Source organism: Shimwellia blattae DSM 4481 = NBRC 105725, assembly GCF_000262305.1.
In the GTDB taxonomy this organism is placed as follows: Bacteria; Pseudomonadota; Gammaproteobacteria; order Enterobacterales; family Enterobacteriaceae; genus Shimwellia; species Shimwellia blattae.
The window spans coordinates 2,589,270-2,704,612 of the sequence record NC_017910.1; the positions used below are offsets into that span (position 1 = coordinate 2,589,270).

The following is a 115,343-nucleotide window of genomic DNA, read 5'->3' on the forward strand; positions in this document are numbered from 1 at the left end:
GGTTATTTGCTGGATTTACAGGTCAGCAGGCATCTGGCCGCCGGGCGGCTGGAGTCGGCTCTGGAAAGCTGGAGCCCGGAACGCAGCGGGTTTCATCTCTATTATCCCAACCGCCAGTATATGACCGCCAGCCTGCGGGCCTTTCTTGATTTTATCCGTGAGCCGGGCCAGGAGCCTGGCTGAGTAACCCGGCCAGCAACGGCCGGGCATTGTTGCGGTTACTCAGGCATGAGCCACCGGGGTCGGGTGGTGCCCGGCTTCACGTATCAGCATAAACAGATACACAATCGACACGCTGGCAATCATGATAAACAGCGCGCTGTCAGAATAGTTCTGCATCAGTGTCGCCGTAAGGCTCGGCCCGGCCAGGCTACCCACGGTATAGCTCAGCAGCAGCGCCTGGTTCATGGCCACCAGCTGGTGGTGCTCCACTTTTTCACAGGCCCAGGCCATAGCCACCGGGTAGAGGGTAAAGCCAGAGGCGCCGAGAATAAACAGCGCCGGCCCCATCATGGTATTACTGAGCATAGCCAGGCAACCGGCAATCACCACCAGTACCTGCCCGCGCAATACCATTAACCGGCCGTAGCGATCCGCCAGCCGCCCTACCGGCCACTGGCCGAGGATCCCGGCACTGACCATGACCGCCATCCAGAAGCCGGTGCCCGCATCACTGTTCCCCTGGTGGTTGAGCCACAAAGGCATCAGGCCATACAGCGAGCCCAGCACAATCCCGGAGATAACGCAGCCATCAACCCCCAGCCGCGCTTTACGCAGTTTAAACATCGGCCAGATAGCCACTTTGCGGTTGTCCTCCTGCTGCTGGCTGACAATCCGGGTAAACAGCAGCGGCAGGATCCCGGCCAGCACCAGTGCGGTGAGCCAGGGCAGCACATTCATCAGCCCGTCGGGCAGCTTGCTTATCAGCAGCTGGCCCAGTACCGTTCCGAGATAGTAGACCATCATATACGCGGCCAGCAGACGCCCGCGGTTGCTGGTGGTGCCGCTGCTCATCAGGGCACTTTCCACCACCACCCAGACCATGGCGCAGCCAATACCGGCCACAAACCGCCACAGCATCCAGCTCCAGAACCCGACCATAATCCCCAGCCCGGCACAACCGGCGGCAAAGACCACGGAAGCCATATAGTAGCTGATGTTATAACCATAGCGGCGGATCAGCGCCCCGGTAATCAGCGTCCCCACCAGGTTGCCGGTGAAATAGCTGGAGCTGACCAGTCCCACCTGCCAGGTGGGCAGATTATCGTGGGCCAGCCACAGGGGAACCAGCGTATTGAGTGCTGCCAGAGCCAGAGTCAGAAGCAGCAGGCCACTGAGCAAAAGCACCACTGGCCGGGTATAGATAGACATGTAAATAAACCGCGAGGATGGATAAATTCTGAGCGCATCATGCCACTTCCGAAAACATTGTCAATCCGCGTGATACGGGGGCTGAGGGGCTTTTTTGACGATTGATTTAAAATATTTATCCAGCATGAATAATGCTATGGCGCGCCAGTATTCAATATATTGATTTTATTTATTTTCGTTAAAAATAGCGTTTTTTTCAGGCGCGAAAAATTTCATGAAAGCCACCTGAAAATGCGCATTAAACGCCCCTTCGAAAAGGTGGCAACAGACCAAAAAAAAGACCACCGGCCGGTCTCCCGGGCGGTGGTCTTACGCTATCAGCGGTCATTACCCGGCGATAGCCATCCCTACTGTCATATGCAGGCCATAGAAAATACCACGGCCAATCAGCTCACCGGCAACCACCAGCACAAAGCCTGCCAGCAGACCGGCCAGTTTCGGCTCCCGGCTGCGCAGCAGCGGGCATAGCCAGCAACCCAGCCCCAGCACCAGCAGCGCCAGGCGCACAACCTGCAACAGCGCGTAATCCGGCACCAGCGCGGTAGCCTGCACCACGGAGCTGTGGATTGACGTCAGCTCATGGCTCTGCATCACAATGGCTGCAATCGTCACCAGCAGGGCCAGCACACTGATCCCCGCCAGCTTACCGCTGGAGAAGTTCACCCGGGCCGCACGCAGTAACAGCACGCCGAGCAGCGGGCCGCCCAGCAGCATAGTCATAAAGAAGCCGGTCGTGGTATAGCCGTTATACCAGGTCGGTACAGTATCGATGCTGCTGTAAACCCGGGCCATCATCCAGACCATGATGATCCCCAGCACCATCGCAACGGCCAGCCACAGCTTACCCAGCGCCTGGGGCATCTTCCCGAGGATAGCCACCAGCCACCAGAACCCCGCCACAGCGAAGAACAGCGAGCCACTGGCTATCTCGTTACTCAGGGCAGAGCTACCTACCCGGTTCAGGGAGTTAAACGCCCGTAACGGGGTGCCAAGGTGAATCACCGAGGCGATAAACGCCAGCGCCATAAGAACCCACAGAAAAAACATACTGCGCAGGATCCGGGTGCGCTGGGCTTTGTCATCATCCGATAACCAGCCAAGCCCCATCACGATAAACCCGCCCGCCACACACTGGCCGAGCACGGTAAACAGCATCAGTGGCCATTCATGCAATCCGCTGCCCATCTCACACCTCCTTCGGGTTAGCCAGATAGCCGGTGGTATCCCCGCTGGGGCGGCTGTTGGCGTTAGGTTTAATAACAAGGTTCGGGTGGGTGAAGTGCGCAGCCGGTAACGGTGCCACCTGGGCCAGGGTGCCATACTTCTTACGCAGCTCGTCAATCGGGCCAAAGTCCAGGGCACGCAGCGGGCAGGACTCAACACAAATCGGCTTTTTCCCTTCTTCCAGCCGGGAGGAGCAGCCGTCGCACTTAGTCATATGCCCTTTTTCAGCATTGTACTGCGGCGCACCGTATGGGCAGGCCATATGGCAGTAACGGCAGCCAATGCAGATATCTTCGTTCACCACAACCAGGCCATTTTCCTGTTTGTGCATCGCCCCGCTGGGGCACACTTTGGTACAGGCCGGATCCTCGCAGTGGTTGCAGGAGATGGACAAATAGTAGGCAAACACATTCTGATGCCAGGCGCCGTTATCTTCCTGCCAGTCACCACCGGCATATTCATAGATACGCCGGAAGCTGACATCCGGTCCGAGATCTTTGTAATCCTTACAGGCCAGTTCGCAGGTTTTACAACCGGTGCAGCGACTGGAGTCAATATAAAAACCATATTGGGTCGTCATCTGCTACTCCTCAGACCTTTTTAACCTGAACCAGGTTACTGTGAGACGGGTTACCTTTTGCCAGCGGAGACGGACGCTGGGTGGTTAACACATTGATTGAACCGGCGTGATCCACTTTGCTGGCATCCGGGTTGTACCAGGCACCTTCTCCCAGCGCCACAACCCCGGGCAGAATACGTGGTGTCACTTTGGCGTTGATCCGCACTTCACCGCGACCATTGAAGATAGCCACCATATCGCCATTGGCGATACCGCGTTCAGCCGCATCGCGCGGGTTGATCCACATCTCCTGGCGGCAGGCCGCTTTCAGGACATCCACGTTCCCGTAAGTGGAGTGCGTGCGCGCTTTATAGTGGAAACCGGTCAACTGCAGCGGATAGGTTTTCGCCAGCGGATCGTCATAGTTTTCAAACCCGTTGCTGTGGATCGGTAACGGATCGATAACGTCCCCTTCCGACAGCTGCCAGGTGGCGGCAATTTTCGCAAGGCTTGCGGAGTAGATCTCAATCTTGCCGGACGGTGTGGTCAGCGGGTTAGCCTGCGGATCCTCACGGAAGGCTTTGTAGGCCACATGGTGACCCTGCGGATCGCGCTCTTTGTAGATCCCCTGCTGGCGGAAAGTCTCGAAGTCCGGCAGCCCGGGCATCGCTTCCCGTGACTGCTGATACAGGTGACGCAGCCAGCCTTCCTGAGTGCGGCCTTCGGTGAACTGCTGCTCAACCCCCATCCGTTTGGCGATTTCACTGGTCATTTCATAGATGTTTTTGCATTCAAAGCGGGGCTTAATCGCCTGGTCGGCAAAAATCACATAGGACATGTTGCCGCAGGAGGCATCCAGCGCGAAATCCATCTGTTCAGAGGCCGTGCAGTCCGGCAGCAGAATATCGGCATATTTGGCTGAAGAGGTCATATGGTTATCGATAACCACAATCAGCTCGCACTTCTTGTCGTCCTGCAAAATATCGTGGGTGCGGTTAATCTGGGAGTGCTGGTTCACCAGGCAGTTACCGGCATAGTTCCAGATCATCTTAATCGGCACGTCCAGCTTATCTTTACCGCGTACCCCGTCACGCAGGGCGGTCATTTCCGGCCCGCGTTCGATAGCATCTGTCCACAGGAACATGGAGATGCTGGTGGTTACCGGGTTTTCCAGGGTCGGCATACGCACAAACGGCAGGCTGTAGGAGCCTTCACGGGCGCCACTGTTACCGCCATGGATCCCCACGTTACCGGTCAGGATAGACAACATGGCAATCGCGCGGGAGATAAGCTCCCCGTTCGCGTGGCGCTGTGGCCCCCAGCCCTGGCTGATAAACGCCGGTTTAGTACTGGCGATTTCACGCGCCAGCTGAATAATGCGCAGTGCCGGAACGCCGGTAATGGCCGCAGCCCACTCGGGGGTTTTCGCAATGCCGTCATTACCCTGGCCGAGGATATAGGCTTTGTAGTGGCCGTTGGCCGGTGCGTCGGCAGGCAGGGTTTTCTCGTCGTAGCCCACGCAGTATTTATCAAGAAACGCCTGATCAACCAGGTTTTCGGTGATCATCACCCAGGCCAGTGCGGAGACCAGCGCCGCATCAGTACCGGGGCGGATGGGGATCCACTCGTCTTCACGCCCGGCACCGGTATCGGTGTAACGGGGGTCGATAATGATCATCCGGGCGTTGGATTTCTGGCGCGCCTGCTCCAGATAATAGGTCACGCCGCCCCCGCTCATGCGGGTTTCACCCGGGTTGTTACCAAACAGCACCACCAGCTTGCTGTTCTCAATATCTGAGGGGCTGTTACCGTCTGCCCAGCCGCCGTAGGTGTAGTTAAGACCTTCGGAGATCTGCGCGGTGGAGTAGTCACCATAGTGGTTCAGATAACCGCCGCAGCAGTTCATCAGGCGGGCAATCAGGGTGTTTCCTGGCGGCCAGGAGCGGGTCATGGTGCCACCCAGCGTACCGGTGCCGTAGTTCAGGTAAATGGATTCGTTGCCGTATTCACCAATCAGACGCTTCATATTACTGGCGATGGTGTCGTAGGCTTCTTCCCAGCTGATCCGCTCGAATTTGCCTTCGCCGCGAGCGCCCACGCGCTTCATCGGATATTTCAGGCGATCCGGGTTATATACCCGGCGGCGCATAGAGCGGCCGCGCAGGCAGGCGCGAACCTGGTGCAGACCGTCGTAGTTATCATCACCGGTGTTGTCGGTTTCAACATATTTGATAACGCCATCGGCCACGTGCATACGCAGTGGGCACCGGCTACCGCAGTTAACGGTACAGGCGCTCCAGACAACCTTTTCAGGCTGTGCCTGCGGGGCAATGGCCTGTGCCGCACGGGCAACCCGCGTGAATGGCAGCGTAAACGCACTGCCGGCCGCCGCCAGGCCCCCGATTGCCGTGGTTTTCACCAGAGTTCGGCGCGTTATCCCGGCAGCCAGTAAAGCATCAGGTGTTTTGATCTTCATAGATACCTACTTTGCTCGCTCACAAATGTAATGGTGGTGCTGAGTCGTCGCAGGGCGACCACATGCAGCTTTCCAGAGAAAGAAAAACCGCACAGGATATGGTTATTAATGGCATCTGAGCGTTATATATCGAAGAATATGACGATATTATGCCCGATACTGATAGTATTTCCTGTGGGTAGTACCCGGGGAGTATTACTGCTTTGGAGGTAGGTAGTATTGTTTAGCATCAATTGAATAAACAAAAGGGCACCACCAGGGTGCCCTTTTATACATTTGTATTATGGAAAAACTCAGCCGATATATTCCAGCCCGTTCATGTACGGACGCAGCACCTGCGGGATCTCAATGCGACCATCCGCCTGCTGATAGTTTTCCATTACCGCCACCAGGGTGCGGCCAACCGCCAGGCCAGAGCCATTCAGCGTATGGACCAGACGCGGTTTTTTCTCTGTCTTGCTGCGGCAGCGGGCCTGCATCCGGCGCGCCTGGAAATCCCACATGTTAGAGCAGGAAGAGATCTCACGGTAGGTGTTCTGGGCCGGTACCCACACTTCCAGATCGTACGTTTTGCAGGAGCCAAAGCCCATATCGCCAGTACACAGCAGCACTTTGCGGTACGGCAGGTTCAGCAGCTGCAGCACTTTCTCTGCGTGGCCGGTCAGCTCTTCCAGTGCTTCCATGGAAGTTTCCGGGCGGACAATCTGCACCATTTCGACTTTATCAAACTGGTGCATACGGATAAGGCCACGGGTATCACGACCATAAGAGCCCGCTTCAGAACGGAAGCACGGCGTATGGGCGGTCATTTTCAGCGGCAGCGCGTCGTCGTCCAGGATCTCGTCGCGGACCAGGTTGGTCAGCGGGACTTCCGCCGTCGGGATCAGCGCGTAGCTGCTGCTGTCGGCTTCTTCTTCCAGCGGTTTGGTGTGGAATAAGTCACCGGCAAATTTCGGCAGCTGGCCAGTACCGTACAGGGTATCGTGGTTAACCAGGTAAGGAACGTAGGCTTCGCTGTAGCCGTGCTGCTCTGTGTGCAGATCCAGCATAAACTGGCTCAGCGCGCGGTGCAGGCGGGCAATCTGGCCCTTCATGACCACAAAGCGGGAGCCGGTCAGTTTTACGGCAGCGGCAAAATCCAGCCCGTTGATCATTTCGCCCAGAGTCACGTGATCGCGCACTTCAAAATCAAACTGGCGCGGGGTGCCCCAGCGGCTGATTTCGACATTGTCGTTCTCGTCTTTGCCATCCGGTACGCTGTCATCCGGCGTGTTCGGGATAGCCAGCGCAATGGCGCGGATCTCTTCCAGCAGGGTTTCCAGCTCGGCTTTTGCGGCATCCAGCGCTTCGCCCAGCGTGTTCACTTCCAGACGAAGTGGCTCAATATCTTCCCCGCGCGCTTTCGCCTGGCCGATGGATTTCGATCGTGCATTACGTTCAGCCTGCAGGTTCTCAGTATTCACCTGCAACACTTTACGGCGCTCTTCAAGCGCGCGCAGCTTGTCTACATCCAGTTTAAAGCCCCGGCGTGCCAGTTTTTCAGCGACTGCGTCTGGCTCATTACGCAGCAGATTGGGATCGAGCATGCTTATCCTGTGCTTATCGAATTAAATAGAATAGAGAGTGGCCAACAGCCTGCGGCCACAGTGGAATTATCGGTAACCTTACCGCAACGCTTTCCTCAGCGGTAGCGTTTTGTCGGGCTATTTTGATCCTGTTCGGCAAGCCAGGCGAGCTTTTCGCCAATTTTGCCTTCCAGACCCCGGGATACCGGATGATAATAGCGCGTGCCTGCCATTTCTTCGGGGAAATAGTCCTCGCCCGCGGCGTATGCGTTGGGCTCGTCATGGGCGTAGCGGTACTCCTGCCCGTAGCCCATATCCTTCATCAGCCGGGTTGGTGCATTGCGCAAATGGACCGGAACATCGTAGTCCGGGCGCTCTCTGGCATCGTGCATGGCCGCTTTGAAGGCGGTATATACCGCGTTACTCTTCGGCGCACAGGCGAGATACACAATCGCCTGGGCGATAGCGCGCTCCCCTTCTGCCGGGCCTACCCGGGTAAAGCAATCCCAGGCGGCAATCGCCACCTGCATCGCCCGGGGATCCGCATTGCCCACATCTTCCGAGGCAATCGCCAGGCAGCGGCGGGCTACATACAGCGGATCGCCACCGGCGGAGATAATCCGCGCATACCAGTAGAGGGCCGCATCGGGGCTGGAGCCGCGAATGGACTTATGCACCGCAGAGATAAGATCGTAAAACCGGTCGCCTTTATTGTCGAAACGGGCGCTGCGCTCACCGGCGATTTCGGTTAACAGGGCCGGTAACAGCACCCGTTTGCCCGAGGCATCGCTCTGAGCCATGTCCGCCATCATTTCCAGGGTGTTCAGGGCGCGGCGGGCATCACCGTTTACCAGCTCCGCAATGGCTTTGCGGGTCTCCGGTGGCAGGACGATATCCTGGCCGCCATATCCCCGGGTGGTATCCTGCATGGCCTGATCCAGCACCTGCTCGATATCTGCCACTGTCAGGGATTTCAGCAAATAGACCCGCGCCCGGGATAACAGGGCGGAGTTAAGCTCAAACGAGGGGTTTTCTGTGGTGGCGCCAATAAAGGTGATGGTGCCGTCTTCAATATGGGGTAAGAACGCATCCTGCTGGCTTTTGTTAAAGCGGTGCACTTCGTCAACAAACAGGATAGTCCGGCGCCCGGCATGTTTATTCTGGCGCGCCCGTTCAATGGCTTCGCGGATCTCTTTGACCCCGGAGGTGACCGCTGAAATGCGCTCCACATCGGCGCTGGCATAGCGGGCAATCACTTCCGCCAGGGTGGTTTTACCGGTGCCCGGCGGCCCCCAGAGGATCATCGAGTGCAGATGCCCGGCCTCAATTGCCCGGGGGAGCGGTTTGCCCGGGGCCAGCAGGTGCTGCTGGCCGATATACTGTGCCAGATTTTCTGGCCGCATACGGGCGGCCAGGGGCTGGAAGGTGTTGTCGGAAAAATCCAGCGACATATTACTCACGTCTGCCTCACTGACGCTGATCGTCTACCGTGACGCCCTGGGGCGGGGTAAATCTGAATTTATTCATATCCACAGTGCCATTTTGCTGGGATTTCAGCTGATAGCTGCTGCGCTGGCCGTCCTGCTCCACGGCGCTGAACTGGTGAATCGTACCGCCGCTGTCCACATTGATGGTGAACTGCTTCAGGTTGCCGCGGCTGCTTTTCGGCGTCAGCTGGAAGTCATCGCCGCTCTGGCGGATATTATACTGCTGCCAGTCGCTGGACTGGTTGCGGGCAATCAGCATAAACGGGGTATTGCTGGTAGCGTCTTTCAGCCAGGTGGCACTGGCCTGCTCAACGAACGGGTTGTAAAACCACAGGGTTTTGCCGTCGGAGATAAGGATACTTTCATCCGGCTGGGTCATGTGCCAGTTAAATAAGTTAGGGCGTTTAACCCACAGGTCACCCTGGCCGTCCTGTACCGCTGTGCCGCTGGCATCGGTCACTTTCTGGGTAAAGCTGGCGTGGAAGCTGTTCACTTTATCCAGACGATTTTTTAAGTCACTGGCCGCATCTGCCCACACGGAGGAGACAGTAAAGGCGGAGAGTAATGCACAGGTAATGGCGAGCTTTTTCATTGCTGTTCCTCAAATTACGACCATCCCGCTCCGGGAGGCAACATTCCGTCACTCTAGCGAATCGGAGGCTGAGCAGACAGGAGAATACACTGATTTTCTGCTTATTTACCCATATTTGCAAAAAGAGCCGCAGAGGCGGCTCTTTTTATTGCAGTGGGTTATTACTCAAAGGGCGGTGGCGCCAGCACTTCCCGGTTACCGTTATGGCCCTGGGGGCTGACAATGCCCTGCATTTCCATTTGCTCCACGATACGCGCCGCACGGTTATAGCCAATGCGGAACTGGCGCTGAACCCCGGAAATGGACGCTTTGCGCTTCTCGATAACAAAGTTGACCGCCTGGTCAAACAGCGGGTCCAGCTCTTCGTCACCGCCCATTCCGCCAGCGCCGCCTTCGGCGTCGGCATCGGAGGTGATCCCCTCAACATACTGAGGACGACCACGGGCTTTCCAGTCCTGCACCACCGCATGCACTTCCTGGTCGCGCACAAACGCCCCGTGAACACGCACCGGAATGCTGGAGTTTGGCCCGGAATAGAGCATATCCCCCATACCCAGCAGAGACTCAGCCCCACCCTGATCAAGGATAGTCCGGGAGTCGATTTTACTGGATACCGTAAAGGCGATACGGGTCGGAATGTTCGCTTTAATAAGACCGGTAATCACATCCACGGAGGGGCGCTGGGTCGCCAGCACCAGGTGGATACCGGCGGCGCGGGCCTTCTGGGCCAGTCGCGCAATCAGCTCTTCCACCTTTTTCCCCACGGTCATCATCAGGTCGGCGAATTCATCCACCAGCACCACAATGTAGGGCAGTTTTTCCAGCACCGGATGGGTCGCATCCATACTGTCGCCCGGCTTCCAGTACGGATCCGGGATCGGGCGCCCCATTCTTTCCGCTTCGAGGATCTTCTCGTTATACCCGGCCAGGTTACGCACGCCGAGAGCAGACATCAGTTTGTAACGCCGCTCCATCTCGTTAACGCTCCAGCGCAGGGCATTCGCCGCATCCTTCATGTCGGTAACCACTTCGGTTAACAGGTGCGGGATCCCCTCATACACGGACAGCTCCAGCATTTTCGGGTCGATCATAATAAAGCGCACATCTTCCGGCGTGGCTTTATAGAGCATGCTGAGGATCATGGCGTTGACCCCCACCGACTTACCGGAGCCCGTAGTACCGGCCACCAGCAGGTGCGGCATTTTTGCCAGGTCTGCAATGACCGGCTCACCGCCGATATCTTTACCCAGCACCACCGTCAGTGGTGAGGCGCTATCGCGGAATTTCTGGCAGTCCAGCACTTCCCGCAGATACACGGTCTGGCGTTTTTTGTTCGGCAGCTCCAGGCCCACATAGGGCTTACCGGGGATAACCTCAACCACACGCACCGCAACTGTAGACAGAGAGCGGGCCAGATCCCGGGAGAGGTTCGAAATACGTGCCGCTTTCACCCCCGGGGCCAGGTTCAGTTCAAAGCGGGTGATGACCGGCCCCGGCGAGAAGTGCACCACTTCCGCTTTAATGCGGAAATCAGCCAGCCGGGCTTCAACCAGGCGTGCCATTTGCTGCAGCGCAAAGGTATCCACCGGCTCAATTTCCGCAGGCGGTGAGGTCAGCAGATCCAGCGACGGCAGCGGCGTGGTCGGCTTGTGCAGCGGCCGGTCGTCCCCGTTACGCATTAATAACGGGTGGATCAGGCTCTCCTGCGCGGCCGGTTGCCGGGCCGGTTGCTGGACATGCGCCGCAGGCTGCGAAGGCGCACTTGCCGCGGGCGGCGGAGTCATAGGCGACCGGGGCTGCACAGGCTGGCGAATCACTTCCACTGGCGGCGTTACCGGCGCACCGGCCTGAGGGGCCGGGGTAAATGGTGAGGCGACCGGCTCATCGGGCACGCCCGGGGTAAACAACGGTGTGGCCGGGCGTTCATCCACCAGCGCCCGGGTCGGAGAAATCACAGAGGCATCCAGCGGGCGGCGCAGATCGTCACCGGCAGTGGGCGCATAGCGCTGCTGCTCCCGGGCGGCAAACTGGCGGGCCAGCTCCTCCTGGAGCGCCTGGTCTTCATCGTCATTGTCGTCTGTCTGTGCAGCAGAATGGGCTGGCGGCATATCGTGCTGATAATCGTTGCCGTAGCGATCCTGCTGGGAGGCGGCAAACTGGCGGGCCAGCTCGTCCTGCTCGAACGCCTCTGCCTCTTCATCACTCAGGGCCTGGTGATCGTCATAATCCGGCCGTGACGGGTGGCGGGCCTCAGACTCGGCCTGGCGCTGAGACGGTAATCTGATCCCGTAAGACGCCAGCTCCCGGCGGGTGGGCACCCGTACCCGTTTCGGGCGCGGCAGCTGCGGGCCAATGCCCTCTTTCACCTGCGGGCGCGGCGCGTCTGCGCTGCCGGGGGTGAAGGTGGAAACCGTCGGCGCTGCCGCCGCGGCCACCTGTTTAACCCCTTCGGCTACCGGGCTCAGCGCACCGGCGCTGGTGGCAGCGCTCACGGCGGCTGCGGTGATCACGCTTTCTGCCACCGGTTTTGGTGTCGCCACCGGGGCTGCCGGTTGCGGCTTGCTCTGGCCGAACAGCTCGTCATAAGGAGGCTTAATAGGCTCTTCGACCGGCTGATACCAGGCCGCCAGCTGTTCACGCTCGCGGGCACGCTGCGCCTCGACCTCTTCAAAGTGATACATGGGCGGGCGCACGTAGCGGGTCTCTTCCCGGGGCGCTTCAGGTTGTTCAACCTGGTAACCGGTCAGCGCATCGGTGCTGTTTTCAGCCGGGCTGACCGCCTGAGGGGCCGTCTCCTGCACCTCGGGCTGGTACTGGGGTTCAGGCTGCTGGTACTGCTGCACCGGTTGCTGATACTGGGGCTCCGGCTGCTGATACTGCGGCACCGGTTGCTGGTACTGGGGCTCCGGCTGCTGATACTGCGGCACCGGTTGCTGGTACTGGGGTTCCGGCTGCTGGTACTGCGGCGCCGGTTGCTGGTACTGAGGCTCCGGCTGCTGATACTGCGGCACCGGTTGCTGGTACTGAGGCTCCGGCTGCCCGGTATAGTGATTCTCTTCCGGTGCCTGGGGCTGCCAGCTGTCCAGCGGATCACTGTATACCGGCTGTGCGGAAGCAGGCTGCCAGGTGGTATCCGCTACCGGGGCAGTAAACGCATCCGGGTGCGGCTCGCTGGTCGCGGGCCCTTCAGGCTGAGTGACTGTATGGCCGGAAAAGAGCACATCATTCGGATCAACCGCCGGGGAGAGTGGCGCCAGCAGCACGTCGTCTGCATCGTCCATCCGCTTGCCGGAGAACAGGGCTTTGTCAGTGTGGCGGCCGACCGGGTTGGCAAATTTTTCAGCCAGACGTTTTTTACGGGCCAGAGCGCCACGCAAAATACGCGCCCGGCGGGATTCATTTTTAACCACCGGGTTATCCGCAGTGTGCGGGTCGGTGGCGTCTTCCGCTGCGCTGATCTCCTGGTGTTCCGGATCTTGTTCGTATTCGTCGTCATCCACCCAGGTGTCATCCCGGCGGGTACGGTTGCTGGCGAAGGTCAGCACGGCCAGAATAGCGGCGCCTAATTTTTCAGCGATCCCCACCCATGACCAGCCGGTGAACAGCGTCAGACCCGCCGCCCAGACACAGAGCAGCGCAATCGTCCCGCCGCTGCTGTGCAGTAGCGGCATCATGGTGGTGCTCAGCAGGCTGCCAATCACCCCGCCGGAGGCAAAATACCAGATATCATCAGCGTTAATGGCCGCCAGGCCGCAGGATGTCAGCACCATAGCCAGCACGCCAATCAGGCGCAGGGCCACGGCAAAGTAGTCGATATATTCATCGCTGTTGCGCTGACGCCAGGCAAACCAGCATCCGCCCGCGATAATTACCGGTATGGTGTAGGCCATCACCCCGAAGATGAAGAACAGCGTGTCGGCGAGCCAGGCTCCTGTTTTGCCGCCGATATTGTGGATCGGCTCATGCCAGGCCGTTTGCGACCAGCTGGGATCCGAAGGGTTGAAGCTCAGTAGTGCCGCCATCAGATAGACAGCAAACAGCGCAATAACAATCAGTAGTGCCTCTAACAAACGGCGTCCACTGCTCAGTTTCGTCAAAGTGACGTCTTTTTCTTCTGTGTATTCCTGGCTCAAGAAAGGCTCTCCAGGTCCTGAGTGCTAAAACGGACAACAGTGCCAGAGGTCCCTCAGGCACTGTTGCTGTATGGATTAACAGGAGTGTAATCAAACTACGTTGATTTTGCACCTGTCCGTCTTAGCGAGTCTTAATAACCAGTCGATTACTCTGTTTCACTTCTTCCATGACCACATAGGTACGGGTGTCATTGACCCCCGGTAAGCGCAACAGGGTCTCGCCCAGTAATTTACGGTAAGCGGACATATCCGGCACGCGGGTTTTCAACAGGTAGTCGAAATCACCAGATACCAGATGACACTCCTGAATTTCTTCAAGTTTTTGCACGGCGGAGTTAAATTGCTCAAACACATCCGGGGCACCACGATTCAGAGTAATCTCAACGAAAACCAGAAGTGATGCATCCAGATAGTGCGGATTCAGCAGCGCCGTATAGCCCTGAATAAACCCCTGACGCTCCAGCCGACGCACACGCTCAAGGCACGGTGTGGGGGAAAGCCCCACCCGCTTGGAAAGCTCAACGTTAGAAATACGACCATCCTTCTGAAGTTCATTGAGGATGTTGCGATCAATACGGTCAAGATCTTTGCCAGGGCGCTTTTTGCTATCTACCATTATTATTGTCTCTCTGTATTCCTTCCCTACCTGCCATAACCCTGATAACTTCACTGTTCAGGGTATACGTGAGAAGACCGTCGCCTTGCAGGCATGTCATTGACATCACGCATGGCGTCTGTCCACACCATGCGTAGATTTCAACAACCGGTAAAATTGCATCTGCTTTGCATGACCATGTAGCCACACCAAACTATCATGCGCTCTTCTTCCTCAACTGTTTTCGCAAAAGCGCAGCGGATTGTCAAAGTAAAACATAGATATTTAGTGAAACGTGCCAGGTATGAATCCTGAGTGAAGATTATTCATCATATTATCACTTGTCCACTCACCCACTTCCTGGCAGAAGAATCCTCTGATACATGCATAAAAGTCCGGACATCTATCGGCTGATTCTATTGCATTCATTGATAACAACATATCTATTGTCTTTTTTTAACATTCCAAATTTCTTACAATCAGCAGATCGTTTCCGTAAAACACAGAGGATCTCATGAGCACGGCTAAACACAGTAAGCTGCTTATTCTTGGTTCAGGCCCTGCGGGCTACACCGCCGCAGTCTACGCAGCACGCGCAAATTTAAATCCCGTGCTGATAACTGGCGTGGAAAAAGGTGGCCAGCTGACCACCACCACAGAAGTGGAAAACTGGCCAGGGGACGCCAGTGATCTGACCGGACCACTGCTGATGGAGCGTATGCATGAACATGCGCTGAAATTTGATACCGAAATCATCACTGACCATATCAACAGCGTTGATTTACAGCAGCGCCCGTTCCGCCTTACCGGCGACAACGCTGAATACACCTGCGATGCGCTTATCATCGCCACCGGTGCTTCCGCCCGCTATCTGGGGCTGCCCTCTGAGGAGGCGTTCAAAGGCCGCGGGGTTTCCGCCTGCGCAACCTGCGACGGCTTTTTCTACCGTAACCAGAAAGTGGCCGTGATTGGCGGCGGTAATACCGCCGTGGAAGAGGCCCTGTATCTGTCCAATATTGCCAGCGAAGTGCATCTGATCCACCGCCGCGACAGTTTCCGCGCCGAGAAGATCCTGATCAACCGCCTGATGGACAAAGTGGCCAACGGTAATATCGTGCTGCATACCAACCGCACGCTGGACGAAGTTACCGGCGATCAGATGGGGGTTTCCGGGCTGCGTCTGCGTGACACCCAGGACACCAGCAACACGGAAAACCTTGAGGTTACCGGGCTGTTTGTGGCTATCGGCCACAGCCCGAACACGGCGATTTTCGCCGGTCAGCTGGCGCTGGAAAATGGCTACATCAAAGTTAACTCCGGCAGCAACGGAAATGCCACCCAGACCAGTATTCCCGGGGTATTCGCCGCCGGTGATGTGATGGACCATATCTACCGTCAGGCCATTACATCCGCAGGCACCGGCTGCATGGCCGCACTGGATGCAGAGCGCTATCTGGATGGACTGGCAGAGCAACAGCGGTAATCCGCGTATTCACCCGTAAAGGCGGCCCCGTGGTCGCCTTTCTTTTCGGGACGATGTAACATTGGCGCAGTGAATCGCCCCGAATCTTATAACACGCTATACCACCTGCTACTGGCACTCGATGAACAAAACGCGTCAACACGAACTGGGCAGCTGGCTCAGACAACAAAGCGCCCTCTCGCGGCGCTGGCTTAATCTCTCCCGCCTGCTGGGCGTTGTTAGTGGCATTCTTATCATCGGGCAGGCCTGGCTGATGGCCACCCTGCTAAACCATATGATTGTCGAGAATATTCCCGGCGAAGCGCTGCTGTTGCCCCTGATATCCCTGATACTGGTGTTTGTCCTGCGGGCCTGGGTTATCTGGCTCAGGGAAAAGGCCGGTTTTTACGCCGGGCAGCATATCCGCCAGCAGATCCGCCGCCAGGTGCTGGACAGGCTGCACCAGGCGGGCCCGGCCTGGATCCAGGGCAAGCCCGCCGGAAGCTGGGCGACACTTATCCTCGAACAGATTGAGGATATGCAGGACTACTACGCCCGCTACCTGCCACAGATGTCGCTGGCCGCCACCATTCCGCTGCTTATCGTGCTGGTTATCTTTCCCTATAACTGGGCTGCGGCGCTGATATTACTGGGCACGGCACCGCTTATTCCGCTCTTTATGGCTATGGTCGGCATGGGGGCCGCAGACGCCAACCGGCGTAACTTTCAGGCGCTGGCGCGCCTGAGCGGCAACTTTCTGGACCGGTTACGCGGTATGGAAACACTGCGCCTGTTCCACCGCGGCCAGGCCGAAACCGAAAATATCAGCCACGCGGCTGAAGACTTCCGCCAGCGCACCATGGAAGTGCTGCGCATGGCGTTTCTCTCCTCGGCGGTGCTGGAGTTTTTCGCCTCGCTCTCTATCGCCCTGGTGGCGGTCTACTTCGGCTTTTCTTACCTGGGCGAGCTGAACTTTGGTCACTACGGTACGGGGGTCACCCTGTTTGCCGGTTTCCTGGCGCTGATCCTCGCCCCGGAATTTTTTCAGCCCCTGCGCGATATGGGGGCGTTTTATCACGCCAAAGCGCAGGCCACAGGGGCGGCAGACAGCCTGCAGACGTTCCTTGAATCACCGCTCCAGGCCCCGGAACAGGGGAGCGCCATCCTCCCGGCGGGCCCGCTGGATATTTGCGCCCGGGGGCTGATAGTCCAGACGCCGGACGGTAAAGCGCTCACCCAGCCCCTGGATTTCACCCTCACGGCCGGAAGCCGGCTGGTTATTGTCGGCCAAAGCGGTGCCGGGAAAAGCTCCCTGCTGAGCGCCCTGTGCGGCTTTCTGCCCTACCAGGGGTCACTGCTTATCAACGGCATCGAGCTCAGAACGCTGGATGCAGAGCACTGGCGCAGGCAACTGAGCCTGGTCGGGCAAAACCCGCAACTTCCCGCCCCTACCCTGCGGGATAATCTGCTGCTGGGGATGCCCGATGCCAGTGAACAACAGCTTGATGAAGTTATGGCGCTGACCGGGGTGAGTGAGTTTATTCACCGCCTGCCGGGCGGGCTGGATACGGAGCCTGGCGATCAGGCTGTCCGGCTGTCAGTGGGCCAGGCCCAGCGCATTGCCGTGGCCCGGGCGCTCCTCGCCCCGCGCCGCTTACTGCTGCTGGATGAGCCTTCCGCCAGCCTGGATGCGGGCAGCGAACGCTGGGTTATGTCGGCCCTGGATCAGGCCTCGCGCCAGCAAACGACCATTCTGGTTACCCACCAGCTGGATCTGGTCGCCCGCTGGGATCAAATCTGGGTTATGCGTAACGGGCAGATAGTCCAGCAGGGGGATTACCCGACCCTGAGCCAACAACCCGGCCCCTTCAGCGATTTACTGGCGTGGCGCAAGGAGGAAATATAATGCGCGATCTGTGGCCCTGGCTGGCCCTTTACCGCCGCCATAAAGGCATGCTGACGCTTGGCGTGATTCTGGCGATTGTGACACTGCTGGCCAGTATTGGCCTGCTGACCCTGTCTGGCTGGTTTTTATCCGCCTCGGCGCTGGCCGGTATTGCCGGGCTCTACACCTTTAACTATATGCTCCCTGCCGCCGGTGTGCGCGGCGCGGCTATTATCCGCACCGCCGGGCGCTATTTTGAGCGCCTGGTCAGCCACGACGCGACCTTCCGGGTGCTCAGACACCTGCGGGTGAAAACGTTCAGCAGCCTGCTGCCGCTCTCTTCAGCAAGCCGGGCCAGCATTCGCCAGGGCGACCTGCTTAACCGGCTGGTGGCAGATGTCGACACCCTTGACCACCTCTATCTGCGGGTTATCTCGCCGCTGGTGGGGGCGCTGGTGGTTATCCTTGTGGTGACCTTCTCACTGAGCTGGATTGATCTGCACCTTGCGCTGACGCTCGGGGCGATTTTGCTGCTCTCCCTGTTGCTGCTGCCGCCCCTGTTCTACCGGGCCGGAAAACCGGCCGGGGAAGCGATAACCGCCCAGCGCAGTATTTATCGCCAGCAGCTGATGGAGTGGCTCCAGGGCCACACGGAGCTGACCATCTTCGGTGCCAGCGCACGCTACCGGGCGGCACTGGATGAAAGCGAACAGCGCTGGATGGACGCCCAGCGCCGCCAGGCGGAACTGAGTGCCTTATCCCAGAGCGTGATGCTGCTGCTGACGGCCGTCGCGGTACTGACCATGTTGTGGATGGCCTCCGCCCCGCCCGGGGGGAGCACGGCCCCCGGGGCGCTGATTGCCCTGTTTGTGTTCTGTGCAATGGCCTGTTTTGAGGCGCTGGCACCGGTAACCGGCGCATTTCAGCATCTGGGCCAGGTGGCGAGCTCTGCCCGGCGTTTAAGCCAGATAACCCGCCAGCAGCCGGCGGTGACATTCCCGGCCCGTTCGGCCCCTGCCCCCGCCGACGCCAGCCTGACCATTCGCGATCTGACCTTCAGCTACCCGGGGGCCGGTGAGCCGGTGCTCCGTTCCGTTAATCTACAGATTCACCCCGGCCAGCGGGTGGTGATCCTTGGCCAGACCGGGTGTGGCAAATCCACCCTGCTGAGCCTGATTACCCGCAGCCTGGATCCGCAGCAGGGTGATATTCAGCTTTCCGGCCACGGGCTGCGCGAATTTGATGAAGCGACCCTGCGCGCCAGCACCAGCGTGGTTCCCCAGCGTACCCATCTGTTCAGCGCCACCCTGCGCGATAACTTGCTGCTGGCAAACCCGGCAGCCAGCGACGACATGCTGTGCGATGTGCTGACCAGAACCGGCCTGCAGGCTCTGCTGGAGGGGGACGGTCTTAATGCCTGGATTGGCGAAGGCGGGCGCCAGCTCTCCGGCGGTGAGGGGCGGCGGATGGGGATTGCCCGGGCGCTGCTGCACGATGCGCCGTTGATGCTGCTCGATGAGCCCACAGAAGGGCTGGACGCGGAAACCGAGCGCCAGATAATCAATTTGCTAATGGAAACCACCCGGGGAAAAACCTTACTAATGGTCACTCACCGGTTGCACGGGTTAGCCGCATTTGATCATATAATCGTGATGGACGGCGGCGAAATTACTGAGCAGGGTAATCATGCCGAACTGCTGGCAAAACGGGGGCGTTATTATCAGTTCTGCCAGCGCCTGTCACCCGTGACTGAACCTTAACCCTGGACATTCTGGTCGGAGAATTTTGCCCCTATGCGTCTTGTGCAGCTTTCCCGTCATTCCATTGCGTTTCCCCCACCGGAAGGTGCACTGCGCGAGCCTAACGGGCTACTGGCCCTGGGGGGTGATCTCACCCCGGCCCGCCTGATGATGGCCTACCGCAACGGCATTTTCCCGTGGTTTTCCCCGGGCGACCCGATTTTATGGTGGTCGCCGGATCCCCGGGCGGTGCTCTACCCGGAGCAGCTGCATATCAGCCGCAGCTTCCGGCGCTTTCTGCATAAAACCCGGCTGCGGGTTACCCTGAACTACGACTTTGACGCCGTGATAGCCGGCTGCGCCAGCGATCGCGAGGAAGGCACCTGGATAACCCCGGAAGTGAACGCCGGATACCGCCAGCTCCACGAGCTGGGCCACGCCCACTCCCTGGAAGTGTGGGACGGTGATGCGCTGGTTGGCGGTATGTACGGGGTCGCCCTGGGCAAACTGTTTTGCGGCGAGTCGATGTTCAGCCGCCAGGAGAATGCATCAAAAACCGCACTATTTGCGTTCTGCCAGCATTTTATCCGCCAGGGCGGGCAGCTGATTGACTGCCAGGTGCTCAACCCCCATACAGCGTCACTCGGGGCGACGGAGATCCCCCGCCAGCAGTATCTGGCCCATATTGGCGATTTACTTCCCCAGCCCCTTCCCGCCCGTTGCTGGCTCGCCCAGGAGCTGGCCTACCGGCTGGAATAATGTTTCAGCATAATTTGATTAACGGTGTTATAATCTGCGCACAGAATTGTTCTGCCCGTTGCCCTGCCGCCGTTTGGGACTCCGCACCTGATAACACCCGGTTTATCACCCCGCTCCCTTGCACGCTTGCGCTATCAGTATTACTGACGCAGATGAGGCATGGCGGGTTGCGGCCAGCGGGCTGAATGGATGATTAATAAGCAGGAATTCTTTACATAATACGTGAACTTCGGCATTATCTTGCCGGTTCAAACTTATGGTAGTGATACCCCCGAGGATTAGATGGCCAAAGAAGACAATATTGAAATGCAGGGTACCGTTCTGGAAACGTTACCTAACACCATGTTCCGCGTTGAGCTGGAAAACGGTCACGTGGTAACCGCTCATATCTCCGGTAAAATGCGCAAAAACTACATCCGCATTCTGACGGGCGACAAAGTGACTGTTGAACTGACCCCGTACGACCTGAGCAAAGGCCGCATTGTCTTCCGTAGTCGCTGATATTGTGTCTTCCGCGGGCTGAGTGGCGGCGGAAACAGATATAAAAAAGCCGGGCATTTGTGCCCGGCTTTTCTTTTGCGTTACGGCACTCAGTGCGCCGCTTCCGGTTTGTGCTTCTGGGCACTGTGGAAGTTGTAGGTCAGCTTGTCCTGGTCTTTATCAAGAGCCACAACCACCTGGCCGCCATCCACCAGCGAGCCAAACAGCAGCTCGTTCGCCAGCGGTTTTTTCAGGTTATCCTGAATCACCCGCGACATGGGGCGGGCGCCCATTGCGCGATCGTAGCCCTTCTCAGCCAGCCAGTCCCGGGCTTCCTGGCTCACTTCCAGAGAGACCCCTTTCTGATCCAGCTGCACCTGGAGTTCAACAATAAATTTATCGACCACCTGGTGGATAACCTCTGTAGACAGGTGGTTGAACCAGATAATGTTGTCCAGACGGTTGCGGAACTCTGGCGTAAAGATCTTTTTGATCTCTTCCATCGCATCGGTGCTGTTATCCTGGCGAATAAGACCAATGGATTTACGCTCCGTTTCGCGGACCCCGGCGTTAGTGGTCATCACCAGCACCACGTTACGGAAATCGGCTTTGCGGCCGTTGTTATCGGTCAGCGTGCCGTTATCCATCACCTGGAGCAGCAGGTTGAACACATCCGGGTGCGCTTTTTCTATCTCATCAAGCAGCAGCACCGCGTGGGGATGCTTAATAACTGCATCGGTCAGCAGGCCGCCCTGATCAAAGCCCACATATCCCGGAGGCGCACCAATCAGGCGGCTCACCGTGTGGCGCTCCATATATTCGGACATATCAAACCGTAACAGTTCGATCCCCATCGCCTTCGCCAGCTGAACGGTCACCTCCGTTTTCCCGACCCCGGTTGGGCCGGCAAACAGGAAAGAGCCCACCGGCTTGTGCTCATGGCCCAGCCCCGCGCGGCTCATCTTGATAGCCTCAGTCAGCGCTTCGATGGCTTTATCCTGGCCGAATACCAGCATTTTCAGGCGATCGTTAAGGTTCTTCAGGGTATCGCGATCGCTGCGGGAGACGCTTTTCTCCGGAATACGGGCAATGCGCGCCACCACAGATTCAATATCCGGCACATTCACGGTTTTCTTGCGTTTGCTGGCGGGCATTAAGCGCGCCCTGGCCCCCGCTTCATCGATAACGTCGATGGCTTTATCCGGCAGGTGGCGGTCATTAATATATTTCACCGCCAGCTCTACCGCCGCCCGAATCGCTTTCGCCGTGTAGCGGACATCGTGGTGCGCTTCATATTTCGGTTTCAGGCCGTTGATTATCTGTACGGTCTCTTCAACAGAAGGCTCGGTGATATCTATCTTCTGGAAACGACGCGCCAGGGCGCGGTCTTTTTCAAAGATATTGCTGAATTCCTGATAGGTGGTCGAACCGATGACCCGGATCTTACCGCCAGACAACAGCGGTTTAATCAGGTTAGCCGCATCCACCTGGCCCCCGGAAGCGGCACCCGCCCCGATGATGGTGTGGATCTCATCAATAAACAGGATGCTGCTCGTATCCTGCTCAAGCTGCTTTAACAGCGCCTTGAAGCGCTTTTCAAAATCGCCGCGGTATTTTGTCCCCGCCAGCAGCGAGCCAATATCCAGCGAATAGATAGTGCAGTCGGCCATGACCTCCGGCACGTCGCCCTGGACAATACGCCAGGCCAGCCCTTCGGCGATGGCGGTTTTACCCACCCCGGATTCCCCGACCAGCAGCGGGTTATTTTTGCGCCGACGACACAGCACCTGGATGGCACGCTCCAGCTCTTTTTCGCGGCCAATCAGCGGATCAATCCCCCCGACCCGGGCAAGTTGATTGAGGTTGGTTGTGAAGTTTTCCATCCGTTCCTCCCCGCCTGGCTGCTCATCAGTATTGGGCTGGTTGTCCGCGGTGCCGCCGGAAGCATCACCAGATTCGTCTTTCCGGGTTCCGTGGGAAATAAAATTCACCACGTCCAGACGGCTCACTTCATGTTTACGCAGCAGATACGCTGCCTGAGACTCCTGTTCGCTAAAAATAGCGACCAGCACATTGGCCCCGGTCACTTCATTACGGCCAGAGGACTGTACGTGGAATACCGCGCGTTGCAGGACTCGCTGAAAACTCAGCGTGGGTTGAGTATCACGCTCTTCGACACTTTCCGGTAATACCGGCGTAGTCTGTTCGATGAAGGCTTCGAGCTCCTGACGTAGCGCCGCCAGATCTACCGAGCACGCTTCCAGTGCTTCGCGAGCAGATGGATTACTAAGCAGTGCCAGCAGCAGATGTTCCACAGTCATGAACTCATGACGGTGCTCACGCGCTCTGGCGAAAGCCATATTTAAACTGAGCTCCAGTTCTTGATTGAGCATAGGCACCTCCCCCAATTTGCATGCCTGAGCCGGCACCCCGGTCAGGCTTGTTCCAGCGTACACAATAGCGGATGCTCGTTTTCCCTCGCATACTTATTGACCATCGCCACTTTCGTCTCGGCGACTTCTGCAGTGAAAACACCGCATATGGCTTTCCCCTGATAGTGAACAGTCAACATCAATTGCGTCGCTCGCTCAACATCATAAGAAAAGAACTTTTGTAACACGTCAATGACAAATTCCATCGGCGTGTAATCATCATTCATTAACAATACTTTATACATGGACGGCGGTTGCAGCGTTTCACGCGTTTTGCCCTCCAGTAGCTGGTCAAAATCCAGCCAGTCGTTCGTTTTACTCATTGCCTGTCATCATCATGGGTTAATTGTGCTCAGGTTGCGTAACAAGTTGGGCGGATCTGGCGGCCGGAATGGCCGGGTCAAACGTAATTTCGGGAACAGCCTCACACTTATCGCCATAAATGTATCAAAAAAGCTGCCAAATGCACCGATTAAGCGAACCAGATCACAATAATGCCAATAGCGTTAACTGCTTCAAAGTTTGGCGAAAATTCCCCCTGCGGCCCCGTAACATCCCTTGACGCACTGTCTGAATTATCTACATTGTACAGTCGTGAGCTGGCGATGATTTGAACAGATCTCACGCACCGGAACATTCCATCAATACGTATTTCGAAGGATGTCACAGCATGGAGACGGGTACTGTTAAATGGTTCAATAACGCCAAAGGGTTTGGGTTTATCTGTCCCGAAGGCGGCGGCGAAGACATCTTCGCACATTATTCAACCATCCAGATGGATGGTTACAGAACACTCAAAGCCGGTCAGACTGTCAGATTCGATGTACACCAGGGCCCGAAAGGCAACCACGCCAGTGTCATCGTACCGATTCACAATGAAGAAATTGCCGCATAATTTGTTCATTGTGTACATCCCGCAGTCAAAATGCCAGCCGCACCGGCTGGCATTTTTATACCCATGATGCAACAACCACCAGAATAACCAGATAAGGGCGCTTTCCCCGGTTTTCAAGGCAGCGCGCCGAAACGTCAGTCCGCCCGCCCCCTGGCAAGCCACAGCACCCGGGAGAACATTTTACGAAACAGCCCCGGAATAGACTCCGCCCCCCGGTGGCTGGCTTCAATGGCCACCTCTATGGCCAGATCCGGTTTTGACGAGCGGTGGATAGCTTTGGTGATCACCCGGCGCATGTTCATCGGCACGCTTTCCGGGATCTGCGCAACCCGGTGGAACACATCGCTAAACCCCTGGCGATACATAAAATGCTCCATATCCATCGCCGGTAATACCGTCAGGTGTTCCCGCTCCTGCTCCCGGTTATTATCCAGCAGCCCTCTGACGGTTGCGGCATATTTTTTCCCTGCGTCGTCACCATCCACCAGGACATGCCATTCGATCCCCATCCGCCGGGCAAATTTTATCAGCGGGCGCAGCCCGGACTGGGCGAACTCGATCACTTTAATGCCTTCGGCATCAAAATGGTGACCACACTGGCGCGCCAGCTCATTCATCACCCAGACTTCCGTCTCCCCTTCTACCAGTAACCAGCAGCGGGCAAACAGCGACGAGGCGCGATTAAAGCGGATATGAAACGCAATCCGCCGGCTGTCTTCCGCATTCATTCCCCCGGGGCCAAGCCGCCACGCGGCAACTTTGCCGGATTCACGCACCAGGCGACAGACATTTTCCACCGGCGTCAGTGACAGTAACTCACCGGAGTTTGTGGTGGTCACTTTTTGCAGCGGCAGCAAGTTGAGCAACTGCCAGGCCACCGAAAGCATAATCGGGTGCAGGCGGGTTTCCGGATCTTCAATCAGCAGCAGCGGCCGGGCGTCCCGGTCCAGGCGAATATTGCCTTTGGCGTGCAACAGTGTGGCGAACATTCCCAGCAGGATCATCCGGTGGGAGCGGCCATTGGGCCGCTCGATCATCCGGTTTATCACATCCAGATAGCGCCAACTGCGCTGCTCATCATAGGAGCGCCGCCGCATCAGCCGTCGGCTGCTGGTGCTGGCGCTCTGTTCAGAAAAATAGTGCTCCAGCAGTTGCACCATGGCGGATAACCCCTGGCGCAGCTGGCTGTCGGTTAAATGCTGCGGGCGGGAGACCAGCTCCCGGGCCAGCAGATCCAGCTGGCGGGCGGTCATTTCTGTTTCCGGCTGTTCTGGCACGGTTCCGCTGCGAATACGGCGTAAAAAACGCGCATCGCGCAGGCGCAATACCGGGTTCAGGCGCGTAATATGGCAGGCTATCTCATCAATATTATCAAGCGGGATAGACTCGCCACCGTTATTAAGAAAGCTGCGCAGTGTCAGCACTGAGCCGTCATCCGCCAGCTCACCTTCCAGCCGGTAGAAAATACGGTGGTTTTCATCATCGCCGTCAATCCAGACCGGCGACAGGCAGCGATAGCGGCGCCCCAGGCGATGGCCCGGCTCCGCCTCACGCAGGGTAAGCACAATATGCAGATGATGTTCGCGACCGTTTATTTCCCCGGGGGGGAAATAAAAGTCATCCCGGGTAAAGTGGTATAACTCCCCGGAGGGGGCCAGCAGCAGTGTCAGGGCATCCAGCAGGCTGGATTTACCCCAGGCATTCTCCCCTATCAGGACATTATCCTGATCCAGATTCAGCGACAGGCGATTAATGCCGCGAAAACCCACTATCTCTACCCGCTCCAGAAACATAGCTCCTCCTGGTTTACTCCCTGGTACGTTGTACCTTTGATCCGAGTATAGTCAGATTTTCATAGCGTTAGCACGCCCATTTCACCGGAAATAGCGAAATGAGTAGGATAATTCTCAGTTATCGTTAAACCGGCTATTTATTCCTTTTATTCACAATAATGAATTTGTGCTGTCAGCGCACCGGTATCCCAATAACGCCTATACTTCAGTTATCTTTTTTTAGCAGCGAGAGTCATCACTTTGCCCCAAATCAAATAACTGGAATTTATTTCTGTAGAAAGGCTTTAGTAAAATATTTAACATTGCAACGCTTTTATCTCCAGTGGATTCACCAACTATTTCTGGTGAGTCGTAGCATCGTATTCGGAATATTCCCGTTGCGGTATTTAATTTTATTTGAGGTGGTTATGTTCAGAAAATTAGCAGCTGAATTCTTCGGAACGTTCTGGCTGGTATTCGGTGGTTGCGGCAGTGCAGTGCTGGACGCAGCTTATCCGGAATTAGGTATTGGCTTTGCAGGGGTCGCTCTGGCATTTGGTCTGACTGTTTTAACTATGGCCTATGCTGTTGGTCATATTTCCGGCGGCCATTTTAACCCGGCAGTCACCCTCGGCCTGTGGGCCGGTGGTCGTTTCCCGGCAAAAGAGGTTGTAGGCTATATTATCGCTCAGGTTATTGGTGGTATCGCCGCCGCTGCTGTGCTGTATGTGGTTGCCAGCGGTAAAGCAGGCTTTGATGCTGCCGCCAGCGGTTTTGCGTCTAACGGTTTTGGTGAACATTCTCCGGATCACTTCTCCATGCTGTCTGCCATTGTGATTGAAATCGTCCTGACCTGTGGCTTCCTGATTGTTATCCACGGCGCGACAGATAAAAACGCACCGGCCGGTTTCGCCCCGATTGCTATCGGCCTGGCGCTGACCCTGATCCACCTGATCAGCATTCCGGTGACTAACACCTCTGTGAACCCGGCACGTAGTACCGCGGTTGCCATCTTCCAGGGCGGCTGGGCACTGCAGCAGCTGTGGCTGTTCTGGGTGATGCCGATTATCGGCGGTATCCTGGGGGGCATTATTTACCGCTCCCTGCTGGAAAAACGCAGCTAATCCCACCTCAGGCCCGGTCTTCCGGGCCTTTGTTTTTATCCCCTTCCCCGATTGTGTCTTTACTCGCTCTGCGTTTGTGCTAGTGTTTTGCGCGGCGTTTTATTCAATGCAAGGACACAGCAGCATGTTTTCCGGCCTTCTTCTTATCCTGGTACCACTGATTATTGGTTATTTAATCCCCCTGAAGCACAAGCCGACACTCCATATTGTGGGCCGCCTGCTGAGCTGGATTGTCTATGTCATCCTGTTCTTTATGGGAATAAGCCTCGCGTTTCTCGATAACCTGTCGGCGAATTTGCTCTCAATACTGCACTACTCCGCCGTCAGTATTGTGGTGATCCTCGGCTGCAATTTACTTGCCTTACGGCTGCTGGACAAACGCATCCCCTGGAAACAAGAGCTGCACTCGCAGGCATTACCCTCCCGGCTGGCGATGGCGCTGGAGTCATTGCAACTGGCAGGGGTTGTCCTGCTCGGGTTTCTGATTGGGCTGAGCGGCTGGCAGCCGCTGCACTACGCAAGCCAGGCCAGTGAATACACCCTGACACTGCTACTGTTTCTGGTGGGGATCCAGCTGCGCAACAGCGGCATGTCGCTGGCCCAGATTGTGCTCAACCGCCGGGGGATGATGATAGGCGTGGTGGTGGTTGCCAGTTCGCTGCTGGCGGGCGTGATTAACGCCTTTATTCTCGACCTCCCCCTCAAGACGGCACTGGGCATGGCCTCCGGTTACGGCTGGTATTCGCTCTCCGGCATTCTGATGACCGAATCCTACGGCCCGGTTATCGGCAGCGCGACATTTTTTAATGACCTGGCCCGTGAGCTACTGGCCATTATGCTGATCCCGGGGCTTATCCGCCGCAGCCGCTCCAGCGCCCTGGGCCTGTGCGGTGCCACCTCCATGGATTTTACCCTGCCGGTGCTTCAGCGCAGCGGGGGGGTGGAGATCGTACCCGCCGCCATTGTGCACGGCTTTTTACTCACGCTGCTGGTGCCGGTGCTGATGGCGCTATTCGCCGCCTGATACCCCTTTGGCGGTATCCGGATACCGCCAAATTTGCGCTATATCAATTCGCTCGCAATTTTTCCAGAAACTCTTTTATTTCCCTGCCGCAGAGGCATAACCTTAAACATGTATATCAAATATAACTTTAAGGTGTGACCATGTTTTGCGTGCAATGTGAACAAACTATCCGCACTCCGGCAGGTAACGGCTGCGCTTATGCCCAGGGTGTCTGCGGGAAAACTGCTCAAACGTCCGATCTTCAGGATCTGCTCATCGCGGCTTTGCAGGGGCTTTCTGCCTGGGCTTGCAAAGCACGCGAACTGGGAATTATCGATCACGCGGTGGACAGCTTTGCCCCGCGGGCATTTTTCGCAACACTGACTAACGTAAACTTCGATTCTCCGCGCATCGTGGGCTATGCCCGTGAAGCCATCAGCCTGCGTGAAGCGCTCAAAGCCCTGTGCCTGAAAGCCGACGCCAGCGCCACCGTTGACCACCCGATGGCCGACCTGCAACTGGCCGGTTCTGACCTGGGCGAACTGCAGCGCCAGGCGGAGCTGTTTACCCCCAACCGCGATAAAGCCACCATCGGTGAAGATATCCTCGGCCTGCGCCTGCTGTGCCTGTACGGGATGAAAGGTGCGGCGGCCTATATGGAGCACGCCCACGTACTGGGCCAGTATGACAACGATATTTACGCCGAATATCACCGTATTATGTCCTGGCTGGGTACCTGGCCTGCCGACATGAATGCCCTGCTGGAGTGTTCAATGGCTATCGGCCAGATGAACTTCAAAGTTATGAGCATTCTGGATACGGGCGAAACCAGCAAATATGGTCACCCGACCCCGACCCAGGTTAACGTGAAACCGGTTGCCGGGAAGGCGATTCTGATCTCCGGCCATGACCTGCGCGACCTCTACAACCTGCTGGAGCAAACCGAAGGCACCGGCGTTAACGTCTACACCCACGGTGAAATGCTGCCGGCCCACGGCTACCCTGAGCTGCGCAAGTTCAAACATCTGGCCGGTAACTACGGCAGCGGCTGGCAGAACCAGCAGACCGAGTTTGCCCGCTTCCCGGGCCCGATCGTGATGACCTCTAACTGCATTATCGACCCGACCGTCGGCAGCTATGACGACCGTATCTGGACCCGCAGCATTGTCGGCTGGCCGGGCGTTAACCACCTGGAAGGCGACGACTTCAGCCCGGTAATCACCCAGGCTCAGCAGATGGCGGGCTTCCCGTACAGCGAAATTGAACACCTGATCACCGTAGGCTTTGGCCGCCAGACCCTGCTGGGTGCGGCAGACACGCTGATTGATCTGGTCAGCCGTGAAAAACTGCGCCATATCTTCCTGGTCGGTGGCTGCGACGGCGCCCGTGGCGAACGCAACTACTTTACCGATTTTGCCACCAGCGTACCGGACGACTGCCTGATCCTGACCCTGGCCTGCGGCAAATACCGCTTCAACAAGCTCGATTTCGGCGATATCGAAGGGCTGCCGCGCCTGGTGGATGCGGGTCAGTGTAATGATGCCTACTCGGCCATTATTCTGGCGGTCACCCTGGCAGAAAAACTGGGTTGTGGCGTTAACGATCTGCCACTCAGCCTGGTGCTCTCCTGGTTTGAACAGAAAGCTATCGTTATCCTGCTGACGCTGCTCTCGCTGGGTGTGAAAAATATCGTCACCGGGCCGACCGTTCCGGGCTTCCTGACACCAAACCTGTTAGCGGTTCTGAATGAAAAATTCGGCCTGCGCCCTATCACAACCGTAGAACAGGATATGCAGCAACTGCTGGGGGCATAAGCAAGATGACCATGCCAACCGAACTTTGCCCGTACCGGATGCAGGTGCACCATATTATTCAGGAAACACCGGATGTCTGGACCCTGGCGCTGATCTGCCATGACTTCTACCCGTACAAACCGGGGCAGCATGCGCTGGTCAGCATCCGTAACAGCAGCGACACCCTGCGGGCCTATACCCTCTCGTCGACCCCGGGGGTTAGCGAATACATTACGCTGACCATCCGCCGGATCGACAACGGGGCGGGATCTCAGTGGCTGACCCGCGACGTTAAACGCGGCGACTACGTGTGGTTATCTGCCGCCGCCGGGGATTTCACCTGTGTCGACCACCCGGCAGATAAATACCTGCTGCTGGCGGCCGGTTGCGGTGTCACCCCGATTATGTCCATGCGTCGCTGGCTGGCGAAAAACCGCCCGCAGGCGGAGGTAAAGGTCTTTTTCAGCGTCCGCTCACCGGCAGACGTTATCTTTGCCGACGAATGGCGCCAGTACCCGGTCACCGTGATTGCCGAACAGGGCCAGGTGCCGGGGATGGTTTCCGGGCGTCTTAGCCGGGAGCTGCTGGCAGGTGTTGCCGACATTACCGACTACACCGTGATGACCTGTGGCCCGGCGCCCTATATGGACTTTGTGGAGAACACCGTGCGCGAGCTGGGTGTCACCCGTTTCTGGCGCGAGCAGTTCTTCGTGCCGAAAGCGGCAACCGCCAGCGGCAGCCTGACCTTCACCAAACTGCAACCGGCCCGGGAATTCCACGCCCCTGTCGGCGTAAGCCTGCTGGAAGCCATGGAAAGCAACAACGTGCCTGTTGTTGCCGCCTGCCGGGCCGGGGTGTGCGGTTGTTGTAAAACCCGGGTCGTTTCCGGGGAGTACACCACCACCAGCACCATGACCCTCACCGAACAGGAGATTGCCGACGGCTACGTGCTGGCCTGTTCGTGCCACCCGGCCGGGGATCTGGTCCTCGCCTGATAACGGCTCCTGCCCAATGGCCCCTTTCCGGGGCCATTTTTATATCCTTTCCTTGCTGTTTTTCGGCGCGCTTTTTACCGAACTGGCAAAACCCCGTCACTTCCGTTAAAAATATAACCTTGCCGTAACACCGCCACCCCGGGGTGTCTTTTCCCCTTTCAGGAGCCCGATGCCGTGATCGACTTACGCAGTGATACCGTAACCCGCCCCAGCGCCCCCATGCTGGCACAGATGATGGCCGCCCCCACCGGGGATGACGTCTACGGCGATGATCCCAGCGTCAACGCACTACAGGAGTACGCAGCCCGCCTGAGTGGCAAAGAGGCCGCCCTGTTTCTGCCCTCCGGGACCCAGGCCAACCTTGTGGCGCTGCTCAGCCACTGCCAGCGCGGCGAGGAGTATATCGCCGGTCAGGGGGCCCATAACTATCTCTATGAAGCCGGGGGCGCTGCCGCCCTGGGCGGTATTCAGCCCCAGCCCATCGATGCCGCGCCAGACGGCACCCTGCCGCTGGAAATGGTCGCGGCCAAAATCAAACCTGATGATGTCCATTTTGCCCGCACCCGCTTACTGAGCCTTGAGAACACCCACAACGGCAAAGTGCTGCCCCCGGACTACTTACGGGAAGCCTGGGCCTTTACCCGCCAGCACAACCTGGCGCTGCATATTGACGGGGCGCGTATTTTTAACGCCGCAGTGGCCTGTGGCCTGCCGCTGGAAGCACTCGTCCGCTATTGCGACAGTTTTACAATTTGCCTCTCCAAAGGGCTGGGTGCCCCGGTCGGCTCACTGCTGCTGGGGAGCCACGACTATATTCGCCGCGCCCTGCGCTGGCGCAAAATGACCGGCGGCGGCATGCGCCAGGCCGGGATCCTGGCCGCAGCCGGGTTATACGCGCTGCAACACCAGGTTGAACGCCTGCAGCAGGATCACGACAACGCCGCCTGGCTTGCCGGGGCGCTGCGCGATATCGGGGCGGATGTCAGACGCCAGGACACCAATATGTTGTTTGTCCGGGTGGATCCGCTCCGGGCAGAGGCACTGGGCCACTATATGAAGCAGCATGATATTTTGCTGAATAGCGCGCCAGTAACCCGGCTGGTTACCCACCTGGATGTCAGCCGCCCGCAGCTGGAAACCGTGGTGCACCACTGGCAGCGTTTTCTGTCACAGCCATAACCCCCACGCCGGCAACGGCTAACCGGAGGATCAGGGATGAAGACTATGCGCAAAATACTGGTGCTGGGCGCCAGTGGTTATATCGGCCAGCATCTGGTGGCCCGGCTGAGTGCCGCCGGGCATCAGGTGACCGCCGCCGCCCGGCGTGTCGCCTGGCTTGAGAAGCAACCCTGGCCCGGGGTGACCTGCCGCTATGTGGATTTGCACCAGCCGGAGAGCATCCCCCCGCTGCTGGAAGATGTGGACACCCTTTATTACCTGATCCACAGCATGGGGGATGGCGCCCGGCTGGTTGAGCGCGAACAGCAGGCGGCAGCCAACCTGCGCAGCACCCTGCTGCGCTATCCGGTAAAGCAGATTATCTATCTGAGCTCGCTCCAGACCCGGGAGGGGGACAGCCACTCGGCCCATTTGCAGGCCCGCCAGCTTACCGGGGATATTCTGCGTGATGCCGACATCCCGGTCACCGAGCTGCGCGCCGGGATCATCGTCGGGGCAGGCTCAGCGGCCTTTGAGGTGATGCGCGACATGGTGTACAACCTGCCGGTGCTGACCCCGCCACGCTGGGTGCGCTCGCGCACCAGCCCGATTGCCCTGGAGAACTTGCTGGTCTACCTGGAGCGCCTGCCGGAAAGCGCCGGCGAACAGCACCGGATCTTCGAGGCCGCCGGGCCGGAAATACTCAGCTACCAGCAGCAGTTTGAACATTTTATGGCCATCAGCGGATGCCACCGGCCGCTGATCCCGGTGCCGCTCCCTACCCGGCTGATTTCCGTGTGGTTTCTGACCATGATCACCTCCGTGCCCGCCCCGGTTGCCCGGGCGCTGATCCAGGGGCTGAAACACGATCTTATCCCTGACGATACGGCCCTGCGGGCGCTGATCCCCCAGAAACTGATCACCTTTGACGACGCCCTGCGCCAGACCCTGGAAAGTGAGCGCCATCTCTCCCACTCGGCAGACTGGGGCTACGACGCCCTGGCCCACGCCCGCTGGCGGCCGGAATATGGCTATTACCCCAAACAGGCAGGCTACACGCTGACCACCCGCGCCAGCGCCGCCGCCCTCTGGCAGGTGGTTAACCAGCTTGGCAGCCCGCAGCGGGGCTACTTTTTTGCCAATATTCTCTGGCAGATCCGGGCCCTGATGGACCGGCTCGTCGGCCACCGGTTACCGGTCGGGCGCCCCACACATCCTTACCTGCACCCGGGGGACCAGGTGGACAGCTGGAAAGTGATTGTCGCCGAGCCATTACGGGAACTTACGCTATTATTTGGCATGAAAGCCCCAGGACTGGGCCGCCTGTCGTTTACGCTGGAAGATAACGGCGAGGTGCGCACCCTTGATGTGCGGGCATGGTGGCACCCCCACGGCACACCGGGGCTGCTTTACTGGCTGGTGATGATCCCGGCGCATCTGTTCATCTTTAAAGGGATGGCCCGCAGAATCGTCCGTCTTGCTGAGCAATCATCACACAAATCGCCTTAAACGACGGGTTTATTCCGTCATTCCCATTGCATCGGGGCGCAATTCACGGAAGAATGCGCTGCGTAACTTAAAAGACTATAGTGGGTTGAAATGAAGGTACTGGTAACAGGCGCCACCAGTGGCTTGGGCCGAAATGCGGTAGAGTTTCTGCGACAACGCGGGATCACCGTGCGCGCTACCGGGCGTAACGAGGCGATGGGCCGTCTGCTGCAAAAAATGGGGGCGGAGTTTGTCCATGCGGATTTAACGCAGCTGGTCTCCTCCCAGGCCAAAGCCATGCTGGCGGATGTGGACACCCTGTGGCACTGCTCCAGTTTTACCTCCCCCTGGGGCACCCAGCAGGCCTTTGATCTGGCCAATGTGCGCGCCACCCGGCGGCTGGGAGAGTGGGCCGTTGCCTGGGGAGTGCGGAATTTTGTCCATATCTCCTCACCGGCGCTGTATTTTGACTACCACCACCACCGCAATATCCCGGAAGATTTCCGCCCGGCCCGTTACGCCAACGAATTTGCCCGCAGCAAGGCCGCATCTGAAGAGGTTATCCAGCTGCTGGCCCAGTCTAACCCCCACACCCGGTTTACTATCCTGCGCCCCCAGAGCCTGTTCGGCCCCCATGACAAAGTCTTTTTCCCGCGCCTGGTGCAGATGATGCGCCACTACGGCAGCATTCTGCTGCCCCACGGGGGCTCTGCCATGGTGGATATGACCTATCTGGAAAACGCAGTCCACGCCATGTGGCTGGCCAGCTCCCCCAGGTGCGACGCCCTGCCCTCAGGCCAGGCCTACAACATTACCAATATGGCCTCCTGCACGCTGCGCTCGATTGTGGAAAAACTGATCGCCGCCCTGGGGATCAAATGCCGGATCCGCTCAGTTCCGTACCCGATGCTGGATATGATCGCCCGCAGTATGGAGCGCTTCGGTAATAAAGAATCCAGAGAGCCGGTGCTCACCCACTACGGCGTTTCTAAACTGAATTTTGACTTCACCCTTGATGTCAGCAAAGCGCAGCGCGAACTGGGTTATGAACCCATCGTGACCCTGGATGAGGGCATCATCCGCACCGCCGAGTGGCTAAAAGATCACGGCACGCTGCGCTGAGCGTGCTTACTGGCCGTACTTTTCCAGCAGCGCTTCGGCTATGGCCTGGGTTTGCGCATCTGCCACGCCATCATAGCGGGCCGGGCGGAAGTGCATCTGGAATGCCGTAATCACTCTTTGCTGCTGTTCAGGTGTCATCCCCGGCGTGACCTGATACCCGTAGCGGGCCAGCAGCACCAGTAATTGCTGCGGATCCACAGGTGCCTGGGGATCCCGCCCCCGTAACCAGAACTGCACCCGGGCCTCATCAGGCCAGGCGCCAATCCCCTGGCGGGCCAGTTGCTGCCAGGGAAACAGCGGGCCGGGATCGTCTTTACGCTGGGGGGCAATATCCGCATGGGCCAGCACATTTTGCGGCGCAATGTGGTAGCGGTCGATAATCTCCCGGGCAAGGGTCGTCAGCACCGCAATTTGCCGGGCCTCAAAGGGCTCAAAGCGCTTCACCATCCCCAGCCCGGCAGGCACCTGGCGCCAGCCGCTGTTTTCCAGCTCAATCCCTACCGACGTGCTGTTCAGATGGGTATATCCCCGCCAGTAGCTGACCCCCGCATGCCAGGCGAGCTTCTCTTCCGGCACCAGTTGCCAGATAACCGGCTTGCCCCGGTAACCAGGGGGCCGGGCGGGGATCAGGTAATGGGCGCTGACATCCGGGCCGGTGAGGGTTGCCAGCGAACTGTCAAAATCCCCGGCGGTGTAGTGAATAATCAGCGAGGTAATGCGGGGAAACGCCGAGGGTGCCTGGTGGCGGGTATCCACACGGTAACTGCCGCGATCGATAATGTCCGGCTGACTGGCACAGCCCGCCAGAAATAGCGCTGCACACAGCAGCGCACGCTGTATCCCCTTCATTAACGGGTTTTCACCGCCGTACCCGTAACGCTGACCATCAGCATACTGCCTTCTTTCCCGACGGTTTCATAATCGATATCAATGCCGACAACGGCATCCGCCCCCAGATCTTTTGCCTGCTCTTCCAGCTCCCGAAAGGCGATTTCCCGGGCCTTACGCAGCTCTTTTTCATAAGCACCGGAACGCCCGCCGACAATATCCCGAACCCCGGCAAAAAAATCTTTAAAAATATTGGCCCCGAGGATAGCTTCTCCGGTAACAACGCCACAATATTCCACGATAGTGTGCCCTTCCAGGCTGGGAGTAGTAGAAAATTGCATATAATTTCTCCTTTCTTTGGCTATCAATGCGTTAGCGATACATAATGCGCCCAATTCAGCGCCGATGCGCTATGATTCAGTATTAACATCGTTAATGTAGTTCACTTGAGATTCATAAGGAAATCATTATGCGTTGCTCCACTCTGGCATGGCTTACCCCCTGCGCATTACTCCTCAGTGCCTGCACCACTACAGACCCTGCGGACCTCACCCCGCTGCGTACTGCGGTGACCCCGGTTTATAAAGATATCGGCACCCGTACCGGCCCCTGCATTAGCGGCGGCCCGGATAACGTTGCTCAGCAGTTTTATGACTACCGCATCGCCCACCCGGGCACCGGCCTGAATAACCTTGCTGGCCTGCGCCCTTACCTGAGCAGCGGGCTGTGGAATGAGCTGGAACAAGCCAGCCAGGCCCAGGCAAACGACCAGGTGCTGGCCGGTAAAGACCTGTTCGCCAGCAACAGCAACGGTATCGAAAAGGCCACCGTCAGCAGCGCCTCGTCGATCCCGAACACCGATGCCCGCAATATTCCGCTGCGCGTTAACCTGAACAAAGGCACCACCCACTGGCAGGACGAAGTGCTGATGGTACGTGAAGGCCAGTGCTGGACGGTAGACGACATCCGCTATCTGGGGGCCACCCAGATGCCTGCCGGTAACCTGCGCCTGTCTCTGGAACGCCGCTAATTCGCTTCGCCATCCCCCTATAAAAAGTCAGGTATTCGCCGGGAATACCTGATTTATTTTTTTCCCCTGCCCCCTCACCAACATAATGTGCTAGATTTGAGCCATAAGGGCGGCAGAATTTAAATTTTAACGCATAAATATTGCATAACTATTCTGTCAACGGTACTATTCTCAGCCTCAATCGCTATTCAATTGCTTCGCATGAGTATTCAACTAAACGGCATTAACTGTTTTTACGGCGCACATCAGGCGCTGTTCGATATCACACTGAGCTGCCCACAGGGGGAAACCCTGGTGCTGCTCGGGCCCAGTGGTGCGGGGAAAAGTTCGCTGTTACGCGTGCTGAACCTGCTGGAAATGCCACGCTCTGGTACGCTCAATATTGCGGGCAACCACTTTGACTTTGTCAAAGCCCCTGGTGATGCCGCCATTCGCGAGCTGCGCCGGAACGTGGGCATGGTGTTCCAGCAGTATAATCTGTGGCCCCATCTCACCGTATTGCAGAACCTGACGGAGGCCCCGTGCCGCGTGCTGGGTTTAAGCAAAGAACAGGCCCGCGCCCGGGCAGATAAACTGCTGGAGCGCCTGCGCCTGAAACCCTATATGGATCGCTACCCGCTGCACCTGTCCGGCGGCCAGCAGCAGCGTGTGGCCATTGCCCGCGCTCTGATGATGGAGCCCCAGGTGCTGCTGTTTGACGAGCCGACCGCCGCGCTGGATCCGGAAATCACCGCGCAGATTGTCAGCATCATTCAGGAGCTGTCTGAGACCGGCATCACCCAGGTGATAGTGACCCACGAAGTGGAAGTGGCGCGTAAAACCGCCAGCCGCGTGGTGTATATGGAAAATGGTCATATTGTGGAACAGGGCGACGCGAGCTGCTTTGAATCCCCGCAAACCGACGCATTCAAATTTTACTTATCTCATTGAGTTGAGGGACTATTATCATGAAGAAAGTATTGCTTGCCGCGCTGTTAGCCAGCATAAGCCTTTCCGCCGCTGCGGCGCAGACTATCCGTTTTGCGACCGAAGCCTCCTACCCTCCGTTTGAGTCCATCGACGCGAACAACAAGATTGTTGGTTTCGACGTTGATCTGGCTAACGCGCTGTGTAAAGAGATAAACGCCACCTGTACCTTCTCCAACCAGGCCTTTGACAGCCTGATCCCCAGCCTGAAGTTCCGCCGTGTTGAGGCGGTAATGGCCGGTATGGATATCACCCCGGAGCGTGAAAAACAGGTGCTGTTCACCGCCCCTTACTATGACAACTCGGCGCTGTTTGTCGGCGTGAAAGGGAAATACGCCTCGGTTGATGCCCTGAAAGGCAAAAAAGTGGGTGTCCAGAACGGCACCACGCACCAGAAATTTATTATCGACAAACACCCGGAAATCACCACCGTACCGTACGACAGCTACCAGAATGCGCGCCTTGATATGCAAAATGGCCGTATCGATGCGGTATTTGGCGACACGGCCGTAGTGACCGAATGGCTGAAAACCAACCCGCAGCTGGCGGCCGTAGGGGATAAAGTCACCGATAAAGCCTACTTCGGCAATGGTCTGGGGATTGCGGTCCGCCAGGGTAATACCGCCTTACAGCAGCAGTTTAATGCGGCGCTGGAAAAAGTGAAAAAAGACGGTACTTACCAGACCATCTATAACAAATGGTTCCAGAAGTAACAGCTGAATGAACGAAATACTCCCTTTAGCAAGCGCCGCCGGGATGACCGTCGGCCTTGCAGTTTGCGCACTGATTATCGGCCTGGCGCTGGCAATGCTGTTTGCCGTGTGGGAATCCGCCAGCTGGCGCCCTGTGGCCTGGGCGGGCTCAGCGCTGGTCACGATGCTGCGCGGGCTGCCGGAAATTCTGGTGGTGCTGTTTATCTATTTTGGCTCATCGCAGTTACTGTTGCTGTTGTCTGACGGCTTCACCCTTAACCTGGGTGTGGTGCAGATCCCGGTACAGATGACGATTGAGAATTTTGACGTCAGCCCGTTCCTGTGCGGTGTGCTGGCGCTGTCACTGCTGTATGCCGCCTACGCCTCCCAGACGCTGCGCGGGGCCCTTAAAGCGGTGCCGGAAGGCCAGTGGGAGTCCGGCCAGGCCCTGGGCTTATCCAAAGGGGCGATATTCTTCCGCCTGGTGATGCCCCAGATGTGGCGCCATGCGCTGCCGGGGCTGGGAAACCAGTGGCTGGTCTTGCTTAAAGATACGGCGCTGGTGTCACTGATAAGCGTTAACGACCTGATGCTGCAAACCAAAAGTATTGCCACCCGCACCCAGGAGCCGTTTAACTGGTACATTATCGCTGCGGCGATCTACCTGGTTATCACCCTGATAAGCCAGTATATCCTGAAGCGGCTTGACCAGCGGGTTACGCGTTTTGAACGGAGACCGGACTGATGCTCGACTATTTACCTGAGCTACTTAAAGGTCTGCATACCAGCCTGACGCTGACAGTGGCGTCACTGGCCGTTGCCCTGGTGATGGCGCTGGCCTTTACCGTGATAATGACGCTGAAAACCCCGGTGCTGAACCCACTGGTGCGTATCTATATCACCCTGTTTACCGGGACGCCGCTGCTGGTACAAATCTTCCTGATTTACTACGGGCCGGGGCAGTTTCCGTCCCTGCAGAATTATCCGGTTATCTGGCACTTGTTGTCTGAGCCCTGGCTGTGTGCGCTGATAGCCCTGTCGCTCAACAGCGCGGCCTATACCACTCAGCTGTTCTATGGTGCCATTCGCGCCATTCCGGACGGGCAGTGGCAGTCGTGCAGTGCGCTGGGGATGAGCAAAAAAGATACGCTGGCTATTCTGCTGCCTTATGCATTTAAACGCGCCCTTTCTTCTTACTCCAACGAAGTGGTGCTGATTTTCAAAAGTACCTCCCTTGCCTACACCATCACTCTGATGGAGATCATGGGCCACGGGCAGTTGCTGTATGGCCGCACCTACGACGTCATGGTCTTTGGTGCCGCCGGGTTGCTCTACCTGGTGGTTAACGGCCTGCTGACGCTACTTATGCGTATTATTGAACGCCGGGCTCTGGCATTCGAACGGCGTAACTAACTGGATTTAACTGCGTATACTGCGGGCTTAGGCCCGCTTTTTTTTACCTTAATAAAAATAATTATACAGAATTCTTGCATAGTAATTCATTTTAAGGCATGGTTATCACCAGCGCCGGGACACGGCGAATACAGAACTGAGAGACGGGAGTTTACGTATGAAAAAGTTGCTTTTGGTTGCCATGCTGGCGGGGATTGCGATGAACGCAACGGCTGCAGAGAAGATCAGCTTCGGCTCATCCGCAACCTATCCACCGTTTGAATCGCTGGATGCCAGTAACCAGATTGTCGGCTTTGATATCGACCTGGCTAAAGCATTATGCAAACAGATGCAGGCGGAGTGTACTTTCACCAACCAGGCCTTCGACAGCCTGATCCCGGCTCTGAAGTTCCGTAAATTCGACGCGGTCATCTCCGGCATGGACATTACTCCGGAGCGTAGCAAACAGGTGGCGTTCACCCAACCCTATTATGCTAACTCCGCTGTGGTTATCGCTCCGAAAGGTAAATTTACCAGCTTTGCCGAGCTTAAAGGCAAGCGTATCGGAATGGAAAACGGCACCACACACCAGAAATACCTGCAGGAAAAGCATCCGGAAGTGAAAACCGTCTCTTATGACAGCTACCAGAATGCGATTATCGACCTGAAAAACGGCCGCCTGGACGGGGTATTCGGCGACACGGCCGTGGTGAATGAGTGGCTGAAGACCAACCCGCAACTGGGCACCGTGGGTGAGCATGTTACCGATCCCCAGTATTTCGGCACCGGACTGGGGATTGCGGTACGCCCGGGTAACCAGGCGCTGCTGAAGAAACTGAATGATGCCCTGGCGGCGCTGAAAGCCAACGGCACTTACGAGAAAATCAGCCAGCAATGGTTCCCGAACTGATCTCCCCCACCGCCCGGTTAATTACCGGGCTTTTTTTTGCCCGTCGCGCACCAGCAGGGCCAGCACTTCGTAGTGGGCCGTATGGGGGAACATATCGAACAGCTGCACCCGCTCAACCCGGTAACCGGGCAGGTGGCGCAAATCCTGCGCCATCGTGCGCGCATTACAGCTGGAGTAGATAATCCACGCCGGGGCCATATGGCTCAGATAGTCACACAGGAGTGCCCCAATCCCCCGGCGCGGCGGGTTCACCAGCACCAGATCGGGCGTCTCTGACTGCCCCGTGGCGTAACGGGTAGAATCCAGCGCCTGAAACTGCACCCGGGTAAGCCCCAGCGCCTGTGCCGACTGACGGGCGCAGGCTATCGCCTCTGGCGCTATTTCGATACCGGTCAGCTGCATGTCCGGCGTTGCGCAGTGCAGGCCAAATCCCCCCACCCCGCAAAACAGATCCCACATATGGTGCACCGCAAGGCCGCGCACCCACTCCCGGGCCGTGGCATACAGCCGTGCCGCGACCGTGGGGTTCGTCTGGAAAAAGCTCTGCGGGCGGATCCACAGCGGAACCCCGTTAAACGACTCTGCCAGCGCCGTGTCCGGCGTTAGCGGGATCTCCTGCTCCCCTTCCATAATGGCCATATGCACCGGCTGAATATTGGCAGAAATCACCGCCAGCTGCGGCAACTGAGCCTGAAGGTCGGGCAGCGCGGCGCGTAACTGGGCGAGTTTCGCCTCAGAGCGCAGGACAAAGCGCAGCATCATGCGCCCGTCCAGCTGACTTTCGGTCAGCAGCAGATATTTCAGCTCGCCCCGTTTGCGGGCCACGTTGTAGGGGGTTAGCCCGGCCCGGGCAATAAAGGGCTTAAGGGCAGCAAAAACCGGCTGGAAGCTCGCCGGGTAGAGCGGGCAGGCGGTGAGATCTTCCGCCGTGCCGTCCCGGCGTAACATACCAAGGAGCGGGCGCTCCACGCTGCCGCTGACCACCATTTTCGCCTTATTGCGAAACCCCTGCTCCGGGCCGCTGAGCGGCTCCAGCCAGTGGGCTACCGGGCTTTCGGCCAGCAGGGCGCGCAGATCCGCCATTTTCGCCGCCAGTTGCTGAGTCACCGGTTGTTCCAGCCACTGACAGGAGCGGCAGCGACCGGCATCATAAAGAGCACATTGCATAGTAAAAAAAACCTCAGACAAGTGGCCCGGGATTGTACCGGTTCAGCGCGCCTATTGCAGCCGGAAAAACCGCCGACTGGAGGGGGGAATAAACAGCAGAAACAGCACCAGGAAATCCGGGGCTTTCTGGGCCATCAGCGCCTGAAAAATCTCCTGCTTTGACTCACCGGCAATACTGAACAGCTCCGGGTAGCCAAACCCCAGAGACGCCGCCCACAAATAACCGGTCACCACCAGCTGCACCAGCAGATACAGCCAGCGCCCCCAGCTGCGCCCGCGGACAATGACAAAAGCGCAGCGCACATCCACCGCCACCACCAGCAGGCTGGCAAATGAGATGAGCGTCAGCGCCCAGGTCTGAATACTGCGCAGGACAAACGCCTGGGTGCCGCTCCAGCCGAGGGTGTTAAATAACATCACCACGTCAACGCAGCGGGTAAGAATAATGGCGATCGCGGCGATCACTACCAGTGTTGGCGCGTTGAGCCTGGCGTGTGAAGAATGATGGCTGCTAATTTTAAAAACCCCGTGGTCCTTACGTGCGGATGCCGCGACTGGCGCGGCATCCGTTAACTGGCTTTTGGCGAATTCTATGCTTTTCAGCCCTGCCTTGCACGCTGGATATCGCGCATACGTTGCTTTTCTGCCCGGGACATCAGGATCCAGGCGATAAATCCGATAACCCCGACCACTCCCAGTATAATCGATGCCAGCGCATTAATTTCCGGGTTAACCCCCATGCGCACACTGGAGAACACCAGCATGGGCAGCGTGGTCGCCCCGGGGCCGGAGACAAAGCTGGCTATCACCAGGTCATCAAGGGACAGGGTAAACGCCAGCAGCCAGCCGGAGATGATAGCCGGTGAGATCATCGGCAGCGTGATAACAAAAAAGACCTTCAGCGGCGGCGCGCCAAGATCCATCGCCGCCTCTTCAATGGAGTGGTCCAGCTCACGCAGGCGGGCACTGATCACCACCGCCACATAGGCGGTGCAGAAGGTCACATGGGCCAGCCAGATGGTCAGCATACCGCGCTCGCTGGGCCAGCCAATAGCCTGCCCGAGCGCCACAAACAGCAGCAACAGCGACAAGCCGGTTATCACATCCGGCATAACCAGCGGCGCGGTGAGCATAAAAGCAAAGCCATTCGCCCCGCGAAACCGCCGGAAGCGCACCATCACTACCGAGGCTATCGTCCCGAGGATCACCGCCATGCTGGCCGCCGCGGCCGCAATCGTCAGGCTCAGCACCACGGCGCCTATCATCTGGGTATCGTGAAACAGCACCCGATACCACTGGGTGGACCAGCCAGCCCAGACAGTCACCAGCCGCGAGCTGTTAAACGAATAGATAACCAGCATCAGCATCGGCGCATACAGGAAGGTAAACCCGATAACCAGAATCAGGATCCGCCACGGTGAACGTACTACTGGTAAGTTATTCATCCCTGCCCCTCCGCGTCTTTGTTCTGATGCTTGTGGAACCACATGATAGGCACAATCAGCAGCACCAGCATCACAATCGCCACTGCCGAAGCTACCGGCCAGTCGCGGTTATTAAAGAACTCCTGCCACAGGACCCGGCCAATCATAATGGTGTCCGGCCCGCCCAGCAGTTCCGGAATCACAAACTCCCCCACCGCCGGAATAAAGACCAGCATGGAACCGGCAATAATCCCGCCTTTGGTCAGGGGCACAATCACGCTGAAGAACGTTTTCAGCGGCCGGGCCCCCAGATCGAGCGACGCCTCCACCAGCGAGTAATCAATGCGGGTCAGGGCCGTGTAGATAGGCAGCACCATAAACGGCAGGTAGGCATACACAATGCCGATATACACCGCCACATTGGTATGCAGGATAGCCAGCGGCTGATCAATCACCCCCAGCCACAGCAGGAAATTATTAAGCACCCCGTTCTCTTTGAGGATGCCTATCCAGGCGTAGACACGAATAAGAAACGAGGTCCAGGAGGGCAGGATCACCAGCAACAGCAGAATATTGCGCGTGGAATCCCGGCTGTGCGCCACCGCCCAGGCCAGCGGATACCCCAGCAACAGGCAGCAAACCGTCGACACGGCGGCTACCTGAAGCGACTGGAGATACGCCTCCGCATAGAGCGGATCGTCAGTCAGTTGCAGGTAGTTGGCGAAGTTAAGCACCACGGTGAGCTGGCCGTCTGCCCAGCTCAGCAGATCCGTGTATGGCGGGATCGCCCGGGCGATATCCGCCAGGCTGATTTTAAACACAATCAGGAACGGCACCATAAACAGCAGGATCAGCCAGATAAACGGCAGACCGATCACCAGTTTACGGCCATGGGCCATTTGCAGGCGTGCCAGCCAGTGACGCAGGCCGCCTTCGGGAGGTTTTGCCTCCGGGCGTTCAGATACAGCGCTCATCATCCCCTCCTACACGGTCAGCACGACACAGCTGTCGGCATCCCAGCACAGACGGACCTCGTCTCCCCAGGTCGGGGTCCCTTTGCGATAGCGGTGAGCATTCTGCAGTTGGGCGCTGAGCATCTGGCCACTGTGCAGGCGGATATGGTAAATCGACAAATCCCCCAGATAAGCGATATGTACCACCTCCCCCACGGCAAAGTTATAGCCGTCTGGCGGGGGGGTCTCACAGAGCATCACCTTTTCCGGGCGCAGCGCCACATACACCGGCACACCGTCCACCACGGAGGCATCCGGATCCACTTTCAGCGGGTGGACCAGGCCCGGGGAGTCAATCACCAGGCCGTCTTCATCACGCTGCTTCAGTAACCCCTCAAACACATTGACCGAGCCGATAAACTCCGCGCTGTAGCGGGTGGTGGGGTGCTCATAAATCTCTTCCGGCTCGCCAATCTGGACAAATTTACCGCGATTCATAATGGCGATACGCCCGGCCATGGTCATGGCTTCTTCCTGGTCGTGGGTCACCATCACACAGGTGGCCCCTACCCGCTCAAGAATATCGACCACTTCCAGTTGCATCCGGTCGCGCAGTTTTTTATCCAGCGCCCCCATGGGCTCGTCCAGCAGCAGCAGTTTTGGCCGCTTCGCCAGGCTACGGGCCAGGGCCACCCGCTGGCGCTGGCCGCCGGACAACTGGTGCGGTTTGCGCCGGGCATATTCCTGCATATGCACCAGCGCCAGCATCTCTTCTACCCGGCTGGCAATTTCGCCTTTTGGCAGCCGGTCCTGTTTCAGGCCAAAGGCGATATTCTGCTCCACGGTCATATGGGGGAACAGCGCGTAAGACTGGAACATCATATTGACGGGCCGCTGGTAGGGCGGTACCCGGGACAGGTCCACCCCGTCGAGCATAATCTGCCCGTGGGTGGGGGTTTCAAACCCGGCCAGCATCCTTAACAGGGTGGATTTACCGCACCCGGATGCCCCGAGCAGCGCAAAAATCTCCCCTTTATAGATAGTCAGGCTGACATCATCCACGGCGTTCTGGCCGTCAAATGATTTTGTCAGATTACGAACTTCAAGTAGCGGAGTCAGCGCTTTTATCGTTTTCGCCCGCGGGCGGAGGATAGTTTCATTCACAGGGAAGCCCTCCGGCAAAAAAGTGTGGCCCGGTCGCCTTATCTTTTTAATCCAGGGATCAGTGCATCAGGGCACTGACCATTTTGAGGCAATTGCACTCTGATTGTGCAATTGCCAGTGGTTAACGCACGATTTATGTCATACCTGACGCGACATCCGTTATTCAGAATAAAAAGGGTTATTTACCCGTTTTCACTTTGGTCCAGGAGCGGGTAATCACCCGGTCAATCTTCGGCGACTGCACCTTCAGCGGGAACAGTTTGGCGCGCACGTCTGCGGGCGGATAAATGCCCGGGTTATTACGCACCTCAGGTGCCAGATACTCGGTGGCTGCTTTATTGGCGTTTTGATAAAACACCGTATTGCTGATATCGGCAATGACTTTGGGCTCCATCAGATAATTAAGGAACTGGTAGGCGGCCTCTTTATTTTTGGCATCGGCAGTAATGGCGAAGTTATCAAAGTAACCAATCGCCCCCTCTTTAGGGATGGAATAAGCAATGTGGACGCCGTTTTTCGCCTCACTGGCCCGGTTTGCCGCCTGCAGCACATCCCCCGACCAGCCAATTGCCACGCAGACATCGCCGTTCGCCAGGTCGTTAATATACTGGGAGGAATGGAAATAACGCACGCTGGGGCGCAGCTTCAGCAGCAGATCCGTCGCGGCGTTATAGTCGGCGGCGTTGGAGCTGTTGGGATCTTTGCCCAGGTAGTGCAGCACGGTGGCGTACATTTCGCTCGGCGCATCCAGAAACGCCACGCCGCAGCTCTTCAGTTTGGCGATATTTTCCGGTTTAAAAATCAGATCCCAGCTATTTACCGGCGCGTCGGCCCCCAGGGCGGCTTTTACCTTATCAACGTTGTAGCCAATGCCAGTGGTGACCAGCATATAAGGGATAGCGTATTTATTATCGTGGTCGTTCTGGGCGGCCAGTTTCAGCAATTCCGGATCAAGGTTTTTATAATTGGGGAGTTTACTTTTATCCAGCGGGGCGAAAATACCGGCCTGGGACTGACGCTCCAGAAAGTTAGATGACGGCACCACCAGATCATAGCCGGTGCTTCCCGCCATTAATTTTCCTTCCAGCACTTCATTAGAGTCAAACACGTCATAGACGACTTTAATTCCGGTCTGCCGGGTAAAGTTCTTCAGCGTATCCTTACCCATATAATCAGACCAGTTATAAATGTGCAGCGTGTTTTGCTCGTCCGCCACTGCCACGGCGGAAGAGGCCATCAGAGCCCCGGCAATAATACCTGACAACCATTTTTTAGCTGGGATGGACATATTTTTCATTTCCTTCTCAAAGAGTAATGGCAATACGCGTGAGCGAGTAATCTGAGCACCAGACCGATATGCAACATACATGCAAAATCCGTGCGCATTTATCCTGAAAGAACAAAAAAATTTAAAAATATGACAAATTCGTTGCACGTTTTCGGTGCATGGCAAGAATAACGTTAGCAGGGGGTTCAGACTATAGCGAGGCAGAAAAAAGCTATTTTTATCAGCAGGTCACAAAAATGAATACGGAAATAAATCCGGCTGGTTAATTCGTGGAGGAAATGATCCGCTAAACCGCCAGCAGGCAATACAATTCACTACGCAATATCCTGCACCAGGCACAGACATTGCGTAGTTAACGGGAAAATTAATGTAAAAAGTGACTCATCTCCGGCTCTGCCGGTACGGCTTCATCTTCTGAATTGTAAAGCAGCTGGTTGGCTGAGGCTTCGAGGATCACCATCGACACCTGCTCTTCACTTTGCTTCATAAATGCAGCGAACTGCTCGCGGGTGACCCCTACCGAGGCAGACAGCGCCTGGCACACCACCAGTTTTGGCAGGTTGTCATCCTGGATATCAAGGAACGCTTTCATGGTCAGGGAGCTGGCGTTAATGGATGATAAATCCACCGACAGGGCCAGCAGCGCAGAGGGTTTCACTTCCGCCAGTGCCGAAAACAGCAGCACGTTATCGATCAAATCGACTTTGGCATCAAATACCCCTTCAAAATTCTGCATATGGGGAAGATGTAATGCCTGACAGGAGTCACACTCGTAAAAAGTGACTCCTATCTCGTCCATCCAGCGACGGACAGTTTCCAGTGTCGGAACGACGAGCGACGCCATACCTCGGATACCTCTTTAACATTAATGACGGGGGCGAAATAAAGCGCTATACCCTGAATAACCGGCGTTGCGCGGTAAACAGACCAGCGCTGCGCCAGAAACGACGGGGACATAGATTACGCAAAAAGCGCCCCGGATACCATGTGATAATCCACCTGCGCCGGTTAGCCGCCGGTTTTCAGGCTGTATCCCTCATGGACCTGCCCTTCAACCCGGCGGATCATCATGGTGGCAATATCCAGCCCGGTGGTCTTTTCTATCCCTTCCAGCCCGGGGGAGGCATTCACCTCCATCACCAGCGGCCCGCGGCTGGCGCGTAAAATATCCACACCGGCCACCTCAAGCCCCAGCGTGCGGGCGGCTTTAACCGCCAGCGCCCGCTCCTGCCCGGTTATCTCTACCCTGCGGGCGCTGCCGCCACGGTGCAGATTAGAGCGAAAGTCGCCGGGCTTTGCCTGGCGCTCAATGGCGCCCACCACCTGGTCGCCCACCACCAGACAGCGCAGATCTTTCCCGCCAGCTTCCGCGATATATTCCTGGACCAGGATATGCGCATTCAGCCCGCGAAAGGCATCGATCACGCTCTCTGCCGCCTGGCGGGTCTCCGCCAGTACCACGCCGATGCCCTGGGTGCCCTCCACCAGTTTGACCACCAGCGGTGCACCGCCGACCATTTTAATCAGGTCGCTGGTGTCGTCTGGCGAGTGGGCCATACCCGTTACCGGCAGCGCTATGCCCTGGCGGGCCAGCAGTTGCAGGGAGCGCAGCTTATCGCGCGCCCGGTTGATAGCCACCGACTCATTAAGGGGGTAGCTCCCCGAAAGCTCAAACTGGCGCAGCACCGCCGTACCATAAAAAGTAATGGCGGAGCCAATGCGGGGAATGATCGCATCATAATGGGGGAGTTGTCGCCCTTTATAGTGCACTTGTGAAATATCCGCACCTATTGTCATATAACAGGAAAGCGGATCGATAATATCAACCTGATGGCCCCGTGCTACTGCGGCCTCGCGCAGCCGTTTACAGGACCAGAGCGACCCGTCCCGGGATAAAATAGCAATTTTCATCCTCTCCCCCTGACAATCCCGGCCCTGCCGACTTAACGGCAGGCCCAGCCCTGCTGATGTAAATAGTCGAGAATAAACGGGCGGCTCTCTTTCACAATGGTGCGCCGGATATGGTCGCTCCAGGTGTCCTGACGGGTGTTACTGCCCCGGCTCTGATAATAGGCGGCTATCTGGTCGTCATACTGCTGTAGCACGTCCCTGTCCACCGGGTGGTAGTGGTTTTCATGTACGACCAGCGCCTCAGGCAGGCGCGGTTTTAACTCCGGCACATCCGCAGGCCAGCCAAGGCACAGCCCGAACAGCGGCAGCACAAACCGGGGAAGCTCAAGCAGCCCGGTAACGGCGGCGATATTGTTGCGGATCCCGCCGATATAGACCCCACCCAGCCCCAGGGACTCTGCCGCTGTCAGCGCATTCTGGCCCATCATTGCCGTATCCACCACGCCCAGCAGCAACTGCTCCGCCCAGCCCAGCTCTGCCTGAGGGCAAATTTGCAGGTGGCGGTTAAAATCCGCACAGAACACCCAGAACTCCGCCGCCCGGGCAACGTGTTGCTGATTCCCGGCCAGTGTCGCCAGTTGCCCGCGCAGCGCCGGATCCGTGATGCGGATAATCGAGCTGCACTGCAAAAAGCTGGAGCTTGAGGTCGCCCTCGCCCCGGCGAAGATAGCTTCGCGCTCGGCATCGCTGATGGGCTGATCCGTAAAATGGCGCACGGAGCGGTGGGCAAGTAACAAGTCAATGGTCGGTGTCATCGGGTTTTTCCTTTTTTGATTCTGAATGTGACATTAACTGCGGCGCCAGGCGGCGGGACATGGCCAGAATAAGCGCCACGGCGGCGGGCAGCATCAGCCCTACTCCGGCAAATATCATGATCAGCGCGGCCCCGCCGCTGCCCAGCACGCCAGGCAGCTCAAGATACTGATTAACCGAAAGCCACGCCAGCACCAGCAGTGCAATGCCCGCGGTTTCCAGAATCAGTAACGGTGGCGAAATAATTGGTCCGGGTGTTTTCACGGCTACACATCCTTCTTGTCAGAATGCGCAGAGTATAGCGCCCGCCTACGGGCGCGTGCATTCCCGGCGACCGTATTCAGCGCAACAAATAAAGAAATGAAAAACAGATAGAAGGGGTGCCCCACCCGGGGCAACGGGGTTACTTTTCGCTGGAGCGCCGGTCAAACCCACGGCGCTTGCGGCGCATGGCGAACACCAGCAGAAAACACAAAGAGCCCAGCGACGACCAGAATACCGCACTAAACAGCCAGGCCAGCTCCTGCCAGAAGGAGCGCTCGGAGGCAAAAATCGTGTGCAGCGCAATAACGCAGGCCGGTAGCGCGATCATCACGCCAATCAGCGGCTCAACCACCCGCTCCTGGCGGGCAAAAAAGCTCGCCACCGCGCCGGGGATCAGAAACACCAGCAGACCAAGCTCCGGGTGCCCGGCGGCACGAAATGCGCCACGCATGTTCCAGCGCACGGCCAGGAACACAACGATAAACAACACACAGCAACAAATGACACTCATCCAGCGATGTGATCGCATCACAACCATCCCCCAGACATTGCTACTCTCACACTTGTAACGTTTTCCCCACGGGGCTCACATCAGACAAAACACCGCTATCCGTGCCAGAACTGAACACATAATTTGCTATTAGTTTTTGTAATCGGTTAACTCTCACTAGCCGTTAATTAAATGAAAGATTAAACTAACGGCGCTGGGCCAGATGCTGCGCATTTCACCCTGCAAAAGAGGGCATATCTGCCCGTGCGTCCTGGTGACATTAGCGCAAAAAACTATCACTTTCAACAGGTTACTAGTAAACAAAAAGTTATCCTTCGTGAATATAAACGTCGCAGATTTGTTAAGCGGGAATTACATCCTGCTATTGTTTGTTGTACTCGCCCTGGGCCTTTGCCTGGGTAAATTACGGCTGGGCTCAATACAACTGGGTAATTCTATTGGTGTTTTGGTGGTCTCTTTATTGCTGGGCCAGCAGCACTTCGCCATGAATACCGACGCGTTAAACCTGGGCTTTATGCTGTTTATTTTTTGCGTGGGTGTGGAAGCCGGCCCCAACTTTTTCTCTATCTTTTTCCGCGACGGCAAAAACTACCTGATGCTGGCCACCGTGATGGTGGGCTCTGCCCTGCTGATGGCGGTGGGGCTTGGCAAGCTGTTCCACTGGGACATCGGGCTTACCGCCGGGATGCTGGCCGGGGCCATGACCTCCACCCCGGTACTGGTGGGGGCCGGTGATACCCTGCGCCACTCCGGTATGGACAGCGCCCAGCTGGCCCTCGCCCAGGATCACCTGAGCCTTGGCTATGCGTTAACCTATCTGGTGGGGCTGGTGAGCCTGATTGTCGGCGCCCGCTACCTGCCAAAACTGCAGCACCAGGATCTCCAGACCAGCGCCCAGCAGATTGCCCGCGAGCGGGGGCTGGATACCGACGCCACCCGTAAAGTGTATCTGCCGGTGATCCGCGCCTACCGCGTAGGCCAGGAGCTTGTGGCCTGGGCAGACGGTAAAAACCTGCGCGAGCTTGGGATCTACCGCCAGACCGGCTGTTATATCGAACGTATCCGCCGCAACGGTATTCTGGCCACGCCAGACGGCGATGCGGTGTTACAGGTGGGGGATGAGATCTCCCTGGTCGGCTACCCGGATGCCCACGCGCGCCTTGATCCGAGCTTTCGTAACGGTAAGGAAGTTTTCGACCGGGATCTGCTCGACATGCGGATCGTGACCGAAGAGATCGTGGTGAAAAACCACAATGTGGTTGGCCGCCGCCTGGCGCAAATCAAACTCACCGACCACGGCTGCTTCCTTAACCGGGTGATCCGCAGCCAGATAGAGATGCCGATTGATGACAATATCGTGCTCAACAAAGGGGATGTGCTGCAGGTAAGCGGCGATGCCCGCCGGGTGAAAACCATTGCCGATCGCATCGGCTTTATCTCCATTCACAGTCAGGTGACCGACTTACTGGCCTTTTGCGCCTTTTTTATTATCGGGCTGATGATTGGGATGATCACCTTTGACTTCAGTTCGTTCAGCTTCGGGATCGGTAACGCGGCCGGGCTGTTATTTGCCGGGATCATGCTCGGCTTCCTGCGGGCTAACCACCCCACGTTTGGCTATATCCCCCAGGGGGCGCTGAACATGGTCAAAGAGTTTGGTCTGATGGTGTTTATGGCCGGTGTGGGGCTGAGCGCCGGTAGCGGTATGAGCCACGGGCTCGGGGCGATTGGCGGCCAGATGCTGGTAGCCGGTCTGATTGTCAGCCTGCTGCCGGTGATTATCTGTTTCCTGTTTGGCGCCTATGTGCTGCGCATGAACCGCGCCCTGCTGTTCGGCGCCATGATGGGTGCCCGCACCTGTGCCCCGGCCATGGAAATTATCAGCGACGTGTCGCGCAGTAATATTCCGGCCCTGGGCTACGCAGGCACTTATGCGATTGCCAACGTGCTGCTCACCCTGGCCGGTACGCTTATCATCATCATCTGGCCAGGCCTTGGCGGGTAATGGTGCATTTTGTGCCATGAAAAATTATTTTGCCCGGCCCGCGAACTTTTCACCAGGGTGCGGGTCTTAATTAGTGCCACTGCTTTTCTTTGATGTCCCCAATTTGTGGAGCCCATCAACCCCGCCGCTTATGGTTCAAGGTTGATGGGTTTTTTGTTGCCTGAAATTCAGCCCCCCTTCCAATCAACCACTTAGATAACTTCTTCTTCATGTGTGGCGACAAAGTGGCGACAGCGTTTTTGTTATGGCGACATCGGACGTAAAAAAACCGCCAGCGGCGAATCAGTATTAGTAAGCAAATTGTTCCTGCATACCTTTTGGATGAGGCGGTGCTGCGCTGATTTTTTGCAAACGGCATACTGACCGCACAAAAGTCTTATGCGTCACGAAGGTATGCCCGCATTCGATGTTAGTGCACTGGTTGTAGCGTTCTTTGGTTTCGTTGGAAACCTGGAAGCTGCTTAGGGCTGTGTCCACAGTACGTGGGTAGGATCAAGATCATCCAACCCTGAAAGACACGACGAATCGCCAGTGGCGGTAGCCATTGGTAACTGGATGAGCAGAGCGATGATGGTGTCGGCGGTGCTACAGAGTTCTTGAAGTGATGGCCCAACTACGGCTACACTGGAAGGACAGCATTTGGTATCTGCGCTCTGCTGAAGCCAGTTACCTTGGTTAAGCAGTTCCCCAACTGACTTAACCTTCGATCAAACCACCTCCCCAGGTGGTTTTTTCGTTTACAGAGCAGGAGATTACGACGTTCCATGAAGGATCTCAAGAAGATCCTCCATGAATTATTAGCCATCAACAGATCTGACAAAATCTGTTAGCATATTTTTTAGGGATATTGTTTCATCCAAAATACACTGCTTAGATAAAAGAACTCCATTTTGCCCTCCAGCCTTTAACCACAGGTCACATTTTTCATCTATTAATTTACGCTGACTTCCCGCAAACGATTTAAGATCTATCGGGTTACCATCTTCAGGTGAAGTTATATCCCTATGCTTGCCAATAAATGAATTAATCAATCCATCTTGAGTGTTCAATTCGGAATCGATGCATGTAGTAGACATTGGATCACCTACATTAGCGGATAAACACTTCATATATTCTGCACTATACTTAGGAGCTTCTTTTGATAGTACAGCAAAAGAAATAACAAATAGAACCATACTCGCTGATTTAATAAACCCCATAATCACTCAACCTCATAATTATCATTTTCCAACTTCAAAAGCTTAGCCTTCTCACTTATAGCCCTAGCTTTCAAACCAGGCCAAAGCGTAGGGGAACTACGAAATTTGGTTTCAACATTGTCGTGTTTATAATCTTGCACTGCGGTTATAATTTGAACATCCGTGGCGCTGTCAAAAGACAATCCAGCAACAGCTTTAACTATAAGATTTGTATAAGGCCCATACTGAACTGAGGTAGACCATATCATGTCATGTATCGCAGCTCTTTTATGAGTGATACTAATTCCATGCTTTGCCAAAAATCCTAACTGCGCCTCATAATGAGTTTTCTTTATAAAAAGATATTGGTCATGTGAAAATCCATTTTTATCTTCAATCGCTATACTTTTCCACTCAGAATTAAATTCTTGCGTTCCTATTTGCAGACCATCGAATCTACTTTTATATTTTGATTGCTTAATATAATCTTGAACAACACCTAGCTTGGAGGATAGTTGATAACATCCATATGATGCTCCACCGTGATCTCCTCTTCCTGAAGATATGACTCCAGGCCCCCTACCACCAGACTCATAATGTTCTGATGTTGTTCCCAGTTCCCACAACTTAATCTTCGTTGCAATAGCATCAAGAAACTTCACCGGATGCATGTGCCATACGGGTTTTCCCTCGTCGAAAGGCGGTACCTGACTCATCCACTCCATGTTATCTAGCCACCTCCTGACATAACCCGTCAGCAGCATATCCATGTGTTTCAGGTAGTCCGTCCAGCGCAGATGGCTGCTGCCGCCGAACCACTCGCTGTCGTGTCTGATGACCAGACCGGCAACCAGATCCCTTACGTCCATCTCCGGGTACTGCAGGGCCTGATGCAGCTCCCACCCGGACAGTTCGCCATCGTGGTTCAGATCCATCTTACGGATCAGCGCCTGATAATAGTTCGACACCTGCTTTTCACGAATACCCCGCTCCGGCCTCACCCACTCGGAAAGATGGCTGAATGCCGATTTCACCCAGTTCTCATGCAGGGATTTTTCCATACTGGCTGTGGCGGGCTGCTCAAACGCTGAGAACCCCCGATTTTTTAGGTCATACTGGCTGATATCCGCCTCCACGTCGTCGCCACTCAGCCAGGCACCCTGCCCGATATCGAACCAGCGCTTGCCGGCGCTGTCGGTGAATGACGGACATTTGGCCTGCGGCAGGATTTTGTGAATGTCTTTCCGTACCTTCCCGCTGGTTTTGGTGAAGGTATCGCCGCTGCGGGTGTACAGACTGCTCTCTGGGCGAATATGAAGATATTTTTCCCCGCCCGTGACACCGGCGGCATTACGCAGAAAATCCGGCAGCCGGTCGTCGGTACTGAGCACCTCGATATGCACATACGGATCGGTCTCCGTCTCATTCAGCCCGCCGGGGACAATGTCTTCCCCGAGGAACCCCACCGCATCGCCGGCGGCAACGGTCATTCTGCTGGCAGGTTTCACCACCGCGTCATAAGTTCCCTCCTTCATGGCCTGCTGCATCCATGCCGGCAGATGTGCCGTATGCTTGCCCACCGGGGTCATATACAACGAATCGACCGACACCCAGAACGCCTCCCCGGTCATCTCGTCGTGCTTATTCAGGAGCCGCGCAAGTCCGAAGGTCGGGATATGCCCGTCCAGCCTGAACAGGTTTTCACGCAGCACCGCCACCTTCTGCCCGGTTGCCAGTTTCCCCGTCGGCACCGGCGCAGGCTCGCCCGTCTTCTCCTGCCCGCTGTAGTGCCGGGTTCGCACACCATCACCCCGTGCGGTGACCTGATAACACTGGAGCGCCGGAAAGGCCGACGGCGGGGTCAGCCCGAGATAGAGCGAGTAAAACTCCAGGCTGTCAGCCGGCTTGTCTGGATCGGGCGTACAGACCGATTTCACCAGCACGAACGTGCTGGAATACTGCAGCGTCTGCCCCAGCCAGGTATCGGTAATGTACTGACTGTTCAGGCGGTAGGCCACCACCTCCCCCCCGGCCATAAACGGCAGCGGCACCGCCGTATCAACGTTCTCCGGTGTCAGAAAGGACGCCGGCGCACTTTCACGGCTGATATGAATCCCGCCGTGCCACATGCCATTGGTCCCCGCCAGCCACGTGCCGTGGGGCTCGCGTCCCACCTGTGCCATCATGTCATCCAGCGTGCTGTAGTCTTTACCGTTCGCCTTTCGGGCCGGGAAACAGATATTCACGGGCAATTCCTTCTGCTTGATATGGTTAAATTGCCGCCATCATACACCGGATGCGACTTAACCAGAATTTCCCATATGGCGTAATAGGGCTCCGTTTGGAAAACGGAATATATTGTACGTTAAGATGATTTTTTGTACTGGCTGACATCAACTGGCCGCAAAGTACGATACTTCCCTTCCGCAAGTTTTTTATTGTTTCGCCAGATATAGTCCCCCGTCAGATTAATATGCTCCCAGCCCAGCGGAGACAAGTGTGACAGCAACTGATCATTGACCATCGTTGCATATCGACGTGCAGGGGCAAAATCAGCCAGATCGCGGCTGCTCATTTTGCGGCCTTCACGCGCGAGTTTTAGCAACCGATTTTGGTGAACCGTTCTCTCCACACCTTCCGGTAGCGCCAGTGCTTCAATGGCGAGAACGTACAGTGATGTTGCGCCTCCTCGCTCACTCGGTCGCGATGCTCCTGCCGTGAGGCTGCGGCGGGCGCTACATACCTCTTACTCAGGGATAGCGGAGCTGCGCCGCAGGAAAGAAAAAGACAGAATCAAAAGCCGCGGGAAACCCGTTTTTTCATAGGCTTCGCCCTCCTGCCAGAGTTCACAAAACAGACGCTTTTTCGGTGCATCTATGGGAGCTTTACGCTCAACCATGAATCCGACAGTACGGCGAAACCCGACAGGACTAATAAGATCCCCACCGTTTCCGGTGGGTCGCTCCCTCGTGCGCTCTCCTGTTCCCGTCATACGGTCTACGTGTTGTGGTGGAGGCCTTACCCAAATCACCACGCCCCGTTCCGGTTAGACAGTTCGCTCCAAGCTGGACTATATGTAAATAGACCCGTTTTAGTTCCATGCATTTTTTGAGATCCCGGCCAGATGATCCTGGCCGCCCGGTAAGATTCAGAAGTAATACCCAATATTGACGTTAGTACGGAAGTACCATTTACCGCTCCCCTCTGACTGGGTGCTGGTCCAGCCGGTGGAATTCAGCGCACCGCCCCACGGATTCACATTCTTTGCCCAACTGAGATCGACCCAGAACATCACCGGCAGGGCGAAAACCTGCACACCAAGCGTGTTCATCTTCGAATCGCTCCAGCCGCTTTTGTCTTTCCACAGCACGCTGTAGTCATTGTAAAAACGCAGCTTCGATATACCGCCCCACTTCACATCCACATCGCGGGCCACGTTGAGCGACGCGGTGGTAGCTTGCGCCGGGATCAGGTAGGCAGGCGTCAGGCCGTTGCCGCCCATCAGAATGGTATCGTCGCTGACACCGGCCGGATTCTTCGGCGCGTACTGGTAGCGAATCAGCTGCGATGTCAGCTGCCACGGCCCGTGATGCAGCATGCCATGTACGCCCGCAGCCCAGAAGGTGCCGTCGTCATCAGTGGCGCGGTTGTGCAGCCGCGCCAGCGCCAGCGAGCCGCCGAGTTCGTTATTCCAGCCACCCCCGTGGAAATCACGCGCGATGCGCACGTTAACCTGATCGCGCTTTTCATTGTGTTGCAGATGCTGAGCCGGATAGATGGTGTTTTTCAGTCGATCATAATCGCCGACATCCGGCGCATAGCGTAAATTCTCCGGCTCCATCCACGGAAAATAAGCGACATCCAGCGACCAGTTATTATCGTGATATTGATAGTTAATGCCGCTGCCGGCACCAACGCCAAAACCTAAATAAAACGGAATACCGTAGGACCAGCCAAATTGCGGATAAGGCTCAAGGCCGAAGGGCTTAGCGGGGATCCCCAGCTGGACACTATTATTTTTATCGAATCGATATCCGATATAAGCGCGGTCAACAGCGTATTTACGATGATCCTGGAACCAGAACCCGGCATCGAAAAAATAATTACCATAAAAGCCGCTGCTGTCGATACGAAACGTATCAAAACGCAGATGCGGCGGGTTACGATAATTACTCCCCTTCCAGTCTTCATAGCGATAATTGGCCCGCAGTGCACCACCGACATCCAGCCCGGACAAGTTATCAGCACTACGCCAGCCCATATGCGGGAACGGTTTTCCGTCGGCTGCCTGTGCCAGCCCACTGATACCGGCCGCCAGCATCAGAGGGAGAAATAATTTACCCATAGCACATATCTCACTTTATTTTACGCACAATAAAAGACCATCGATTAATATCGACTTATTATTTTGTTTCAGTGGTAAAACCCTTAATTAAATAACGCAGTATTTGTATTTTATTTCAAATATGAAACTCTGTTTATTATTTGATACAGAGAAAATCGCACGCAGCCTGCCCGGAGTCAAGGCATAAACCTTGAGCAACAACACAATATTATGGCTCACTGATAATGATATTTATATTTGCGATATAGCGAGGTAAATATTTTCAGATATGAAACAACATTACGCTGGCATCCGGCAGGCTCTCTTTTAATGGCATCACTTTCTTGCCAAACCCGCTGGCAACATGCCGGTACTCTTTCCGGTAACCAAAACAGGCAGTTACCCGGGATAATATGTACAAACCCGGCAAAGATTGTTAGTGTTGGCGCCCTGTTTAACCCGTACCGAGCCCCCATGCCCACAGCACCCCACACCGATCGTAAAGCCCTGCGCCTGCGCAGTTATGCCCTGTTTACCCTGTTTTTTCTGCCCGGCCTGCTGATGGCCTCCTGGGCAACCCGCACCCCGGCCATTCGCGACGGGCTGAACGTCTCCACCGCCGGGATGGGGATCGTGCTGTTTGGTATTTCGGTGGGATCCATGAGCGGTATCCTCAGCTCCGGCTGGCTGGTTAAACGCCTGGGCACCCGGGCGGTGATCATGGCCAGTATGACGCTGGTTATCTGCGGCACCCTGTTGATGGGGCTGTCACTGATGGCGGGCCAGGCCTGGATGTTCGCCGTAAGCCTGGCGCTGTTCGGCGGCGGTCTCGGGGCCTCTGAGGTGGCGGTTAATATTGAAGGGGCCATTGTTGAACGGCTGATGCACAAAACCGTCCTGCCGATGATGCACGGCTTTTACAGCCTGGGAACCCTGGCGGGCGCCGGGGCGGGCATGGCGCTGACCGCCCTCGGGCTCTCTGCCCCCTGGCACATAATGCTGATGTCTGCCCTCTCCATCACCCCACTGGCCCTTGCCGCCCGGGCGATACCGCCAGGCACCGGTAACAGCCAGAGCAACGGGGATGCCGCCGCCAGAACCGGGGCCCGCCGCCCCTTCTGGCGCGACAGTCAGCTATTACTGATCGGCGTGATCGTGCTGGCTATGGCGTTTGCCGAAGGCTCCGCCAACGACTGGCTGCCACTGCTGATGGTAGACGGCCACGGCTTCAGCCCGACCTCCGGCTCACTGATCTACGCCGGTTTCACCCTGGGGATGACCACCGGGCGCTTCTGCGGTGGCTGGTTTATTGATCGCTACAGCCGGGAGGCTGTCGTGCGCGCCAGCGCCCTGATGGGCGCGCTGGGCATCGGGCTGGTTATCTTTTCTGACCACAGTCTGGTGGCCGGTGCAGCGGTGATTTTCTGGGGGCTTGGGGCATCACTGGGCTTTCCGCTGACGATTTCCGCCGCCAGCGATACGGGCCCGGACGCCCCTGCCCGGGTCAGCATAGTGGCGATTACCGGCTATCTCGCCTTCCTGGTGGGCCCGCCGCTGCTGGGCTTCCTGGGTGAGCATTACGGCCTGCGCCACGCTATGCTGGTCGTCCTGGGGCTGATGATCATCGCCGCCCTGGTCGCCCGGGCGGTGGCAAAGCCCGCCCCCGGGAACAGTAACCAGAGCTGAACGCCGGATCAGGAGGGCTGCAACCCGCGCCCTGCCTGACGGTCATGCAGAAAGTAGCTCAGCAGCAGGAACCAGAGCACCCCACTGGCAAGATTAAACAGGTTGAACCCTGCATTGCCGGTGGCCCCCCAGATATGTTTGCTGAGCTCGATACCGAGGGTAAAAATCAGCATCTGGATCATCCCCATGGCGGCGGAGACGGTGCCTTTGCTCATCTCGCTGGCAAACAGTGTCAGGCGCACCAGCCCCGCATTCGCAAGGCCAATACCAAAGGCATACAGGCTCAGCCCGGCGGTCATCCACAAAATCGCATGGGGGGAGAGCAGCGTTGCCGTGGCGGAAAGCGTCAGCCCGGCTACGATGGGCCCGCCGCCCAGCATAATCAGGTGGCGAACACTGTAGCGCGAAGTCAGGCGCGCCAGGGTCAGGTTACCGAGGATCAGCGCGCCAAAAATCGGCACCTGGAGTAACCCGTATTCATAGCTGCCCAGCCGTTCGCTGTTAATAATGATCACCGGCGACTGGGCAATCCACGCCAGCAGCGGCAGGCTGACAAACCCGATAGCCAGCGCCCCGGCAAGGAAGCGGCCGTTTTTCAGCACGCTGGCATAATCCTGGCCCAGCGCCTTCAGTGACAAAGGCTCCCCGATGCGGGTGGCCGTCTCCGGCATACGCTGGTACAGGCCCACAAAGGCCACCAGCGACAGCACGGCAAACAGCAGGAACATCATTTCCCACGGGGCGACATGGATCCAGGCGGCACCCACCAGCGGCCCGGCCAGCGGCGCTATCAGCGCCACATTGGCCATCAGCGCGGTTATCTTAATGCACACCGCTTCGTCGTAAGACTCCTGAATAGCCGCATACCCCACCGCGCCGATGAAACACAGGCTGATCCCCTGCAAAAAACGCACGACAGTAAACTGCACAATGTCCTGCACCAGAAACGTGGCAAGGCAGGTCACAATAAACCACGCCACGCCAGCCAGCATCACCGGGCGGCGGCCGATACGATCGGAAAGCGGCCCGAGCAGCCACTGTAAAAACATACCACCGGCCAGATAAGCGGTCATGGAGCTGGATACCCACTGATCGCCGGCACCAAACTGATCCACCACCGCCAGCATACCTGGCTGGATCATATCGTTCCCGATATACGTCGAAAATTCATACAGCACCAGACACAGCGGAAACAGCAGTGACTGACGCCCGAGGCGCTTAACAGAAGAAGTTGTCGTTAACATCAGAAAACCAGGCAGGAAAGAAAAAAGGGACTAACAGGGCAAGTGTAATCAACTGCTCGCTTTTTGAATAGCAAAATATCCAGCTGTGTGCCGGAAAATGGTATTCCGGGCAGGCGCGGCAACCAAAGATCAACAACCAGGTAAAATACAGTAATAATTAAGACAAGCCCCCTTTACCGGCCGCGAACCCGCTTTTATGTTAACCGGCCACACCGCCGGCGGGGAGCCCCCGGTTATCGTACTTCAATAAGTAAAGGAGCATTCCCGATGCTGGATGCGCTGAATCGCTACTGGTTTTTGCAGATTAACGCCACCCCGGACTCCGCCCCCTGGCTGCTGACCGCGGCGCAAATTATCGCCAGAGACGTTATCCTGATAATTCCGGCGCTACTGGTGGTGCTCTGGCTATGGGGCCCCGGCACCCGGCTGGACAACCGCCGCCAGCTGGCGCTGAAGATAAGCCTGGCGCTGGTCTTCAGCCTCGGCATTTCACTGACCATCGGCCTGTTGTTGCCCCACCCGCGCCCGTTTGCCGTGGGGCTGGGGTATCACTTTCTGGCCCACGCGCCGGACAGCTCCTTCCCGAGCGATCACGCAACAGCCGCCTTCACGCTTGCCATTGCCCTGCTGTGCTGGCACCGCCTGTGGTCCGGTATCGTTTTGCTGGTGATTGCCACCGCCATTGGCGGGTCGCGCGTCTATCTGGGGATCCACTGGCCGCTGGATATCCTGGGGGCGGTTCTGGCTGCGCTGATGGGTTGCCTGCTTTCGGCGCTGGTCTGCTCCTGCTGGGGCGGGCCCTTATATCGCCAGCTGCTGGCCCTGTACCGGCGGAGCTTTGCCTTTCCCATTCGTAAAGGGTGGGTTAGAGGATGACGCTACCGGCGCCGCACGGTAAAATCACCTGTAAACCCGGCTGTGCCGGGTTTTTTGTCGGGAGGGGGATATGGCAACGCGGCGTCAGGACAGGATCCATCGTTTAGTTCAGGCAATTCGCCAGAACGATAAACTGCATTTAAAAGAAGCGGCCAGCCTGCTGGGGGTGTCGGAGATGACCGTGCGCCGGGATCTCAGCCTGACGGCAGGGCCGCTGGTGCTGCTGGGGGGTTATGTGGTGGCCGAGCCGCGCAACGCGGCGGTCGGCAGCTACTTACTGACCGACCAGCAAACCCGCCAGGTGGCAGAAAAGCAACATGCCGCAAACATCGCCGCAGGGCTTATTCAGCCAGGGCACACCGTGTTTTTTGACTGTGGCACCACCACCCCCTGTATCATCAACGCCATTGATGCGGCGCTCGCGTTTACCGGGGTCTGCTACTCCCTGAACACCTTCCTCGCCCTGCAAAGTAAGCCCCACTGCCGGGTGATCCTGTCCGGCGGCGAGTTCTGCGCCAGTAACGCCATCTTCAAACCGCTGGGCTTTCAGAATGTGTGCGACAACCTCTGCCCGGATATCGGGTTCTTTTCCGCCGCCGGTGTCGACAGCCAGCACGGCGCTACCTGTTTTAACCTCGACGAGCTTCCGGTAAAACAGTGGGCGCTCCGGGCGGCACGCCGCCATGTGCTGGTGGTGGACGACAGTAAATTTGGCAAGGTGCGCCCGGCATGTATGGGGCCACTGAGCGCGTTTGATACCATCATCAGCAATCAGCAGCCGCCGGGAAGTATCCGCAGCCTGGCACAACAGGAAGGTATTGAACTGCTGTGGTAGTCGCCCCGGTGACCCGGGGCGATACCCGGGGATCAGGAGAACAGGCTGCCAAACCAGCCGTGCAGTTTCATCATCACAAAATCGATAATCCGGCTAAAGAAGCCCCCCTCTTCTACCGCTTCCATCACGATAAGCGGGCGCTGCTCGATGGATTTCCCGTTCAGCTGAAAATCGATGGTGCCCACCACCTGGCCCTTTTTCAGCGGTGCAGTCAGCTGAGGCTCGGTTAAGGTGTAGGAGGCTTTCAGGTTTTTCATCTGGCCGCGCGGGATGGTTATCGAGCCCTGGCTCCCCGCCCCCAGTTTGGCCTCACCGGTATCCCCGTACCACACTTTCTGGGTCACAAACGTGGCATCCGGTTTAATGGGGGTGACGGTTTCCCAGAAGCGGAAGCCCCAGGTCAGCAATTTTTCAGACTCGCGAAAACGAATGCCGTCCGTTCTGGTGCCCAGCACAACGGAAATCAGGCGCATATCGCCCTGGGTCGCCGAGGCCACCAGGTTATACCCGGCACCGGCCGTGGTGCCGGTTTTCATACCGTCGACCGTGAGGTGGCTGTTCCACAGCAGCCGGTTGCGGTTCGGCTGGCGAATCTTATTAAAGGTGAACTCTTTCTCTTTATGGACCGCATACTCATCCGGCACATCGCGGATCAGCGCCTGGCCCAGCAGGGCCATGTCCCGGGCGGTACTGAACTGGCCCGGCGCATCCAGCCCGTGCACCGTTTTGAAAACGGTATTTTGCAGGCCCAGTTTCTGGGCGTAGCCGTTCATCAGGCTGATAAACGAATCCTGGCTGCCCGCCACATAATCCGCCAGCGCGATACAGGCATCATTACCGGACTGGATAATCACGCCTTTGTTCAGATCCTCAACCGAGACCCGATCCCCGGGCTTAAGAAACATCACCGAGGATCCGCGCAGCGCCGGGTTACCGGTGGCCCAGGCGTCCTGCCCCACGGTGACCATATCGGTGAGTTTGATTTTGCCCGCTTTCAGCGCGTGGCCGACAACGTAGCTGGTCATCAGCTTGGTGAGGCTGGCAGGATCGAGTTTCTCATCCGCGTTGCCCTGCGCCAGCACCTTACCGCTGGCGTAGTCCATCAGTATCCATGCTTTCGCATCCAGAGGCGGTGCCCCCGGAGCCCCTGGTGCATCAGCCCCATGAACCACCGGCGCCATTAACAGCAGCAGTGTCGTCCCTGCTACCCATTTGCGCCACGACGATGAGAGTGTATTTTTCATAAATGCCATCCGAGTATCCTTTCAAAAACAACACACCAGCTGCACCAGCCAGCGGAAACAGTCTGTAAGCTAGCCTGTGCGCCCGCTTAAAGAAACCTGCCATTGGTAAAGTTTTTAAAGTTTATGCGATATCACCGGGGGATGCTTATGGCAGACCGTTTTTTTTGACCTGCACACAACTTATTACGCAATCTGTCTTGCCTGCCCGGCCCCCCTGTACCACAGTGTGTAGCGGTATTTATCCATTACTGAGGGCGCGTATGATAACCGTATGGGGCAGAACCAATTCGACGAATGTCAAAAAAGTGCGCTGGTGTCTGGCGGAACTGGGCATGGATTATCAGTTAATTGAGACCGGCGGCAATTTTGGCGGCAACCACAGCGCCAGTTATCTGGCTATGAACCCTAATGGCCTGGTGCCCTGCCTGAAAGATTCAGCAACGGACCTGGTGCTCTGGGAGTCGAACGCGATTGTGCGTTATCTGGCGGCCCAGTATGGTCAGCCGCTGTTGTGGCCGGAATCCGCCGCAGAGCGGGCCTGCGGGGATAAATGGATGGACTGGGTCTGTTCGTCGTTTACGGCCCCTTTTCGCGGGGTCTTTATTAGCCTGGTGCGCACCGCACCCGAAGCGCGCGATGCACAGCTGATAGCCCGCAGCACGCAGGAGTGTCAGGCGCTGTTTGCGATTATGGATGCGGCCCTGGCCCACCAGCCCTGGCTGTCCGGCGAGCAGTTCGGGCCGGGCGATATTGCCGCAGGGCCAACGCTGTACGGGTTATTAAACCTGGAGGTTGCCTGGGGGGAGTATCCCCATTTACAGCGCTGGTATCAGCAGTTAACCCGGCGCCCGGCATTCCGGGAAACGGTGATGCTGCCCCTGAGCTGAGGCTGGCGGCGCAGGTTTTACGGGCGGCGTTAACATCAGGGGCTCCCTCCCCTGATAATTTCAGGCATCCTGTACCGTATGATTTCTGGTCAGATATCCGGTCGCCCGTTGCACAATTTTCAGATTTTGCTCAAGTTTTGCTGTATCGACAGCAACAAAGCGGGGACAGTCATGTTTTCCCCCCATCAGACATAATGCGGCGGTTGTCAGTGCGCCGGTTCCCTCCTGGAAAGCCATCACCTCTTCCTGTGTCAGAATCGAACGAAACAGCGGGAACTGCTCGCGCAGCGTGCTACAAAGCCCAAACAGTATTTCGCGTAGCTGCGCGCTATCGCTATCTGCCATGTAGCCTTTGGCCTTATGCAGAATCAGATAACGTTGTAACTCAGATTGTGCAGCGATCATTTTCTGAACCAGGTCCTGTTTGTGTCTGCCTGGCATAGGGCACCTCCTGGTGAGTGGGAGCCTCCTTAAGGGATACGCCTTCCGGCACAATTTTTTATTGCTCTTAATCAAGATTGCAACAATTAGCCTAAATATAAATAATTATTTTAACATTTAGTTATAACAGCCTACCCTGGTTATGCCATTGCAGCCGGTTTACTGTTACAGGGGGCTAAAAATAACGTGCAGCACCTGGTCTGCTGGTGCCGCACCGCGGCACACCGTGAAAGCGGCCACATCAGCGCCGGAAAATAAAAGCGGCGCGGTAAACCGTCACGATAAAAATAATTACGCAGAAAATTAAAACCATAAATCCGCGATTGTTATTTACCAGATAATATGAATAACAACAGCCGGTTCACATTTTAATTTATTAATTGAATTACTGTTAATGCATTGTTTTTCACAATAACATGCGGTTATTCATCACATTTCTGAATATATTCACTGGTGCGAAAGGATATTGTTTTTTATTATTCATCTCGCCCCATCATTATTATTACAAATAACCACCTCTCTAGATCCCATACCCCACCCAGCGTGGGGTTCTTTTTTTGCCGCAGACTCTCCGGCACGCCTGCCGGACCGCCAGCCCGCCTGAACAGCAGCTAAACAACAACACATTTTTCTGATAATCACGCCATTGTATAATGGAGCACGTTATTATCACTTATTCAGGTGAAACCTGAGCACTTCACATTATCCCCATTATCACACCACCACCGTGCTGATGCCGGTTATCACCCTTACCGGGAATCAGGGTATTGCCCACAATTAAGATAACGGCCAGAAAAAAGAGTGGACAAGTACAGTTCTGTTCTAATAATCTCATAACGCAGTCTCGTAAGTTCTACGTACACTGGCGTTAAATACTGGATAGTCTATTTTATTTTTATAACCAGGCACCATAATAAGCAGTGGCATAATACCGGCCGGTCAGTTTACAGGCCAGGTTACAGTGGACATCACAACAGTGCCGGACCTGATTACTCAAAATATCCACTAATAATGATACGTAGCGCTGTTCAGCCACCCGCCGGGTGGCTTTTTTATGCTGCCGCACACCCCCGCCCCCTTGCCGTTTCGCGCAACCTTTCTACCCCAAAAGGGGTAAAATTCAGATAAAGTTGATTTACATCATCACAGACTTCTTTTCCGTTTTGTGATCGCCACATTTGTTTGTATCTTGCAAAACGCTATCCAGATCACGGAATGGAGGATAATAGTGTTAATTATTGTAAGGATTTTATGGCGGTCATTTGCCCAGGCCGAGCATGTCTGGGGGCTGGATTAACATCTATCGTTATGACTCCTCTGTCACCCGGCAGGGGAGGATTTCCCCCCCTCTGTTGTTGTAAATCCCCCCGCCCGGCAAACATAACAGTGTAATTTTCGTCCCGATGCCATTAAAATCCCGCGCCATTGATGCAATGTGAGTAATGTCGAATGTCTGATAATAAAATTCCTGCCGCACAACCCAAAGTGGGTTTTGTCTCCCTGGGCTGCCCGAAGAACCTGGTCGATTCCGAGCGTATTCTGACGGAGCTGCGCACCGAAGGGTATGACGTGGTGCCAAGCTACGACGATGCGGATATGGTTATCGTCAATACCTGTGGGTTTATTGACAGCGCGGTTCAGGAATCCCTGAAAGCGATTGGCGAGGCGCTGAAAGAAAACGGCAAAGTTATCGTCACCGGCTGCCTGGGCGCCAAAGAAGATCAGATAAGAGCGGTACACCCGAAAGTGCTGGAGATCACCGGCCCCCACGCCTATGAGCAGGTTCTGGAGCATGTGCACCACTATGCCCCCAAACCGCAGCACAACCCGTTTACCAGCCTGGTCCCGGCACAGGGCGTAAAACTGACCCCGCGCCATTACGCTTACCTGAAAATTTCCGAAGGCTGCAACCACCGCTGCAGCTTCTGCATTATTCCTTCCATGCGTGGTGATCTGGACAGCCGCCCGATAGGCGACGTACTGGCCGAGGCAAAACGCCTGGTCGAAGCGGGCGTAAAAGAGCTGTTGGTTATCTCCCAGGACACTTCCGCCTACGGGGTGGATGTCAAACACCGCACCGGGTTCTGGAACGGCGCCCCGGTCAAAACCAGCATGGTCAGCCTGTGCGAACAGCTGGCGAAGCTCGGGGTCTGGACGCGTCTGCACTATGTCTACCCGTACCCGCATGTGGATGATGTGATCCCGCTGATGGCCGAAGGCAAAATTCTGCCCTATCTGGATATTCCGCTGCAGCACGCCAGCCCGCGGATCCTGAAGCTGATGAAACGCCCGGGCGCCGTTGAGCGCACCCTGGAGCGCATCAAAAACTGGCGCACCATCTGCCCGGAGCTGACCCTGCGCTCCACCTTTATTGTCGGCTTCCCCGGGGAGACCGAGGAAGACTTCCAGATGCTGCTCGACTTCCTGACCGAAGCGCGCCTTGACCGGGTAGGCTGCTTCAAATACAGTCCGGTAGAAGGGGCTGCCGCCAACGATCTGCCGGATCAGGTGCCGGAAGAGGTCAAAGAAGAGCGCTGGAACCGCTTTATGCAGTTACAGCAGCAGATCTCCGCAGAGCGCCTGCAGGAAAAAGTAGGCCGCGAGCTGCTTATTCTGGTGGATGAAGTGGACGATGAAGGCGCCATTGGCCGCAGCATGGCCGATGCCCCGGAAATTGACGGTGCCGTCTATCTGAACGGTGCAAAACACCTGAAAGCCGGGGATATCGTGCGTGCCCGCATTGAACACGCCGACGAATACGACATGTGGGGCGTGGTACTCTGAGCCCCTCCCCCGCGCGGGCGCGCGGGGGCCATTCTTACCCGCCACTAGAGCTGAATTTTCGGATCCAGCGCATCACGCAGCCCGTCTCCCAGCAGGTTAAACGCCAGCACAGTAATAAAAATCGCCAGGCACGGGAAAATCGCCACATGGGGCGCTATAACCATGTCTGCCTGCGCCTCGTTAAGCATTGCCCCCCACTCCGGGGTGGGCGGCTGAGCCCCCAGCCCCAGAAAAGAGAGGCTGGCCGCAGAGATAATCGAGGTGCCAATGCGCATGGTAAAGAACACCAGAACAGATGACAGGGTGCCGGGCAAAATATGCCCCAGCAGAATCACCCGGTCCGGGGCACCGATACTGCGGGCCGCCTCTACCCAGGTTTGCTGTTTAAGTACCAGCGTATTGCCGCGCACCAGCCGGGCAAAGGCCGGAACAGTGAACACCGCTACCGCCACCACCACATTTGTCATACCGCTGCCCATCAGCGCCACCACCGCAATCGCCAGCAGGATCCCCGGAAAGGCGAACAGCACATCGCAGATGCGCATAATGATCCGGTCACACCAGCCCTCATACCAGCCGGCAATAAGCCCCAGCAGGATCCCCGGGATCGCCCCGAGCAGTACCGCCAGGATCCCGGCCATCAGCGAGATGCGCGCCCCGACGAGGATCCGGCTGAAAATATCCCGCCCCAGCGCATCCACCCCGAACCAGTGCTGTAGTGAAGGCGCACTGTTGATTTGGTCGTAATCGAAGTAATTTTCCGCATCAAAGGGGGCAATCCAGGGGGCCACGAACGCCAGCACAATCAGCGCCACCACCACCACGCCCGCCCCCATTGCCAGCGGCTGGCGTTTCAGCCGTTGCCACACCAGGGCTGATGATCCCGCGGGCTGCCCGCTACGCAGCCAGGGCAGTCGGGCGTCCATTATCCGGCGACGCCAGTTAAACCAAGCCATATTATTGATACCTGATAGTCGGGTTAATGGCCGCATAGAGCATATCCACAACCAGGTTAATAAGGATAAATTCCAGCGAAAACAGCAGGACCAGCCCCTGAATTACCGGGTAATCGCGCATTTCTACTGCATCCACCAGCAGCCGCCCGATACCCGGCCAGTTAAAGACCTTTTCGACCACTATCGAGCCGCCGAGCAGAAAGCCGAACTGCAGGCCCATCATGGTTACCACCGGGATCAGCGCGTTACGCAGCCCGTGGCGGATAATCACCCCGCGCTCTGCCACCCCTTTCGCCCGGGCCGTGCGGATATAATCCTCGCGCAGCACATCAATAAAAGCCGCCCGGGTAAAGCGCGCCATAACCGCCGCCACCGCCGCACCAAGTGTCAGAGAGGGCAAAATATAGTGCTGCCAGCTCCCGGCCCCCACGGTGGGTAGCCAGCCAAGCTGTACGGAGAAGATCTGCATCAGCAACAGCCCGAGGGCAAACGCCGGGAAGGATATCCCCGACACGGCCAGCAACATACTGAGCCGGTCAGGCCACTTATTGCGCCATACGGCGGCAATCACCCCGGCCCCGAGCCCGAACAGGGTCGCCCACAGCATACTGGCGAGGGTGAGCCACAACGTAGGAAGGAAGCGCACGGCAATCTCATCCGCCACCGGGCGGCGGGAGGTCATCGATATGCCCAAATCCCCCTGCAGGGCATTACTCAGAAAATGCCAGAACTGCAGCCATAAGGGCTGGTCAAGGCCCAGCTGGCGGCGTACCAGCTCCACCACAGCGCTGTCTGCCTCCGGTCCGGCCAGCAGCCGGGCAGGATCCCCGGGCAGCAGGTGAACAAATAAAAACACCAGCACGGCCACGATCAGTAATGTGGGGATAAGCCCCAGTAAACGCCTGGCAAAATAGTTTAACATGGTCATCCTTACCCGCCCCGCCGCAGCGGGGCTGCTGTGCGATCCGCTATTTCAGATCCGCATCGTCAAAGCTAAAGCCTGTATCCGGCATCACATAAAACCCACTCAGCCCGTTGCTGTGGGCCGACACCAGTTTTTCCACCACCAGCGGCACCCAGGGCTTGTCGTTCCAGATCCGGTCCTGGGCATCTTTGTAACGCTGCGCTTTTTGCCCATCATCGGTAGTTTTCAGCGCCTGGGCCAGATCCTCATCCACCTGGGGGTTACTGTAAAAGGCGGTATTAAACTGGGCCGGAGGCCAGCTTGAGGTACTGAACAGCGGGGTGAGCGCCCAGTCGGCCTCCCCTGTGGATGCCGACCACCCGGTGTAGAACATGCGCACCTGGCTCTCTTTCTGGTTTTTGTCCTCTACCTGGGCTGCCCGCTGGCCCGCATCCATGGCGGTAAGCCTGGCCTTAATGCCCACCTGGGCCAGCTGCTGCTGGGTGAACTGCAGCACTTTCTGGGCGGTACTGTGGTTATGGGAGGACCATAACGTCGTGCTGAAGCCGTCCGGGTAGCCCGCCTCTTTAAGCAGCGCCCGGGCCTTAGCCGGATCATAAGGCCAGGCCGGATACCGGGCCGCATACGCAATCGACGGCGGCACCACGCCAGTGGCCGGGGTGGCATACCCGGCAAACGCCACTTTTGCCAGCGCCTCCCGGTTAATGGCGTAGTTGATGGCCTCGCGCACTTTGGGGTTATCGAACGGTTTCTGAGTGACATTCATACTGATATAGCGCTGCATGATCGACGGCGATGTCACCAGGGTTAATTTCGGGTTCTGTTTCAGCACCGCCGCCTGCTCAAAGGGGATCGGGAAGGCGAAGTTCGCCTCACCGGTTTGCAGCATCGCCGCCCGGGTGTTGTTGTCCACCACCGGGCGCCAGGTGATGCTGTCGAGCTTCGGCAGGCCCGGCTGCCAGTAACCGGCAAAGCGGGTCACTTTCACGAAATCGGTCTGGTTCCAGGTCTCCAGCTGATACGGGCCGGTGCCTGTCGGGTGAAAACCGATGGATTTACCGTACTTTTTCAGCGCCGCCGGGGAGATCATCACCGTCGCCGGGTGGGCCAGCACGTTAATAAATGCCGAGAATGGCGTTTTCAGGGTCACCGCCACCGTATGCTCATCCACCACATCCGTATGGGCGATATTTTTATACAGGTTATAGCGCTTCAGGTGGCTGTCCGGGTTACTGGCCCGGTCAAGATTCACCTTAACCGCCTGAGCATTAAACGGCGTGCCGTCCTGGAATGTGACCCCTTTACGCAGGGTAAATGTCCAGACCAGCCCGTTGTCCGATACCTGGTAACTTTCCGCCAGAACATTTTGCACTTTCATCGTCTTATCAAGGCCGAATAACCCCTGATAGAACGACTTCGCCACCGCCTGGGAGAGGGTGTCGTTGGCGTCATAAGGATCAAGCGTGGTGAAGTTAGACCCCACCGCCACCACCACATCTTTTGCTGCCCATGCCCCGGAGCTGAAGGCGATGGCCGCCAGCCCCAGCGCGACCACCCTGCGTTGTTGTGCCCGTTGTGTTGTTTTCATTATGGTGAAACTCCCGCCTGCGCTCCCGGTCGTTAGCCCGCGAGCAGTCATACCGGCCGCAACCGGCGCTCAAAAATGGTGTTCCATCCCCGCCAGCGGATGGGCGGCAACATAGTGCTCCGGCCCCACTTCCACCAGCGGCGCAACCGCCACGGCCTCTCCCGGTGCGCGCAATGCGCCGGGGAGATCGTCGGATAACAGAATCTCCTGGCGACGCCGGTAGGCCGGGTCCGGCACCGGCACTGCCGCCATCAGCTTACGGGTATAAGCATGGCGGGGATTTTCAAATACCGCCCGCCGGGGGCCAATTTCGACAATTTGCCCCATATACATCACCGCCACCCGGTGGCTGATACGCTCAACCACCGCCATATCGTGGGAGATAAATAAAAACGCGATCCCCTGCTCCCGCTGCAGGTCGAGCAGCAGATTAATAATCTGCGCCCCCACGGAGACATCCAGCGCCGAGATGGCCTCATCGGCGATGACCAGCTTCGGCGACAGGGCCAGGGCCCGGGCGATACTGATACGCTGGCGCTGGCCGCCGGAAAATTCGTGGGGATAGCGCCGGGCGTGCTCGGGCCGGAGCCCCACCCGCTCCAGCAGCCAGGCCACCCGCCGCTGTGCCTCGGCCCCCCGGGCCACCCGGTGGATCAGCAGCGGCTCCATAATGGCCGCGCCAACGGTCTGACGCGGATCCAGCGAGGCGTAAGGATCCTGAAAAATAAACTGAATATCCCGGCGCACGCTCTGCATCGCCCGCCGGGACAAGGTATCAATACGCTGGCCGTTAAAGTGAATGGTGCCGCCCTGGCTATTGACCAGGCGCAGCAGCGCCCGCCCGGTGCTGGATTTGCCGCAGCCGGACTCCCCCACCAGCGCCAGGGTTTCACCAGGCCAGAGATCAAAGCTGACCTGCTCAACCGCCCGCACCTCGCGGACCACCCGGTTAAACAGCCCGCCACGCAGGGGGAAGCGCACCGCCAGATCCCGCACCGCCACTAATGGCCGGGCCGGATCGCGCGCAGGGGGCGCAGGCTGAGGGCGCGAGGGGGCCTCCCCCAGCGCGAAGGTGGCCGGGAGATCCTGCCCCTTCATCGCCCCGAGCCGGGGCACCGCCGCCAGCAGTGACTGGGTATACGGGTGCTGCGGATGGCGGAAAATCTGCTGCACGCTGCCGCTCTCTACCGCCACTCCCTGGTGCATGACCAGCACCCGGTCGGCGATATCCGCCACCACCCCCATATCGTGGGTGATAAAAATCACCCCCATCTCCATCTCCTGCTGAAGAACCCGGATAAGCTGCAGGATCCTGGCCTGTACGGTCACATCCAGGGCGGTGGTGGGCTCGTCGGCAATCAGCACTGCCGGGCGGCAGGAGAGCGCCATGGCAATCATGACCCGCTGGCGCATACCGCCGGAAAGCTGATGCGGGTAGCGCTTCATCACCTGGTCGGCATCGGCAATGCGCACCCGCTCCAGCATCTGGCGCGCCTCTTTCCAGGCCTCCCGGTGGGAGAGTTTCTGGTGCAGGCGCAGTGATTCGGCTATCTGCTCCCCCACGGCGAAAACCGGGTTGAGTGAGGTCATGGGCTCCTGGAAAATCATGCTGATATCAGCCCCGCGCACCCGGGTCATGTCGGCGGCGCTCAGGGCCCCCAGATCCGCCACGTGGCGGTTACGGCGGCGTAAGATAACCCGCCCCCGGCAGGAGACCCGGCTGTTTTGCTGCTCCAGCAGGCGCATCAGCGCCAGCGCGGTGACCGATTTCCCCGAGCCGGACTCCCCCACGATGGCGAGCGTCTCCCCACGGGCGAGCGTAAACGAGAGCTGGCGCACCGCCCGGTTTTCATCTTCCGGGGCGCCAAAGCTCACGTTTAAGTTCTCTACCAGCAAAACCTGGTCCTGGGTCAGTGCGTCGCGATAGGGCACAGCGTCTCCTTAATTTCCGTCTGCTGGCGGTTTTTCTATAAATATCATCATAGTGCCTGGCGCTTAATTCGATTTTTGAATATAGAAAGCACTAAAAGTGTTGTAAAGCTGTACAACGCTCCCCCGTGAGGAGTAACACAGGGCCATTTAGTGAGCTGGCGATATCTGCCATAATAGCGGCACTTTTATATATTCCTCGTGCAGGAGATATTGTCATGGAATTTACCAATGGCCTGATGCCGCTGGACACCGCACTGGCGCACATGGCGGCGCTGGTTACCCCTATTCACGAAACACAAACCCTTCCTCTGGTTCAGGCGTTTGGCCGGATAACAGCGTCCGATGTGGTCTCCCCGCTGGATGTACCGGGGTTTGATAACTCGGCAATGGACGGTTACGGGGTGCGTCTGGCGGATCTGGCTACGGGTAAACCGCTGCCGGTGGCGGGCAAAGCCTTCGCCGGGCAGCCCTTCCAGGGGCCGTGGCCTGCGGGCACCTGCGTGCGCATTATGACCGGTGCCCCGGTGCCGGACGGTTGCGAGGCGGTCATCATGCAGGAGCAGGCCAGCGTCAGCGATGCGGGCGTCACCTTCAGCGCGGCGGTCAAACCCGGGCAGAATATTCGCCGCCGGGGGGAAGATATCCGCCGTGGTGCCAGCGTGCTCAGTGCCGGTCAGCGCCTGACCGTGGCCGAGCTTCCGCTGCTGGCCTCCCTCGGGATTGGTGAAGTGAGCGTGGTGCGTAAGGTTCGCGCGGCGGTCTTCTCCACCGGGGATGAGCTGCAACTGCCCGGCCAGCCCCTGGGCGAGGGGCAGATTTACGACACCAACCGCCTGGCCGTCCACCTGATGCTGGAGCAACTGGGCTGTGAGGTGATTAACCTCGGCATTATTCGTGACGATCCCCGGGCGCTACAGGCCGCCTTTGAACAGGCGGACAGCCAGGCCGATCTGGTAATAAGCTCCGGCGGGGTCTCGGTGGGGGAAGCGGACTACACCAAACAGATCCTCGATACCCTCGGGGAGATCCACTTCTGGAAGCTGTCCATCAAGCCCGGTAAGCCCTTCGCCTTCGGGCGCCTGAAAAACAGCTGGTTCTGCGGGCTGCCCGGTAACCCGGTCTCCGCCACGCTGACGTTTTATCAGCTGGTTCAGCCGCTGCTGGCCCGTTTATCCGGCCAGGCATCCCCTGCGCTGCCTGCCCGCTTCCGGGCCCGGGCGGCACAGAAACTGAAAAAAACCCCCGGCCGCCTGGATTTCCAGCGCGGTATTTTGCGCACCGGCCCGGACGGTACACCGGAAGTGGTCAGTACCGGCCATCAGGGCTCCCATATTTTCAGCTCATTTAGCCAGGGCAACTGTTTTATTGTGCTGGAGCAGGAGCGGGGTAACGTGGAGCCCGGCGAGTGGGTCACCGTAGAGCCTTTTAACCCGCTGTTCGGGGGCTAACGTGGCTGAGGAACTGTCCGACAGCGAAATGCTGCGCTATAACCGCCAGATTATTCTGCGCGGTTTTGATTTCGACGGTCAGGAGACGCTCAAGGCCAGCCGGGTGCTGATTGTGGGGCTGGGCGGGCTGGGCTGTGCGGCCGCGCCGTATCTGGCGGGTGCCGGTGCCGGCCACCTGACACTGCTCGATTTTGACACGGTGGCCCTGTCCAATTTACAGCGCCAGATCCTCCACCATGATCAGGATATCGGGCTGGCGAAGGTGGAATCTGCCCGCCAGAGCCTGGCGGCAATAAACCCCCATATCCGGATCGAGACCATTGACCAGCAGCTGGACGACAGCGCCCTGGAGGCGCTGGTGGCGCGCCACGATCTGGTGCTCGACTGTACGGATAATGTCGCCACCCGCAACCAGCTGAACCAGGCCTGTTACCGGGCCCGGGTGCCACTGGTGTCCGGGGCGGCTATCCGCATGGAAGGCCAGGTCAGCGTCTTTACCTATGGTCCGGGCGAGCCCTGCTACCGCTGCCTGAGCCGCCTGTTTGGCGACAACGCGCTGACCTGTGTTGAAGCGGGGGTCATGTCCCCGCTGGTGGGGGTGATTGGCGCACTACAGGCGATGGAGGCCATCAAACTGCTGACCGGTTTTGGCACCAGTATCGCCGGTAAATTACTGATGTATGACGCGATGACCTGCCAGTTCCGCGAAATGAAGCTACCGCGCAACCCGGCCTGTGAGGTGTGCGGCCAGCCGCAGGGCTAGTCGTACAGCCCTTCCTGATCCACCGCCGTAGTCCCCTGGGTACTACGGATACGCCGCACGGACTCACGCCCGACCAGGGTGCCGTGCAGTAACAGCGTGCCGCAGGCCGCCTGCGGGCGCATGATCCGCTGGCGCAGCAGGTGCACTGCCTCTTCCCCCAGCTCGTCCCGGGGCACATGCACCGAAGAGAGCGGCACCTCCTGAATGGCAGACAAATTAAACCCGTCAATACTCATGACCGAGATATCCTGCGGCACCCGCAGCCCGTGCTGCTGCAGGGCGCGCATCGCCCCGGCGGCCATAAAATCCCCCCCGGCGAGAATAGCCGTCGGCAGGCTCTGGCGCGGCGTTCTCAGCAGGTATTCCCCCAGTTGTTCCTCGCTCTCTTTGGCGCTGAAGTTACGCATCAGTAACAGATCCCGCTCGTCGTCCAGCGCCAGGTTATGCTGGCCCCAGGCATCGCGGATCCCGCTCAGGCGCAGTTCCATGGTGTAGCGGCGCAGGCAGACCAGGTTCAGGATCTTACGGTGGCCCATGGCAAACAGGTAACTGGCGGCAAGCTCCCCGATCCCCCGGTGATCCGGCGCCACCGCAGGCAGGCGCATTTTATTATCCCGGCAGTTGATCAGCACCCCGGGTTTGCCCATATCCACCAGCAGATCGTGAATATGGGGATCATCGATCCCCAGCAGAATAGCCGCCTCAACGTCGCTCTCCCCCAGGCGGCTTAAGAACAGGGCCGCGTCGCTGTCATTCTCTTCCAGGGCGCAGTAGCGCAGGCGCACATCGTGCACGCTCAGGGCTTTGCTGAGGTTCTGAATCACCCGGTAGTAGAAAATATCTGAGCGCTCATCAAACGCGCGCTGCGGCGCAAAAAGAAGAATGTTATTCAGCAGCATGCGCCCGGCGGCCATGCCGTCCAGCACCCCCATCTGGCGGGCACACTCCATAACCCGCTGTTTTGCCCGCTCGCTGGTGTTGGTTTTCCCGGCCAGCACCCGGGAGACGGTGCTGATGGATAACCCGGTTTGTTGGGCAATCTGGCTGATATTGAGCTTCTTTTCCATTTTGTGATCCCGGCAGATTTGTGAAATGAAAAAATTTTCACAGGCAATATTACAACCATTACCTGGCGTTTAACGGCATATTTTATGTTACAACGCCAAAATATGAAAATTTTTGCAAAACTATCGCTGTCGCCGGCACAAAAACTCTTTTAGCCTGTTTTTGCACTGGTATGGTGAGCAATTAATCACCACCTGCAGTGCCATAACAGGCCAGGGAAACCGGTGGAAAATTATCCACTTTTATAAAAAATCGCTTCCCGGCCCCAGATTTTCATCTTACCGATTACCTGGAGATAACCATGAGTCATGGCATTAATCCGGAACTTACCACAGTCAAAAGCAAGCGGGTGGTGAAGCATCTGCGCTGGTGGATGCTGGTCCTGTTTCTGCTGGGCGTTACTGTTAACTACATCACCCGTAACTCGCTGGGTATCCTGGCACCAGAGCTGAAAGTCAGCCTCGGGCTGACCACTGAGCAGTATTCGTGGATTGTCGGGGCATTTCAGCTGGCCTATACCCTGTTCCAGCCTCTGTGCGGCTGGCTTATTGATGTTATCGGCCTGAAAATTGGCTTTATGGTGTGCGCCGGTATCTGGGCTGTGGCCTGCCTGGCCCACGCCGGTGCCGGAAGCTGGCTGCATCTGGCTATCCTGCGCTTTGTAATGGGTGGTGCAGAAGCGGCTGCCACCCCGGCGAACGCCAAAACCATTGGCGAGTGGTTCCCGAAAAGCGAGCGCCCCATTGCCGCAGGCTGGGCGGGCGTGGGCTTCTCTGTGGGTGCGATGCTGGCCCCGCCAATCATCTATTTTGCGCATGCCTCTTTTGGCTGGCAGGGTGCCTTCCTGTTTACCGGGGTACTGGCGCTGCTGTGGGTGGTGCTGTGGTGGATGTTCTACTACAACCCGGAGCAGCATCCTAATCTGGGCAAGAGCGAGCTTGAGTTCATCAAGCAGGACAACGAACCGGCCCCGGTGAAGCTGCCTTTCTTTACCGCCCTGAAAACCGTCTCTAAAGATAAGCGCTTTTACGGGATTGCCATCCCGGCATTTATGGCAGAGCCCGCCTGGGCGGTGCTGAGCTTCTGGGTGCCGTTGTACCTGGCGAATGAGCGCGGTATGGATCTGAAGCAAATTGCCATGTTCGCCTGGTTACCCTTCCTGGCGGCGGACCTGGGTAGCGTAGTCAGCGGCTATCTGACCCGCCTGTATACCCGCCTGTTTGGCTGCACCCGGGTGAACTCGGTGGTTGCCAGCTCCGTTACCGGCGCGTTTCTGATGATCTCCCTGGCCCTGGTGGCGATGACGGACGATCCCTATATCACCATTGCGCTTATCTCTATTGGCGGCTTCGGGCACCAGATTATCTCCTGCATGCTCAGTGCGCTGGTGGTGGAGTCCTTCGATAAGGGCCAGATGGCCACCGTTAACGGGATGCGCGGCTCATTCGCCTGGATAGCCAGCTTTATCTTCTCACTGATTATCGGGGTCACTGCCGACAAGATTGGCTTTAACCCGCTGTTTATCGCCATGGGCTTTTTCGACCTGATTGGCGCCTTCTTCCTGATTGCTTTTATTGCTGAACGTCGCGCAGCGCGTGCCTGATGAGGAATTACTGAATGAAAACCCTGAAAAACTGGACTCTGAGCCACACCGACAACCAGCAGGTTGTACTGAATGTCGAGGGTCGTCACCAGATGTCCATCTATGTGCTGGAGCCGGAAATGTTCCGGGTTGCGGTAAAACGCGAGGGGCATTTCACCCTCGACCGCACCTGGGGTATCGCCCCCGAGCAGGATGTGCCCTGGGAAGGCCGTGCCCGTGACAGTCTGGAAGGGTTTAGCCTGCCGGGATTCACCCTCGAAGAGGGTGACCAGACGCTGACCATCGCCACCGATGTTCTGAAAGTGACCGTGCACCAGCCCCTGTGGCTGGAGTGGCACCACCGCCTTGATAACGGCGAATGGGCGCCGCTGGCCTGCGATCGCCCGACCAGCGCCTATCTGATGAACCCGCACGGCGACGGTGTCGCCCACTACCAGCGCCGCATGGCAGACGATCGCTACTATGGTCTGGGGGAAAAAGCCGGTGATCTGATGCGCAACGGCAAACGCTACGAGATGCGCAACCTGGACGCGATGGGCTATAACGCGGCATCTACCGATCCGCTGTATAAGCATATTCCGTTCTCCATTACCCGCCGCCCGGACGCCAGCTTTGGTATCTATTACGATAACCTCAGCAGCAGCTGGCTGGATTTTGGCAACGAGCTGGATAACTACCACCTGCCCTACCGCCGCTGGGAAGCCCAGTGTGGCGACATTGATTACTATTTCTTTGTTGGCCAGCGGGTGCTGGATGTCACCAAAGCCTTTGTGCGCCTGACCGGTAAAACCCTGTTCGGGCCGAAGTGGAGCCTGGGTTACAGCGGTTCGACCATGTACTACACCGACGCACCGGACGCCCAGAATCAGCTGATGAACTTCATCCGCCTGTGTGAAGAGCACCAGATCCCCTGCGACTCCTTCCAGTTGTCGTCCGGGTATACCTCCATTAACAACAAGCGCTACGTGTTTAACTGGAACTACGACAAAGTGCCCCAGCCGAAGGTGATGAGCCAGGCCTTTGCCGACGCCGGGATGCACCTGGCGGCCAATATCAAACCCTGCCTGTTGCAGGACCACCCGCGCTACCAGGAAGTGGCGCAGCAGGGGCTGTTTATTCAGGATTCAGAAAGCGACACGCCGGAGCGCTCCGTATTCTGGGATGACGAAGGCTCCCACCTGGACTTCACTAACCCGAAAACCATCCGCTGGTGGCAAAACGGTGTGACCACCCAGTTGCTGGAAATGGGGATAGGCTCCACCTGGAATGACAACAACGAATATGAAATCTGGGACGGGGAAGCCCGCTGCCACGGCTTCGGCCAGCCTGTTGCCATTAAACATATTCGCCCGGTGATGCCGCTGCTGATGATGCGTGCCTCCATGGAAGCGCAGCAGAAATTCGCCCCGGAAAAGCGCCCGTATCTGATTTCCCGCTCCGGCAGCGCCGGGATGCAGCGCTATGTACAAACCTGGAGTGGTGATAACCGCACCAGCTGGCAGAACCTGCGTTACAACATCCGCATGGGCCTGGGGATGAGCCTCTCGGGGCTGTATAACCTCGGCCACGATGTGGGCGGCTTCTCCGGGGATAAACCGGACGCGGAGCTGTTTGTCCGCTGGGTTCAGAACGGGGTGATGCACCCGCGCTTTACGATCCACTCCTGGAACGACGATCACACGGTCAATGAGCCGTGGATGTACCCGGCGGCGACCCCGGCAATTCGCAGCGCCATTGAGCTGCGCTACCGGCTGATGCCCTACTTCTACACCTTACTGTGGCAGGCCCATGCGGACGACGAACCGATGCTGCGCCCCACTTTCCTTGACCACGAGCACGACGAGCAGACCTTCGCAGAGTGTGATGACTTCCTGCTGGGCCGGGATCTGTTAGTGGCAAGCGTGGTGGAGCCTGGTCAGCGTGAGCGTAAGGTCTGGCTGCCGGACAACACCACCGGCTGGTATGACTACTACACCGGCCAGTGGTACAGCGGCGGCCAGTGGATAGTGCTGGATGCCCCGCTGGAAACCCTGCCGTTACTGGTGCGCGCCGGTGCCGGCCTGCCCCACAGCGAGCGCCTGGGCTATGTGGACACCCGGGAGGATGATCAGCGCGAGCTGCGTCTTTACCCGCTACAGGGGCCGGGGGTTACCTGCGGTATGCTGTTTGAAGATGACGGAGAATCCTGGGGCTACCAGACCGGTAACGCCCTGTGGCTGAACTGGGAGATGCGTTGCGACAGCACCTGTATCAACCTGTGTCTGACCCCGAAAGGGGATTACCAACCCGCATGGAAGACCCTGAAGATCACACTGCCGGCTGGGGAGAGCCGCCAGCTGCTGATTAACGGTGAGCCTGCGGACCACTGGCAGCGTTAAGTTCGCCGCCAGCCCTTCAAAAGGCCATGCGTCATGCATGGCCTTTTTTTATCCGCAGCTTACAGGGCAAGGAAAAACCCGGCGATTGTTGCGCTCATCAGGTTAGACAGCGTACCGGCCGCGACCGCCTTCAGGCCAAGACGCGCGATATCCGGGCGGCGTCGCGGTGCCATACTGCCAAGCCCCCCCAGCAGGACCGCCACCGAGGCAAGGTTCGCAAAACCGCACAGGGCAAACGAAATAATCGCTTTGGTATGCCCGGAAAGCACCTGTAACCCGGCGCCAGCCACTACGTCGTCCGGGCGCAGATAGGCCCCAAAGTTCAGGTAGGCCACAAACTCGTTAACGATAACCTTCTGACCAATAAAGGAACCGGCGACCAGGGCCTCACTCCACGGCACCCCAATCAGAAAAGCCACCGGCGAGAAGATCCACCCCAGCAACAGCTCCATCGACAATTGCGGATAGTTAAACCAGCCGCCAATGCCAGCCAGCATACCGTTCAGCAGCGCGATAAGCGCAATAAAAGCCAGCAGCATGGCACCGACATTGAGCGCCAGCTGCATGCCGGATGCGGCACCGGACGCGGCGGCGTCAATCACATTGGCCGGGCGTTCTCCGGGCAGGTCTGCGGCATCATCCGCATCGCGCGGTTGCCCGGTTTCCGGCACTATCAGCTTCGCAAATAAAAGCCCACCGGGTGCCGCCATAAAAGAGGCGGCTATCAGGTACTCCAGCGGGACCCCCATTTGCGCGTATCCGGCCAGTACAGAACCGGCCACCGAAGCCAGCCCGCCACACATCACGGCGAACAGCTCCGACTGGGTCATGGTGGCAATATACGGGCGCACCACCAGTGGTGCCTCTGTCTGCCCGACAAAAATATTTGCCGTCGCCGACAGTGACTCAGTGCGCGACGTGCCGAGCAGTTTTTGCAGTCCACCCCCGAGCACGCGGATCACAAATTGCATGATGCCAAGGTAATAAAGCACCCCAATCAGCGAAGAGAAAAAGACAATAACCGGCAGCACGCGCAGGGCGAAGACAAATCCACTACCGCCAAAGAGCTCAAACATGGTATCGGAAACCAGGCCGCCAAAAATAAAGGAGATGCCCTGATTACCGTAGGAGATCACGCTGGCCACCCCGTCAGACAGGCTCCCTAACAGCCGCCGGCCAGCCGGGACATACAGCACCAGCGCGCCAACGGTAACCTGCATCATAAACGCCCCCAGCACGGTGCGCAGATTAATCGCCCGCCGGTTACTACACAGCAACAGGGCAATGATAATCAGCGCCGCCATCCCAACCAGACTCATAATAAGTTGCATTTAATACATTCCTGTACAGTGAAATATCCCCGGGCGACCTGGTGTCGGGCCTCCCATCACGGCGGGGGCGCAGCCGCCCCCCACCGGTGCCCCGGATTACGGCGCCACGTCTTTAATCCGCATTTCTTCACTGGGGGTGATTTCCGCCTGTGCTTTGATATAGGCCACAACCGCGCCCGTCGCCCCGCTACCGGGTAATACTCGGGTATTGCGCCCTGCCGCAAAGGCGCTGAATCCGTCACCGCCGGTTGCCAGGAACGAGTTCACCACCACCGGATACCAGGCATCATCCTTCACCGGTTGCCCCTGTACTGTCAGTGAGATCAGGCGCTGGTCAAGTGGCTTGCGGCTGTCGTAGGTCATCTCAATCCCTTTTGAGGCCTGCAGGACACCGTTGGTCAGATTTGCCGCGTGATTCATTAACGCCCGCAGCTGTTTGCCGTTAATTTCCGTGTAGCTTAAATCGTCCGGGAAGGGGAACATGGTGATAATATCCCCAAGGGTAATCTCCCCCCGGGGCAGTTCACTGCGCAAACCGCCGCTGTTAACAAAGGCCAGCTGCGCCCGTGGCTCTGCCGCTAAAAAGGCGTCCCCAACCAGATTACCCACCGGAGACGACGCCCCGTAAGCGCGGGTTAACCCGGCGCTGGCATTGCCAATTTTCTGCTGCGTAATCTGTGCCAGTTTATCTGTCCAGTGGGCTACCGCTTCCGCCGTTTGTGGATCCGGGGTAACGTCACCGTCGAAAATATTAATCAGCCTCCCGTTATAGCCGGTTATTTTCCGGCTTTTATCATCAATATTAACGACCAGTTTGCCAAGATTAATACCGTAGGCATCGGTGGAGACAATTAATGTCTCGTTTACTTTAATCGGCTCCGGTGTGCCCACATGAGCATGGCCGGTAATCAGAATATCCAGCCCCTGTACCTGTTTTGCCAGCTCGATATCTTTTTTTAATAACCGGCTGACATCGCCACTGCCAATACTGGATTGCCGTGCCGGTACGCCTTCATGAACCAGTAATACCGTTATATCGACTTTATCGCGGATTTCCTGAATATATTTTTTCAGGTATGCCACTTCATCGCGCATTTCTACCCCATTGCGCATATTTTTATTTACCGTATCGTAGAAGGCGAATTTCCCGTGCAGACCAATAACCCCCACTTTGACACCAGCCTTCTCCAGCAGAACATAGGGTTTATCCCACACGGGCTTGTCACTGCCTTCATAGAACAGGTTGCCCAGCAACACCGGGAAGGTGGCTTTATTCAGCTGCTCTTTCATATTGGGGACACCATGATCAAACTCATGATTACCAATAGAGACCGCGTCGAATGACATTTTATTCATAATATCAACGATGGCCTCACCTTTGGTGAGCGTGCTGATATACGGCCCGGTGAAAAAGTCCCCGGCGTCGAAAAAGAACACCCCATCATTGCTGGCTTTCGCCTGTTTGACGATAGTGGCAATATTGGCAAATCCCCCGATCTTTTTATCTTCACTGACATAAGGCGCTTTAAAAGGCAGTACGTTAGCGTGCAAATCATTAGTGTGATAGATAGTGATCTCTGCTGCTACTGCCGGGCCGCACATCCACAACAGCCCGATAATAAATAAATTAATCCTGTTAATCATCTTCATAATGATCCCCTGTAAATGAGTAAACATCAGATCACGCCAGAATAGCGAACCGCCCGGCCAGATTTCTGTGATTTATCACTCAGGGCACTGGTTTTAGTAATACTTCTATTATTTGCGTTGTGTTTTATTCAGTGGGCAGGAGTTAACTATTATTGTGGACATATTTATATTATCCGCAATTCACCGCAGGGAAATACGCCACGGGCAGGAGATACCGGAATAATGCGCACCGCTATTCCGGTAAAAGACGGGGCGCGGCAAGCCGCGCCCGCCGGGGGGGTTATTCGATACCTTTGCTGCGCAGGTAGTCTTCGTAACCGCCGGTGAAGTCCACCACCCGCTCCGGGGTTATCTCCAGCACCCGGGTCGCCAGGGAGCTGACGAACTCGCGATCGTGGGAAACGAAAATCAGCGTGCCCTGGTACATCTCCAGCGCCATGTTCAGGGATTCGATAGACTCCATATCCAGGTGGTTGGTGGGTTCATCCATAATCAGGATATTCGGGCGCTGCATCATCAGCTTACCGAACAGCATACGGCCCTTTTCGCCACCGGACAGTACCTTCGCCTGCTTCTTAATATCATCCTGGCTGAACAGTAAGCGGCCAAGAATACCGCGCACCACTTGTTCGTCGTCCCCTTCCTGCTTCCACTGGCTCATCCAGTCGAACACGCTCAGGTCATTGTCGAAATCCGCCGCGTGATCCTGGGCGTAATAGCCGATACGGGCATTTTCAGACCACTTCACGGTGCCGTTTTCCGGGGTCAGCTCACCGACCAGGGTTTTCAGCAGGGTTGATTTACCCACGCCGTTGGTCCCCATCACGGCCAGCTTCTCGCCCACTTCCAGCAGCATTTTTACATTTTTAAACAGCGGGCCGTTATCAAACCCTTTGGTGAGGTTTTCCACTTCCAGGGCGTTACGGAACAGTTTTTTGTCCTGCTCGAAGCGGATAAACGGGTTCTGGCGGCTGGAGGCTTTGACCTCTTCCAGCTGAATTTTATCTATCTGGCGGGCACGGGATGTGGCCTGGCGGGATTTAGACGCGTTGGCGCTAAAGCGGCTGACAAACGACTGCAGATCGGCAATCTGGGCCTTTTTCTTGGCGTTGTCGGCCAGCAGGCGCTCCCGGGCCTGGGTGGCGGCGGTCATGTACTCATCATAGTTCCCCGGGTACACGCGCAGCTCGCCGTAGTCCAGATCCGCCATATGGGTACACACCATATTCAGGAAGTGGCGGTCGTGGGAAATAATAATCATGGTGCTGTCGCGCTCGTTGAGCACCTGCTCCAGCCAGCGGATGGTGTCGATATCCAGGTTGTTGGTCGGCTCATCGAGCAGCAAAATATCCGGGTTGGAGAACAGGGCCTGGGCCAGCAGCACACGCAGCTTCCAGCCCGGGGCCACTTCGCTCATTGGCCCGTAGTGCTGCTCCAGCGGGATCCCCACCCCTAACAGCAGTTCACCGGCGCGGGACTCCGCAGAGTAGCCATCCATTTCGCCGTATTTCACTTCCAGATCGGCCACTTTGTAGCCGTCTTCTTCGCTCATTTCCGGCAGCGCGTAGATGCGATCGCGCTCCTGTTTGACCTCCCACAGTTCCCCGTGGCCCATAATCACCGTATCCAGTACGCTGAACTGTTCAAAGGCAAACTGATCCTGACGCAACTTACCGATCCGCTCATTGGGATCAAGCGAGACGTTACCGGCAGTTGGCTGCAGATCACCCCCCAGAATCTTCATAAAGGTGGATTTGCCGCTGCCGTTGGCGCCGATAAGGCCATAGCGGTTACCGCCGCCAAACTTGACGGAGATATTTTCAAACAGCGGCTTGCTGCCAAACTGCATAGTGACGTTACTGGAAACTAACACGGGTCATTCCTGGGTAAAATGTGATAAACGGCGCATTATGCCACAAGAGTGAAATCGGGTCGCCCCCTTCCGGCGCGATGGCGCTCAAGCCCGGCCAGAAAAAATTGTGATTTAATCCACATCCTAATTCCCAATAGCGGGGTATGCACATATAATGCCCATCCGGCATCGTCACCTGTTTTATTAACCCATATCGCAGTGTGGCCATTTATCACTGCGTTGAATAACACATCAAATGACTATGAAATTACGCACGTTTTTCCTGGCAGCACTGGCGATAGCTGGTATTTGTAGCAACGCTTCTGCTGTGACTTATCCGCTCCCTACTGATGGCAGCCGCCTGGTGGGTGAAAACCAGGTTGTTACTGTTCCGCAGGGCAGCACTCTGCCCCTGGAATATTACGCCGCCCAGTATCAGCTTGGCCTGTCCAACATGCTGGAAGCCAACCCGGGCGTTGACCCTTACCTGCCGAAGGCCGGTACCACACTGACTATCCCCCAGCAGTTGATCCTGCCGGATACCAAACACGAAGGTATTGTCATCAACAGTGCGGAAATGCGCCTTTATTACTACCCGAAAGGCACCAATACCGTTATCGTGCTGCCGATCGGTATCGGCCAGTTAGGCCGTGATACCCCGGTAAACTGGGTCACCAAAGTTGAGCGTAAAAAAGCCGGTCCGACCTGGACGCCAACGGCCAAAATGCACGCGGAATATATCGCCGAAGGTAACCCGTTACCGGCGGTTGTGCCTTCAGGACCGGATAACCCGATGGGGCTGTACGCGCTCTATATCGGCCGCCTGTACGCCCTGCACGGCACTAACGCTAACTTCGGGATTGGCCTGCGCGTGAGCCACGGTTGTGTGCGCCTGCGTAAAGACGATATCAAATTCCTGTTTGATAACGTGCCGGTTGGCACCCGCGTTGAGTTTATCGACGAGCCGGTAAAAGCCACCACCGAGCCAAACGGCGCGCGCTATCTTGAAGTGCATAACCCGCTGTCTACCAGCGAAGCCCAGATTGACAACAACGAAGTGGTGCCGATCACCATGACCAAGGCCGTGACCGCCGTAACGTCACAGGCTGATGTTGATCAGAATGTGGTTAAGCAGGCGGTAGATACCCGCTCCGGGATGCCGGTTCGCCTGAACTAATCCGTTATACCTCAGGGGGAGCCCTCCCCCTGAGTTCTCCCCACTACCCGATACACTTCAGCAGCAGATAACCACACAGCGCCGCCCAGGCAAGCGCGGGCAGCGAATAAAGATGAAAACGCCACCAGATACGCCGGTCCGCCGCCATACGCAGCGCAATCAGGTTAGCCATCGATCCGGGCAATAGCCCGAACCCGCCAATATTCACCGCCCAGGCCAGCACCCGATCCGCAGGCAGATAATTCACCAGCAAAATCGTGGCGGGCACATTACTGATAACCTGAGAAAGCCCGATCCCGGCGGCAAATACGCCCCCCTGCCCCAGGCCTGCCAGCGCCGGTAAGTCGCGGGTCAGCACCGGCAGTTGTGTCAGCAGGTGCACATCAATAAACATCACCACAAACACCGCCAGCAGGGTCCAGTCGATGGAGGTGATCACCCGGCGGGCAAACCCCAGAAAGATAAGCGCCACGATAATCAGCCCCACCAGCGGCTGGCGAAGCTCCAGCGCGGTAATAAAGATCCCGTAGCCCACGGCGCTGGCCACCAGCAATCGGCGCCGCCAGTCAACCCGCTCCGTGGAGGCGTGATACACCAGCGGGCGGGCCGGGAAGCACCACCAGCACAGGATCAGCAAACTCACCATCAGCACGGCGGCCAGCGGCAGCATCTCCAGAATGTACCCGGTGAATGTCAGGCCCGAGCGCCCCCACAGCAGAATATTTTGCGGGTTGCCGATGGGGGTCAGCAGCGAGCCGCTATTGACCGCCAGCGCTTCGAAAATAATTAACCGGCTCACCGGCAGCGCACACATTTTGCGCAGAATAATGGTCAGCGGCACAATAATAAACAGCGCCACATCGTTGGTCAGAAAGGTGGATAACAGTGCGGCAGCGGCCACCATAAACAGTGCCAGGGCGCGCTCGGTACGAAACCGGCGCACCATTTTACGCCCCAGCACATCAAAGTAGCCGCTCAGCTCCATGCCTTTGGTCAGCATCATCAGGCCGCTGAGGGTAATAATGGTTTTCCAGTCAATGGCGCCGGGCCACGCCCGGGGGTGGAACGGAACAAACAGGCAGAGCAGCAGACCGGTGACCAGCAATAGCTGTAAAAAACGATCGCGCATCACGGCGCGAACCAGAGGGGTAACTATCACGGTGATCAGCCTTTGCGGGCCGTGAACTGGCGGAAGATTTCCAGCGTCTCGTCACTGACATGGTGCTCAATGCCTTCGGCATCGCGCCGGGCCGTATCGGCACTCACCCCGAGGGTTAACAGAAAGTTTTCCACAATATGGTGGCGCTCGCGGCTGGCCTGGGCCTGTTTCTCCCCTTCAGGGGTCAGAGAGACTCCGCGCCACGGGATCTGCTCAATCAGCCCCACCGATGCCAGGCGCTTTAGCATTTTGGCAACGGTCGGCTGGGATACCCCGAGCCGGGCGGCCATATCCACCTGGCGCGCTTCGCCGCTTTCGCGGATCAGATCGTCAATCAGCTCCAGGTAGTCATCAATCAGCTCACGCCGGTGAGCCTCCCGGACCTGGCGGAACCCCGCGACATGCTCTTCCACATTAACCAGCTGGGACTCTTTTTTTATGACGGGCTTACCTGCCTGACGGCTCATATTGCGTTCTCCGGGGCAACGTCGCCAATGGGGGCGACAAAAGAGCGCTCATTGTAAACCACAGTGCCAAAACAACAAAAAAATAACGAAATAGCAATAGCTATAAAATATAGCCTGTGCTATATCTGTATGTAATCTCATCGCCAGAACGGAGTCTGGTCAGAACAGCGGGAGGAAAAGCTGATGAACGAACTCAAAAGGTGCTTAGCTGTGTTTACTCACTCACCCTTTCAGGTGCGCCTGAAATTACTCACCATGATCTGCGATCTGGTTAACGGCAAACCACAAAATAAACCGGATATGCCGTCCTGATCCGGGCCCGGCCAGTTCGGGCCACGCCCTCTTCCCCCGGGTGCTTATGCCATGCCCGCCGTTTTTTTCGTCCTGATCCCTGCCCGTTTCCCCTCTCTGTGGTCTTTTGTCAGTTTTTGTAGTCCGACTCGCAAAACAAGTGGTTACCAGCCATTGATTTGATCGAATAACCCCTTTATCTTCATGCTGCCGGCAGGCGTGCCCCCACGCCGGGCAATATCCCGTGTCCACCACGCACATTATCCGTCCTGACCAGCCAGATACCGCCAGAGTTTGCCTGAGGTGTAAGAGCCGTAACTTATGACTGCTACCGTAAAATCCGCTTCAGCCACCCGTCGCGTGGCCTTTTCCCTCTGGCCTGGGTTTTATTTTCTCCAGTCGCTGCTGATTAACACGGCCCTCGGTTATGGTGTCAGCCTGCTGTATGCCGCCGCCTCCTGCTGTGTGCTGCTGGTGCTGTGGCAGCTAGCCCCCCGTTTACAAAAAACGCTGACAGGCTTCTGGACATTACTCGCCGCCAGCTATTACCCGTTTGGCCAGACCTGGGGCGCCCCCAACTTTAATACCCTGCTGGCGATGCACGCGACCGACGTGCAGGAGTCCGCCGAAATGCTGACCCTGTTCCCCTGGCACAGCTACGCGGTGTCGCTGGTTATCCTGGCCCTGGGTGCCGTGGCGCTGTGGCGCCCGCGCACAGCCCGCCCGCGCTGGGAGCTTTTGCACAGTGCCGCTCTGGTTTTCAGCCTGGTGTGTTACTTTATTCTGCCCGTGCACAACTACCTGACCGGCTGGGGGCTCACCCTGCTGGAGACCGGCTACCCCACCGGGCGCTTTGTGCGCGATGTGATTATCAGTAACCAGGAGGTCATGCAGGAGCAGGCGCGGATGAAACAGCTCGCCCGCCAGAAAGATGCCTGGACCCTGGTCTCAGTAAAGCCCCGTTACCATATATATGTGGTGGTGATTGGCGAAAGCGCCCGGCGGGATGCGCTGGGTGCCTTTGGCGGGCACTGGGACAATACCCCTTTTGCCAGCCGCGTGAAGGGGGTGTTCTTTCAGGACTATATTGCCGCCAGCGGCTCTACCCAGAAGTCGCTCGGCCTCACCCTCAACCGGGTGGTCGACGGGAAACCCCAGTATCAGGATAATTTTGTCACCCTGGCCAACCGGGCCGGGTTTCAGTCATGGTGGTTTTCCAACCAGGGGCAAATTGGCACCTATGATACCGCCATCGCCAGTATTGCCCGGCGGGCGGACGAAGTGCACTTTCTGAAAGACGGGAACTTTGAGGCCAGTAAGGATACCTCCGATGAGCAACTGCTGAAAATGACCGCCCAGGTGCTGGCGGTTCCCCGCAGCCAGCCCCAGTTGATCGTGCTGCATCTGATGGGCTCACACCCGCAGGCCTGCGACCGGACACACCAGCAATACCGGGAGTTTGTCCAGTCGAAGGAGACCTCCTGCTATCTGTACAGCATTACCCGGACCGATAACCTGCTGGCGCAGCTTTACCAGCAGCTGCGCGACAGCGGGGAGAGCTTCTCCATGGCCTATTTTTCCGATCACGGGCTGGCGCTGAAACAGCGCGGCACAGCGGAGCAGTATCTGGCCCATGATGATGCCTTCCGGCAGAATTTCCAGGTGCCGTTTATGGTGCTCTCCAGCGATGATACCCGCCACCGTCTGATTACCGCCCGGCGATCCGCCAATGATTTTCTTCACTTTTTTTCCCAGTGGACCGGTATCAAAACCCGGGAGCTGGTCAGCAAATACCGCTTTATCTCCGGCGAGCCCGCCGGGAAAGTGTCCGTGACCAGTTTTAAACTGCAAAAAGTGGACTACAACCGGCTGGGGAATGATCTGTTTACCGGCGCCGATCCGAAACTGCCCGGTTTTCGCTGATCGCAGGCAAAAAAAAATCCGCCCGGAGGCGGATTTTTCTCTGCAGGCAGAGGATCAGAAGCGGTAACCCGCGCCCACGATCCAGGTGCCAACATCAACACTGCGGATGCGGCTCTGCTCGTAGCCAACATCCAGAGCAACCATTTCCCACGGGTTGAACTGCAGACCAGCACCGTAAGAGAAGCCAGCATCTGATGTGCTACCGTTATGAGAACCTTCGGTTCTCTGGAAACGACCAGCACCAACACCCACAACACCGTAGATGCTTGCCCAGTCAGTCAGACGGTAAACAGGACCCGCAGTGATTCCGTAGTACTGGTCTTTGTGGTAACCGTCACCGGAACGATTCTTTTCAGTGTAGGTGAAGGAAGCGATCACACCCAGCGGATTGCTATCGTCGAATTCATAACGATATTTTAAGTTAAAGCCGCTTGCTTTGTTCGCTTTACCCTGCATATCGCTCTGAGCATAGCCACCAGTTACGGTTGCAGTGCCTGCGAACGCAGTACCAGTAGAAACGGCCAGAACACAAGCCAGAGCTGAAAGACACGCAATTTTTTTCATAACCACCTCAAATGTGCTTCAAATAAGTCCCATGCGATAAATATATCAAAGTATTTAGGAAACTTTTAGTAGTTCCTGATGTCGCATGAGCTCTTGGTGTAACAGAACATTTCCATGAGTGATTGTTTTTCATCCAGACAAACAGCAATCACACCTTTTTCTGTCCCGTAACGGGCAACTCTGTCATCATCAAATTGTCTTATGCTTCGGTTACTTTAACCGGCATATGGCTATTTTACTACTCAGTTGAACTTTTTGTTAAATGAACAATCAAGCCATTCGTGCTATTTAAGCAACCTTGAGTAGTCTTACCTATCATCATACATACTGACACAGGTTTACAAGGCCCATGATGCCCTCTTCCCAGACCAGCATACCCCGCTGGGCACCGGTACTGATTCTACTTATTGCAATGGTTTCTATCCAGGGCGGCGCCTCGCTGGCCAAAACCCTGTTTCCGCTGGTGGGGGCTGAGGGGGTCACCGCGCTGCGGCTCGGCATTGGCACCGTCATCCTGGTGCTGTTTTTCAAACCCTGGCGCCTGCGCTTTACCCGCGAACAGCGCCTTCCCCTGCTATGTTACGGGCTGGCGCTGGGCGGGATGAACTACCTGTTCTACCTCTCATTACAGCGGATCCCGCTGGGGATTGCGGTCGCCCTTGAATTTACCGGCCCACTGGCCATTGCGCTGTTTGCTTCCCGGCGCGGGGTGGATTTCCTCTGGGTATTACTGGCAGTGGTGGGGTTATGGTTCCTGCTGCCCCTGGGCCAGTCTGTGTCCGCCATCGATCTGACGGGGGCCCTGTTCGCCCTTGGCGCGGGGGCCTGCTGGGCCATTTATATTCTCAGCGGCGCCCGGGCCGGGGCCGGACACGGCCCGGCGACGGTGGCGGCAGGCTCGGTAATTGCGGCGATCATTTTTGTCCCCCTCGGGGCTTTCCAGGCAGAGACCTCTATTTTCAGCTGGTCGCTGCTGCCCCTCGGGCTTGGGATTGCATTATTGTCCACGGCGCTGCCCTATTCGCTGGAGATGATAGCCCTGACGCGGCTACCGGCGCGCACGTTCGGCACCCTGATGAGCCTGGAGCCTGCGGTGGGGGCCCTGTCTGGCATGCTGTTTCTTGGCGAAATGCTCACCCGCACCCAGACGCTGGCGTTACTGGCGATTATTGCGGCCTCTGCGGGCTCAACGCTGACCATGAAACAAACCGGCCGCTAAAATTAAATCTGTTGATATAAATCAGGAATAAGTCAATATTTCTGGCCGCCTTGCTGGCCAGCCAATAATTCCGCTGACAGCCGCAACCCTGCGGCTGTCTTAATATTTCATAAATCCTTCATAAACCAGCACTGTTTACAGAGCGCTCTCATAATACACTGATATTTAATGATTAATATTTTCAATCATAATACTCCTATTCAACTGATAGGTATTATCCCGCACGGCGCAGGAAAAATTCGGTGCTATACTTAATGCCGTTCAGTAATCAGGACTATTACATCAAGAGGATATGAGATTATGAGTACCGCTAAATTGGTAAAAACTAAAACTACTGATCTGGTTTATACCCGTAACGATGTTGCGGACAGTGAAAAGAAAGCCACCGTTGAGCTGCTGAACCGCCAGGTTATCCAGTTTATCGATCTGTCGCTGATCACCAAACAGGCTCACTGGAACATGCGCGGTGCTAATTTTATTGCGGTCCACGAAATGCTCGATGGTTTCCGTACCGCACTGACCGATCATCTGGACACCATGGCGGAACGCGCCGTTCAGCTGGGTGGCGTGGCGCTGGGCACAACCCAGGTTATCAACAGCAATACACCGCTGAAAAGCTACCCGCTGGATATCCACTCAGTACAGGATCACCTGAAAGAGCTGGCCGAGCGTTATGCGGTAGTGGCAAATGACATCCGTAAAGCCATTTCAGAAGCCAAAGACGAAGACACAGCAGACATTTTCACTGCTGCATCACGGGATCTGGATAAATTCCTGTGGTTTATTGAAGCAAATATCGAATAAATTTCCCTGCATTATCCCTCTCCGCCGGAGAGGGATGCACCATAATGATGCACCTTCGTAGTGCAATCTCCCACCCAACGTTAATTTTCTGTATAAATCACATCACAAAAACGTTAACCAGAGATTGTTTTACCCGTGGCCCACAGGGTAAAAAGAATAACTGGCTGCATCCCTTTCCAGGCGCACCAAAACAGAGCACCAAAATGGTGCATTTCGCCACTATTGCATCCATTTTTATGCAATGCTACAAAAATAGTTCCCTGTTAAATCAGCACGTTGAAAAGATGGCATGATTCTTTCATACCAGAGTCTTGCTTACCCAGGGGACAGCCCCGTGGATTAATCAAAGGAAATGCTATGAAGTCTATGTTTAAAGTTTCACTGGCCGCACTCTCCCTGGCTTTTGCCGTTTCAGCACAGGCGGCGGACAAGCTGGTTGTCGCGACAGATACCGCCTTTGTCCCGTTCGAATTTAAACAGGGCAATAAATATGTCGGCTTCGATGTGGATTTATGGGACGCGATTGCCAAAGAGCTGAAACTGGATTACACCCTGAAACCGATGGACTTCAGCGGCATTATCCCGGCGCTGCAGACCAAAAACGTTGACCTTGCTCTGGCCGGTATCACCATTACCGACGAGCGCAAAAAAGCGATTGATTTCTCCGATGGCTACTACAAAAGCGGCCTGCTGGTGATGGTAAAAGCCAGTAATGACGAGGTAAAAAGTGTTAAAGATCTGGACGGTAAAATCGTTGCCGTGAAGAGCGGCACCGGCTCGGTCGACTACGCAAAAGCCAATATTAAAACCAAAGATCTGCGCCAGTTCCCGAATATCGACAACGCCTACATGGAGTTAGGTACTAACCGGGCAGACGCGGTACTGCACGACACCCCGAATATTCTTTACTTCATCAAAACCGCCGGTCACGGTCAGTTCAAAGCGGTAGGCGAATCGCTGGAAGCCCAGCAGTACGGTATCGCCTTCCCGAAAGGTAACGATGCGCTGCGCGAAAAGGTTAACGGTGCGCTGAAAACCCTGCGTGATAACGGCACCTACAACCAGATCTACAAAAAATGGTTCGGCACCGAACCTAAATAATAATAACAAGATGTAGTTATCACCTCAGGGGCGGCGTTACGCCCCTGCTATTTTTGAACCACGGTAATACAGGATATTATTATGCAGTTTGACTGGAGTGCCATCTGGCCCGCCATCCCGCTCCTGCTTGAAGGGGCAAAAATGACGCTGCTGATCTCGGTCATCGGGTTGCTGGGCGGCTTAGTGATTGGCCTGATAGCGGGTTTTGCCCGCTCCTTCGGCGGCTGGCTTGCCAACCATATCGCCCTGGTATTTATCGAAGTTATCCGCGGCACACCGATTGTCGTCCAGGTAATGTTTATCTACTTCGCCCTGCCGATGGCCTTTAGCGATCTGCGCATCGATCCGTTCAGCGCCGCAGTGGTCACCATTATGATCAACTCCGGTGCCTATATTGCAGAAATCACCCGTGGTGCCGTGCTCTCCATTCACCGGGGCTTTCGCGAAGCGGGCCTGGCACTGGGGCTCTCCCGCTGGGAAACCATTCGCTATGTGATTATGCCGCTGGCCCTGCGCCGTATGCTGCCGCCGCTGGGTAACCAGTGGATCATCAGCATTAAAGATACCTCGCTGTTTATTGTTATCGGCGTGGCCGAGCTGACCCGCCAGGGCCAGGAAATTATTGCCGGTAACTTCCGCGCGCTGGAAATCTGGAGCGCCGTGGCAGTTATCTATCTGATTATCACGCTGGTTCTGAGCTTTGTTCTGCGCCGCCTTGAAAAAAGGATGAAAATCCTGTGATTGAATTTAAAAACGTCTCCAAGCACTTCGGCCAGACCCAGGTGCTGCACAATATCGACCTGCATATTAAACAAGGTGAAGTGGTGGTGATTATCGGCCCGTCCGGCTCCGGTAAATCAACCCTGCTGCGCTGCATCAATAAGCTGGAGGAGATAACCAGCGGCGAGCTGATTGTTGACGGCATGAAGGTGAACGATCCTAAAGTGGACGAGCGCCTGATCCGCCAGGAAGCGGGCATGGTGTTCCAGCAGTTCTACCTGTTCCCGCATCTAACCGCGCTGGATAACGTGGCATTTGGCCCGCTGCGGGTGCGCCACACCAGCAAAACCGATGCGGAACAGCAGGCCAAAGCGCTGCTGGCAAAGGTTGGCCTTGCTGAACGCGCCCATCACTACCCGTCTGAGCTCTCCGGTGGCCAGCAGCAGCGTGTGGCCATTGCCCGCGCGCTGGCGGTGAAGCCGAAGATGATGCTGTTTGATGAGCCCACCTCAGCCCTGGATCCGGAGCTGCGCCATGAAGTGCTGAAAGTGATGCAGGATCTGGCCGAAGAAGGCATGACCATGGTTATCGTCACCCATGAAATCGGCTTTGCTGAGAAGGTGGCCTCCCGGCTTATCTTCATTGATAAGGGGCGGATTGCGGAAGACGGCGATCCCCGCGAGCTGGTCAATAACCCGCAGAGCCCGCGCCTGAAAGAGTTCCTGCAGCACGTATCCTGATGCCTTCACGCCGCCAGAATCCCTGGCGGCATTTTAGGTTGGCCTCAGCCAGTCAATCAGCCGGTAAACCGGCTTGCCGCCCAGCGCTGGCGCTGTTCGTCATTCATAAAACTCCAGGCCAGGATCCGGCTCTGCTTCTGGCCCTGGGCCATCTCCAGCTTCACAACCTTCTCCACCCCGGCCTCCTGGAGCGCCCGGTATAACACCGGCAGGTTATCCCCCCGGGAGACCAGCGTCGTGAACCACAGCACCTGGCGGCGGAAGGCGACACTTTCAGCAATCATGCCTTTAATAAAGGCCACCTCACCACCGGGGCACCACAGCTCCTGCTGCTGGCCGCCGAAGTTCAGGCTCTCACTTTTCACGCCCAGGTTACGCCGCTTGCGTTCACTGCCTGCCCGGGCCGTGTCGGCAGAATCATGGAACGGCGGGTTGCACAGGGTGGCGTCGTAGCACTCTGCACTGTGGATAATGCCTTTAAAGAAGGCGCTGCTGTCCTTCTGGCGGCGCAGACGGATATGTTTACTCAGCCCCGGGTTGGCGCTAATGATCCGGCTGGCATTTTTCAGCGCGGCTTCGTTTATCTCACTGCCGGTAAAGCGCCAGCCGTATTCACAGTTCCCCACCAGCGGGTAGATAAGATTGGCGCCGGTGCCGATATCCAGCACGCTGGCCTGACGTGGCGGCACGCCGTTGCGGTGCTCTGCCAGAAGGTCCGCCAGATGATGAATATAATCCGCCCGGCCGGGCACCGGCGGGCATAAAAAACCGTCAGGAATTGCCCACTCCCGGACCTGGTAAAAATGGGCCAGTAATGCCTGGTTCAGGCACTTCACCGCCTCCGGATCGGCAAAATCAATGGTCTTATCGCCACCGGGGGCGGTGCGTAAAAACGGCACCAGCGCCGGGCAATCCTGGCACAGTGCAGTAAAATCATACCGCTGGTGATGACGGTTTCTCGGGTGTAGCCCTGGCTTGCGGGGACTTACAGTTTTCATCGGCTTTCTCCTGTCAGGTCGCGTAAGATACCTGCTGACAGCGGGGCGGTAAACTGTTCCGCATACAATAATCAGACAAACGGAGCCTGCAATGACCCGTCGCTACTATTATGAGCCCGCAAAGGGCCACGGTTTACCTCACGATCCCCTAAACGCCATTATCGGGCCCCGGCCCATTGGCTGGATCTCCTCCGTCGATCCCCTCGGGCGCAATAATCTGGCCCCTTACAGTTTTTTCAACTGTTTTAACTACCGCCCGCCGATCATCGGTTTTTCCAGTAACGGCTGGAAAGACAGCGTCAGCAATATTATTGCCACCGGGCATTTTGTCTGGAATCTGACCACCCGCGACCTGGCAGAAAAGATGAATGAAACCTCCGCAGCACTGCCCCACGGGGAGGATGAGTTTATCCGCGCGGGCTTAACCCCCCTGCCGGGAACCCGGGTGCCGTCACCGCTGGTGGCCGAAAGCCCGGTGAATTTTGAATGCCGGTTATCACAACATCTGCAACTGACCAGCGCCGCCGGTGAGCCGGTAGACACCTGGCTGGTGCTGGGAGAGGTCGTCGCCGTACATATTGATGAGTCGCTGCTGGAAAACGGTATTTACCAGACAGCGAAAGCCCGGCCCGTATTGCGCGCCGGTGGGGCGGGCGCCTACTACAGTATTGATGAAAGCCAGCGTTTTGACTTACTGCGTCCGGGTGCCCGCAGGCCCGGATAACCCATCTTCCATTTACGACTAACGGACCAGGGTTGTCATACCGAAATAGAACAAAAGAGTGAGGGATTTTTACTACCCGGCCCCCGGCAGGCACCTAAACTTAGTAGTGTCAGATTTGTGGTTCTGATAGCACTATCGCCAAGAGGTGTAAAAATGAAAAAACTGCTTTTAGTCGTTACCGCCGCGCTGCTGGTCAGCGCCGCGCACGGCAGTTTTGCCGCACAGACACTCACGCAGGAACAGCTGGGGCAGCTTCATAAGGCCGGAACGGTCTCTGCCAGTGGTGCCAGCAATCTTGATGATCTGCAGGCCCAGCTTGCCGAAAAAGCCCGACAGGAAGGGGCAAAAGGCTATGTGATTACCTCCGCCGGGGGGGAAAACAAAATGTTCGGTACGGCTAATATCTACAAGTAGCCTGGTGCGGTGTCCCTTACGGACCGCCCTTCTTTGGGAAGGGCGGAATTCACCAGTCGTTTGTTTTCTTGCGCATTATTTCCTTTCGCGTGCTTATCATAATGTGCGCAATAAAAACATAAGATCATAATCACCCATGAAATTATCAGCGTGGTAGTTTATTTCCCATATAAATCAAATGATTAAAAGTTGTTCAAATTATTAGAACGAGGTCATCAATTCTACTTAGTTTTATCTTTCTGCAAAAAGTGTGAACATAATCACATCAACGGGATAACCCCCCGTTTTACAGAATAAATGCTGAGGATAGAACCATGAAAACGACTAAATATGTTGCTGTAACCGCCCTGCTCTCCATGCTCTCTTTCGGTGCTTTTGCCGCTCAGCAGGTTGACCATGCTCCGGCGAACAGCCAGAAAATAGGGGTTGTTTCCGCTTCCGGCGCCACCAACCTTGATCAGCTCCAGAGCGAGCTGGCCGCTAAAGCCGCCAAAGCGGGCGCCTCTTCTTATGAAATTACCTCTGCATCCGGTAATAACCTGATGCACGGTACTGCGGTGATTTACAAATAATCACGCAAGTGAATGTGTTGAGTTAATTCTGTGTCCTGCGGCCAGTGAAAGATAGCGGTCTACCCAACCGCATTCTGAAGGCCTGCTATATGCCTGCTTTACCCTTGATATCCCTTGGCCCGCAATGATTGCGGGCTTTTTTTTGCCTGGCGTTAACCTATGCCGCCATGTTACGCAGGGCCCCTACACAAACACCTGATTTACGCGATCCAGCGCCAGGCTGAGATCCGGCGCATCGCCGGTGGCGACAATACAGCAGGCCATCTGTAGCTTCAGGGCATCCGGCACCGGCTCAACCCCGGCCAGGCAGCGCTCGCTCCAGCGGGCGGTGATTTCCGCGTCTTTATCTGCCGGTAGCGGAATATCCTCCACCACAACGTTCTCCTGGCGCTCGCACAGTACCCGTGTTCCCTGCCCGGTAATCAGGCTTATCTGCGGGCAGCGCTGTGGATTGGCGTACACCTCCCCTTCAGTGCCGTGCATCAGCAGACCGCGCCCTCCGATATCAGTAAAGAAGCGCGCCACCTTCGGGACATATTCCGGGTGGGAGACGCTGGCTAAACGCAGCGCCGCGTCTTCGGCAAAAGGGGTCGCCAGTTTCGCCAGGGTATGGGCGCTATTGCGCACCCCCATCCGCCAGCGCAAATCAAGCTGCTGCGCCAGCGGCGGGCAGAGCACATTAACCGGCAGCCACACCGGGTGGTGGGAATCCAGCCGGGCCTGAGCCTGGCCTGCGTGCTGTGCGGGCGCAACCCCCAGCAAGTCAAAAATCGTTTCGGAAATGACCCGGGTGGGATCCCGGGTCACCCCGTGCACCACCACCGGATAGCCCAGCTTATTCAGCAACAGCGCCAGCAGCGGTGTCAGATTGGCCTGTTTACGGGCCCCGTTATAGCTGGGGATCACAATCGGCATCGGCTTACCGGCAGGCGGGGTGAGCCGGATACAGCGCTGCCGGACAGCCTGGTAAAAGCCGCGCAGTTCGGCCTCTCCCTCTCCTTTGATTCGCAGGGCAATCAGTATGCCCCCCAGCTCCAGATCCGGCACCTCGGCGCCCAGCATCCGGCTGTAGAGCTCCCGGGCGGTCTCCAGACCCAGATCCCGGGCATGATTCTTACCACGGCCAATTTCTTTAATTATTTTACGGTAGTCCACGGCATCGCTCCCTTGTTAGTGAGCGTCGCTAGCGTTTGCGGCGCTTACGGGTTGTGACGGTTTTGGCCTTCACTATAGCCTCCGGCACTTCCGGTTGCGAGAGGGGAAATACCGGCAGCGCATCCAGCAGCCGCTTACCGTAGTTTTTGGTCAGTAACCGGCGGTCATAAATGATAACCTCCCCCCAGCAACTGTGGCTGCGGATAAGCCGCCCCACTTGCTGAATAAGGTTAAACGAGGCACTGGGCAGGCTTTGCACTTCAAAGGGATAGCGCTTCAGGCTTTTCAGCCACTCCCCTTCAGTCACCACCGGCGGGCTGTCTACCGGCGGAAAGGCAATCTTATGAATATGCACCTGGGTGAGGTACTCCCCTTTGAGATCCAGCCCCTCGGCAAAGGACTGTAGCCCCACCAGCACGCTGGTTTCGCCCTTTTCGATACGTTTACGGTGCAGCTCCACCAGCCGGTAGCGGGGTTTATCCCCCTGGACCAGCAGCGTCAGGCGCAGATCGGTCACAAAGGTCAGAAAACACTGGAGCGCACGCATACTGGCAAACAGCACCAGCATGCCTTTATGCTCCCCTTTTGCCAGCTCCTGGCGAAAGAATGTGGCCATCTCCGCCAGATGCAGGGGCTCGTTATCGATGGACGGCTCATAGCGCATCCGGGGGATCAAAATCTTCCCCTGATCCACATGGTGAAAGGGCGACGGCAGGCTGACAAACCGGTCCCCGGCTTTCTCTTTCAGGCCGCTCAGCTCCTGGAGCCGGTCAAACCGGTTCAGGGAGCGAAGCGTCGCCGAGGTGACCACCACATGGGGCACACTGCGCCACAGTAGCTTTTCCAGCTGATCGCTGACCCGGATCCCCACACAGTGCAGATACAGATGGGGCTGGCCCTCTGCCAGCTGGCGGCTCACCCATTTGGATACCGGTGCCCCGGATGCCTGGACCATTGCCGCCAGTTTCCACAGCTTACTCTGGGCCTCAAAATGGCCCAGCGCCCGGTTCATCTGCAGCAGCGCCCGGTGCAGGCGCACAATATCCTGCTGGCCGGTGCGCTCGCTCAGATCGTTCAGCAGCGCTTCTGCCAGGCCGCGCAGCCCGTCGGTCAGCTTCGCCAGCCGCTGAGCATGGGCGAGGATCTCTTCCGGCAGTTCGCCCATCGGGAAGCGGTATTCGGCCTCCTGCTGTGGGGGCAGTAGCTGGCTGAACACCTGGTTAAGGGCCCCCAGCAGTTCGGCGACCTCATCACAGTGTTCGCTCAGCCGCTCCGGATTTGCCAGCGGCGGCATGGATTTGGGGCGAAACTGCTCCCGGCAGGTGGCGACCAGCTTAATAAACAGATCCAGTTGCAGGCGAACCCAGCTGCCGGTTATTTCGGCGCTCATCTCCAGGGCATCCCGGGCGACATCCGGCAGGTGGTGGCCTTCATCAAGCACCAGCAGCATATTTTTGGCCTCCGGCAGTACCGCGTCGCTCTCCAGGGCGGCCATCACCAGGGCGTGGTTCGCCACGACCACTTCTGCCTCGGTAATGGCTTTGCGCGCCACAAAAAACGGACACTCCCGATACCAGTGGCAGTTACGCCCCAGGCAGCTGGCTTTATCGGTGCTGAGCCGCGCCCACAGGCTGTCTTCAATGGTTTTGTGGCTGTGATCGCGCAGACCGTCCCAGCGGTAGCTGGCGAGGTCGTTTTGCAGCCCGGCACACAGGGTCTGCTCCGCCTGGCTTGCCGGGGCCATGTCATCGTCCAGAAAGGCCAGCAAATCCCCCTGGTGGTCAGCATCGCCGCAGGCGAGCATCGACAGGTTGCGCGGGCACACATAGCGCCCGCGACCAAAGGCTGCGGTAAATTTAAGTTCGGGGATAATTTTGCCCAGCAGCGGCAAATCTTTACTGAAGATTTGATCCTGCAGCGCCACATTGGCGGTACTGACCACCAGGGTTTTTTGCTCATCACGGGCCAGCGCAATGCCGGGGATCAGGTAGGAGAGCGTTTTCCCGACCCCGGTCGGCGCCTCAATAGCCAGATGGCGGCCCTCTTCACCGGCCAGGGTTTTTGCCACCTCGGCAATCATCTGGCGCTGGGGCGCACGGGGGATAAAGTCCGGAATTTGTTGCTGGAGCGCCTTATACCATGCGCTGATTTGCGCTTTTACCGCCGCAGAGAGAGCCATGTCATAACCACTAATACTGTATAAACAACCACTATATTGCCACTTTTTGCCGCCGTGGCGTACCTTTTTAACCGCAGGATGCGTAGCGCTACGCAAAAGAAAAAGGCCAGGGTCACTGGCCTTAAGAGAACAATTTACTGTGCGGCTGCCGGTTTACGCGGCGGGCGGCGGCGCTGCTGGGGTTTGGCGCTGGCCCCGTTACCACCACGAGCCCCTTCCCCACGGGGAGTGCCCTGGCGGCGATCGCTCTGTCCGCTGCGCGGCTGGCCCTGACCACCGTTTGCCGGGCGTCGATCGCCACCGCGACCCTGGCCCTGACCACGGCCCTGGCGGCCATTCTGGATAGGCTCCGCTTTAATGGACGGATCCGGCTCATAGCCCGGGATCGCCATGCGCGGAATTTCGCGCTTCAGCAGGCGTTCAATATCGCGCAGCAGTTTATGCTCATCCACACACACCAGCGAGAGCGCCTCACCGGTGGCGGCCGCACGGCCGGTACGGCCAATACGGTGCACATAATCTTCCGGTACGTTGGGCAGCTCATAGTTAACAACCCAGGGCAGCTCTTCGATATCCAGTCCGCGGGCGGCGATATCCGTTGCCACCAGCACGCGAATCGCGCCGGATTTAAAATCAGCCAGCGCCCGGGTGCGCGCGCCCTGGCTCTTGTTCCCGTGAATAGCGGCCGCGGTGATACCGTCTTTTTTCAGCTGATCCGCCAGATGGTTGGCCCCGTGTTTTGTCCGGGTGAACACCAGCACCTGCTCCCAGTTATCCCGGCCAATCAGGTAAGAGAGCAGCTCGCGCTTGCGTTTCTTATCCACAAAGTGCACGTGCTGGGTAACCTGTTCAGAAGCGGTGTTGCGGCGCGCCACTTCCACCTCTTCCGGGTTATGCAGCAGTTTACCGGCCAGCGATTTAATCTCATCCGAGAAGGTGGCAGAGAACAGCAGGTTCTGGCGACGGGCAGGCAGTTTTGCCAGGACCCGGCGAATATCATGGATAAAGCCCATATCCAGCATCCGGTCGGCTTCATCCAGCACCAGAATCTCCACACTGTCGAGGCTGACCGCGTTCTGGTGTTCCAGATCCAGCAGGCGGCCCGGGGTGGCGATAAGCACATCCACACCGCCGCGCAGTTTCATCATCTGCGGGTTAATGCTGACACCGCCAAACACCACCAGGGAGCGGATATTCAGATAGCTGCTGTACTGACGAACGTTTTCCCCCACCTGAGCCGCCAGCTCACGGGTTGGGGTGAGGATCAGCGCCCGCACCGGGCGACGCCCTTTGGCGTGGGGCTGATTATTAATTAAGCGTTGTAATAATGGCAGGGTAAAACCCGCCGTTTTCCCGGTACCGGTTTGGGCACTGGCCATCAGATCGCGACCGGCAAGAACCACCGGAATAGCCTGACGCTGGACCGGGGTCGGTTCGCTATAACCGGCTTCCGCCACGGCACGTAAAATATCCGGATTTAACCCGAGGGATTCAAAAGACATAACTGCTCCAGACCCGCCCCGATTGTCCAACTGACAATGTAGTTTCCGGGGGGATGTCACTGGCCAGAACTTCGGCCTTAAGGGGGCACAAACCACTGTGCCGTGTAGCCGCGTAGTGTAACACCGTTTGGCGCATTCAGGCTAATTTTGCGTGTTTTGTCACATTTTTAGCCGGAGGCCCGCCCCCACTGGACAAGCCGGAAATCGGGGGCTAGAGTTAGTTAATCAAACGATTGACTAAGATTTTTATCTATGAGCAATACACCGCCGACCTCCCGCGGGGAACAGGCCCGCAACCAGCTTATCCATTCGGCCCTTAACCAGTTTGGGGAGTATGGCCTGCACGCCACCACCCGGGATATTGCCGCCGGGGCCGGTCAGAATATTGCCGCCATTACTTACTACTTCGGCTCAAAAGACGATTTATACCTCGCCTGCGCCCGCTGGATTGCCGGTTTTATCCAGCAGAATCTGGCGGTTTTTCTGCCCCAGGCCCGGCAACTGCTGGCCGCCAGTGAGCCAGACCGCCCCGCCATCCGGGCGCTGATTCACCAGTGGGCAAATCAGATGCTCCACCTGCTGACCGCCAGGGAAACGATCAATATCAGCCGCTTTATCTCCCGGGAGCAGCTCTCCCCGACCAGCGCCTACCGGCTGATCCACGACCAGGTGATCGATCCGCTGCATATCACTTTTACCGCCATGCTTGCCCGCTACACCGGCCGCCAGGCGGATGACGTAGAAACCATTCTTCACGCCCAGGCCATGGTCGGGGAGATCCTCACCTTCCGGTTACTGCAGGAGACGGTCCTGCTGCGCACCGGCTGGAAAACCTTTGATGAAGAGAAGACCCGGGTTATCTGCCGGGTGGTGAATCAGCATTTTGATTTGATACTCCAGGGGTTATCGGCACAACAAGGGATAGTCAGTCATGAATAACAAAAAACCGCTCACTGTTCTGGTGATCATTCTTATCCTGCTGCTGGCCGGTGGCGGGCTGTGGTACTACTTCGGCCAGGACAAAACCTTCCGCCTGTACGGCAATGTGGATATCCGCACGGTGGATATCAGCTTCCGGGTTGGCGGGCGCCTGGATAACCTGGCGGTGGATGAGGGGGACACCCTCAAACGCGGCGAGACCATCGGCACGCTCGACAAGGCCCCTTATGAGAATGCGCTGCACCAGGCCGAGGCCAACGTGGCGGCAGCCCAGGCGAAATATGATCTGATGACCGCCGGTTACCGTAACGAAGAGATAGCCCAGGCCCAGGCGGCAGTGCATCAGGCCCGGGCCGCCTGGCAGTATGCGGAGAGCTTCCATCAGCGCCAGCAGGGGCTGTGGGCCAGCCGCACCATTTCAGCCAATGATCTGGATAACGCCCGCTCCGCCCGGGATCAGGCGAAAGCGAACTTAAAAGCCGCCGAAGATAAACTCAGCCAGTACCACACCGGTAACCGTCCGCAGGAAATTGCCCAGGCGAAAGCCAGCCTGTCACAGGCCGAGGCGCAACTGGCCCAGGCAAAACTGGATCTGGCGGATACCACCCTGACAGCCCCCTCGGACGGGACACTGCTGACCCGCGCCGTAGAGCCGGGCACCATGCTCAGCGCCGGCAGCACCGTGCTTACCCTCTCCCTGACCCGCCCGGTCTGGGTGCGCGCCTATGTGGACGAGGTAAACCTCAACCGGGCCCGGCCAGGGAGCGAGGTACTGGTCTATATTGATGGCCGCCCGGATAAGCCCTACCACGGTAAAATTGGCTTTGTCTCCCCCACGGCGGAGTTCACCCCCAAAACCGTGGAAACCACCGATTTGCGCACCGATCTGGTCTACCGCCTGCGAATTGTGGTGACCGATCCGGATGACACCCTGCGCCAGGGCATGCCGGTCACCATCGAGTTTGCCCCCCGCCAGCAGACGGGTGAGCCACACAATGGATAAGGCCGATAACAGCATCCGGCTACAGCAACTGGTGAAAACCTTCCCCGGTATGGAAAAACCGGCGGTCGCCAGCCTGGATGTGGTGATCAACCCGGGCTATGTCACCGGCCTGGTGGGCCCGGACGGGGCGGGCAAAACCACCCTGATGCGCATGCTGGCCGGGCTGCTCAAGCCCACCAGCGGCAGCGCCCGGGTGATAGGGCTCGATCCGGTGGAAAACGACAGCGAACTGCACAGTGCGCTGGGCTATATGCCACAGAAATTTGGCCTGTATGAAGATTTAACCGTGCAGGAGAACCTGAACCTGTATGCGGATCTGCGCAGCGTGACCGGGGCTGCCCGCAAGGCCACCTTTGAGCGGCTGCTGGCGTTTACCGCCCTGGGCCCCTTTACCGGGCGCCTGGCTGGGAAACTCTCCGGGGGGATGAAACAAAAACTCGGCCTGGCCTGCACACTGGTGGGGGAGCCCGCCGTACTGCTGCTGGATGAGCCCGGGGTCGGCGTTGATCCCATCTCCCGCCGCGAACTGTGGCAGATGGTCCATGAGCTGGCTAACGACGGCATGCTGATCCTGTGGAGCACCTCTTACCTGGATGAAGCAGAACAGTGCCGGGATGTGCTGCTGATGAACGAAGGCGAGCTGCTGTATCACGGTGAGCCCACCGCCCTGACCCGCAACATGGCCGGGCGCACCTGGCTGATGAGTAGCCCCCGGGAAAATAACCGCCAGCTTCTGCAGCGGGCGTTAAAACAGGCGCAAATCAGCGACGGGATGATCCAGGGCCGCTCGGTGCGTATTATCTCCCGCAAGGGGGTAGACGGCGCGCAGCTGACAGCGGCACTGCAACTGCCCGCGGAACGTATCACCCCCACCACCCCGCGCTTTGAAGATGCGTTTATTGACTTGCTCGGCGGCGCGGCCAGCACCGAGTCCCCCATTGGCGACGTGCTGCACACCATCGAAAAGAACCCGGATGAGACCATCATCGAAGCCCGGGAGCTGACCAAAAAGTTCGGCGATTTCGCCGCCACAGATCATGTGAATTTTGCCGTGAAGCGCGGCGAAATTTTCGGCTTACTCGGGCCCAACGGTGCCGGGAAATCTACCACCTTTAAGATGATGTGCGGCCTGCTGGTGCCCACCTCCGGCCAGGCGCTGGTGCTGGGTATGGATCTGAAGACCGGCTCCGGAAAGGCCCGCCAGCGGCTGGGGTATATGGCCCAGAAATTCTCGCTGTATGGCAACCTCACCGTGGCCCAGAACCTGGCGTTCTTCTCCGGGGTATACGGCCTGCGGGGCCGCCAGCAGGCGGATAAAATCGCCCGCATGAGCGAGGCGTTTAACCTTCAGCCGGTGGCAAACCAGGCCACAGACGCCCTCCCCCTGGGATTTAAGCAGCGCCTCGCCCTCGCCTGCTCACTGATGCACGAGCCGGATATTCTGTTTCTTGATGAGCCCACCTCCGGGGTGGATCCCCTCACCCGCCGGGAGTTCTGGCTGCATATCAACAGCATGGTGGAAAAAGGCGTCACCGTGATGGTTACCACCCACTTTATGGATGAGGCGGAATACTGCGACCGGATAGGTCTGGTGTACCACGGCAAACTTATCGACAGCGGCACACCGGACGCCCTCAAACAAAAAGTGGCCGATGCCACCACCCCGGATCCCACCATGGAGCAGGCGTTTATTGGCCTGATCAACGCCTGGGATAAGGAGCACAGCGCATGATGTTGTCCTGGCGCCGCCTGCGCGCCCTGTGTGTTAAAGAGACTCGCCAGATTATTCGCGATCCCAGTAGCTGGCTTATCGCCGTGGTTATCCCTTTGCTGCTGCTGTTTATCTTCGGCTACGGGATTAACCTCGACTCCAGCCGTCTGCACGTTGGCGTGCTGCTGGAGCAGCGCAGCGAAGACGCCCTGGACTTCACCCACGCGGTCAGCGCCTCGCCGTTTATTGCCCCCACCATCAGCGATAACCGCAGCGAGCTTATCGGCCTGATGCAGGCCGGTAAAATCCGCGGCATTATTGTTCTGCCGGTGGATTTTGACAGCCGGATGACCCGCAGCAACAATACGGCCCCGATTCAGGTTATCACCGACGGCAGCGAGCCCAATACCGCCAACTTTGTCCAGGGGTATGCCCAGGGGATCTGGCAAATCTGGCAGCAACAGCGGGCAGAAGATCAGGGCCAGCATTTTGAGCCGCTGATAGAGCCCCAGCTGCGCTACTGGTTTAACGCCGCCGCCATCAGCCGCCATTTTATTATTCCCGGGGCGATAACCATCATCATGACGGTGGTTGGCGCGATCCTCACCTCCCTGGTGGTTGCCAGGGAGTGGGAGCGCGGCACCATGGAGGCGCTGCTCTCCACCGAGGTGACCCGCAGCGAACTGCTGCTGTGTAAACTGATCCCCTACTATGTGCTGGGCATGCTGGCGATGCTTATCTGTATGCTGGTGGCGGTGTTTATTTTGCAGGTGCCCTTTCGCGGCTCGCTGATCCTGCTGTTTCTGATAAGCAGCCTGTTTCTGCTCAGCACTCTGGGCATGGGGTTACTGATTTCAACCGTGACCCGCAATCAGTTTAATGCCGCCCAGGTCGCGCTCAATGCCGCGTTTTTGCCCTCGATTATGTTGTCCGGGTTTATTTTCCAGATAGACAGCATGCCCGCGGTGATCCGCCTGGTGACCTATATCATCCCGGCCCGTTATTTTGTCAGCACGCTGCAAAGCCTGTTCCTGGCCGGGAATATCGCCCCGGTGCTGGTGGTCAATGTGCTGTTTTTAATTGCCTCCGCCATTATGTTTATCGGCCTTACCGCCCTGAAAACCAAACGTCGGCTGGACTAAGGAGCCGCCATGTATCACCGTTTATGGACCCTGATTCGCAAAGAGCTACAGTCGCTGCTGCGCGAACCCCAGACCCGGGCCATTCTGATCCTGCCGGTGCTTATCCAGGTGCTGCTGTTCCCCTTTGCCGCCACCCTTGAGGTGACCAATGCGACCATCGCCATCTACAACGAGGATAACGGCAAACACGCCGTAGAGCTGACCCAACGCTTCGCCAGGGCCAAAGCCTTTACCCATGTGCTGTTGTTGCAGAACCCGCAGCAGATCCAGCCGACAATCGACCAGCAAAAAGCGCTGCTGCTGATCCGCTTTCCGGCAGATTTCTCGCGCAATATTGCCCGGTTTAAGAAGGCCAGCGTGCAGATTATTCTTGATGGCCGCAACTCAAACAGCGCCCAGATAGCCGCTAACTACCTGCAGCAGATTATTGAGGATTACCAGCAGGAGCTGATTGCCGGAAAGCCAAAGCCCAATAACAGCGAGCTGGTCATTCGCAACTGGTACAACCCGAACCTGGAATATAAGTGGTTTGTGGTCCCCTCGCTGATTGCCATGATAACCACCATCGGGGTGCTGATTGTCACCTCCCTGTCCGTTGCCCGGGAGCGGGAACAGGGCACCCTGGATCAGCTGCTGGTCTCCCCCCTTTCTACCTGGCAGATATTTGTCGGCAAGGCCGTTCCGGCGCTGATTGTCGCCACCTTTCAGGCATCTATTGTGCTGGGGGTCGGGATCTGGGCATACCAGATCCCCTTTGCCGGTTCACTGGCGCTGTTTTATTTCGCGATGGTGATTTACGGATTGTCGCTGGTGGGGTTTGGCCTGCTGATTTCGGCAATGTGTGCCACACAGCAGCAGGCGTTTATCGGGGTGTTTGTCTTTATGATGCCGGCAATTTTGCTCTCAGGCTATGTGTCGCCGGTAGAGAATATGCCGCTCTGGCTCCAGAATCTCACCTGGATTAACCCCATCCGGCATTTTACGGATATCACCAAGCAGATTTACCTCAAGGACGCCAGTATCGGTATTATCTGGCAGAGCCTGTGGCCGCTGCTGGTGATTGCGGCCAGTACCGGCTCAGCGGCGTATGCCATGTTTCGGCGCAAGATTGCCTGAGCGGCGGCGGTTCTCTCTTGCCAGCAGCGAAAGCAACGCCGGGCCCGCCAGCAGCCCCAGGCCGCACAGGGCCAGTAACAGGGGGTTGTGAAGCATCCGGGAGATAAGCCACAGGGCTATCATCGCCGTGCCAAAGTACCAGGTGGTGGTCAGCTCTTCCAGCGCATCACCCAGCTCGCGGCGGCGCCCCACCGGGTGGCGCTGTAGCATCAGCATGGTGATAAGGGTCAGCGCGTAGAGCACACAAAGCCCGAGACCCACCCGGACCAGCGCCCCGTGCAGCCAGCCCGCCAGCAGCAACGCAACGACAAACAGATGCAGCAGGATCTGCCCGCAGCTCATTCCGGTCACTACCCGAACATACTGTTGCCATTTCATCTTGTTTCTCCGGCTGGTAAATGATCTATCAGACCATACCGCCGGGAAATCGCGCCCATATACTGTGTGTTTTTGTGACGCGCCTTACATTTTACAGCCGAAAAACCGCCCGCCGGGTTACCAGCGGGATGCCGCCTGCTGGTCGCTCTCCCGGGCGTCAACCCAGCGGTCGCCGTCGGCGGTTTTTTCACGCTTCCAGAACGGCGCGCGGGTTTTCAGGTAATCCATAATGTACTCGGCCGCCTCAAACGCGCTGCCGCGATGGGCTCCGGTAACCCCGACAAACACAATCTCATCCCCGGGCCACAGCTCGCCGGTGCGGTGAATAACCGACACCCGCTGCAGCGGCCAGCGCTCCCGGGCGCTGGCGACAATTTCCGCCAACGCTTTTTCGGTCATGCCCGGGTAGTGCTCCAGGGTCAGGGCACTAACGCTGTCGCCAAGGTTATGGTTGCGCACTTTGCCGGTAAAGGTCACCACGGCGCCGTCGGCATCGCACTGGGCCAGCCACTGGTACTCGTCACCCACGCTGAAGCCATCGTGGCCCACTCTGATACGGGTATTGTCCATTTTCAGCCTCCGGTCACCGGCGGGAAGAAGGCCACTTCGTCACCGTCACACAGCGGGTGATCGGCCGCCACCAGGGTCTGGTTTACCGCAAACAGCAGTTTGCCGGACTCCAGCGCCAGGGCCCAGCGATCGCCGCGCGCGCAAAGGTGCTGGCGCAGAGCTTCTACGCTTGGAAACGACGTGTCCACACGGAGGCTGTCGCACCCGACCAGCTCCCGGACCTGGGCAAAAAACAGTACGTTAATCATTTTCATCCACCCTGAAATCACCGGATTTTCCGCCGCTTTTCGCCAGCAGACGCACCGGACCAATGACCATATCTTTCTGTACCGCTTTACACATATCGTAAATCGTCAGTGCCGCAACGGAGGCCGCGGTCAGCGCTTCCATTTCAACGCCGGTTTTCCCGGTCAGGCGGCAGCGGGACACAATCCGCACCCGCTGGTGCTCGGGTTGTGCCTCAAGCTGTACTTCCACTTTGCTCAGCAGCAGCGGGTGGCACAGCGGAATCAGCTCCCAGGTGCGTTTTGCAGCCTGGATCCCGGCAATACGCGCCGTGGCAAAGACATCCCCTTTGTGGTGGCTGCCGTCGATAATCATCGCCAGGGTTTGCGCCGCCATGGTGACGAAGGCTTCGGCCCTCGCTTCGCGTACCGTTTCGTGCTTGCCGGAGACATCCACCATATGGGCTTCGCCTGCGGCGTTAATATGGGTCAGTTGCGCCATGATAAGTTCTTCAGATAGAGGTAAAAGCCGCGCGGGCGGATACCCGCGCCTGTTGATATACGAAAATACCGGGCCCCGGGATCACCCGCCAATAAACGACAGGTTGCGGGTCAGACCGGTGTTCCCCTGGTGCAGGAAGTGGGTCTGTTTTTTCGCGCTCAGTGCCTGAGAAATCCGCGCCTGTAGCGCCGCCTGCTGGGTATCGTCGCTCAGCAAGTCCCGCAGCGGCACACCATTTTCGCCAAACAGGCAAAGGTGCAGTTGCCCCACCGAAGAGACACGCAGGCGGTTGCAGGTTGCGCAGAAGTCTTTCTCATAGGGCATGATAAGCCCGATTTGCCCGACATAATCCGGGTGGCAGAACACCTGTGCCGGGCCGTCGCTGCGCTCACGCAGCTGGTGGATCCAGCCACGGGCCAGCAGCTGCTCGCGGATGGTCGCCCCGGAGATGTGGTGTTTACGGAACAGATCGCCGCCGTCGCCGGTTTCCATCAGCTCAATAAAGCGCAGCTGGATCGGGCGGTGTTTGATCCACTCAAGGAAGGTGTCCAGCTGGTAGTGGTTCACGTCGCGCATCAGCACCGTGTTAACTTTTACCCGGCTGAAGCCCGCCTCAAAGGCGGCATCAATACCGGCCATCACCTGGCGGAATTTATCCTGGCCGGTGATGGCGTGAAACTGGCGGGCGTCCAGGCTATCCACGCTGACGTTCAGCGCCGTTAACCCGGCATCGCGCCACTGTTTAACGTCCCGGGCCAGCCGGTAACCGTTGGTGGTGACCGCCAGCTGGCGGATTTGCGGATTTTCGCGGATGGCGGCAATGATCCCGGTAAAGTCCCGGCGTAAGGAGGGCTCGCCCCCGGTCAGGCGCACTTTTTCAGTGCCCAGGTTTGCAAAAGCGCGGGTTACCCGGCGGATCTCGTCCAGGCTCAGAAAACTTTTATTGGTTACCGCACCCGGTTTGTAGCCGTCCGGCAGGCAGTAAGTGCAACGAAAGTTGCAGACATCGGTAATTGACAGGCGCAGATAGTAAAATTTCCGCGCAAAAGCATCGGTAAGTTGAGAGACCATAAACACCTTTCCAAATCGGGAGATGCAGGCATTTCTTTCTGCACCCTGGCGATGTCAGTGCATCGCGGCCCGGGAACCCTATCCGGCAGACGTAGGTTCAGGGGCTTGAGTGTATGTTTTCGCCGCGGCGAAAACTGGTTACAGAGGATGGTAGCGCGTTACCGCACAATGTGCCACCGCCTGTTTTCGTTATAAAATTTTCTATATAGCGTACAAATTCTGCATTTACGCTACAGAATAGGCGAAAATGCATTTTTCACATTGATATGTGTCATAGTCTGCGGTGCCCGCATCGTCTTTTGGTCGCATTTACGCTACCGTAAGTTAAGAACACTTACTAAGGATGCTGTATGCGCAACCGCACGCTGTCTGACCTTAATCAGGTTGTTGCGTTAGGGGGAGGCCACGGTCTGGGCCGGGTGATGTCTTCCCTTTCATTTCTCGGGTCACGGTTGACCGGTATTGTTACCACCACCGATAACGGCGGCTCTACCGGCCGGATCCGCCAGTCTGAAGGCGGTATCGCCTGGGGGGACACCCGCAACTGTCTGAACCAGTTAATCACGGAACCCAGCACCGCTTCCACCATGTTTGAATACCGTTTTGGGGGTAATGGGGAGCTTTCCGGGCATAACCTCGGAAATCTGATGTTAAAAGCGCTGGATAACCTCAGCGTGCGGCCTCTGGAGGCGATAAATTTAATTCGCGACCTGCTGAAGGTCGACGCGCAATTGATCCCCATGTCCGAGCAGCCGGTGGATCTGGTGGCGATAGACAAAGACGGCCACGAAGTGCACGGGGAGCTGAATGTGGACCAGCTCACCGCCGCCCCTCAGAGCCTGCAACTGCACCCGCCGGTCAGCGCCACCCGGGAGGCGGTACTGGCCATTGAGAACGCCGAGCTGGTGATTATCGGCCCGGGCAGTTTCTACACCAGTCTGATGCCGATTTTGCTGGTCAGCGAGCTGGCCTGTGCCCTGAAACGCAGCCGCGCGCCGATGGTGTATATCGGTAACCTCGCCCGGGAGCTGAGCCCGGCGGCCGCAAGCCTGAGCCTGGAGGATAAACTGGCCCTGATGAGCCAGTGTGTGGGCCGCCCCTGGATTGATGCGGCGATAGTCGGGCAGCCGGTGGCGGGCAGCAGTACCCCCGGGCGGTTAATGATCTGCGAGCCGCTGGCCGCTGCGGATATTCCCTACCGCCACGACAGGCAGCTACTGCGCAACGCCCTGGAGCATACCCTGCTCGCTCTGGATAAGCGCAACCGGATCCCGGCCTGAACCAGGCGGCTCAGGAGGCGGCAATAAACAGCTCGCGCAGGGCGTGCAGCTCGTCGCGCAGGCGCGCCGCCTCTTCAAATTCCAGGTTTTTGGCGTGCTCAAACATTTGCGCTTCCAGCCCGGCAATCCGCTGTTGCAGCGCCTTCGGCGACAGGGCGCGATCCTCGCTGCTGGCCGCCGCTTTGCCTTTTGCCCGTTTGCTTTTGGTCTTCGCCAGCCCCTCGCCCATGGCAAGAATATCCACCACCCGCTTTTTCAGCCCCTGGGGCACAATACCGTGCTCCTCGTTATAGCGCTGCTGGCGCTCGCGGCGGCGTTCCGTTTCGCCGATGGCCTTCGCCATTGACGGGGTGATCTTATCCCCGTAGAGGATAGCCTTGCCGTTAATATTACGGGCCGCACGGCCAATGGTCTGAATCAGCGACCGTTCAGAACGCAGGAAGCCTTCTTTGTCCGCATCGAGAATAGCCACCAGGGAGACTTCCGGCATATCCAGCCCTTCGCGCAGCAGGTTGATCCCCACCAGCACATCAAACTCCCCGAGCCGCAAGTCGCGGATAATTTCCATCCGCTCGACAGTGTCGATATCCGAGTGCAGGTAGCGCACCCGCTCCCCGTGCTCTTCAAGGTATTCGGTGAGATCTTCCGCCATGCGTTTGGTGAGTGTGGTGACCAGCACCCGCTCGTTTTTCTCCGCCCGCTGGCGAATTTCAGACAGTAAATCGTCTACCTGTGTGGCTACCGGGCGCACTTCAATCACCGGATCCAGCAGGCCCGTCGGGCGCACCACCTGGTCTATCACTTCACCGCCGGATTTTTCCAGCTCATAGTTGCCCGGCGTGGCCGAGACATAAATCGTCTGGGGGGCCAGCGCCTCGAACTCTTCAAATTTCAGCGGGCGGTTATCCAGCGCTGAAGGCAGGCGAAAGCCATATTCCACCAGGGTCTCTTTACGGGCCCGGTCCCCCCGGTACATGCCGCCTATCTGCGGCACCGTCACGTGGGATTCATCAATCACCAGCAGGCCATCGGCGGGCAGGTAGTCAAACAGGGTGGGCGGTGGCTCGCCGGGGCCCCGGCCAGACAGATAGCGCGAATAGTTTTCGATCCCCGAGCAGTAGCCCAGCTCGTTCATCATTTCCAGATCAAACTGTGTGCGCTGGCTCAGGCGCTGCTCTTCCACCAGCTTGTCACTGGCCAGCAGCACCTTACGGCGATCCGCCAGTTCGAGCTTGATCTCCTCCATGGCCTGGAGGATCCGCTCCCGGGGGGTGACATAGTGGGTTTTGGGGTAAATGGTATAGCGGGGCACCACCGACATCACCTGCCCGGTGAGCGGGTCAAACAGCGACAGGCGCTCTACTTCTTCATCAAACAGCTCCACCCGCAGGGCGATATCGTCCGATTCCGCCGGGAAGATATCAATCACCTCGCCGCGTACCCGGAACGTGCCGCGCTGGAAGGCCTGGTCATTGCGGGTGTATTGCAGCTCCGCCAGCCGGTGCAAAATGGCCCGCTGGTCAATAATCATGCCGCTGGTTAAATGCAGCATCATTTTCAGGTACAGGTCAGGATCCCCCAGACCATAGATGGCGGACACCGAGGCCACCACCACCACGTCCCGCCGCTCCAGCAGCGCTTTAGTGGCGGACAGACGCATCTGCTCGATATGTTCGTTGACCGAGGCATCCTTCTCAATAAAGGTATCCGAGCTTGGAACGTAGGCTTCCGGCTGGTAGTAGTCGTAGTAGGAGACGAAATACTCCACGGCGTTTTCCGGGAAGAACTCTTTCATCTCGCCGTATAACTGGGCCGCCAGGGTCTTGTTGGGTGCCAGCACCATGGTGGGGCGCTGCAGATCCGCAATCACATTGGCGATGGTAAACGTCTTCCCTGAGCCGGTCACCCCCAGCAGGGTCTGGTGGGCCAGACCATCTTCCAGCCCCTCTTCCAGACGCCGGATAGCGTCCGGCTGATCACCGGAGGGTTTAAACGGAGAGTGCAGTTTAAAAAGTTTGCTCATGGTACAGATACCTGATGACGAAGAAACGGGCGGGACGGGGTAATTTTACCCGTCCGTGGCAAATTTACCACTCAAAAATACTGGATAAAAACCCAGTCAGGTGATAAAAAAACCGCCGCTGCGTTGCCCGACAGGAGATTATCAAAAAGTGGTTTTCTCAGCCTGAACCGGGCAGCGGGTTATCCCCAGATGGAGGGGGCTTTTTAACAATTGTCAAGGGGTGTAAAGAAAGTTCTTCCCCGGAAAATGACAGATTCCTGACAGCGCTTGATTTTATTTAACACGCTGTTTTGTATTAATTTTCTATTTAAGCTCTCTTTCACGCCACTTCAGGCGCAAGCCGCGTATTTTCTCGCTTACCGGCGCTTTTCTAACTCTAATACACAAGGTTATCCACAGGAATAGTGGATAACTGCCTCCGGCCCTGAATCTGCGCCGCTGCCCGGGCAGCGCAAAATGATAAAAAACACGGCGGAAAAAATTTTTTTTGATTTTTTTCCGCCGCCGCAGACAGCCACACAGCCGCCTGCAATAGCCCCGCCCGTGATTATTGCAGGGCGGACAAATCCAGATAGCGCCCGGTATCCTGGTACTCAGCCCCCTCCCCCAGCCAGGGGATTTCCCCCAGCAGCGGGGCGTCTATCATGGCGCTCAGCGCTGCCATATACTCCCGGTGGCGTCGCCCGGGTGGCTGCACATCACTGGCAATCCAGCCGGCGACCGGCAACCCGGCCTGGCGCACCGCCTGTACTGTCAGCAGGGCGTGATTAATACACCCGAGCTTCACCCCCACCACCAGAATAACCGGCAGTTGCTCTGCCACCACCCAGTCCGGGAAGAACATGTGCTCTGAGAGCGGAGTAAACCAGCCCCCGGCCCCCTCCACCAGGATCCAGTCTGCCAGGGGCTCCAGCGCCCGCAGCCCGGCAGACATGCGCGCCGGATCCACCGGGCGCTGCTCCTCCCGGCTGACAATATGCGGCGAGGTCGGCTCCAGAAACGTATAGGGGTTTACCTGGTCATAGGTGAGCGCCACGCTGCTGGCGCGCTGTAGCGCCAGCGCATCGCTATTGCGCAGCCCCTGGGGGGTAAGCTCACTGCCTGACGCCACCGGCTTAAACCCGGCGCTACGCCTTCCCGCCGCGGCCGCGGCCCGCAGCAGGGCACAGCTGGCGACTGTTTTACCGGCATCGGTATCGGTGCCGGTCACAAACCAACGCTTAATCACAACGGATCACTCCATAAAAAAGCTGATAACTGAGAACATACTCCCCCTGCTGCCGGGGCCAGGCCAGGGCCAGGCGCGTCAGTTGCCCCC

At 57.3% G+C, this 115,343-nt stretch carries 101 protein-coding genes, 2 pseudogenes and 1 riboswitch (2 of these 104 cut by a window edge); of the genes and pseudogenes, 47 read left to right on the plus strand and 56 right to left on the minus strand.

The window, feature by feature from the left end:
• Window positions 1–183, plus strand: the 3' end of a protein-coding gene (locus tag EBL_RS12170; RefSeq protein WP_002439537.1) for a LysR family transcriptional regulator. It extends 717 nt beyond the left edge of the window; only the last 183 of its 900 coding nucleotides appear in the window; its start codon lies off the left edge, out of view; it ends in the stop codon at window positions 181–183.
• A gap of 39 nt (window positions 184–222) precedes the next feature.
• On the opposite strand, the gene EBL_RS12175 is transcribed toward EBL_RS12170, so the two are convergent.
• The 9 genes from EBL_RS12175 to lrp all read right to left on the minus strand — a co-directional run bounded on the left by EBL_RS12175 (window position 223) and on the right by lrp (window position 14,023).
• Window positions 223–1,371 carry an MFS transporter gene (locus EBL_RS12175; RefSeq protein ID WP_002439535.1) on the minus strand — a complete coding sequence of 383 codons (1,149 nt, stop codon included), beginning with the start codon at window positions 1,369–1,371 and terminating at the stop codon, window positions 223–225.
• Window positions 1,372–1,698: 327 nt separating this feature from the next.
• Complete coding sequence (locus tag EBL_RS12180) at window positions 1,699–2,556, minus strand: dimethyl sulfoxide reductase anchor subunit family protein (protein WP_002439533.1); 858 nt, start codon at window positions 2,554–2,556, stop codon at window positions 1,699–1,701.
• A 1-nt stretch (window position 2,557) separates the two neighbouring features.
• Window positions 2,558–3,175, minus strand: a complete 618-nt coding sequence (locus EBL_RS12185; protein ID WP_002439531.1) for a DMSO/selenate family reductase complex B subunit — start codon at window positions 3,173–3,175, stop codon at window positions 2,558–2,560.
• A gap of 10 nt (window positions 3,176–3,185) precedes the next feature.
• Window positions 3,186–5,630: a dimethylsulfoxide reductase subunit A gene (gene dmsA, locus EBL_RS12190; RefSeq protein WP_002439530.1), complete on the minus strand. Its 2,445-nt coding sequence runs from the start codon at window positions 5,628–5,630 to the stop codon at window positions 3,186–3,188.
• Window positions 5,631–5,923: 293 nt separating this feature from the next.
• Window positions 5,924–7,216, minus strand: coding sequence for a serine--tRNA ligase (gene serS / locus EBL_RS12195; RefSeq protein WP_002439529.1), 1,293 nt, complete (start codon window positions 7,214–7,216; stop codon window positions 5,924–5,926).
• 95 nt (window positions 7,217–7,311) lie between these two features.
• Window positions 7,312–8,655, minus strand: coding sequence for a replication-associated recombination protein A (locus tag EBL_RS12200; protein ID WP_002439527.1), 1,344 nt, complete (start codon window positions 8,653–8,655; stop codon window positions 7,312–7,314).
• 7 nt (window positions 8,656–8,662) lie between these two features.
• Complete coding sequence (gene lolA, locus EBL_RS12205; protein ID WP_002439526.1) at window positions 8,663–9,274, minus strand: outer membrane lipoprotein periplasmic chaperone LolA; 612 nt, start codon at window positions 9,272–9,274, stop codon at window positions 8,663–8,665.
• Between the two features lie 161 nt (window positions 9,275–9,435).
• A complete protein-coding gene (locus tag EBL_RS12210) occupies window positions 9,436–13,407 on the minus strand; it encodes a DNA translocase FtsK (RefSeq protein WP_014716094.1) in 3,972 nt (1,323 codons plus the stop codon).
• Between the two features lie 121 nt (window positions 13,408–13,528).
• On the minus strand, window positions 13,529–14,023 hold the full coding sequence (lrp, locus tag EBL_RS12215) for a leucine-responsive transcriptional regulator Lrp (protein WP_002439523.1): 495 nt from the start codon (window positions 14,021–14,023) through the stop codon (window positions 13,529–13,531).
• 493 nt (window positions 14,024–14,516) lie between these two features.
• Between lrp and trxB the strand changes: the two genes are divergently transcribed.
• The 5 genes from trxB (at window position 14,517) to infA (ending at window position 20,348) form a co-directional block, all read left to right on the plus strand.
• Window positions 14,517–15,485, plus strand: a complete 969-nt coding sequence (gene trxB / locus EBL_RS12220) for a thioredoxin-disulfide reductase (RefSeq protein WP_002439517.1) — start codon at window positions 14,517–14,519, stop codon at window positions 15,483–15,485.
• Between the two features lie 121 nt (window positions 15,486–15,606).
• The gene (gene cydD, locus EBL_RS12225; RefSeq protein ID WP_002439516.1) at window positions 15,607–17,370 is read left to right on the plus strand and encodes a heme ABC transporter permease/ATP-binding protein CydD; all 1,764 of its coding nucleotides are present in this window, start codon (window positions 15,607–15,609) and stop codon (window positions 17,368–17,370) included.
• Window positions 17,370–19,109, plus strand: coding sequence for a heme ABC transporter ATP-binding protein/permease CydC (gene cydC, locus EBL_RS12230; RefSeq protein WP_002439515.1), 1,740 nt, complete (start codon window positions 17,370–17,372; stop codon window positions 19,107–19,109). The genes cydD and cydC overlap by 1 nt, the downstream gene beginning before the upstream one ends.
• Before the next feature lie 33 nt (window positions 19,110–19,142).
• A complete protein-coding gene (gene aat, locus EBL_RS12235) occupies window positions 19,143–19,847 on the plus strand; it encodes a leucyl/phenylalanyl-tRNA--protein transferase (RefSeq protein WP_002439514.1) in 705 nt (234 codons plus the stop codon).
• A gap of 282 nt (window positions 19,848–20,129) precedes the next feature.
• A complete protein-coding gene (gene infA / locus EBL_RS12240) occupies window positions 20,130–20,348 on the plus strand; it encodes a translation initiation factor IF-1 (RefSeq protein ID WP_001040187.1) in 219 nt (72 codons plus the stop codon).
• 89 nt (window positions 20,349–20,437) lie between these two features.
• On the opposite strand, the gene clpA is transcribed toward infA, so the two are convergent.
• Both clpA and clpS read right to left on the minus strand, forming a co-directional pair.
• A complete protein-coding gene (gene clpA / locus EBL_RS12245) occupies window positions 20,438–22,720 on the minus strand; it encodes an ATP-dependent Clp protease ATP-binding subunit ClpA (protein WP_002439512.1) in 2,283 nt (760 codons plus the stop codon).
• A gap of 41 nt (window positions 22,721–22,761) precedes the next feature.
• Window positions 22,762–23,082: an ATP-dependent Clp protease adapter ClpS gene (clpS, locus tag EBL_RS12250; RefSeq protein ID WP_002439510.1), complete on the minus strand. Its 321-nt coding sequence runs from the start codon at window positions 23,080–23,082 to the stop codon at window positions 22,762–22,764.
• 347 nt (window positions 23,083–23,429) lie between these two features.
• Between clpS and cspD the strand changes: the two genes are divergently transcribed.
• Window positions 23,430–23,654: a cold shock-like protein CspD gene (cspD, locus tag EBL_RS20025; protein ID WP_002439508.1), complete on the plus strand. Its 225-nt coding sequence runs from the start codon at window positions 23,430–23,432 to the stop codon at window positions 23,652–23,654.
• Window positions 23,655–23,788: 134 nt separating this feature from the next.
• Here cspD and EBL_RS12260 read toward each other — a convergent pair whose 3' ends face one another.
• On the minus strand, window positions 23,789–25,447 hold the full coding sequence (locus EBL_RS12260; protein ID WP_002439507.1) for an ATP-dependent endonuclease: 1,659 nt from the start codon (window positions 25,445–25,447) through the stop codon (window positions 23,789–23,791).
• Between the two features lie 407 nt (window positions 25,448–25,854).
• On the opposite strand from EBL_RS12260, the gene aqpZ reads away from it, so the two are divergent.
• From aqpZ to EBL_RS12295, 7 genes are all read left to right on the plus strand, one after another.
• Window positions 25,855–26,550, plus strand: coding sequence for an aquaporin Z (gene aqpZ / locus EBL_RS12265; RefSeq protein WP_002439505.1), 696 nt, complete (start codon window positions 25,855–25,857; stop codon window positions 26,548–26,550).
• A gap of 124 nt (window positions 26,551–26,674) precedes the next feature.
• Window positions 26,675–27,574: a LysO family transporter gene (locus tag EBL_RS12270; protein ID WP_002439504.1), complete on the plus strand. Its 900-nt coding sequence runs from the start codon at window positions 26,675–26,677 to the stop codon at window positions 27,572–27,574.
• Window positions 27,575–27,714: 140 nt separating this feature from the next.
• Complete coding sequence (hcp, locus tag EBL_RS12275; RefSeq protein WP_002439502.1) at window positions 27,715–29,367, plus strand: hydroxylamine reductase; 1,653 nt, start codon at window positions 27,715–27,717, stop codon at window positions 29,365–29,367.
• A 5-nt stretch (window positions 29,368–29,372) separates the two neighbouring features.
• Complete coding sequence (gene hcr, locus EBL_RS12280) at window positions 29,373–30,341, plus strand: NADH oxidoreductase (RefSeq protein ID WP_002439500.1); 969 nt, start codon at window positions 29,373–29,375, stop codon at window positions 30,339–30,341.
• Between the two features lie 174 nt (window positions 30,342–30,515).
• Complete coding sequence (gene ltaE / locus EBL_RS12285) at window positions 30,516–31,520, plus strand: low-specificity L-threonine aldolase (protein ID WP_002439498.1); 1,005 nt, start codon at window positions 30,516–30,518, stop codon at window positions 31,518–31,520.
• Window positions 31,521–31,556: 36 nt separating this feature from the next.
• Window positions 31,557–33,008 (plus strand): DUF2867 domain-containing protein, encoded by a 1,452-nt coding sequence (locus EBL_RS12290; RefSeq protein WP_002439497.1) that lies wholly within the window; start codon window positions 31,557–31,559, stop codon window positions 33,006–33,008.
• Window positions 33,009–33,098: 90 nt separating this feature from the next.
• Window positions 33,099–34,109, plus strand: coding sequence for an NAD-dependent epimerase/dehydratase family protein (locus EBL_RS12295; RefSeq protein ID WP_002439494.1), 1,011 nt, complete (start codon window positions 33,099–33,101; stop codon window positions 34,107–34,109).
• A gap of 6 nt (window positions 34,110–34,115) precedes the next feature.
• Here the strand turns inward: EBL_RS12295 and EBL_RS12300 are convergent, their stop codons facing one another.
• Together EBL_RS12300 and EBL_RS12305 are read right to left on the minus strand one after the other, a co-directional pair.
• Window positions 34,116–34,958, minus strand: coding sequence for an N-acetylmuramoyl-L-alanine amidase (locus EBL_RS12300; protein ID WP_002439493.1), 843 nt, complete (start codon window positions 34,956–34,958; stop codon window positions 34,116–34,118).
• Window positions 34,958–35,278, minus strand: coding sequence for a heavy metal-binding domain-containing protein (locus EBL_RS12305; protein WP_002439491.1), 321 nt, complete (start codon window positions 35,276–35,278; stop codon window positions 34,958–34,960). The genes EBL_RS12300 and EBL_RS12305 overlap by 1 nt, the downstream gene beginning before the upstream one ends.
• 128 nt (window positions 35,279–35,406) lie before the next feature.
• On the opposite strand from EBL_RS12305, the gene EBL_RS12310 reads away from it, so the two are divergent.
• The 6 genes from EBL_RS12310 (at window position 35,407) to artJ (ending at window position 39,927) form a co-directional block, all read left to right on the plus strand.
• Window positions 35,407–35,967, plus strand: a complete 561-nt coding sequence (locus tag EBL_RS12310) for a lipoprotein (protein ID WP_002439490.1) — start codon at window positions 35,407–35,409, stop codon at window positions 35,965–35,967.
• Between the two features lie 201 nt (window positions 35,968–36,168).
• Complete coding sequence (artP, locus tag EBL_RS12315; protein WP_002439488.1) at window positions 36,169–36,897, plus strand: arginine ABC transporter ATP-binding protein ArtP; 729 nt, start codon at window positions 36,169–36,171, stop codon at window positions 36,895–36,897.
• 17 nt (window positions 36,898–36,914) lie between these two features.
• Window positions 36,915–37,646, plus strand: coding sequence for an arginine ABC transporter substrate-binding protein ArtI (gene artI / locus EBL_RS12320; RefSeq protein ID WP_002439486.1), 732 nt, complete (start codon window positions 36,915–36,917; stop codon window positions 37,644–37,646).
• Between the two features lie 7 nt (window positions 37,647–37,653).
• Entirely contained in the window at window positions 37,654–38,370 is a 717-nt protein-coding gene (gene artQ, locus EBL_RS12325) for an arginine ABC transporter permease ArtQ (RefSeq protein WP_002439485.1), read from the plus strand.
• Window positions 38,370–39,038 carry an arginine ABC transporter permease ArtM gene (gene artM, locus EBL_RS12330; RefSeq protein ID WP_002439484.1) on the plus strand — a complete coding sequence of 223 codons (669 nt, stop codon included), beginning with the start codon at window positions 38,370–38,372 and terminating at the stop codon, window positions 39,036–39,038. Before artQ ends, artM begins: the two co-directional genes overlap by 1 nt.
• Window positions 39,039–39,195: 157 nt before the next feature.
• Window positions 39,196–39,927, plus strand: coding sequence for an ABC transporter substrate-binding protein ArtJ (gene artJ / locus EBL_RS12335; protein WP_002439482.1), 732 nt, complete (start codon window positions 39,196–39,198; stop codon window positions 39,925–39,927).
• A gap of 21 nt (window positions 39,928–39,948) precedes the next feature.
• Here the strand turns inward: artJ and rlmC are convergent, their stop codons facing one another.
• The 11 genes from rlmC to EBL_RS12390 all read right to left on the minus strand — a co-directional run bounded on the left by rlmC (window position 39,949) and on the right by EBL_RS12390 (window position 49,383).
• Window positions 39,949–41,094, minus strand: a complete 1,146-nt coding sequence (gene rlmC, locus EBL_RS12340) for a 23S rRNA (uracil(747)-C(5))-methyltransferase RlmC (protein WP_002439481.1) — start codon at window positions 41,092–41,094, stop codon at window positions 39,949–39,951.
• Between the two features lie 51 nt (window positions 41,095–41,145).
• Complete coding sequence (locus EBL_RS12345; protein WP_169315010.1) at window positions 41,146–41,610, minus strand: YbjO family protein; 465 nt, start codon at window positions 41,608–41,610, stop codon at window positions 41,146–41,148.
• 83 nt (window positions 41,611–41,693) lie between these two features.
• Window positions 41,694–42,539 carry a putrescine ABC transporter permease PotI gene (potI, locus tag EBL_RS12350; protein WP_002439478.1) on the minus strand — a complete coding sequence of 282 codons (846 nt, stop codon included), beginning with the start codon at window positions 42,537–42,539 and terminating at the stop codon, window positions 41,694–41,696.
• Window positions 42,536–43,492, minus strand: a complete 957-nt coding sequence (gene potH / locus EBL_RS12355; protein WP_002439476.1) for a putrescine ABC transporter permease PotH — start codon at window positions 43,490–43,492, stop codon at window positions 42,536–42,538. Before potH ends, potI begins: the two co-directional genes overlap by 4 nt.
• A 9-nt stretch (window positions 43,493–43,501) precedes the next feature.
• Window positions 43,502–44,635 (minus strand): putrescine ABC transporter ATP-binding subunit PotG, encoded by a 1,134-nt coding sequence (gene potG / locus EBL_RS12360; RefSeq protein ID WP_002439475.1) that lies wholly within the window; start codon window positions 44,633–44,635, stop codon window positions 43,502–43,504.
• 178 nt (window positions 44,636–44,813) lie between these two features.
• Window positions 44,814–45,923 carry a spermidine/putrescine ABC transporter substrate-binding protein PotF gene (gene potF / locus EBL_RS12365; protein ID WP_002439474.1) on the minus strand — a complete coding sequence of 370 codons (1,110 nt, stop codon included), beginning with the start codon at window positions 45,921–45,923 and terminating at the stop codon, window positions 44,814–44,816.
• 364 nt (window positions 45,924–46,287) lie between these two features.
• Window positions 46,288–46,767, minus strand: coding sequence for a YbjN domain-containing protein (locus EBL_RS12370; protein ID WP_002439473.1), 480 nt, complete (start codon window positions 46,765–46,767; stop codon window positions 46,288–46,290).
• A 164-nt stretch (window positions 46,768–46,931) separates the two neighbouring features.
• The gene (rimK, locus tag EBL_RS12375) at window positions 46,932–47,834 is read right to left on the minus strand and encodes a 30S ribosomal protein S6--L-glutamate ligase (RefSeq protein WP_002439471.1); all 903 of its coding nucleotides are present in this window, start codon (window positions 47,832–47,834) and stop codon (window positions 46,932–46,934) included.
• A gap of 32 nt (window positions 47,835–47,866) precedes the next feature.
• Window positions 47,867–48,589, minus strand: a complete 723-nt coding sequence (gene nfsA, locus EBL_RS12380) for an oxygen-insensitive NADPH nitroreductase (protein WP_002439469.1) — start codon at window positions 48,587–48,589, stop codon at window positions 47,867–47,869.
• The gene (locus EBL_RS12385) at window positions 48,573–48,851 is read right to left on the minus strand and encodes a DUF1418 family protein (RefSeq protein WP_002439467.1); all 279 of its coding nucleotides are present in this window, start codon (window positions 48,849–48,851) and stop codon (window positions 48,573–48,575) included. Before EBL_RS12385 ends, nfsA begins: the two co-directional genes overlap by 17 nt.
• A 139-nt stretch (window positions 48,852–48,990) precedes the next feature.
• Window positions 48,991–49,383 carry an inner membrane protein YbjM gene (locus EBL_RS12390; RefSeq protein ID WP_126298266.1) on the minus strand — a complete coding sequence of 131 codons (393 nt, stop codon included), beginning with the start codon at window positions 49,381–49,383 and terminating at the stop codon, window positions 48,991–48,993.
• A 295-nt stretch (window positions 49,384–49,678) separates the two neighbouring features.
• Here EBL_RS12390 and EBL_RS12395 point away from each other — a divergent pair, with 295 nt between their 5' ends.
• Entirely contained in the window at window positions 49,679–51,367 is a 1,689-nt protein-coding gene (locus EBL_RS12395) for an aspartate:alanine antiporter (RefSeq protein WP_002439465.1), read from the plus strand.
• A gap of 288 nt (window positions 51,368–51,655) precedes the next feature.
• Here the strand turns inward: EBL_RS12395 and EBL_RS20030 are convergent, their stop codons facing one another.
• The 5 genes and pseudogenes from EBL_RS20030 to EBL_RS12410 all read right to left on the minus strand — a co-directional run bounded on the left by EBL_RS20030 (window position 51,656) and on the right by EBL_RS12410 (window position 56,890).
• Window positions 51,656–51,844, minus strand: coding sequence for an ogr/Delta-like zinc finger family protein (locus EBL_RS20030; protein ID WP_002439464.1), 189 nt, complete (start codon window positions 51,842–51,844; stop codon window positions 51,656–51,658).
• Between the two features lie 320 nt (window positions 51,845–52,164).
• A complete protein-coding gene (locus EBL_RS20040) occupies window positions 52,165–52,566 on the minus strand; it encodes a hypothetical protein (protein ID WP_002439461.1) in 402 nt (133 codons plus the stop codon).
• Window positions 52,567–52,568: 2 nt separating this feature from the next.
• Entirely contained in the window at window positions 52,569–54,791 is a 2,223-nt protein-coding gene (locus tag EBL_RS12400; protein ID WP_002439459.1) for a VgrG-related protein, read from the minus strand.
• 119 nt (window positions 54,792–54,910) lie between these two features.
• Window positions 54,911–55,207: pseudogene (locus tag EBL_RS20620) on the minus strand (Tn3 family transposase); the annotation flags it as partial.
• 486 nt (window positions 55,208–55,693) lie between these two features.
• Window positions 55,694–56,890 (minus strand): porin family protein, encoded by a 1,197-nt coding sequence (locus tag EBL_RS12410; RefSeq protein WP_002439454.1) that lies wholly within the window; start codon window positions 56,888–56,890, stop codon window positions 55,694–55,696.
• Window positions 56,891–57,343: 453 nt separating this feature from the next.
• Here EBL_RS12410 and EBL_RS12415 point away from each other — a divergent pair, with 453 nt between their 5' ends.
• Entirely contained in the window at window positions 57,344–58,555 is a 1,212-nt protein-coding gene (locus EBL_RS12415) for an MFS transporter (protein WP_002439453.1), read from the plus strand.
• Between the two features lie 8 nt (window positions 58,556–58,563).
• On the opposite strand, the gene EBL_RS12420 is transcribed toward EBL_RS12415, so the two are convergent.
• Window positions 58,564–59,799 (minus strand): MFS transporter, encoded by a 1,236-nt coding sequence (locus tag EBL_RS12420; protein ID WP_002439452.1) that lies wholly within the window; start codon window positions 59,797–59,799, stop codon window positions 58,564–58,566.
• A gap of 267 nt (window positions 59,800–60,066) precedes the next feature.
• Between EBL_RS12420 and ybjG the strand changes: the two genes are divergently transcribed.
• Both ybjG and deoR read left to right on the plus strand, forming a co-directional pair.
• Window positions 60,067–60,675, plus strand: coding sequence for an undecaprenyl-diphosphate phosphatase (ybjG, locus tag EBL_RS12425; RefSeq protein ID WP_002439450.1), 609 nt, complete (start codon window positions 60,067–60,069; stop codon window positions 60,673–60,675).
• Between the two features lie 70 nt (window positions 60,676–60,745).
• Window positions 60,746–61,510, plus strand: coding sequence for a DNA-binding transcriptional repressor DeoR (gene deoR / locus EBL_RS12430; RefSeq protein WP_002439448.1), 765 nt, complete (start codon window positions 60,746–60,748; stop codon window positions 61,508–61,510).
• Window positions 61,511–61,542: 32 nt separating this feature from the next.
• Here the strand turns inward: deoR and dacC are convergent, their stop codons facing one another.
• A complete protein-coding gene (dacC, locus tag EBL_RS12435; protein ID WP_002439446.1) occupies window positions 61,543–62,763 on the minus strand; it encodes a serine-type D-Ala-D-Ala carboxypeptidase in 1,221 nt (406 codons plus the stop codon).
• Window positions 62,764–63,014: 251 nt separating this feature from the next.
• On the opposite strand from dacC, the gene EBL_RS12440 reads away from it, so the two are divergent.
• The gene (locus tag EBL_RS12440) at window positions 63,015–63,641 is read left to right on the plus strand and encodes a glutathione S-transferase family protein (RefSeq protein WP_002439444.1); all 627 of its coding nucleotides are present in this window, start codon (window positions 63,015–63,017) and stop codon (window positions 63,639–63,641) included.
• A gap of 60 nt (window positions 63,642–63,701) precedes the next feature.
• Here EBL_RS12440 and EBL_RS12445 read toward each other — a convergent pair whose 3' ends face one another.
• The gene (locus EBL_RS12445; protein ID WP_002439443.1) at window positions 63,702–64,082 is read right to left on the minus strand and encodes a biofilm formation regulator BssR; all 381 of its coding nucleotides are present in this window, start codon (window positions 64,080–64,082) and stop codon (window positions 63,702–63,704) included.
• Between the two features lie 1,449 nt (window positions 64,083–65,531).
• Between EBL_RS12445 and rimO the strand changes: the two genes are divergently transcribed.
• Window positions 65,532–66,866, plus strand: a complete 1,335-nt coding sequence (gene rimO / locus EBL_RS12450; RefSeq protein ID WP_002439441.1) for a 30S ribosomal protein S12 methylthiotransferase RimO — start codon at window positions 65,532–65,534, stop codon at window positions 66,864–66,866.
• Window positions 66,867–66,910: 44 nt separating this feature from the next.
• On the opposite strand, the gene gsiD is transcribed toward rimO, so the two are convergent.
• The 4 genes from gsiD to EBL_RS12470 all read right to left on the minus strand — a co-directional run bounded on the left by gsiD (window position 66,911) and on the right by EBL_RS12470 (window position 72,267).
• The gene (gene gsiD, locus EBL_RS12455; RefSeq protein WP_002439439.1) at window positions 66,911–67,822 is read right to left on the minus strand and encodes a glutathione ABC transporter permease GsiD; all 912 of its coding nucleotides are present in this window, start codon (window positions 67,820–67,822) and stop codon (window positions 66,911–66,913) included.
• Window position 67,823: 1 nt separating this feature from the next.
• The gene (gene gsiC, locus EBL_RS12460; protein WP_002439437.1) at window positions 67,824–68,744 is read right to left on the minus strand and encodes a glutathione ABC transporter permease GsiC; all 921 of its coding nucleotides are present in this window, start codon (window positions 68,742–68,744) and stop codon (window positions 67,824–67,826) included.
• Window positions 68,745–68,790: 46 nt separating this feature from the next.
• Window positions 68,791–70,335: a glutathione ABC transporter substrate-binding protein GsiB gene (gene gsiB / locus EBL_RS12465; protein WP_002439436.1), complete on the minus strand. Its 1,545-nt coding sequence runs from the start codon at window positions 70,333–70,335 to the stop codon at window positions 68,791–68,793.
• 69 nt (window positions 70,336–70,404) lie between these two features.
• The gene (locus EBL_RS12470) at window positions 70,405–72,267 is read right to left on the minus strand and encodes a dipeptide ABC transporter ATP-binding protein (RefSeq protein ID WP_002439434.1); all 1,863 of its coding nucleotides are present in this window, start codon (window positions 72,265–72,267) and stop codon (window positions 70,405–70,407) included.
• Window positions 72,268–72,482: 215 nt separating this feature from the next.
• On the opposite strand from EBL_RS12470, the gene moeA reads away from it, so the two are divergent.
• On the plus strand, window positions 72,483–73,715 hold the full coding sequence (gene moeA, locus EBL_RS12475) for a molybdopterin molybdotransferase MoeA (protein ID WP_002439433.1): 1,233 nt from the start codon (window positions 72,483–72,485) through the stop codon (window positions 73,713–73,715).
• 1 nt (window position 73,716) lies between these two features.
• Complete coding sequence (gene moeB, locus EBL_RS12480) at window positions 73,717–74,478, plus strand: molybdopterin-synthase adenylyltransferase MoeB (RefSeq protein WP_002439432.1); 762 nt, start codon at window positions 73,717–73,719, stop codon at window positions 74,476–74,478.
• Here the strand turns inward: moeB and EBL_RS12485 are convergent.
• Window positions 74,475–75,545: a LacI family DNA-binding transcriptional regulator gene (locus tag EBL_RS12485; RefSeq protein ID WP_002439430.1), complete on the minus strand. Its 1,071-nt coding sequence runs from the start codon at window positions 75,543–75,545 to the stop codon at window positions 74,475–74,477. The two genes, moeB and EBL_RS12485, sit on opposite strands and share 4 nt — an antisense overlap.
• Window positions 75,546–75,844: 299 nt before the next feature.
• Between EBL_RS12485 and EBL_RS12490 the strand changes: the two genes are divergently transcribed.
• Both EBL_RS12490 and EBL_RS12495 read left to right on the plus strand, forming a co-directional pair.
• Window positions 75,845–77,146, plus strand: coding sequence for an MFS transporter (locus EBL_RS12490; RefSeq protein ID WP_002439428.1), 1,302 nt, complete (start codon window positions 75,845–75,847; stop codon window positions 77,144–77,146).
• Window positions 77,147–77,160: 14 nt separating this feature from the next.
• Window positions 77,161–79,524, plus strand: coding sequence for a glycoside hydrolase family 31 protein (locus tag EBL_RS12495; RefSeq protein WP_002439426.1), 2,364 nt, complete (start codon window positions 77,161–77,163; stop codon window positions 79,522–79,524).
• A gap of 59 nt (window positions 79,525–79,583) precedes the next feature.
• Here the strand turns inward: EBL_RS12495 and EBL_RS12500 are convergent, their stop codons facing one another.
• The 3 genes from EBL_RS12500 to EBL_RS12510 all read right to left on the minus strand — a co-directional run bounded on the left by EBL_RS12500 (window position 79,584) and on the right by EBL_RS12510 (window position 84,378).
• A complete protein-coding gene (locus tag EBL_RS12500) occupies window positions 79,584–80,855 on the minus strand; it encodes a NupC/NupG family nucleoside CNT transporter (protein WP_002439425.1) in 1,272 nt (423 codons plus the stop codon).
• 96 nt (window positions 80,856–80,951) lie between these two features.
• A complete protein-coding gene (locus EBL_RS12505; RefSeq protein ID WP_373278360.1) occupies window positions 80,952–82,505 on the minus strand; it encodes a bifunctional metallophosphatase/5'-nucleotidase in 1,554 nt (517 codons plus the stop codon).
• A 280-nt stretch (window positions 82,506–82,785) separates the two neighbouring features.
• Window positions 82,786–84,378 (minus strand): ABC-F family ATPase, encoded by a 1,593-nt coding sequence (locus EBL_RS12510; RefSeq protein WP_002439422.1) that lies wholly within the window; start codon window positions 84,376–84,378, stop codon window positions 82,786–82,788.
• A 235-nt stretch (window positions 84,379–84,613) separates the two neighbouring features.
• On the opposite strand from EBL_RS12510, the gene ldtB reads away from it, so the two are divergent.
• Entirely contained in the window at window positions 84,614–85,534 is a 921-nt protein-coding gene (ldtB, locus tag EBL_RS12515; RefSeq protein ID WP_002439421.1) for a L,D-transpeptidase, read from the plus strand.
• Between the two features lie 43 nt (window positions 85,535–85,577).
• Here ldtB and EBL_RS12520 read toward each other — a convergent pair whose 3' ends face one another.
• Window positions 85,578–86,663, minus strand: a complete 1,086-nt coding sequence (locus tag EBL_RS12520) for an SLC13 family permease (RefSeq protein ID WP_174270539.1) — start codon at window positions 86,661–86,663, stop codon at window positions 85,578–85,580.
• Window positions 86,664–86,698: 35 nt separating this feature from the next.
• The gene (mntR, locus tag EBL_RS12525; protein WP_002439419.1) at window positions 86,699–87,160 is read right to left on the minus strand and encodes a manganese-binding transcriptional regulator MntR; all 462 of its coding nucleotides are present in this window, start codon (window positions 87,158–87,160) and stop codon (window positions 86,699–86,701) included.
• 183 nt (window positions 87,161–87,343) lie between these two features.
• On the opposite strand from mntR, the gene mntS reads away from it, so the two are divergent.
• Both mntS and EBL_RS12535 read left to right on the plus strand, forming a co-directional pair.
• Window positions 87,344–87,472 (plus strand): manganase accumulation protein MntS, encoded by a 129-nt coding sequence (mntS, locus tag EBL_RS12530; RefSeq protein WP_002439416.1) that lies wholly within the window; start codon window positions 87,344–87,346, stop codon window positions 87,470–87,472.
• Window positions 87,473–87,772: 300 nt separating this feature from the next.
• Window positions 87,773–89,374, plus strand: a complete 1,602-nt coding sequence (locus EBL_RS12535) for a phosphoethanolamine transferase (RefSeq protein ID WP_002439414.1) — start codon at window positions 87,773–87,775, stop codon at window positions 89,372–89,374.
• Window positions 89,375–89,428: 54 nt separating this feature from the next.
• On the opposite strand, the gene ompX is transcribed toward EBL_RS12535, so the two are convergent.
• A complete protein-coding gene (gene ompX / locus EBL_RS12540; RefSeq protein ID WP_002439411.1) occupies window positions 89,429–89,938 on the minus strand; it encodes an outer membrane protein OmpX in 510 nt (169 codons plus the stop codon).
• A gap of 352 nt (window positions 89,939–90,290) precedes the next feature.
• Between ompX and rhtA the strand changes: the two are divergent.
• From rhtA to glnQ, 5 genes and pseudogenes are all read left to right on the plus strand, one after another.
• A pseudogene (gene rhtA, locus EBL_RS12545) lies at window positions 90,291–91,188 on the plus strand (threonine/homoserine exporter RhtA).
• 269 nt (window positions 91,189–91,457) lie between these two features.
• Complete coding sequence (gene dps, locus EBL_RS12550) at window positions 91,458–91,961, plus strand: DNA starvation/stationary phase protection protein Dps (RefSeq protein ID WP_002439408.1); 504 nt, start codon at window positions 91,458–91,460, stop codon at window positions 91,959–91,961.
• Window positions 91,962–92,318: 357 nt separating this feature from the next.
• On the plus strand, window positions 92,319–93,062 hold the full coding sequence (gene glnH / locus EBL_RS12555) for a glutamine ABC transporter substrate-binding protein GlnH (RefSeq protein WP_002439406.1): 744 nt from the start codon (window positions 92,319–92,321) through the stop codon (window positions 93,060–93,062).
• Between the two features lie 81 nt (window positions 93,063–93,143).
• On the plus strand, window positions 93,144–93,803 hold the full coding sequence (gene glnP, locus EBL_RS12560) for a glutamine ABC transporter permease GlnP (RefSeq protein ID WP_002439404.1): 660 nt from the start codon (window positions 93,144–93,146) through the stop codon (window positions 93,801–93,803).
• Entirely contained in the window at window positions 93,800–94,522 is a 723-nt protein-coding gene (glnQ, locus tag EBL_RS12565; RefSeq protein WP_002439401.1) for a glutamine ABC transporter ATP-binding protein GlnQ, read from the plus strand. The genes glnP and glnQ overlap by 4 nt, the downstream gene beginning before the upstream one ends.
• 56 nt (window positions 94,523–94,578) lie before the next feature.
• Here glnQ and rlmF read toward each other — a convergent pair whose 3' ends face one another.
• A complete protein-coding gene (gene rlmF / locus EBL_RS12570; RefSeq protein ID WP_002439400.1) occupies window positions 94,579–95,520 on the minus strand; it encodes a 23S rRNA (adenine(1618)-N(6))-methyltransferase RlmF in 942 nt (313 codons plus the stop codon).
• Window positions 95,521–95,611: 91 nt separating this feature from the next.
• Between rlmF and EBL_RS12575 the strand changes: the two genes are divergently transcribed.
• The 3 genes from EBL_RS12575 (at window position 95,612) to bhsA (ending at window position 97,230) form a co-directional block, all read left to right on the plus strand.
• Window positions 95,612–96,244 carry a flavin reductase family protein gene (locus EBL_RS12575; protein ID WP_002439399.1) on the plus strand — a complete coding sequence of 211 codons (633 nt, stop codon included), beginning with the start codon at window positions 95,612–95,614 and terminating at the stop codon, window positions 96,242–96,244.
• Window positions 96,245–96,397: 153 nt separating this feature from the next.
• On the plus strand, window positions 96,398–96,658 hold the full coding sequence (mcbA, locus tag EBL_RS12580; protein ID WP_002439397.1) for a DUF1471 family periplasmic protein McbA: 261 nt from the start codon (window positions 96,398–96,400) through the stop codon (window positions 96,656–96,658).
• A 314-nt stretch (window positions 96,659–96,972) separates the two neighbouring features.
• Entirely contained in the window at window positions 96,973–97,230 is a 258-nt protein-coding gene (gene bhsA / locus EBL_RS12585) for a multiple stress resistance protein BhsA (protein WP_002439395.1), read from the plus strand.
• Between the two features lie 183 nt (window positions 97,231–97,413).
• On the opposite strand, the gene ybiB is transcribed toward bhsA, so the two are convergent.
• The 3 genes from ybiB to rhlE all read right to left on the minus strand — a co-directional run bounded on the left by ybiB (window position 97,414) and on the right by rhlE (window position 102,066).
• Entirely contained in the window at window positions 97,414–98,385 is a 972-nt protein-coding gene (gene ybiB / locus EBL_RS12590) for a DNA-binding protein YbiB (protein ID WP_002439394.1), read from the minus strand.
• A gap of 28 nt (window positions 98,386–98,413) precedes the next feature.
• The gene (gene dinG, locus EBL_RS12595) at window positions 98,414–100,564 is read right to left on the minus strand and encodes an ATP-dependent DNA helicase DinG (RefSeq protein ID WP_002439393.1); all 2,151 of its coding nucleotides are present in this window, start codon (window positions 100,562–100,564) and stop codon (window positions 98,414–98,416) included.
• Between the two features lie 134 nt (window positions 100,565–100,698).
• Window positions 100,699–102,066, minus strand: coding sequence for an ATP-dependent RNA helicase RhlE (gene rhlE, locus EBL_RS12600; protein WP_002439391.1), 1,368 nt, complete (start codon window positions 102,064–102,066; stop codon window positions 100,699–100,701).
• A 252-nt stretch (window positions 102,067–102,318) separates the two neighbouring features.
• Here rhlE and EBL_RS12605 point away from each other — a divergent pair, with 252 nt between their 5' ends.
• The 5 genes from EBL_RS12605 to EBL_RS12625 are packed head-to-tail and all read left to right on the plus strand — an operon-like array spanning window position 102,319 to window position 107,977.
• Window positions 102,319–103,005, plus strand: a complete 687-nt coding sequence (locus tag EBL_RS12605) for a CerR family C-terminal domain-containing protein (protein WP_002439389.1) — start codon at window positions 102,319–102,321, stop codon at window positions 103,003–103,005.
• A complete protein-coding gene (hlyD, locus tag EBL_RS12610) occupies window positions 102,998–104,008 on the plus strand; it encodes a secretion protein HlyD (protein ID WP_002439387.1) in 1,011 nt (336 codons plus the stop codon). Before EBL_RS12605 ends, hlyD begins: the two co-directional genes overlap by 8 nt.
• Window positions 104,001–105,740: an ATP-binding cassette domain-containing protein gene (locus EBL_RS12615; protein ID WP_002439385.1), complete on the plus strand. Its 1,740-nt coding sequence runs from the start codon at window positions 104,001–104,003 to the stop codon at window positions 105,738–105,740. Before hlyD ends, EBL_RS12615 begins: the two co-directional genes overlap by 8 nt.
• Window positions 105,737–106,861 (plus strand): ABC transporter permease, encoded by a 1,125-nt coding sequence (locus EBL_RS12620; RefSeq protein WP_002439384.1) that lies wholly within the window; start codon window positions 105,737–105,739, stop codon window positions 106,859–106,861. Before EBL_RS12615 ends, EBL_RS12620 begins: the two co-directional genes overlap by 4 nt.
• Window positions 106,862–106,870: 9 nt before the next feature.
• Window positions 106,871–107,977, plus strand: coding sequence for an ABC transporter permease (locus tag EBL_RS12625; protein WP_002439382.1), 1,107 nt, complete (start codon window positions 106,871–106,873; stop codon window positions 107,975–107,977).
• Here the strand turns inward: EBL_RS12625 and EBL_RS12630 are convergent.
• From EBL_RS12630 to moaA, 5 genes are all read right to left on the minus strand, one after another.
• Window positions 107,939–108,355 carry a YbhQ family protein gene (locus EBL_RS12630; protein ID WP_002439381.1) on the minus strand — a complete coding sequence of 139 codons (417 nt, stop codon included), beginning with the start codon at window positions 108,353–108,355 and terminating at the stop codon, window positions 107,939–107,941. The genes EBL_RS12625 and EBL_RS12630 overlap by 39 nt on opposite strands.
• Window positions 108,356–108,472: 117 nt before the next feature.
• Complete coding sequence (gene moaE / locus EBL_RS12635; RefSeq protein ID WP_002439380.1) at window positions 108,473–108,925, minus strand: molybdopterin synthase catalytic subunit MoaE; 453 nt, start codon at window positions 108,923–108,925, stop codon at window positions 108,473–108,475.
• A 2-nt stretch (window positions 108,926–108,927) separates the two neighbouring features.
• Window positions 108,928–109,173 (minus strand): molybdopterin synthase sulfur carrier subunit, encoded by a 246-nt coding sequence (gene moaD, locus EBL_RS12640; RefSeq protein ID WP_002439379.1) that lies wholly within the window; start codon window positions 109,171–109,173, stop codon window positions 108,928–108,930.
• Window positions 109,166–109,651: a cyclic pyranopterin monophosphate synthase MoaC gene (gene moaC, locus EBL_RS12645; protein WP_002439377.1), complete on the minus strand. Its 486-nt coding sequence runs from the start codon at window positions 109,649–109,651 to the stop codon at window positions 109,166–109,168. The genes moaD and moaC overlap by 8 nt, the downstream gene beginning before the upstream one ends.
• Window positions 109,652–109,732: 81 nt before the next feature.
• Window positions 109,733–110,722, minus strand: coding sequence for a GTP 3',8-cyclase MoaA (moaA, locus tag EBL_RS12650; protein WP_002439375.1), 990 nt, complete (start codon window positions 110,720–110,722; stop codon window positions 109,733–109,735).
• A riboswitch (molybdenum cofactor riboswitch) is annotated at window positions 110,710–110,846 on the minus strand. Its footprint overlaps the gene before it by 13 nt.
• 226 nt (window positions 110,847–111,072) lie before the next feature.
• Here moaA and yvcK point away from each other — a divergent pair.
• Window positions 111,073–112,002, plus strand: a complete 930-nt coding sequence (gene yvcK / locus EBL_RS12655; protein ID WP_002439374.1) for a uridine diphosphate-N-acetylglucosamine-binding protein YvcK — start codon at window positions 111,073–111,075, stop codon at window positions 112,000–112,002.
• A 10-nt stretch (window positions 112,003–112,012) separates the two neighbouring features.
• Here the strand turns inward: yvcK and uvrB are convergent, their stop codons facing one another.
• From uvrB to bioC, 3 genes are all read right to left on the minus strand, one after another.
• Window positions 112,013–114,025, minus strand: coding sequence for an excinuclease ABC subunit UvrB (gene uvrB / locus EBL_RS12660; RefSeq protein ID WP_002439372.1), 2,013 nt, complete (start codon window positions 114,023–114,025; stop codon window positions 112,013–112,015).
• 547 nt (window positions 114,026–114,572) lie between these two features.
• A complete protein-coding gene (gene bioD / locus EBL_RS12665; RefSeq protein ID WP_002439371.1) occupies window positions 114,573–115,253 on the minus strand; it encodes a dethiobiotin synthase in 681 nt (226 codons plus the stop codon).
• On the minus strand, window positions 115,246–115,343 hold the final stretch of the coding sequence (gene bioC / locus EBL_RS12670) for a malonyl-ACP O-methyltransferase BioC (RefSeq protein WP_002439370.1). 655 nt of this gene lie beyond the right edge of the window; only the last 98 of its 753 coding nucleotides appear in the window; its start codon lies off the right edge, out of view — the gene reads right to left on this strand; its stop codon occupies window positions 115,246–115,248. Before bioC ends, bioD begins: the two co-directional genes overlap by 8 nt.

Coding starts and splice junctions, on each gene's coding strand:
- moaA (WP_002439375.1), bottom strand. CDS start 110,722: ATGGTCTCTCAACTTACCGATGCTTTTGCGCGGAAATTTTACTATCTG.
- EBL_RS12620 (WP_002439384.1), top strand. CDS start 105,737: ATGATGTTGTCCTGGCGCCGCCTGCGCGCCCTGTGTGTTAAAGAGACT.
- dacC (WP_002439446.1), bottom strand. CDS start 62,763: ATGGCATTTATGAAAAATACACTCTCATCGTCGTGGCGCAAATGGGTA.
- mcbA (WP_002439397.1), top strand. CDS start 96,398: ATGAAAAAACTGCTTTTAGTCGTTACCGCCGCGCTGCTGGTCAGCGCC.
- EBL_RS12500 (WP_002439425.1), bottom strand. CDS start 80,855: ATGCAACTTATTATGAGTCTGGTTGGGATGGCGGCGCTGATTATCATT.
- EBL_RS12625 (WP_002439382.1), top strand. CDS start 106,871: ATGTATCACCGTTTATGGACCCTGATTCGCAAAGAGCTACAGTCGCTG.
- EBL_RS12305 (WP_002439491.1), bottom strand. CDS start 35,278: ATGCAATTTTCTACTACTCCCAGCCTGGAAGGGCACACTATCGTGGAA.
- uvrB (WP_002439372.1), bottom strand. CDS start 114,025: ATGAGCAAACTTTTTAAACTGCACTCTCCGTTTAAACCCTCCGGTGAT.
- infA (WP_001040187.1), top strand. CDS start 20,130: ATGGCCAAAGAAGACAATATTGAAATGCAGGGTACCGTTCTGGAAACG.
- EBL_RS12485 (WP_002439430.1), bottom strand. CDS start 75,545: ATGGAAAAGAAGCTCAATATCAGCCAGATTGCCCAACAAACCGGGTTA.
- potI (WP_002439478.1), bottom strand. CDS start 42,539: ATGAATAACTTACCAGTAGTACGTTCACCGTGGCGGATCCTGATTCTG.
- rlmC (WP_002439481.1), bottom strand. CDS start 41,094: ATGCAATGTGCTCTTTATGATGCCGGTCGCTGCCGCTCCTGTCAGTGG.
- EBL_RS12615 (WP_002439385.1), top strand. CDS start 104,001: ATGGATAAGGCCGATAACAGCATCCGGCTACAGCAACTGGTGAAAACC.
- EBL_RS12575 (WP_002439399.1), top strand. CDS start 95,612: ATGACCCGTCGCTACTATTATGAGCCCGCAAAGGGCCACGGTTTACCT.
- EBL_RS12270 (WP_002439504.1), top strand. CDS start 26,675: ATGTTTTCCGGCCTTCTTCTTATCCTGGTACCACTGATTATTGGTTAT.
- rimO (WP_002439441.1), top strand. CDS start 65,532: ATGTCTGATAATAAAATTCCTGCCGCACAACCCAAAGTGGGTTTTGTC.
- dps (WP_002439408.1), top strand. CDS start 91,458: ATGAGTACCGCTAAATTGGTAAAAACTAAAACTACTGATCTGGTTTAT.
- glnH (WP_002439406.1), top strand. CDS start 92,319: ATGAAGTCTATGTTTAAAGTTTCACTGGCCGCACTCTCCCTGGCTTTT.
- EBL_RS12495 (WP_002439426.1), top strand. CDS start 77,161: ATGAAAACCCTGAAAAACTGGACTCTGAGCCACACCGACAACCAGCAG.
- EBL_RS12505 (WP_373278360.1), bottom strand. CDS start 82,505: ATGAAGATGATTAACAGGATTAATTTATTTATTATCGGGCTGTTGTGG.
- rimK (WP_002439471.1), bottom strand. CDS start 47,834: ATGAAAATTGCTATTTTATCCCGGGACGGGTCGCTCTGGTCCTGTAAA.
- hlyD (WP_002439387.1), top strand. CDS start 102,998: ATGAATAACAAAAAACCGCTCACTGTTCTGGTGATCATTCTTATCCTG.
- glnP (WP_002439404.1), top strand. CDS start 93,144: ATGCAGTTTGACTGGAGTGCCATCTGGCCCGCCATCCCGCTCCTGCTT.
- EBL_RS12180 (WP_002439533.1), bottom strand. CDS start 2,556: ATGGGCAGCGGATTGCATGAATGGCCACTGATGCTGTTTACCGTGCTC.
- cydD (WP_002439516.1), top strand. CDS start 15,607: ATGAACAAAACGCGTCAACACGAACTGGGCAGCTGGCTCAGACAACAA.
- aqpZ (WP_002439505.1), top strand. CDS start 25,855: ATGTTCAGAAAATTAGCAGCTGAATTCTTCGGAACGTTCTGGCTGGTA.
- hcr (WP_002439500.1), top strand. CDS start 29,373: ATGACCATGCCAACCGAACTTTGCCCGTACCGGATGCAGGTGCACCAT.
- ldtB (WP_002439421.1), top strand. CDS start 84,614: ATGACTATGAAATTACGCACGTTTTTCCTGGCAGCACTGGCGATAGCT.
- EBL_RS12410 (WP_002439454.1), bottom strand. CDS start 56,890: ATGGGTAAATTATTTCTCCCTCTGATGCTGGCGGCCGGTATCAGTGGG.
- gsiC (WP_002439437.1), bottom strand. CDS start 68,744: ATGTTAAACTATTTTGCCAGGCGTTTACTGGGGCTTATCCCCACATTA.
- artQ (WP_002439485.1), top strand. CDS start 37,654: ATGAACGAAATACTCCCTTTAGCAAGCGCCGCCGGGATGACCGTCGGC.
- clpA (WP_002439512.1), bottom strand. CDS start 22,720: ATGCTCAATCAAGAACTGGAGCTCAGTTTAAATATGGCTTTCGCCAGA.
- serS (WP_002439529.1), bottom strand. CDS start 7,216: ATGCTCGATCCCAATCTGCTGCGTAATGAGCCAGACGCAGTCGCTGAA.
- EBL_RS12520 (WP_174270539.1), bottom strand. CDS start 86,663: ATGCGCGATCGTTTTTTACAGCTATTGCTGGTCACCGGTCTGCTGCTC.
- EBL_RS12175 (WP_002439535.1), bottom strand. CDS start 1,371: ATGTCTATCTATACCCGGCCAGTGGTGCTTTTGCTCAGTGGCCTGCTG.
- artI (WP_002439486.1), top strand. CDS start 36,915: ATGAAGAAAGTATTGCTTGCCGCGCTGTTAGCCAGCATAAGCCTTTCC.
- mntR (WP_002439419.1), bottom strand. CDS start 87,160: ATGAGCCGTCAGGCAGGTAAGCCCGTCATAAAAAAAGAGTCCCAGCTG.
- EBL_RS12290 (WP_002439497.1), top strand. CDS start 31,557: ATGAAGACTATGCGCAAAATACTGGTGCTGGGCGCCAGTGGTTATATC.
- hcp (WP_002439502.1), top strand. CDS start 27,715: ATGTTTTGCGTGCAATGTGAACAAACTATCCGCACTCCGGCAGGTAAC.
- gsiB (WP_002439436.1), bottom strand. CDS start 70,335: ATGAAAACAACACAACGGGCACAACAACGCAGGGTGGTCGCGCTGGGG.
- trxB (WP_002439517.1), top strand. CDS start 14,517: ATGAGCACGGCTAAACACAGTAAGCTGCTTATTCTTGGTTCAGGCCCT.
- EBL_RS12630 (WP_002439381.1), bottom strand. CDS start 108,355: ATGAAATGGCAACAGTATGTTCGGGTAGTGACCGGAATGAGCTGCGGG.
- moaC (WP_002439377.1), bottom strand. CDS start 109,651: ATGGCGCAACTGACCCATATTAACGCCGCAGGCGAAGCCCATATGGTG.
- EBL_RS12295 (WP_002439494.1), top strand. CDS start 33,099: ATGAAGGTACTGGTAACAGGCGCCACCAGTGGCTTGGGCCGAAATGCG.
- dinG (WP_002439393.1), bottom strand. CDS start 100,564: ATGGCTCTCTCTGCGGCGGTAAAAGCGCAAATCAGCGCATGGTATAAG.
- EBL_RS12420 (WP_002439452.1), bottom strand. CDS start 59,799: ATGTTAACGACAACTTCTTCTGTTAAGCGCCTCGGGCGTCAGTCACTG.
- EBL_RS12415 (WP_002439453.1), top strand. CDS start 57,344: ATGCCCACAGCACCCCACACCGATCGTAAAGCCCTGCGCCTGCGCAGT.
- EBL_RS12300 (WP_002439493.1), bottom strand. CDS start 34,958: ATGAAGGGGATACAGCGTGCGCTGCTGTGTGCAGCGCTATTTCTGGCG.
- deoR (WP_002439448.1), top strand. CDS start 60,746: ATGGCAACGCGGCGTCAGGACAGGATCCATCGTTTAGTTCAGGCAATT.
- artM (WP_002439484.1), top strand. CDS start 38,370: ATGCTCGACTATTTACCTGAGCTACTTAAAGGTCTGCATACCAGCCTG.
- EBL_RS12310 (WP_002439490.1), top strand. CDS start 35,407: ATGCGTTGCTCCACTCTGGCATGGCTTACCCCCTGCGCATTACTCCTC.
- artP (WP_002439488.1), top strand. CDS start 36,169: ATGAGTATTCAACTAAACGGCATTAACTGTTTTTACGGCGCACATCAG.
- lrp (WP_002439523.1), bottom strand. CDS start 14,023: ATGGTAGATAGCAAAAAGCGCCCTGGCAAAGATCTTGACCGTATTGAT.
- aat (WP_002439514.1), top strand. CDS start 19,143: ATGCGTCTTGTGCAGCTTTCCCGTCATTCCATTGCGTTTCCCCCACCG.
- gsiD (WP_002439439.1), bottom strand. CDS start 67,822: ATGGCTTGGTTTAACTGGCGTCGCCGGATAATGGACGCCCGACTGCCC.
- mntS (WP_002439416.1), top strand. CDS start 87,344: ATGAACGAACTCAAAAGGTGCTTAGCTGTGTTTACTCACTCACCCTTT.
- moaD (WP_002439379.1), bottom strand. CDS start 109,173: ATGATTAACGTACTGTTTTTTGCCCAGGTCCGGGAGCTGGTCGGGTGC.
- dmsA (WP_002439530.1), bottom strand. CDS start 5,630: ATGAAGATCAAAACACCTGATGCTTTACTGGCTGCCGGGATAACGCGC.
- moeA (WP_002439433.1), top strand. CDS start 72,483: ATGGAATTTACCAATGGCCTGATGCCGCTGGACACCGCACTGGCGCAC.
- rhlE (WP_002439391.1), bottom strand. CDS start 102,066: ATGTCTTTTGAATCCCTCGGGTTAAATCCGGATATTTTACGTGCCGTG.
- EBL_RS12440 (WP_002439444.1), top strand. CDS start 63,015: ATGATAACCGTATGGGGCAGAACCAATTCGACGAATGTCAAAAAAGTG.
- nfsA (WP_002439469.1), bottom strand. CDS start 48,589: ATGACACCGACCATTGACTTGTTACTTGCCCACCGCTCCGTGCGCCAT.
- cydC (WP_002439515.1), top strand. CDS start 17,370: ATGCGCGATCTGTGGCCCTGGCTGGCCCTTTACCGCCGCCATAAAGGC.
- EBL_RS12605 (WP_002439389.1), top strand. CDS start 102,319: ATGAGCAATACACCGCCGACCTCCCGCGGGGAACAGGCCCGCAACCAG.
- lolA (WP_002439526.1), bottom strand. CDS start 9,274: ATGAAAAAGCTCGCCATTACCTGTGCATTACTCTCCGCCTTTACTGTC.
- EBL_RS20040 (WP_002439461.1), bottom strand. CDS start 52,566: ATGGGGTTTATTAAATCAGCGAGTATGGTTCTATTTGTTATTTCTTTT.
- EBL_RS12260 (WP_002439507.1), bottom strand. CDS start 25,447: ATGTTTCTGGAGCGGGTAGAGATAGTGGGTTTTCGCGGCATTAATCGC.
- potH (WP_002439476.1), bottom strand. CDS start 43,492: ATGAGCGCTGTATCTGAACGCCCGGAGGCAAAACCTCCCGAAGGCGGC.
- potF (WP_002439474.1), bottom strand. CDS start 45,923: ATGTCCATCCCAGCTAAAAAATGGTTGTCAGGTATTATTGCCGGGGCT.
- cspD (WP_002439508.1), top strand. CDS start 23,430: ATGGAGACGGGTACTGTTAAATGGTTCAATAACGCCAAAGGGTTTGGG.
- bhsA (WP_002439395.1), top strand. CDS start 96,973: ATGAAAACGACTAAATATGTTGCTGTAACCGCCCTGCTCTCCATGCTC.
- clpS (WP_002439510.1), bottom strand. CDS start 23,082: ATGAGTAAAACGAACGACTGGCTGGATTTTGACCAGCTACTGGAGGGC.
- EBL_RS12490 (WP_002439428.1), top strand. CDS start 75,845: ATGAGTCATGGCATTAATCCGGAACTTACCACAGTCAAAAGCAAGCGG.
- ompX (WP_002439411.1), bottom strand. CDS start 89,938: ATGAAAAAAATTGCGTGTCTTTCAGCTCTGGCTTGTGTTCTGGCCGTT.
- yvcK (WP_002439374.1), top strand. CDS start 111,073: ATGCGCAACCGCACGCTGTCTGACCTTAATCAGGTTGTTGCGTTAGGG.
- moaE (WP_002439380.1), bottom strand. CDS start 108,925: ATGGACAATACCCGTATCAGAGTGGGCCACGATGGCTTCAGCGTGGGT.
- EBL_RS12370 (WP_002439473.1), bottom strand. CDS start 46,767: ATGGCGTCGCTCGTCGTTCCGACACTGGAAACTGTCCGTCGCTGGATG.
- ybjG (WP_002439450.1), top strand. CDS start 60,067: ATGCTGGATGCGCTGAATCGCTACTGGTTTTTGCAGATTAACGCCACC.
- EBL_RS12185 (WP_002439531.1), bottom strand. CDS start 3,175: ATGACGACCCAATATGGTTTTTATATTGACTCCAGTCGCTGCACCGGT.
- EBL_RS12535 (WP_002439414.1), top strand. CDS start 87,773: ATGACTGCTACCGTAAAATCCGCTTCAGCCACCCGTCGCGTGGCCTTT.
- rlmF (WP_002439400.1), bottom strand. CDS start 95,520: ATGAAAACTGTAAGTCCCCGCAAGCCAGGGCTACACCCGAGAAACCGT.
- artJ (WP_002439482.1), top strand. CDS start 39,196: ATGAAAAAGTTGCTTTTGGTTGCCATGCTGGCGGGGATTGCGATGAAC.
- EBL_RS12445 (WP_002439443.1), bottom strand. CDS start 64,082: ATGCCAGGCAGACACAAACAGGACCTGGTTCAGAAAATGATCGCTGCA.